This is a genomic window from Streptomyces sp. NPDC052496, assembly GCF_040679095.1.
GTDB lineage: Bacteria > Actinomycetota > Actinomycetes > Streptomycetales > Streptomycetaceae > Streptomyces.
In genome coordinates, this window is sequence record NZ_JBFAUH010000003.1 from 180,737 (window position 1) to 295,521 (window position 114,785).

Below are 114,785 nucleotides of genomic sequence, written 5' to 3' on the forward strand. Positions count from 1 at the left end.
AGCCGGGCCCGGAGTGGGGGCCACCGTCCCGGCGTCATAAGCCGGGCCCGGAGTGGGGGCCACCGTCCCGGCGTCATAAGCCGGGCCCGGAGTGGGCGCCGCGGTTCCAGCGTCGTAGGTGCGGTCCGGAGCGGGGGCCACCACCCCGGTGTCGTAAGCCGGGCCCGGGGTGGGCGTCGCGGCCGGGGCCTCGGCCTGGCGTGCGACGTCGACCGGGCCAGGCACATACCGCGGGTTCAGCGCCGGGTCCGTCTCCGGCACGTACGCGGTGGCCGGTGCCGATTGCTCCGGGTGCGCCGGAGCCGGCTGCGCCTCGGGCGCCGGAGCCGGGTCCGCCACGTACCCGGGGGCCGATGGAGCCGGGAAGCGACCCGGGCCGGATATCGGGCCGGTCGCCGAGTGGTGCGGCGCCTGGCTCCGGCCGGGCGCCTGCGGGCGTCCCTGAGGGGCCGGCGTCGGCGCCTGATGCGGCCGGAACCACGGCGAACCGCTCTTCACCGCACTGCTTTTCGCCGGATCGCTCTTCTCCGGACCGCTGTTCTCCGGACCGCTGTTCACCAGGCCACTGCTCCCCGGACCACTGCTCCCCGAAGCGGGCTGCACCGGCGGCCGCCCACCCGCGTTCGACTCCGGCCGCTCGTCGCGGACCGGCTCCGGCCGCCGGAGCCCTCCCGGCCCCGGCCGCTCGCCCCGCGCGGGGCCGGGCCGCTGCTCCCGCGCCGGCGGGCGGCCCGGGAGCGGATCCGTCAGCGGGTCGTCCAGCCGCCCGACGGCCGCCTCGAACGCCTCGCGGTCGTACGCACCACCGGCGTCGCGCGACGGCTCGTGGGACCTCCCCTCGCGCCCGGGACGGAGGTCAGTCACGCGCCGACCTTGCCGACCACCGGGGCGAGCCCCGCCGAACGCTCCACCGCACCGGCATCGCCGCACTCCACCAGCCAGTTGGCGAGCATCCGGTGCCCCCACTCGGTCAGCACCGACTCGGGGTGGAACTGAACGCCCTCCACCGGCAGTTCGCGGTGCCGCAGCCCCATCGCCACACCGGTCTCGGCGTCGTCGCCCGTCCAGGCGGTGACCACCATCTCGTCGGGCACGGTGCCGGCCTGCACGGCCAGGGAGTGGTAGCGGGTGGCGGTGAACGGCGTGGGCAGCCCCTTGAAGACGCCCGCGCCCTCGTGGGAGACCAGGGAGGTCTTGCCGTGCAGCAGCTCGGGCGCCCGGCCCACCACACCGCCGTACGCCACCGCCATCGACTGCAGCCCGAGGCAGACACCGAAGACCGGCACGCCCGTGTCCGCGCAGTGCCGGACCATGTCGACACAGACGCCGGCCTGCTCGGGAGCACCGGGACCGGGCGACAGCAGCACGCCGTCGAAACCGTCCTGAGCGTGCCGCAGCTCCACCTCGTCGTTGCGCAGGACCTCGCACTCGGCCCCGAGTTGGTAGAGGTACTGGACGAGGTTGAAGACGAAGCTGTCGTAATTGTCGACGACGAGGATCCGTGCGGTCATCGGACAGCGCCCATCCCTCGGTCGACCGTGACGTCGTTGAAGGGGAGCAGCGGCTCCGCCCACGGGAAGACGTACTGGAAGAGCACGTAGACGATCGCCAGCGCCAGCACGAGTGAGATCAGCGCCCTCACCCATGTGTTGCCCGGCAGATGCCGCCAGATCCAGCCGTACATGCTGTCGCTGTCCCTACTCGCCGATGACGATGACCGCGCCGACCGATGTCGATCGCCCCACCAGACTAAAGGGCGAGGGCGCCGACCGGGGGGTCAGCCGGTCAAAGCCGACGGCCTTCCGCGCTCCACGGGTTGGGTGGAATCCAGGTGCGCCCAGACGATCAGCCGGTGACTGTGCCCCCACTCCGGTTCGCAGGTCGTCAGGGTGAGATAGCGCCCCGGGCCGTTGTATCCCGATTTGCGCGGTACGGCGTCGATGACGCCGATGTCGGTGGGCAGCGTCCTGTAGGGGTGCCGGTCGATCCGGTACGTGTACCAGGTCGCGCCGTCCGTGAGGACCACCGCGTCGCCCGGCCGCAGCGCGGGAAAGTCCTTGAACGGGTCGCCGTAGGTGCGGCGGTGCCCGGCGACCGCGAAGTTTCCCGTCTCACCGAGCCGGGCGGTGCGGTCGTAGTGCCCCAGCCCCTTCTTCAGCACGTCCGTCCCGGTGCCCTCCAGTACGGGCTTGCTCCAGTCGGCGCCGAAGCGCGGGATGTACATCACGGCGAAGGACCTGCCGTTCTCGTAGCGCGGCTGCCGCGCGGGGCCGCCCGGCTGCCCGGCAGCGTCCTTGGGGGAGGCGGGGGCGACCGGGCCGGTGGACCACCGGTCCTGGAGCGCGCCGATCTCGCCGTCCATAGCGCTGTCGGCCCGTACCCCGGTCCAGTACAGGACGTAGACCACGAACAGGACGATCAGCGTGCCGACGGTGACACAGACCTCGCTGACCGTCCGCACGACCAGCCGCACCGCCGTGGCGGGCCGCCGCCCCCTCGCCCCGGACCGGCCCCTCGTCCCGGACCGCGCCGCCGCTCCGGACCGTGCCGTCATCGCGGACCGCCCCCTCCCCGACCGCCGGTACCCGGGCGGGCGGCCGGCGGGTCACGGCTTCACAGGCTGTGCGTGGTGGAGATCCACTGTGCCGGAGTAGCCGGGCAGAGTCACCGTCTCGTGCTGGTCGACTTTCCAGCCGAGGCCGTACGCGTTGACGTACTGCATGTAGTTCTGGATGGCCGGCGAGGCGGTCAGCGCCCGGTTCAGCTTCTCCCGGTCGCCGACGGCGGTGACCTTGTACGGGGGCGAGTAGACGCGGCCCTGGAGGATCAAGGTGTTGCCGACGCAGCGCACCGCGCTGGTGGAGATCAGCCGCTGGTCCATGACCCGGATGCCCTGGGCACCGCCCTGCCACAGCGCGTTGACCACGGCCTGGAGGTCCTGCTGGTGGATGACCAGGTCGTTGGGCTGCGGCTCCGGTACGCCGGGGATCTTCGCGGTGGCGTTCGGCGGGGCGTCGGTGAGGGTGACGGTCATGCCCTGGCCGGTGACCGGTTTGGTGCCCGCGTTCTTCTCCAGCGCCGCCAGCTTGCGGTTCTCCGCCTCCGAGTTGCCGCTGTCCTGGTGTGCGAGCGCCTCGACCTCGTCGCGCAGCGCGGCGTTGCGCTCGTCGTGGGCGCCGTTCTTGTGGCTGCGTTCCTGGATGAGGTCGGACAGCCGCAGCATCGAGTCGTCGGAGCGCAGGTCCGTACCGCGCGCGGTGTCGAAGCTCAGCCAGAAGATCAGCCCGGCGAGCGCGAAGACCGCCAGGGTCAGCAGGCGCACCGGCCGCAGGCGGCGGCGCGGCGGGCGGCCGGGGGAGTCAGCGGAAGTGCTCAACGTACCCTTGCTCCTTACGACGCCGCGGAAGCACTACGCTAACGGACGCCCGGGGAGGGAAACCGCTCCCCGTCGCTTCCCCGCCCGGCCCGCGTCACGCATCATCCGCCCCCAGTGCGGTCACGCAGAGCATCGACAGGAGAGTTCCTCGTGCCGAAGTCACGGATCCGCAAGAAGGACGACTTCACGCCGCCGCCGGCGAAGCAGACGACCAATCTGCGCATGAGTTCCGGCCGGGGCTGGGTGGCTCCGGTGATGCTGGCACTGTTCCTGATCGGTCTGGTGTGGATCGTGCTCTTCTACGTGACCGGGGGCGCACTGCCCATCAAGGCGATGCACAACTGGAACATCGTGTGCGGCTTCGGCTTCATCGCGCTGGGCTTCGGCGTGTCCACCCAGTGGAAGTAGCCGGGACCGAGCAGTCCAGGCAGGGGAGCCCCGGCCGGTACGTCCGGACCGGCTGCGGCTTCCGGTAGTACCGTCCGCCGAGGACGGCCGCGCCCGGCAGCGCGCTCACGCCCAGCGGAGCGGCCATACGCCGCCCGTCCGAGCAAGCCCTGCCCAAGGCCATCCACACAGTTATCCACAGCCGGGGAAAACTTCAGAAGATCTGTGGATAACTTCCCGGCCGTTGACGCCGGTGTGACCAGCGGCCCGTCGGTCGCGCCCCTGCCGCACCCCGCCCTTCCTGGGCAAACGCACCCACCGGCGAAGGGGAACACCCGTTCCCCAGCGTTCTCCACCCGGCGCACAAGATCCGACACACGCTGTGGACAACCCGTGCCCGCAGCGCTCCCCCGGGCCTTCACTCCCCGGCACAGCACAACCGCACACCGTCAGCCTGGCCCCCGTGACGACACTGCCGCACACCGGCCCGGCCCCCGCGAGGGATCCGCCCCGCTCACCCCACGAGCTGGACGGTCCGCACCCACACCACCGCGACGATCACCAGGAACGCCACCGCGAACGTCGCCCCCTGCACCAGCGCCCGCCGCTGCCGCGGCGCGTGCACCAGTCCGTACGTCACGGCCGCCCCCACGACCAGCCCGCCGACGTGCGCCTGCCACGCGATGTCGGGCCACGCGAAGGTGAAGACGAGGTTCAGCGCGAGCAGGATCAGCACGGGCCGCATGTCGTAGTTCAGGCGGCGCATCAGTATGGCCGTCGCGCCGAGCAGTCCGAAGATCGCACCGGACGCCCCCAGCGACGGCTGGTTCTGCGCGGCGAGGAGATACGACAGGGCGCTGCCGCCCAGCGCGGAGAGCAGGTAGAGCGCGACGAAGCGGGCCCGGCCGAGGGCCGCCTCCAGCGGCGGTCCCAGCCACCACAGCGACAGCATGTTGAAGATGATGTGCATCGGCTGCTCGTGCAGGAACGCCGCGCTCAGCAGGCGGTAGAACTCGCCTTCGGCGACGCCGATGAACTTCAGGTCCCCGGGGACGAAGGCCCCGCCGATCATCTCCAGGTCCTGGACCAGGCCGTCACCCACCGACAGCACCGCGATGAACACCGCGACGTTGATGCCGAGCAGGATCTTGGTGACCAGTCGGGTGTCCGTGGCCAGGGAGCCGCCCGCGATCGTCCGGGGGGCGGTGGCCTGCGCCGTACGGCCCGTACCGCCGGCGCCGCGTACGCACTCCGGGCACTGGAACCCGACCGACGCGCTGACCATGCAGTCGGGGCAGATGGGCCGCTCGCAGCGCGTACAGCTGATGCCCGTCGCCCGGTCCGGATGGCGGTAGCAGCCGGGCACGGCGTCGCCCGTCCGTGCGTCCTGCGGCTCCTGCGGACTGCCCGGCGCCTGGTCCATGGTCCCCTCGGTCCCTCGTGCCGAATCCGTGCGGACGTCACCGCACGACGAAGTGCGCGCCCCACCCGATCTACGACCGGGCGGGGCGCAATGGTTCCCGCGTCTCAGCGGCGCCGTGCGTCAGCGCGTCTCGACGACGACCGACTCGATCACGACGTCGTTGACCGGGCGGTCGGTACGCGGGTTGGTCTGGGTTGCCGCGATGGCGTCCACGACCTTCTTGCCCGCGTCGGTGCTGACCTCACCGAAGATGGTGTGCTTGCCGGTCAGCCAGGCGGTCGCGGAGACCGTGATGAAGAACTGCGAGCCGTTGGTGCCCGGGCCGGCGTTGGCCATGGCGAGCAGGTACGGCTTGTTGAAGGCCAGGTCGGGGTGGAACTCGTCGGCGAACTCGTAGCCCGGGCCGCCGGTGCCGTTGCCCAGCGGGTCGCCGCCCTGGATCATGAAGCCGCTGATCACCCGGTGGAAGACCGTGCCGTCGTACAGCTTCTCCGTGGTCTTCTTGCCGGTCTCCGGGTTCGTCCACTCACGCTCCCCCTGGGCGAGCTCGACGAAGTTCTTCACGGTCTTCGGAGCGTGGTTCGGCAGGAGCCGAATCTCGATGTCGCCCTGATTGGTCTTCAGGGTGGCGTAGAGCTGTTCAGCCACGATCTACCTTCCATAAGTCTGCACTGACGGTTCCCGATCCTCGCACGGACACCCGTCCGGCACCCGGACACCGCCGCGTTCCCGTTCCCCTTTCCGCCACCAGTACCCGCCGAACCGGCGCACGGCCCGGAAAACCGTGGCATTGTCATCGCAAGGCTCCGTATGGCCCCCAATGACCCGGATGCCCGCCCGCGCATGCCGTATGTCGTGCCGACAGGCATGATCTTGACTCGGGTGGACAGGCGACACAGCAGACATTGGGGGACAACCCCCGAGCCCCCCGGACACGCCACCGAGGAGGAGGATCCCGTGACCCGCAAGGACAGCGTGCGCGCGGCGACCAGTTCGGCCAAGGACAGCGTGCGGCACGCGGCGGAGGTGGTGGCTCCGTATGCCGGTACGGCCAAGGACACCGCCGCGCACTACGCGCACGAGGCCCGTACGCGACTGGCACCCAAGGTGGCCGAGGCCGCTCACCAGGCCCGCAGCCAGTACGACGCCCACCTGCAGCCCCGCCTGGAGCACGCCCGCGGCGCCCTGCCGCCCAAGGTGGACGCGGCCGCGAGCCGGGCCGCCAAGCGCACCCGCGAGGCCGCCCGCCACGCCGCCGACTACACCGCCCCGCACGTCGAGCACGCCGTGCACAGCGCGCGCGCCGCGGCCGAACCGGTCCGCGAACAGGCCGTCGCACGCGGCACCGCCGCCCTCGCCGCCCTGCGCGGCCAGGTGTCGGCCAAGGAGATCGAAAAGCTCGTCAAGAAGCACAACCGCCGCCGTCGCGCCGGCAAGGCCGCCAAGCGCCTCGCGGTCGTGGGACTGCTCGCCGGCGGCGCCTACGCCGCCTGGAAGTGGTGGGACAAGCAGGCCAACCCGGACTGGCTGGTCGAGCCCCCGGCCCCCACCGAGGTCAGCGAGCGCGCCACCCTGACCGCCGTCGACGGCACCCCCGAGGCCGCCGCCCTGGACCCCGAGGTCCAGGCCAAGCAGGCCGAGGCCGAAGCGGAAGAAAGCGGCGGGTCCAAGCCCTGACCCGCGCGCCCGTCCCAGGCGCCCAGGCACCAAAAAGACCCCTCCCACCTGCGGTGACGCGGGCGGGAGGGGTCTGATTCTGTGGAGCCTAGGGGAGTCGAACCCCTGACATCTGCCATGCAAAGACAGCGCTCTACCAACTGAGCTAAGGCCCCGTCGCGAACCAGGGTACCCGGTGCCCAGCAGGTTTCCCGACCGGGTATCGCCGCGCGCAGGTGCTCTCCGTAGGATGCTTCGCGAGATTCGCGGCAGCGAAGCGCGATCGGGGAGACAGGGGAGACGCCATGGACGCAGCACAGCAAGAAGCCACCGCGCGCGCTCGGGAGCTGCAGCGCAGCTGGTACGGCGAGCCTCTGGGAGCGCTGTTCCGCCGTCTCATCGACGATCTCGGCCTCAACCAGGCCCGGCTCGCGTCCGTCCTCGGGCTCTCCGCGCCCATGCTGTCGCAGCTCATGAGCGGCCAGCGGGCCAAGATCGGCAACCCGGCCGTCGTCCAGCGGGTCCAGGCGCTCCAGGAGCTGGCCGGCCAGGTCGCGGACGGCAGCGTCAGCGCCGCCGAGGCCACCGACCGGATGGACGAGATCAAGAAGACCGCGGGCGGGTCGGTGCTCAACAACACGGCGCAGACCGCGTCCTCCACGGGCGCGACGACCGTGCGGCGCGTGGTGCGCGAGATCCAGTCACTTCTGCGCTCGGTCTCGGCCGCGGGCGACATCATCGACGCCGCGAACACCCTCGCCCCCACCCACCCCGAACTGGCAGAGTTTCTCCGGGTCTACGGAGCGGGACGCACCGCGGACGCGGTCTCCCACTACGAGGCCCACCAGAGTTAGACGGCGAGCAGCCGGGGGCGGCGCGCGCGACGGCCCCCGTAAGTCGGGCAGTTCGGTGGTTCGGTAGGCGGACGGGGCGCAATGGGTGAGGTCTTCGCCGGTCGGTACGAGCTGATCGACCCGATCGGGCGGGGCGGCGTAGGAGCCGTCTGGCGCGCCTGGGACCAGCGGCGGCGGCGCTACGTGGCGGCCAAGGTCCTGCAGCAGAGCGACGCGCACACGCTGCTGCGGTTCGTACGCGAACAGGCCGTACGCATCGACCACCCGCACGTGCTGGCCCCCGCCAGCTGGGCCGCGGACGACGACAAGGTGCTGTTCACCATGGACCTGGTGCACGGCGGTTCGCTGGCCCACCTCGTAGGGGACTACGGGCCGCTGCCCCCGCGCCTGGTGTGCGTACTGCTCGACCAGCTGCTGTCGGGGCTGACGGCGGTGCACGCCGAGGGCATCGTGCACCGTGACATCAAGCCCGCGAACGTCCTGCTGGAGTCGACCGGCACCGGCCGCCCGCACGTGCGGCTGTCCGACTTCGGCATCTCGATGCGCAAGGGCGAGCCGCGGCTGACGGACGCCAATTACGTGTTGGGTACGCCCGGTTACTTCGCGCCGGAGCAGATGCTCGGCGCCGAGCCCGACTTCCCCGGGGACCTCTTCGCGGTCGGTCTGGTCGCGGTGCATCTGCTGACCGGCGCCAAACCGGACTCGCAGAGCCTGATCGAGCACTTCGCCGAGCACGGTACGCCGGAGGCCCCCGAGGACATCGCGGAGCCGCTGTGGCAGGTCCTGGCGAACCTGCTGCAGCCCGACCCCGACCTGCGCTTCAAAACGGCCGCAGGGGCCCGCAAAGCGCTGCTCGCGGCGGCCGAGCTGCTGCCGGAAGCGACGATCGAGGACGAGGTCGTCGAGGTCTTCGACCACATCGGGCCACTGCCGGCCGGGTACGGTCCGGACGGCCCGCTGCGGCCGGCGCCGCGGAAGGGGGCGGAAGAGGCCGGGCGGGCGGAGCGTACGGGGGGCCAGGGGGCCTCGGGGCAGAGGACTCCGGAGCAGGGGTCTTCGGGGCAGAGGACTCCGGAACAGGGGGCTCCGGAACTGAGAGCTCCGAGCCAGGAGCCCCCCGGGCACCCTGAGCGGGCGGAGCACTCGGAGGAGGGTGAGTTGCGGCCAACGGCCTCGCCGTCGGCACCGCCGGTCACGCCGCCGTCCATTCCACCGGACACACCGCCCAAGCCCTCCACGCCGCCCCCGACGAACATGTCCGACACCGGCAGCTTCCCCCTCGCCCCGCCGTCCAGCGGCTTACCCGCTCCGCAGCAGCCGGCCCCCCACCACAACGCCTACGCAGCCCCACAACCCCCCGCGATCCCACCGACCTTGCCCCCGGCCCGGTCCCTCGGCCCCACCCCGGCCGAGCCCCCGGCCACCCGCCCGTACACACCCGGCCATCCCCAGCCCCTGCCACCCGCCGGACGTACCGCTGCGCGGCGGCACCGGGCCGTGCCCCAGCGGCGGCCTGGGCCGCCTCCGAAGGTCGCGGTGCCAGTGATCGTGGTGGCGTTGCTGTGCATCGCGTTCGGTGTGTGGGCCCTGGCCGTCAGCTGACGGGCTGCCCGCCTCCTGGAAAGGGGCGCCGGGTACGGGCCCAGGGCACCCCTACCGGCCCGCGCCGCCGCTTCTCCAGCGCGCTGCCACCGTCCACACCCCGAGCGCCAGCAGCAGCACTGTCCCCGTACTGATGCCCCCGTATCCCACCAAGCGCAGCGTGCCGCTCGACGAAACCTGGGGCGCCGTCATGCCCTCGCCTGCAGCGGCGCGTTGCTGTGGCGTGACGGAGAAGTCGGTGGTCTTCTCCCTGTATTCGGGGCCGCGTTGCGGGCGGCCCGTCGGGTCGACGCGCAGGGTGATCGGGGTGCCGTCCTTGAAGTACTTCGCGGCGTCCGGGTGCAGGGAGACGGCCAGGTAGTACAAGCCCGCGAAGCGCATCGCGCTGACCGGGGCGGTGGCGTTGTAGCGGTTGCCGTAGTCCACCGGTGCCGTGACGACCCTGGCGGTGGCCGGCTGCCCGTCGTACGCGATGAAGCGGGTGTCGCTGACCGGGCCGCGTGCCGGGTTGTAGACCCCCAGCCCCAGCGCGCTCGCCACGAGCCGCGAGCCGGCCACCACGCCCGCCCCACGCGCTGCCGCGCCGCCACCCGCGAGCGTCCCGCCGGGCAGTTCCACGCTCACGCTGAGCTGCTGCCCCCAGTCCACCGGCACCCGGTAGAACCGGGTCTCGCCCGGCCTGATGCGGTCCTGCCACACCCCTTTGCCGATCGGCCCGGCGTCGTTGAAGCCGGTGCCGCCTTCGGCGTCCTGCTTCGTGCCGCCCGTCAGCGGTACGGGCGTTGCGGTGGACCAAGTGCCCGGGGCGGGCTGCGCGGGAGGGGTGCCGGTCAGTCCGGGTTCACGCTGGAAGCGCAGTTCGAGGGGCCAACTGGCCGCGCCTTCCGCCGATGCCCGGCCCACCCGCTTGACCACGACGACATAGGCGCCGGCTTTCTGGCAGTTGGTCCGCGGGCCGTCGATACGCCGGGCGGCGTACTCGGCGATCGGATACGCCATGCCGCGGCCCCGGAAGGACGTACTCCCGCCCGTGGAGCAGGCGTTGCCGTCGGCGTCCCGGAGGCTGACCTTCAGGCTGTCGGTGTGGTCGGCGACCCTGGTACCGGGCCGGGGCGCGGCCACCGCGGAGAAGTAGGCGCTGGACTTCCCGTCCAGCCGCACCGCGTAGTGCTTCTCGTCGCCGCGGGCGAGGGTGTCGGTGTACGTGCCCGGCGTGATCCGGGGAGCGCCGGACGGGCCCGGTGTGCCCCGTACGGGCTGGGCGCCGGCCGCCGTCCTGTAGGCGGGCGGAGTCGTCCGTAACCCGTCCGCGGGCCCCGCCGCCGCGGCCCCCGCCAGCGCCGGTACGGACATGAGCACGGGCACCAGGACGGGCACCAGCCTCCCGGCACGCCCGCGCCGCTGCGTACGCCCCCACACCACGAGTCACCCCTCATCACATTTGCTTGTGCAAGCTACTTATGTGCTATGGCAAACCCGCCGGGACGGCCGTACCGCGCGCCGCCCCGCCCCCGGACGCACGAGACCCCGGTCACCGTCACACGGTGGCCGGGGTACGTACGTTGACTACGAACTGCTCTTCGTCTCACACACCCGAACCTGCGGGCACGGAGTCGGTCGCCTCCGTCCACAGATCCTGCTCGGCGCGATCCGCCTGGATCTGGCGGTACACGAGGAGCCCGCCGATGGCGGCCAGTGCGACCAGGAGAAGCTTCTTCACCGCGCGACCTCGTCTTTCGTTGACGTAGGGGACCTCTGGGGGCCGATGATACACACCGGCCGATACCGATCGGTGACCTAGGGCCCGACCGATGCGCAACGATGTACGGCCCGTCACCGCCCTGGCCCCGCACGCCGCACCTCCGCCGCCCCGTCACCGCGCACGCGAAAGAGGTCCTACCGTCTCCGGTAGGACCTCTCGCGCGCTGGTGGGGCTAACAGGACTTGAACCTGTGGCCTCTTCCTTATCAGGGAAGCGCTCTAACCGTCTGAGCTATAGCCCCGCGCTGCACCGAAAGATTAGCGCACTTCAGAGGCATTCCCAAAATCGTGCTCCGGGAGTCCCCGGCCCCCCGGACGGGGCCGCCGCGCGGCCCCTCCCGAAGGTGCCCGCGCGCGTCACTCGTCCTCGGCGAGGGTCAGCTCCACGCCGCCCACGAAGCCGGCCGAGATGTTGTAGATGAAGGCACCGAGGGTGGCCAGCGCCGTGGCGAGCACGACGTCGATCACCGCGATGATCCCGGTGAACAGCAGCACCCGCGGCAGCGACAGGAACGACTGGAGGTCGAAGCCGCCGCCGTCGCCCGAGCCCGTCGCCTCGCTGATCGTGCCGCCGACCGTGGTGAAGACGCCCATCGCGTCCATCACCATCCACAGCACCGCGACGGCGACGATGGTGCAGATCCCGAGCGCGATGGACAGCAGGAAGCTGACCTTCATCACCGACCACGGGTCGGTCCGGGCCACCCGCAGCCGTGCCTTACGGGTACGCGGCGTCGTACGGGCGCCCGTACGCGGCCGGCGCATCCCCTGCTGCGCCCCCGCGCCCCCTCCCGCACCCGATCGGTACGCCTGGGGCGGCTGGTACGGCTGCTGGCCACCCTGAGTGCCCCCGCCCTGGGCACCGGACGCCGGGCCCTGCCCCTGGGCGGGGGGCTGCGGCTGGGAAGCGGACTGCGGCTGCTTCGGTTGCGGCTGACGCCTGTCGGTCACGGTTCCCCCCTGGTAGGAGCCCTTGGACGAGGTACCGCCGGACGTGGCGGAGCCACGGGCGCTGTCCTCCGTCACGGTCGCGGGTCCTGAACGGGAGTTCTTCCTGTCTCCCGGTCCACCCGCCGCAGCGCCCGTGGCTCCACTCACGACCTACTCCTCGCGTTACTCCGCCGGGGACTCGCCGCCCTCGGCCACCGCGGACTCGGTACCCGCCGCCTCGTCGGCCGCCCCGGGCTCCACGCCCGCGTCGACCTCTTCGGCCTCGCGACCGGCCTCGGCGTTACGTGCGATACCGACCACGGCATCGCGCTTGCCCAGGTTGATCAGTTGGACGCCCATGGTGTCACGGCCCGTCTCCCTGACCTCGCTGACCCGCGTACGGATCACGCCACCGCCGAGCGTGATGGCGAGAATTTCATCCGTCTCCTCGACCACCAGGGCGCCGACCAGCTCACCCCGGTCCTCCACGATCTTGGCGGCCTTGATGCCGAGACCACCACGGCCCTGGACGCGGTACTCGTCCACCGAGGTGCGCTTGGCGTAGCCGCCGTCGGTGGCGGTGAAGACGAACGTACCGGCCCGCACCACATTCATCGAGAGCAGTTCATCGCCCTCGCGGAAACTCATGCCCTTGACACCCGAGGTGGCGCGCCCCATCGGCCGCAGCGCTTCATCCGTCGCGGTGAACCGGATCGACTGTGCCTTCTTGCTGATGAGCAGCAGGTCGTCCTCGGCCGAGACCAGCTCGGCACCGATCAGCTCGTCGTCCGCGCCCTCCTCCGTCTCCCGGAGGTTGATGGCGATGACACCGCCGGAGCGCGGCGAGTCGTAGTCCTTGAGCGGCGTCTTCTTCACCAGGCCGCCCTTGGTGGCGAGCACCAGGTAGGGCGTGGCCTCGTAGTCACGGATCGCCAGGATCTGCGCGATCTGCTCGTCCGGCTGGAAGGCCAGCAGGTTGGCCACGTGCTGGCCGCGCGCGTCCCGGCCGGCGTCCGGCAGCTCGTACGCCTTGGCCCGGTAGACCCGGCCCTTGTTGGTGAAGAACAGCAGCCAGTGGTGGGTGGTGGAGACGAAGAAGTGGTCGACGATGTCGTCTTCCTTCAGCTTCGTGCCCCGAACGCCCTTGCCGCCGCGCTTCTGCGACCGGTAATCGTCGGTCTTCGTCCGCTTCACATAGCCGCCACGGGTGATCGTGACGACGATGTCCTCCTCGGCGATCAGGTCCTCGACGGACATGTCGCCCTCGAAGGGCACCAGCTTCGAGCGCCGGTCGTCGCCGAACTTCTCGACGATCGCCGCCAGCTCCTCGCTGATGATCTGCCGCTGCTTCTCCGGCGAGGCCAGGATCGCGTTGTACTCGTTGATCTTCGCCTGCAGCTCGTCGTGCTCGGCGGTGATCTTCTGGCGCTCCAGGGCGGCCAGCCGGCGCAGCTGCATCTCCAGGATCGCGTTGGCCTGGATCTCGTCGATGCTCAGCAGGCCCATCAGGCCCTCGCGCGCCACCTCGACCGTGTCACTGCGCCGGATCAGCGCGATGACCTCGTCGATCGCGTCCAGCGCCTTGAGCAGACCGCGCAGGATGTGGGCCCGCTCCTCGGCCTTGCGCAGCCGGAACTTGGTGCGCCGGACGATGACCTCGACCTGGTGGGTGACCCAGTTGCGGATGAACGCGTCCAGCGAGAGGGTGCGCGGCACCCCGTCGACCAGGGCGAGCATGTTCGCGCCGAAGTTCGTCTGCAGGTCGGTGTGCTTGTAGAGGTTGTTCAGCACGACCTTGGCGACGGCGTCCCGCTTGAGGACGATGACCAGGCGCTGGCCCGTACGCGAGGAGGTCTCGTCGCGGACGTCGGCGACGCCGCCGATCTTGCCGTCCTTGACCAGGTCGGCGATCTTCTGCGCGAGGTTGTCCGGGTTGACCTGGTACGGCAGCTCCGTGACCACCAGGCACTGGCGGTTCTGGATCTCCTCGACCTCGACCACCGCGCGCATCGTGATCGAGCCGCGGCCGGTGCGGTACGCGTCCTCGATGCCCTTACGGCCCACCACCAGCGCGCCGGTGGGGAAGTCCGGGCCCTTGATGCGCTCGATGAGCGCGTCCAGCAGCTCCTCGTTGGACGCCTCCGGGTGCTCCAGCGCCCACTGGGCACCAGCGGCGACCTCGCGCAGGTTGTGCGGCGGGATGTTGGTCGCCATGCCGACCGCGATACCGGCACTGCCGTTGATCAGCAGGTTCGGGAAGCGCGCCGGCAGGACCGTCGGCTCCTGGTTGCGGCCGTCGTAGTTGTCCTGGAAATCGACGGTCTCCTCGTCGATGTCCCGCAGCATCTCCATGGAGAGCTGCTTCATCTTGCACTCGGTGTACCGCATGGCCGCGGCCGGGTCGTTGCCGGGCGAGCCGAAGTTGCCGTTGGAGTCCACCAGCGGCATCCGCATCGACCACGGCTGGGCCAGGCGGACCAGCGCGTCGTAGATGGAGGAGTCACCGTGCGGGTGGTACGTACCCATGACGTCGCCGACGACGCGGGCGCACTTGTAGAAGCCCTTCTCGGGGCGGTACCCGCCGTCGTACATCGCGTAGAGCACGCGGCGGTGCACCGGCTTGAGGCCGTCCCGCACGTCGGGCAGCGCACGCGAGACGATGACGGACATCGCGTAGTCGAGGTAGGAGCGCTGCATCTCCGTTTCGAGCCCGACGGGCTCGACGCGCATACCGACACCTTCGATGGCGGCTGCGGTGCCTTCGACGGTCACGCCGTCCGGGGTCACAGGGGGATTCTCGTCGGCCATTGCTGTTCTAGATCCTTTCGAGCTGCGGCTGCTGCGGTCCCCGCCGTCGGGCGGGGGAGGGCCGACAGGGCTCAGATGTCGAGGAAGCGGACGTCCTTGGCGTTGCGCTGGATGAAGGAGCGCCGGGCCTCGACGTCCTCACCCATCAGCACCGAGAACAGGTCGTCGGCGCGCGCCGCGTCGTCCAGCGAGACCTGGCCGAGCACCCGGCTGTCGACGTCCATCGTCGTCACCCGCAGCTCCTCGGCGTTCATCTCGCCCAGACCCTTGAAGCGCTGGACGGAGTCGTCCTTGATCCGCTTGCCGTTCTGCTTGCCGAGCTCGATCAGGGCGTTGCGCTCCCGGTCGGAGTAGGCGTACTCGTGGTCGTCCCGGCCCCACTTGATCTTGTAGAGCGGCGGGCGGGAGAGGTAGACGTGCCCGCCTTCCACCAGCGGCCGCATGAAGCGGAACAGGAAGGTGAGCAGCAGCGTGTTGATGTGCTGGCCGTCGACGTCGGCGTCCGCCATCAGGATGATCTTGTGGTAGCGGAGCTTCTCGATGTCGAAGTCCTCGTGGACACCGGTACCGAAGGCCGAGATCAGCGCCTGGACCTCGTTGTTCTGCAGGATCTTGTCGACCCGCGCCTTCTCCACGTTCAGGATCTTGCCGCGGATCGGCAGGATGGCCTGGTACTGCGGGTCACGGCCGGACTTGGCCGAGCCGCCGGCGGAGTCACCCTCGACGATGAAGATCTCGCACTTGGTGGGGTCGTTGGACTGGCAGTCCGACAGCTTGCCGGGCAGCGACGCCGTCTCCAGCAGGCCCTTGCGGCGGGTCAGGTCGCGGGCCTTACGGGCCGCCACCCGCGCGGTCGCGGCCTGGATGCCCTTGCGGATGATGTCCGCGGCCTCGTTCGGGTTGCGGTCCAGCCAGTCCGTCAGGTGCTCGTGGACCACCTTCTGCACGAAGGTCTTGGCCTCGGTGTTGCCCAGCTTGGTCTTGGTCTGGCCCTCGAACTGCGGCTCACCGAGCTTGACCGAGATGATCGCCGTCAGACCCTCGCGGATGTCCTCACCCGTGAGGTTGTCGTCCTTCTCGCGCAGCAGCTTCTTGTCCCGGGCGTAACGGTTGATCAGGCCCGTCAGCGCCGAGCGGAAGCCCTCTTCGTGCGTACCGCCCTCGTGCGTGTGGATGGTGTTGGCGAAGCTGTAGACACCCTCGGTGTACTGGGTGTTCCACTGCATCGCCACCTCGACCGAGAGCATCCGCTCCTTGTCCTCGGCGTCGATGTCGATCACCGTGGGGTGCACGACCTCGCCCTTGCGCGAGTTCAGGTACTTCACGAAGTCGACGATGCCGCCCTCGTAGTGGTACTTGACCGTGAGCGGCTTGCCCTCCTCGTCCACATGGGCCGCGCGCTCGTCGGTGAGGGCGATCGTCAGGCCCTTGTTGAGGAACGCCATCTCCTGGAAGCGGCGCGAGAGCGTCTCGAAGCTGTACTCGGTCGTCTCGAAGATGTCGCCGTCGGCCCAGAACGTGACCGTCGTACCGGTCTCGTCGGTGGCCTCGTCACGGGCCAGCGGCGCCGTCGGCACACCGAGCTTGTAGTCCTGCGTCCAGCGGTAGCCGTCCCGCTTGACCTCGACCGACACCTTCTGCGAGAGCGCGTTGACGACGGAGACACCGACACCGTGCAGACCACCGGAGACCGCGTAACCGCCGCCGCCGAACTTGCCGCCCGCGTGCAGCACCGTCAGCACGACCTCGACGGCCGGCTTCTTCTCCGAGGGCACGATGTCCACCGGGATGCCACGGCCGTTGTCGACGACGCGCACGCCGCCGTCCGGCAGGATCGTCACGTCGATGGTGTCCGCGTGCCCGGCCAGTGCCTCGTCGACGGAGTTGTCGACGACCTCGTACACGAGGTGGTGCAGACCACGCTCCCCGGTGGAGCCGATGTACATACCAGGGCGCTTACGGACCGCGTCCAGGCCCTCAAGGACGGTGATCGCGCTGGCGTCGTACGACTTCTCTTCCGGAGAGTCGCCACTGGCGCCGGCAGGAACCCCCTCTTCAGTAGAAGCCGTGTTGTTCTCGTTGAGGTCGCCGGAGTCGGCCACGAAGCGCCCTTTCTGGCACAGCACGAGCCGCCTCCATCAGAAGCAGGGCGGCTGCGTCGTTCGACATGTTCCGCGAGTGGGCGGGATTGCTACCAGTCTACCGGTAGCGCCGACACTAATGGGGGTTTGCGGGCGCCTGAGTCGTCATGTGCCGCCCTGAAGTGCCGTTGGCCGACTCCCCATATCTGCGACGGGGCCCCAGGACGCTCTAGAGGGCGTTCAGCGCTTCGGGCTGTCAACCTCCGGCTACGGTGAGCGGAGTCTCACCCGCACCACGCGTCCACCTCAGCCGTACGTGTCCCCGGGCCCCTTGCTGCCGGGCGCCCGCAGCGGCCCGTACCGCCGCGCCGGACCGCCCGGACCCAGCACCTTGATCAGCTTTACGGTGCCCTGCCCCAGGTCCTGGTTCAGCCGCGCGACGAGCTGCGGCGCCAGCAGCCGCAGCTGCGTCGCCCACACCGTCGAGTCGCACTGCACCGTCAGCACGCGCGCTTCCTCGTCGTACTTCTGCGGCTCGCAGTGCTGCGCCACCTCCGGCCCCACCAGCTGCGGCCAGCGCCCCATGACACCGCCCACCGCCGCCGGGGTCTCCCAGCCGCGCTCGGTGATCAGCCGGTTGATCGCCGCACCCAGCGGCAGCGGATCGCGCCCGTCCGCACGCGCGCCGGAGCGCAGGCCCCCGCGGCGCGCCTGCTTCTTCTGCTGCGCGGCGGCGCCCCGCGCCTTCGCCTGCTCCTTGGCGGCGACCAGCGCCTGCCGGGCCAGGTCGATCCCGGACAGCTCCGGGGGCTTGGGCTGGTCGGCACCGGGCGGCTGCTCCGAGGGCTCCTCGGAGGACGGCTCCCGTCGCTCGCCGCTCATCACCGGCTCCGACGCCCGCTCACGAGGAGACCTTCTCCGCGACGCCCTCGGACACCGCGAACCTGGCCCCCGACAGCACGCCGGGCACATCGTCGTCCACCGCCGCGGTCACCAGCACCTGCTCACCGGGCGCCACCAGCTCCGCCAGCCGCTCCCGCCGCCGGCTGTCCAGCTCCGCGAACACGTCGTCGAGCACCAGCACCGGCTCGTTGCCCTCGCCACGCAGCAGGTCGTACGAGGCCAGCCGCAGCGCGAGCGCGTACGACCAGGACTCACCGTGGCTCGCGTACCCCTTGGCGGGCAGCTGCCCCAGCTTGAGCAGCAGGTCGTCGCGGTGCGGACCGACCAGCGTCACCCCGCGCTCGATCTCGTTCTTACGGGCCGCGCCGAGCGCCTCGATCAGCAGCCCGTACAGCTCCTCACGCGACGAGACACCGTGCAGCGCGTCACCGGCCGAGCCGCGGTACTCCATCGCCAGCGGCCCGCCGCCCGGCGCCAGCTGCTCGTAGGCCTTGTCGGCCAGGGGCTGGAGCGTGGCGATCAGGTCCAGGCGCTGGGCGAGCAGCTCCGCGCCGACCCGGGCCAGATGCTGGTCCCACACATCGAGGGTCGACAGGTCCATCTGCCGCCCGCCGTGCCGCCGGGCCAGCGCCGCGCTCTTCAGCAGCGTGTTGCGCTGCTTGAGCACCCGGTCGTAGTCCGAGCGCACGCCCGCCATCCGCGGCGCACGCGCCGTGATCAGCTCGTCCAGGAAGCGGCGGCGCTCCCCCGGATCGCCCTTGACCAGCGCCAGATCCTCCGGCGCGAACAGCACCGTCCGTACGATCCCCAGCACGTCACGCGGTCTGACCTGCGACGACCTGTTGATACGGGCCCGGTTGGCCTTGCCCGGGTTCAGCTCCAGCTCCACCAGCTGCTGCCGCTCGCCCTGGACGACCGCGGCCCGCACGATGGCGCGCTCGGCGCCCATCCGCACCAGCGGGGCGTCCGAGGAGACCCGGTGGCTGCCCAAGGTGGCCAGGTAGCCGACCGCCTCGACGAGGTTGGTCTTGCCCTGCCCGTTGGGCCCCACGAAAGCCGTGACGCCCGGGTCGAGCGGGACCTCGACCCGGGCGTACGAGCGGAAGTCGGCGAGCGAGAGATGCGATACGTGCATGTGGCGCGCCGACCTCCCCCGGCTACCGGACTGCTTGCTGGCTGCTTCTTCTTACTTCTTCGCGTTCTCGACGGCGTGGCCGCCGAACTGGTTCCGCAGCGCCGCGATCATCTTCATCTGCGGCGAGTCGTCCTGACGCGAGGCGAAGCGCGCGAAGAGCGACGCCGTGATCGCGGGCAGCGGTACGGCGTTGTCGATCGCGGCCTCGACCGTCCAGCGGCCCTCGCCGGAGTCGGCGGCGTAGCCCCGCAGCTTCTCCAGGTGCTCGTCGTCGTCCAGCGCGTTGACCGCCAGGTCCAGCAGCCAGGAACGGATGACCGTGCCCTCCTGCCAGGAACGGAAGACCTCACGCACATCGGTGACCGAGTCGACCGCCTCCAGCAGCTCCCAGCCCTCGGCGTAGGCCTGCATCATGGCGTACTCGATGCCGTTGTGGACCATCTTGGCGAAGTGGCCCGCGCCGACCTTGCCGGCGTGCACCGAACCGAAGTCGCCCTCCGGCTTGAGCGCGTCGAAGATCGGCTGGACCTTGGCGACGTCCTCGGTGGAGCCGCCGTACATCAGCGCGTAGCCGTTCTCCAGGCCCCAGACACCGCCCGAGACACCGCAGTCGACGAAGCCGATGCCCTTGGCGCGCAGCTCCTCGGAGTGCTTCTCGTCGTCGGTCCAGCGGGAGTTCCCGCCGTCCACCACGACGTCGCCGGGGGACAGCAGTTCGCCCAGCTCGTCGATGGTCGCCTGGGTCGCTTCGCCGGCGGGCACCATGACCCACACCACGCGCGGCCCCTTGAGCCCGTCCACCAGTTCCTTGAGGCTGTTCACGTCAGCCAGGTCCGGGTTGCGGTCGTATCCGATGACGGTGTGGCCTGCGCGGCGGATGCGCTCGCGCATGTTGCCGCCCATCTTGCCGAGACCGACGAGACCGAGCTCCATCAGTACCCCTTACGTTGCGTTACGGCACATCCCCGCCCTACGCGTCGAGTTTACGCGCGAAGCCACGACGCGGCGGAGCGGGCCCCACACCTGTGGACAACCAGGGGCCCGACGGGTGTGGCCGACGGGCCTTTCGGCTTTCGGCCTGGGGAACTCCTGGCGGACGTGGTGAATTCGGTCCGAGCGGGGCTCCTGAAAGGCCCGCTGCCGAACCGTCGCCCGTTTCGGGCCGTGGAACGGGGCGAGCCGTGTGTACGGCTTCGTACGGAAATGGGGCCCTCCGAGGCGGTCCGGACTGGCTCCATTCCTCGGCGGCCCGGTCGACGTCGTAGGGCGCGGCAGGCGGCCGGGATTTCCACAGGTTGCGCTGGATCGGGGCATCGGCGGCCCGGTGACCAGCGGCTGGGCGGTGCCGCGCCAGCTTCATCCACCGGCTGTGGATGACTTCTGGCGATGGGGCCGCACGCGGGGAGGGCCCGGGTACGGCGTCCGGCGGTGTTGTGGACGTACGCGCCTCCGGCTGTCACTTGTTTCCACAGGCGGCCGGAATGCGATTTCCCCGCATTCCGTGTCGGCACGGGGAAACGCATTGCTGCATTCCGCCTCGGTCGGGCGCGTACAGAAACTCGGCCGGACTTTCGGTACCGCTCGTAAAACTATTCCCCGCGCCGCCCCAGAAAAGGGATCCGCCCCTGATGCACGTACTCGGCGTTCGTGTATCAGGGGCGGAGTGAAAACTCCCGGGCCCGGGTGACGTCCGTCGGCGGACGGCCGTACGACGGGTGGCCGCCGACCGGCCCGCCTCCCGGTACCGGTCGGACGTCAGCCGGACAGCCGCACCGGCATGATCAGGTACTTGTACGCGTCGTCCGCCTCGGCGTCCTTGGCCGGGCGGCCGCTGAGGAGCGCCGGCTTGGTCGAGGTGGTGAAGGACAGCTGGGCCACCGGGGAGTCGATCGCCGACAGGCCCTCCAGGAGGAAGCCCGGGTTGAAGGCGATCGAGATGTCGTCGCCCTCCAGGTCCGCGTCGACCCGCTCCACAGCCTGTGCGTCCTCGCTGGAACCGGCTTCCAGGATCAGCACGCCCTGCTCGAAGCTCAGGCGCACCGGCGTGTTCCGCTCGGCGACCAGGGCCACACGCTTGACGGCCTCGACGAACGGGGCGGTCTCGATCACGGCGACCGAGTTGAACTCGGTGGGGAAGAGCGTGCGGTACTTCGGGAGGTCGCCCTCCAGGAGCCGGGTGGTCGTCCGGCGGCCCGCGCCCTCGAAACCGATCAGGCCCTCGCCGGCGCCCGAGCCGGACAGCGCCAGCGTGACGCTGTCGCCGCTGCTGAGGGACTTGGCGGTGTCAAGCAGCGTCTTGGCGGGCACCAGCGCCACCGCGGAGGCGTCCGGGCTCTCCGGCTTCCACAGGAACTCACGCACCGCGAAGCGGTAACGGTCGGTGGAGGCCAGGGTGACGGTGTCGCCCTCGATCTCGATCCGTACGCCGGTGAGCACCGGGAGGGTGTCGTCACGGCCGGCGGCGATGGCGACCTGGGCGGCGGCCGCGGCGAAGACCTCACCGGGCACGGTCCCGGTGGCGGTGGGCATCTGCGGCAGCGCCGGGTACTCCTCCACCGGAAGGGTGTGGAGGGTGAACCGCGAGGAGCCGCAGACCACGGTGACCCGTACACCGTCGGTGGAAATCTCCACCGGGCGGTTGGGGAGGGCGCGGCAGATGTCGGCCAGCAGGCGGCCGGAGACCAGGACGGTGCCTTCCTCCTCCACGTCCGCGTCCACGGAGACGCGCGCCGAGACCTCGTAGTCGAAGCCGGAGAGGCTCAGGCTGCCGTCCTCCGCCTTCAGCAGCAGGCCCGCGAGGACGGGCACCGGCGGACGGGCCGGGAGGCTCTTGGCCGCCCAGGCCACTGCCTCCGCGAGTACATCGCGCTCCACCCGGATCTTCACCGGAAACCGCCTCCTGCTGTTGCTGGCTTACGCCCTGCTGGCCTTCTTCGTCGGCTGGGTCGCCGGAGACCAGTCTGACGTACGTCACCGACAGCCGTTGCGGCTCGGGGTCAAGTCGGGTCGAGAGGCGTCGGACGACCGATCCCCAAGTTGTGCACAGCACCCGATTCGAAACGAGTTCCCCGGTAGCTATCTGTGGTCGTAGTAGTAGGGCCTGTGGAAACCGTGGACAACTGGATCTGCGCAGGTCAACACGGTTTTTTTGTCCACCGGGCCTGTGGGCGGCAGCCGTGGATAAGCAGCCGTGTCTGTGGACCGGCGCTCTTCATGCACACCCGATGCACAGGGAAGCCCTACTTCTCCCCAGTCCTGTCCCCAGCTTTACCCCGGTTCCCCACAGCCCAATCCGGCACCTTGGTGTGACGCCTTTCACTCGGCCCGGTGAGCGCGGGTGTCGCCTTGCCGAACAGTGGACAGGGGTGTGGAGAAGTTGGGGACAAGGGCGGGCCACCTGTGGGCGGGCAGTGGACAACGCGTTCGACCCCCTGTGGACGAAACCTCTGTCCACACCCTGTGGATGATGGTTAGCCACAAATCCACACCGCGCTGACCTCGGCCGATGCCTCCCCGGCCGACCCTCCTGTGGACGTCACAGGGATAACTTCCCAGTCCCCAGCATGTGGACGGAAGAATCTTGGCCAATCTGTGGAGCACGGCCGTGACCTGACGCGGAATCGAACAGAGCGGGGACCTTCCACAGGGTCGGGACGAGGCGGGACGAGGTCGGGACGGGGTCGGGGCAGGGACGAGACGGGGTCGGGACGGGCCGGCGCCGGGCTGGGGCGGGGTGGGAACGGGGGCGGAGACGTGTCCGTACGGCTGAGCAGGCGGCCCTCCGTACGGCTGTCGAGCCCCCGCGGAGCCCCTGGAACGGCGAAGGGCGCCCCGGGAGCTGTTCTGTCCCGGGGCGCCCTCGAAGACTGCGGCCGGCCCGCGGCCGATGCCGCGTCAGCCGTTCTTGATGCGGTTCGTCAGCTCGGTCACCTGGTTGTAGATGGAGCGCCGCTCGGCCATCAACGCCCGGATCTTGCGGTCGGCGTGCATCACCGTCGTGTGGTCGCGGCCGCCGAACTGCGCGCCGATCTTCGGCAGCGACAGGTCCGTCAGCTCCCGGCACAGGTACATCGCGATCTGGCGCGCCGTCACCAGCACCCGGCTGCGCGAGGATCCGCACAGGTCGTCGACCGTCAGCCCGAAGTAGTCCGCGGTCGCCGCCATGATGGCGGTCGCGGTGATCTCGGGCGCCGCGTCCTCGCCGCCGGGGATCAGGTCCTTGAGGACGATCTCCGTCAGGCCCAGGTCCACCGGCTGGCGGTTGAGGGACGCGAAGGCGGTGACCCGGATCAGCGCCCCCTCCAGCTCGCGGATGTTGCGCGAGATGCGGGAGGCGATGAACTCCAGCACCTCCGGCGGCGCGTTCAGCTGCTCCTGCACGGCCTTCTTGCGCAGGATCGCGATCCGGGTCTCCAGCTCCGGCGGCTGGACGTCGGTGATCAGTCCCCACTCGAAGCGGTTGCGCAGCCGGTCCTCCAGGGTGACCAGCTGCTTGGGCGGCCGGTCCGAGGAGAGCACGATCTGCTTGTTCGCGTTGTGCAGCGTGTTGAAGGTGTGGAAGAACTCCTCCTGCGTCGACTCCTTGCTGGCCAGGAACTGGATGTCGTCGACGAGCAGGATGTCCATGTCGCGGTAGCGCTTGCGGAACGCGTCCGCCTTGCCGTCGCGGATGGAGTTGATGAACTCGTTGGTGAACTCCTCCGAGCTGACGTAGCGCACCCGGGTGCCCGGGTAGAGGCTGCGTGCGTAGTGCCCGATGGCGTGCAGCAGGTGCGTCTTGCCGAGGCCGGACTCCCCGTAGATGAACAGCGGGTTGTACGCCTTGGCCGGCGCCTCGGCCACGGCCACCGCGGCGGCGTGCGCGAAGCGGTTCGAGGCACCGATGACGAAGGTGTCGAACAGGTACTTCGGATTCAGCCGGGCGGTCGGCTCGCCGGGGCCGGTCGCGGGCGCGGGCTGCGCGGCGAGCGGGCCGGGGGCGCCGCTGGGCGCGGGCAGCCCTCCGGGGCCGGGGTTCTGGATGTGCCCGGGCGGCTGGTGCTCGGCGAGGTCGCGGCGCTGCGGCGGCTGCTGCTCGTAGGGGGAGTGGCCCTCGGAGTGCTGGTGCTGCGGCGGACCGGTGTGCTCGGGAGCCGGCGAGCGGTAGTCGCTCTGCGGCCGCTGGGAGTGCTGGTGCTGCTGTACGTGTGCGGGGGGCGGCGTGGCGTAGGGGTCGCGCTCGGGGAAGCCGCCCAGACGCTGCTGCTGCCACCCGTAGTCCTCGCGCGGGCCCGGCCCGGTCTGGCCGCCCATGCCGGAGTGCTGCGGCCAGGCGCCGGGCTCGTGCCGGGGCTGCTGGTGCTGCTGGTACTCCGGATACGCGGGGCGTACGTGGGGCAGGTCGTCGTCCTGGTGGCCGTACCCCTGCCGGTTGTCGTACCCCTCGCTCTGCCGGCTGTCGTAGCCGCCGTACGCGTCGTGCTGCTGTCCCGACTGCTGCTGAGGCTGCTGGTGCTGGTGACGCTGCTGCTGCGCGTGCCCCGAAGACTGGGACGACGGCAGCTGCTGGGGCTGCGGCTCCTCGCCGGAGTCGTCGACGGTGATCGCGATCCGGATCGGGCGGCCGCACTCGTGGCTCAGCGCCTCGCCGATGAGCGGCGCGAGCCGGCCTTCCAGCACACCCTTGGCGAACTCGTTGGGTACGGCCAGCAGGGCGGTGTCCGCCACCAGTGCCAGCGGCTGGGTCCGCTTGAGCCAGTCCTGGTCCTTCGGCTTGAGACTGTCGCTCTCCGCGCGTAGGAGGTGATCAAGTACGCGTGGCCACACTGCGGCAAGATCGGCAGGTACGTCGGCCACAGAGCACGCTCTCTCACTGGTCCCACGAATGTGTGATTCTCAGGACGGGCGGGAAGGAATCGGAGTTGACCCACGGTAGTCAGGGCGACCCTGGTGATTCAAGTTGTTGTCCACAGGCTGTGCATAGTGTGTCCCGGCCGAGGGCCGGTTTGACCGGATGACGCCGCCGCGCGTACCGTAACCAGGTCGAGTTGTCGATGGCTGCTGCCGCCTGCCTCCGATGGGCAAAGATCGCGCTCTAGTGATCGTAGTAGCGGTGCACTCGGGCGTTGCGAGCTACTCGTGGGCGCACGGTGACAGCCAGTCGACGCCCCACACCTGTCTCCCCGGAGACACCAAGCATCTCTGGAGCCCCCGAGTGAGCAAGCGCACCTTCCAGCCGAACAACCGTCGTCGCGCGAAGACCCACGGCTTCCGCCTGCGTATGCGTACCCGTGCCGGCCGCGCGATTCTCGCGTCCCGCCGTGGCAAGGGTCGCGCCCGCCTGTCGGCCTGAGCCCTGAGCTAGGTCCATGACGTGCTGCCTACCGAGCATCGGCTGAGGCGGCGCGAGGACTTTGCGACCGCGGTACGCCGGGGACGCAGGGCCGGGCGCCCGCTCCTCGTCGTCCATCTACGCAGCGGTGCAACGGACCCGCACGCAGCGGGGGAGAGCCCTCCCCCGGCGCGTGCGGGTTTCGTCGTGAGCAAGGCCATCGGCGGTGCCGTGGTCCGCAACCAGGTCAAGCGCCGGCTGCGCCACCTCGTGCGCGACCGGCTGGACCGGCTGCCCGCCGGTAGCCTGGTTGTCGTACGGGCGCTGCCCGGTGCGGGCGATGCGGGTCACGACCAGCTGGCCCGTGACCTGGACACCGCACTGCAGCGGCTGCTGGATGGAGATCCCCCCACCCGAGGTCAGGGGAGGGCACCGCGGTGAAGTACCCGCTGCTGCTGTTGATCAAGCTGTACCAGTGGACCATCAGCCCACTGCTGGGCCCGGTCTGCCGGTACTACCCGTCGTGCTCCCACTATGGCTATACGGCCATCGACCGGCACGGCGCGGTGAAAGGGACCGCGCTGACGGCTTGGCGCATCCTGCGTTGCAACCCGTGGTCGCCAGGTGGCGTCGACCACGTACCACCCCGGAAGCGTCCGGTCTGGCATCAGCGGCTGAGGAGCCGCCTGGGCGGATCCACCGTCCCTGAGCCTGCCGCACAGCCTGAGACTCAGCCCACCGCCCAAGGAGCCTGATTCGTGGACACGATCCTCAGTCCTCTCTATTACGCAGTTTCCTGGATCATCGTCCAGTTCCACTCGTTCTACAGCCTCATCTTCGACGAGAACAGTGGCGCGGCCTGGGGTCTGTCCATCGTCTCGCTGGTGGTGCTGATCCGTATCTGCCTGATCCCGCTCTTCGTGAAGCAGATCAAGTCGACGCGGAACATGCAGGCGCTCCAGCCGAAGATGAAGGCGATCCAGGAGCGCTACAAGAGCGACAAGCAGCGTCAGTCCGAAGAGATGATGAAGCTGTACAAGGAGACGGGCACCAACCCGCTCTCCAGCTGCCTGCCGATCCTGGCGCAGTCGCCCTTCTTCATCTCGCTGTACCAGGTCCTCAGCCACATCGCGAACAACCAGACGGTCGGCGTCATCAACCAGTCGCTGCTGGAGAGCGCTCAGCGGGCGCACATCTTCGGCGCGCCGCTGGCCGCGAAGTTCCTGGACACCCCGGAAAAGCTCGAAGCCCTGGGCGCCTCGGTCACCAACGTCCGCGTGGTCACCGTCATCATGATCGTCCTGATGTCGGCGTCGCAGTTCTACACGCAGCGCCAGCTGATGACCAAGAACGTCGACCTCACGGTGAAGACGCCGTTCATGCAGCAGCAGAAGATGCTGATGTACGTCTTCCCGATCATGTTCGCGGTCTTCGGTATCGGGTTCCCCGGCTTCCCCGTCGGCGTTCTCCTGTACTGGCTGACCACCAACGTGTGGACCATGGGCCAGCAGATGTTCGTCATCCGCCGGAACCCGACCCCGGGCAGCAAGGCTTTCGAGGAGCGCCAGCAGCGGCTGCGGGCCAAGGGCAAGCTCAAGGAGGACCCGGCCGAGGTCGAGGCCAGGAAGGCCGTCGAGGAGGCGCGCCAGAACCGGCAGCAGCCCAAGCGGCAGAGCAAGGCCCAGCGTCAGACGCAGCCCACCACCGGCGGCAAGCCGGCCGGCAGCGGCAGCAAGACCGCCGGCGCCGGTGGCGCGCAGCGGCGCACCCGCGCGGGAGCCGGCTCCAGCGCTTCCGGTGCCTCCGACGCGGACGCTTCGAAGAAGCAGTCCCTGGAGAAGCAGGCACCGCAGGACAGCAAGCCGAAGGGCGGTTCGTCCGCCTCCGGCTCCCGTAACGCCAAGTCCGGACAGCGCAAGGGCCAGCAGCGGCCCAAGCACCCGTCCAAGAAGTAAGAAGGAGTCCTTCCGTGACGGACACGACCCGCCCCTCGTCGTCGACAGGGGGGACCTCGGCCGCTGAAGGGACCGACACCCTCACCCGCCTGGAGCAGGAGGGGGAGATCGCGGCCGATTACCTCGAAGGTCTGCTGGACATCGCCGACCTCGACGGTGACATCGACATGGACGTCGAGGCCGACCGCGCCGCTGTGTCGATCATCAGCGACTCCACCAGCCGTGACCTGCAGAAGCTGGTGGGCCGGGACGGTGAGGTGCTGGAGGCGCTCCAGGAGCTGACCCGCCTGGCGGTACACCGTGAGACCGGTGACCGCAGCCGCCTGATGCTGGACATCGCGGGGTACCGCGCGCAGAAGCGCGAGGAGCTCGCGGAGCTGGGCGCCAAGGCGGCGGAGGAGGCCAAGGGCACCGGCGAGCCGGTGAAGCTCAAGGCGATGACCCCCTTCGAGCGCAAGGTCGTGCACGACGCGGTGGCGGCGGCCGGGCTGCGCAGTGAGTCCGAGGGCGAAGAGCCCCAGCGCTGTGTGGTGGTCCTCCCGGCCTGACGGCCCGAGCACCCGACCAGCCTTGATGTCACCGGCCCCGTCTGTCCCGCAGGCGGGGCCACATCTTGTCAGCCTTACAACAGTCCAGAGGAAGGGCGGTTCCCGTGACGGACGCAGCAGCGGAGCTCCCACCGGCGCCGGATGTGGCGCGCGAGGTGTTCGGTGAGCGTTTCCCGGAGGCCGTGCGCTACGGCGAGCTGCTCGCCGACGCGGGCGTACGCAGAGGTCTGATCGGCCCGCGTGAGGTGCCGCGGCTGTGGGAGCGGCACCTGCTGAACTGCGCGGTGCTCTCCGAGGTGGTGCCCGAGGGCGTCACCGTCTGCGATGTCGGTTCGGGAGCGGGGCTGCCGGGCATTCCGCTGGCGCTGGTGCGTCCGGACCTCAAGATCACGCTGCTGGAGCCGCTGCTGCGGCGGACGAACTTCCTGCAGGAGGTGGTCGAGCTGCTCGGGCTGGACCACGTCACGGTGGTGCGCGGCCGTGCGGAGGAGGTCATGGGCAAGCTTCCGCAGGTGCATGTGGTGACCGCGCGGGCGGTGGCGCCGCTCGACCGGCTGGCGGGCTGGGGTGTGCCGCTGCTGCGTCCCTACGGCGAGATGCTGGCGCTCAAGGGGGACACCGCCGAGGAGGAGCTGAAGGGTGCCCGGGCCGCGCTGAGCAAGCTCGGTGTCGTGGAGACCTCGGTCGTCCAGGTCGGTGAGGGCATCGTGGATCCGATGTCGACCGTGGTCCGCGTCGAGGTCGGCGAGAGCCCCGGTGGTGTGCGCTTCGCGGCCAAGCGTGCGAAGGCGGCCCGGCCCAGCCGGGCGCAGCGGGGACGGCGTCGCTGAGCGGGGGCATTCCCCATCGGGTAGCCCAGTAAAAGCAACAAAACGGTGCAAAGCGGAGTGTCGCGTATAAAACGGACAGAACGCTGTCATCGTGTTTCACGTGAAACGTCGTTCTCTGCTGCATGGAATCATCAGCCGTGGTCGCGCGGCTGCCGCGCCGCGCGACCGGAACCCCGCACGGGTCACGGAAGTATCCACAGAAGCGGGTTCATCCACAGGAGATCGGACCTCACTGGTTCACGACACCGAAAGCATGGCAGGCTCTGAGCACTGCGAGCCTGATGTCGAGGAGAGTGAATCCGTGCGGTCCGACGCCAACATCGCGGGCCCGATGACCGACCCGGTCCCCGGTCCCCGTAGCGAGTCGCTCGGGGATGACGTTTCACGTGAAACGCCGTCCCCCATGGACGACACCCCGATCGGCCGTGCAGCTCAGCTGGCGGTACAGACGCTCGGCCGCACCGGAGAAGCCCTGCCCCGGCCCGAGGAGACCCGGGTCATGGTGGTCGCCAACCAGAAGGGCGGGGTCGGCAAGACCACCACGACGGTCAACCTTGCCGCCTCCCTGGCGCTGCACGGCGCCCGCGTCCTGGTCATAGACCTTGACCCGCAGGGCAACGCTTCCACCGCCCTGGGCATCGACCACCATGCCGAAGTCCCCTCCATCTACGACGTGCTCGTGGAGAGCAAGCCGCTGTCCGACGTCGTGGTGCCGGTGCCCGACGTGGAGGGGCTGTTCTGCGCACCCGCCACCATCGACCTGGCCGGCGCCGAGATCGAACTGGTCTCGCTGGTGGCGCGGGAGAGCCGGCTGGACCGGGCCATCAAGGCGTACGAACAGCCACTGGACTACATCCTCATCGACTGCCCGCCCTCGCTCGGCCTGCTGACCGTCAATGCCCTGGTCGCGGGCGCCGAGGTACTGATCCCCATCCAGTGCGAGTACTACGCCCTGGAAGGGCTCGGCCAGCTGCTGCGGAACGTCGACCTGGTGCGCGGGCACCTCAACCCCAAGCTCCACGTGTCGACGATCCTGCTCACCATGTACGACGGCCGGACCCGGCTGGCCTCCCAGGTCGCGGAGGAGGTGCGCAACCACTTCGGCAACGAGGTACTGCGCACCAGCATCCCCCGTTCGGTCCGCATCTCCGAGGCGCCCAGCTACGGGCAGACGGTCCTCACCTACGACCCGGGATCCAGCGGCTCGCTCTCCTACCTTGAGGCGGCCCGCGAGATCGCCCTGCGGGGAGTCGCCCAAGCCGGGAGCGGCGCCGAGGGGCTCACCGTGAACTACGAACCACAGCACAGCATGTCGGAGGGGAATCAGTGAGCGAACGACGTAGAGGACTGGGCCGTGGGCTCGGTGCGCTGATCCCCGCGGCACCGCAGGCAGCGGACAACGCCGCTCCCGCGGTGGGCCGGGGAACGACATCGCCGACCGCGGTGCCCACCCTGCCACCGGACCGCGGTGTGGCGGCGGCCAAGGTCACCTCGATCGCGGCCAAAGCCGTTTCACGTGAAACGGGTGAGCCGCAGGAGACCGAAGCAGTGGCAGATGTGACGGAAGAGGTCGCCGGGGCGCACTTCGCCGAGCTGCCGCTCGACGCGATCACGCCCAACCCGCGGCAGCCGCGTGAGGTCTTCGACGAGGACGCCCTCGCCGAGCTGGTCACCTCCATCCAGGAGGTCGGGCTGCTGCAGCCGGTGGTCGTCCGGCAGACCGGTCCGCAGCGGTACGAGCTCATCATGGGCGAGCGCCGTTGGCGGGCCTGCCGCGAGGCCGGGCTGGAACGGATCCCGGCGATCGTCCGCGCGACCGACGACGAAAAGCTGCTGCTGGACGCGCTGCTGGAGAACCTCCACCGGGCTCAGCTGAACCCGCTGGAGGAGGCCGCGGCGTACGACCAGTTGCTGCGTGACTTCAAGTGCACCCACGACGAGCTGGCCGACCGTATCGGCCGGTCGCGCTCGCAGGTCTCCAACACCCTGCGGCTGCTGAAGCTCTCGACCTCCGTGCAGCTCAGGGTCGCGTCCGGAGTGCTCTCCGCCGGCCACGCCCGAGCGCTGCTGGCCGTGGACGACTCCGAGGAACAGGACCGGCTGGCGCGCCGCATCGTCGCCGAGGGGCTGTCGGTCCGTTCGGTCGAGGAGATCGTGCGGCTGATGGGCTCCGAGCCCGCCGGCGCCACCAAGGCGAAGAAGCCGCGGGCCGGCACCCGGGTCTCCCCCGCCCTGTCGGGCCTCGCCTCCCGGCTGTCGGACCGCTTCGAGACCCGGGTGAAGGTCGACCTCGGGCAGAAGAAGGGCAAGATCGTCGTCGAGTTCGCCTCGATAGACGACTTGGAGCGCATTCTCGGCACGATGGCTCCCGGCGAGGGCCGGGTGCTCGACAAGAGCCTCACCGAGGAGAACGGCGAAGAAGACTGAGCTGAGTCTCAAGGCTCGGAGGGCGGGCCGTGTTCCCCGTGATTGCGGAACACGGCCCGCCCTTTGCTGTGTGGCGGTACCCGCATTCGCGGACCGTGGATACCATGCGATCGGGTATGGCGCACATCCACGTGGAAACCCCCACAACAAGGAGTAAGCCATGCGAACGGTGAGCCGCACCGGACTGCTGGCAGCGGGCTTCGGCCTGGGCGCAGTCGGTGGTTTCGTCGGCGGCCTGCTCAGCGAGCGGGACGCACGGACGGCATCGCGCGGTGCGGCGGGCGAGGGAAGTGAGGACCTGTCTTCATGGGCCGTCGGCTCGTACCGCTCACGCTGGACAACCTTCCGGATCTCCCCAAGCGCTGCCGCTCCTGCGTCTTCTGGGAGCTCGACCCCGTCAGCGGCGAAGCCGCGGTAAGAGCGGGCCGGCCGGAGCTGGAGAAGGAGGCCTGGATCTCGGCCGTCCTCCTGGAGTGGGGCTCCTGCGGACGCGTCGTCTACGTCGACGACGTCCCGGTCGGCTTCGTGCTGTACGCCCCGCCCGCGTACGTCCCGCGCTCCACGGCCTTCCCCACGAGCCCGGTGTCGCCCGACGCCGTACAGCTCCTCACCGCCTGGCTGTCGCCCGGTTACCAGGGGCAGGGGCTGGGCCGGGTGATGGTGCAGACGGTGGCCAAGGACCTCATCCGCCGCGGCTTCAAAGCGGTCGAGGCGTTCGGCGACGCCAGCTGGAAAGAGCCCGCGTGCGTGCTCCCTGCCGACCACCTCCTGGCCGTCGGTTTCAAGACGGTCCGCCCGCACCCCCGCTTCCCCCGCCTACGGCTGGAGCTGCGCACCACGATCTCGTGGAAGGAAGACGTGGAGCTGGCTCTCGACCGTCTCCTGGGAGCGGTGCAGAAGGAGCCCGCGCTGCGTCCGCTGTAGAGACGGCCTGAGACGTCCCGGACAACGCGAACGGGCCCGGCCCCCGGAGGGACGGGCCCGTTCGCGCGGGTCGCACAGAGCGGTCAGGCGAGGAAATCGCCCAGCTCGCGCTCCAGCGCGGCCTTCGGCTTGGCGCCGACGATGGTCTTCACGACCTCGCCGTCCTGGTAGACGTTCATCGTCGGAATCGACATGACGCCGTACTTGGCGGTGGTGGTCGGGTTCTCGTCGGTGTTCAGCTTGGCGATGACGATCTCGTCGTGCTCGGCGGCGATGGCCTCCAGCGACGGGGCGATCTGGCGGCACGGGCCGCACCAGGTGGCCCAGAAGTCCACGAGTACGGGCTTGTCGCTCTTGAGGACGACCTCTTCGAAGTTGGCGTCCGTCACGGTCACCGTGGCACCGGCCATGGCAGTCTCCTTACTGGGTGGGGTGGGTCTCGGGGGGCGTCAGAGGCGACGTCAGGCGGAGGCGGTCTTCTCCGGCTCGGGCACGTCCTCGCTGTCCGAGAGCGCGGCGAGGTGCCGCTCGGCGTCCAGGGCCGCGGAGCAGCCGGTACCGGCCGCCGTGATCGCCTGACGGTAGGTGTGGTCGACGACGTCGCCGGCGGCGAAGACACCCGTGAGGTTGGTACGCGTGCTGGGGGCCGCCACCTGGAGGTAGCCCTCGTCGTCCAGCTCCAGCTGGCCCTTGAACAGCTCGGTCCGCGGGTCGTGGCCGATCGCGATGAACAGGCCGGTGACCGGGAGCTCCGAGGTCTCGCCGCTCTTGAGGTTGCGCAGCGTCAGGCCGGAGAGCTTGTTCTCGCCGTGGATCTCGGCGACCTCGCTGTCCCAGACGAAGCTGATCTTCGGGTCGGCGAAGGCACGCTCCTGCATCGCCTTGCTGGCGCGCAGCGTGTCGCGGCGGTGGATGATCGTGACCGACTTGGCGAAGCGGGAGAGGAAGGTGGCCTCCTCCATCGCGGTGTCGCCGCCGCCGACCACGGCGATGTCCTGGTCCTTGAAGAAGAACCCGTCGCAGGTGGCGCACCACGAGACACCGCGGCCGGAGAGCTCGTCCTCACGGGGCAGGCCCAGCTTGCGGTGCTGGGAGCCGGTGGTGACGATCACGGCCTTGGCGCGGTGGACAGTGCCGGCGGTGTCGGTGACGGTCTTGATCTCCCCGGTCAGGTCGACCGAGACCACGTCGTCCGGAACCAGCTCGGCGCCGAAGCGCTCGGCCTGGGCGCGCATGTTGTCCATCAGGTCGGGGCCCATGATGCCGTCACGGAACCCGGGGAAGTTCTCCACCTCGGTGGTGTTCATCAGCGCGCCACCGGCGGTGACGGCGCCCTCGAAAACCAGCGGCTTCAGGGAGGCACGGGCGGTGTAGAGCGCGGCGGTGTAGCCCGCGGGCCCGGAGCCGATGATGATCACGTTACGGACGTCGCTCACGGGTGTCTTCCTTGTCTCTGCCGACTGCTTGCTGGGGCTCTCGGTGAACTCTCACCCCACCCAACGGATCCTAAGGGGCAAGCATTCCCGCGGTGCCCCGGCGCCCTTACCGCCGGTTCAGTCTCGCCGGTACGAGTGGGTCAGCAGCACCTTGCCCGGGGCGGGCGGTGTGGCGGTGACGCAGGAGGCCGAGATGACGTAGGCCGAGACGCGGTCGGCGTCGGTCGGGTGCGGCAGGATCACGAGGTACGCGTCCTGGCCTTCGTATGTGCTGTGTGTGGCCGCCAGGGGCGCCTCGGGCCGCCCGGTGCCGCGCTGCACACAGGACGGAACGGTGTCCGTCGCGCCGCGCAGCGGGGTGTCGGGGGAGCTCTGGGTGCCGAAGTCCGGTGTCTTCTTGGTGTGCGACGAGGCGAGCAGGTCGTGGACCCGCGACTCCAGCGTGGCGGACGTCAGCGCGGATGCGGCTCCTGCGCTCTTCGTCGCTTCCTCGGTGTGCTGCTTCTGCGCGCCCACCTGGCCGCTGTCGCTCGACGTGTTCTGCAACATGATGCCGCCGACACCGATGACCGCGGCAGCAGCCGCGGCGCCGAGCAACGCCCGCGGCCAGCGCCGGCCGCGGGCCCGACCGCCAACGGCCCGACGCCCCGGCCCGGAAGCCGCCCGGGGATGACCGGCGGGCCGGGTGACAGGCGCGGGAGCGGCGCTGGAAGGTGTGGTGTCTGTTTCACGTGAAACAGACACGGTCTCGCTCGCCGGGGTTTCACGTGAAACGACGGACTCCTGCTCGGGAGCCGTGGAATCCAGCAAGGCCTCGGCCGCCAACGCCGCGTCGATACGCTCCGCCACATCGGCCGGCATACGCGGGGGCCCGGGGAGCGTGCCCAGCAGGCCCCGGATCTCTTCCAGGGAGGCGTGGACGTCCTCGCACAGCTCACAGCACGCCAGATGATCGCGTAGGTCCGCGCTGCGGGACGGCGAAAGCAGCCCGTCCGTGAGCGCGGAGATCTCCGAAACCTCCGGGTGCTCGTCCGTGTCGGTCGTCGAAGTCACGAGCGCCCACCTCCGCCCTTCACGGCATCTGTGTCCTTCGGCCCTGCCGCCTCTGGGACGGATGTCCCCTGCGCCCGGTTCCTTCCCCCGCTGACGGGTCTGCTATCCCCGTGACCCGGGCGCAGATGGGTGAGCATCGGAAGAAGCCGCCCCCGGCCGCGCGCACAGCGGCTCTTCACCGTGCCCGTGGGGACATCGAGGATCGCCGCGGCCTCGGCCACCGGATATCCCTGCATGTCAACGAGGACCAGTGCCGCACGTTGTTCTTCGGGCAGCGTGCGCAGCGCTCGGAGCAGTTCCCGGTGCAGGTCCTGCCGCTCCGCGGGCACGGCAGCCGACTCGTGCGGCTCCAGCAGCTGTTCCAGCCGCTCCGTCTCGGCAACCGGCGAGGTCCGGCGGGAGGCCGCTTTGCGGGCCCGGTCCAGGCAGGCGTTGACCGTGATGCGGTGCAACCAGGTCGTGACGGCCGACTGACCACGGAACGTATGCGCGGCCCGGTAAGCCGAGACCAGCGCATCCTGCACGGCATCCGCCGCCTCTTCCCGGTCTCCGAGCGTACGCACCGCCACTGCCCAGAGCCGGTCCCGGTGACGCCGCACTATCTCACCGAAGGCGTCGGGGTCGCCGGCCACGTGGCGCGCGAGGAGGTCGGCGTCGCTCACCACGTCAGAGCCGCCTGTCTCAGGCCCCACATGTCCCCCTGCTCGCGGCGGGTAGCGGATAGGTGGCTCCATTGAAGCCCGCCGGGCTTCGAAAGTAAACGTCGAACAGACGCGAAGCCGGGCACGGACACCGCAGGTGCGGCCCGCTGTGCCGGCGCTCGGGACTCCGTCACTTCCCTGCCGCAAAAAGGGAGTTCAGCGCATCATCGCGGCTGACCGAAGTGTGCGTAGGCCTGGACGTCCAAGGTGTGGAGGGGACGTACCGCCCGTCGGTCCGCCCGAGACGAAGGCGTTCACGCGCGAGATCCGCCTGTCGGCAAGATGAGGGCGGGCCGCCGCAGCCATCACAAGCCGCGACCCCCGCCGCGAGGTCGCGGATCAAGCCCTTCGAGCGCCCCACGAAGGGCGCTCGAAGGGGTCAGCCGTTGACCTTGATCTCCGAGATGCCGCCCCGGTACCCGTCTCCCGAGCCGTCGCTGGGCAGCTCGGTGATGTGGATCAGGACGTAACGCGTCTTGACCGGCTTGTCGACCTTCACGGACAGCGAGGAGCCGGCCTTCTCCAGCTTCGAGAGGCGCTGCGGGAAGGCGCTGAGCGTGGTCGGGTTCGAGGTGGCGGGGTCGGCGGCGAGCACCTCTGCCGTCTGCCCCGCCCGGTACATGCTGGCCTGCACCTCGGAGACGTCCTGGACGCTTCCGAGGTCGACGACGAGACCACTGCCGTCCGCACGGCTCGGCAGGTTGCCGAAGTTGGCCCAGCCCCTGAACTGATAGGTGACCCACGCGGTACCCGGGTCACCGTCCACGGCGTGCGAGGCCGGGTCACGGGAGCCGGCGACGGGCGAACTGGACAGCGGCGAGAACTCCGTGGCGCTGTCGATCTTGATCGGCTTCGGAACGGGCTTCTTCTGCTTACCGCTTTCGGGCTGGGTGTTCTCCTGGGTGTCCGGACCCTCGTTCTGCAGAAGGGTGTCCGCCAGCTGCCAGCTGCCGAGCCCCAGGGCGGCGATGAGCAGGCCGGACACGCACCACTTCAGGGCCCGGCCGGTGCGGCTCTGCAGCGGAGGCGGCGGGGCGGGCACGGCCGCGGCCCGCGCGGGCGCGCCGCCGTTGCGGGACGGAGGCTGCCCGTACGAGCCCTGCTGGAAGCCGGTGCGCTGGTAGGGCGGCGGGGAAGTGAAGGACGTCTCCGGAGGACGGATGCGCGGTATGGCTGTGACGGCCTTCGCCAGTTCCTCCGGGGTGGTGCAGGCCGGCTCCTGGCGGGAGGCGGTCGCCCCGTCGTTGACCAGCGCGCGCATGGCGAGCTCGGACAGGCCGCGGTGCACTCCGGCCCGTACCTGGTCCGGCGGGATCATGCCGATGTCCTTGGGCAGCCCCGACAGGCCGTACGCGTCGCTCTCGTACGGCCAGCGCTGGGTGAGGGCGGCGTACAGGAGCGCGCCGATCGCCTCGGTGTCCGTGCGCTGCGGGTGCTCGCTGGTGATGCCGCGCAGCGCGGCCATCACGGCCAGGCCGCGGATGCGGTACTGCCCGGACTCGGTCCGCAGCACGGAACTCGGGTTGAGCCTGAGATGGGACAGGCCTTCCCGGTGGGCGGCGGCCATGGCCTGGGAGACCTGGCTGACGAGCTGGTACGCGTCGTGCGGTTCGAGCGGGCCGTTGGCGAGGACGGCGGTCAGTTCCGTGGCGTCCGGCAGCCACTCGTGCACGACGTAGACGAGGTCGTTCTCCTCGACGGCGTCGAGGACCTGCACGAAGCGGGGGTCGCCGAGCAGCGCGGCGGAGCGCGCGGCGGACAGCACGGGGCGGGCCCGCGGGTGGTCCGCGGGCAGGATGTGTACGCCGACAGCACGGCGCAGTTTCTCGTCGACCGCACGCCAGCTGCTGAATCCGTCCAGACGGGTGACGCACTCCTCCAGGCGGTAGCGTCTGGCGAGCTTGTGGCCGCTGTGCAGTTCGGGCGGCTTGGTGTCGGCCACCGCGGCAGGCTGATCGCCGGTGCGTGCGGTGTCCTGGTCCGTGCCGGTTACGCTCTCGGCCTCCGCACCGTCGTTCGTGGCCTGTCCCGCCTGGGCGGTCAGCGGTTTGTCACCGCTCGTGTCGGCCACGTCGACGGCAGCCGTGCTCCGTTCCGCCACCGTCGTTCCTGCCTCCCCATCCGTTGCAGGCTCTACGAGCCAAGACAATTGTGCCCACAGACCGCCACTATGCACGACACACGGTCGCGGCCGATGGTTGTGCCCGCTCAGCGTCCGAGCTTGGCACGCACCATGCCGACCATGGCGTTCATCTCCTCGACCCGCATCCGCTTCGCGGCGAGGAAGAAGACGGCGATCAGTGTGACACCACCACCGACCAAGGCGGCCAGCGAACCGATGACGCCGCTGCCGAGCGCGAGGGTGATTCCGTATGCGGCCGCGCCGCCGACCAGGGCGGCGGGTACGCAGGCACCGGCGAGCCGGGCGTACGTACGAATGACGTGCGGTCCGTCCAGGTCGCCGCCCAGCCGTGTGCGCAGGCGCCGCCAGGCCACACCGACGCCGACGGCGTATCCCAGGCCATAGGAAGCCGCGAGGCCGACCACGACCCAGCGGGCCGGCAGGAGGAGGAAGCACAGCCCGGAGACTGCCGCGTTGACGGCGGCGACGATCACCGTGTTGAAGAACGGCGTGCGGGTGTCCTCGTAGGCGTAGAAACCCCGCAGGATGACGTACTGCGCGGAGTACGGGATCAGGCCCAGTCCGAACGCCATGATCACGTAACCGATGTTGGTGGCGCCGGCGCCGGCGCTGGAGAACATCAGCGTCGCCATCGGCACACCGAGCGCCACGAACGCGAAGGCGCACGGCACGATGGCCACCGCCGAGGTCCGCAGCCCGTAGGAGATGTCGTCGCGGACGGCGGTGACGTCCCCGTCGTGGGCGGCCCGGGAGATGCGGGGCAGGACGGCGGTCATGACCGAGACGGTGATGATGGCCTGCGGCATCTGCCAGAGCTGCAACGCGTAGTTGTAGGCGGTGATACCGGTGCCGGAGTGGCCTTCGCTCTCGGCCACCGAGCCGGCCCAGGTGGCGATCTGGGTCACCACGATCAGGCCGAGCTGGTTGGCGAGGACGAAGAAGAAGGTCCACTTGGCGAGCCGGGCGGCCTTGCCGAGCCCGTGACCACGCCAGTCGAAGCGGGGACGGAGCCGGAAGCCGGCGTCCCGGAGGTAGGGGAACATCGCGAGCGCCTGCACGGTCAGCCCGAGCAGCGTGCCGATGCCCAGCAGCCGGATCGCGTCGGCGGAGACGTTGCCCGCGCTCACGCCGCTCTGCGAGAAGCTGCCGAAGACCCAGATGAACGCGCCGAACGTGGCGATCACGATGATGTTGTTGAGGACCGGGGTCCACATCATCGCGCCGAACCGGCCGCGGGCGTTGAGGATCTGGCCGAGCACGACATGCACGCCCATGAAGAACATGGTCGGCAGGCAGTACCGCGCGAAGGCGACCGCGACGTCCATCTGCTCGGGGTCGGAGGCGATCTTCGGCGACATCATGCTGATGAAGACCGGGGCCGCCAGCACACAGACCGTGGTGACACCGGCCATCAGCACGGTGACCAGGGTCAGGAGGCGGTTGGCGTACGCCTCGCCGCCGTCCTCGTCATTCTTCATGGCCCGCACGAGCTGCGGGATGAACACGGCGTTCAGGGCACCGCCACCGACGAGGATGTAGATCATCGTCGGCAGGGTGTTGGCGACCTGGTACGAGTCGTTGAGGGTACCGACGCCGATCGCCGCGGCGATGACGAGGTTGCGGACGAAGCCCAGGATCCGCGAGACCAGCGTGCCCGCGGCCATGACGGCGCTGGACTTCAGCAGGCTCGACGCGCGACCGCCGGAGCGTTTGGCGGGCGCGGCGGGTTCCGGCGCGGGCGCCGGCGGCTGCTCCGGTACGGCGGCGGTCTGCGCGACCGGATCCGGCTGCGGCGCCATCGGCTGCTGCGGCTCGTACGGGCGCTGCGGCTCGTACGACCGTGACGCTTCGTGCGGGCGCTGCGTTTCGTGCGGTTTCTGTGCCTCGTACGGGCGCTGCGGCTCGTACGGCTGCTGCTGGTCGCGGTACAGGTGCGCGAAGGCGTCCTGCTCCGGGCGTTCGTCGGCGGCCTGCGTGATGAGGTCGTCCACGCCCACGAACTGCGTCGTCGCGGCGTCGTCGCCGTACGGGAGGTGCCGGGTCGGGCCCTGGGGCTCGGGGGGCGGCGGCGGAGCCCAGACCTGGGGGTCCGGAGTGTGCTGCGGGGCGGGCGGCTGCTGGTAGAGCGGGTTCGGGGCTTGACCGGGGGGTGGCGGGGGGTGGGCCGACCGGTCGTAGAAGACGTCGTTCACCGGATCCTGGGTCGTGGGGTCCTGCGACCGGTACGGGTCGTTGGCGTACGCGTCCTGCATGTATGGGTCATGGGGCGGCTGCCCCTGAGGTGTCGGCGGTCCCTGACCCGCGGGGGTGCCGTGCGCACCCCTGCCGCGGTCACCGTCGTACGGCGCATTCATCGCTGCCCCACCTCATCCGTCGCCGGCCATCCGGCCCCGCCATCTATCAACGGTCCACTTTCTCACCTGAGCCGGACGGGTCCGTGCTTCCCGAACCGGTGTCCGGCTCCGGGTCACCCGCCTGCACCGGCTTGTCACCGTTCGTTCCGCCGTCACCGCTGCCGTCGCCGGTCCCGTCGGGCTCGTCGGCACCCTCGCCGCCGTCGGTCCCCTCCTCGTCGTGCCGGCCGGCCCGCTTGCGCTGGAGGTAGATCCGTACGCCGGCCAGGACGAGCAGCAGCACACCGCCCGCGATGACCAGCATGATCGTCGAGGTGATCTCGGTGACGTTGACCTGGAAGGTCATCGGCCGGCCGTACGGCTTGCCCTCGGAGGTGTAGAGCTGCGCCGTCACCTGCACCGGACCGTTGGCGTTCGCCGTCGTGTCGAACTTGAACGACTGGCTGTGGCCGCCGTCGACCGTGATCTCCTGCGGCTCACCCGTGTCGAGGCGGTTGGGCTGCGAGGACGTGAGTTCCAGCGTCAGGTCCTTCACGCCCTGGACCAGGTTGTTCTGCACCGTCACCGGAATGGTCGCGCTGCGCCCGGAGAGCGTGGCGTCCGACTTCTGGATCAGCTGCACGTTCTTCGTCAGGCCGTCGAGGTAGGTGCGCACGGAGTCGCGGAAGGCCGCGGCACCCGTCTCGTCCCCCCGCCACTCGGTCGACATCTCCCGCATGATGGCGCTGCCGAACGGCGTCACCACCCGGCTGGGCTGGGACAGCACGGGCTCGAAGTCGTCCAGCGTGGTCTGGGTCGCCTGAATCTCCTCGAAGGCCGCGGTCGGCAGTTCCTGCTTGCGCAGCGCGGCCGGGTACGCGGAGCTGCTGGGCACGTCGCGGCTGGCGTTCGGGTCGGGCGCGGCCTTGGCGGCACCCGCCAGGTTCAGCGGTTCGGCCCAGCGTCCGGGCACCAGGTTCTTCACGCCGGCGGCCATCGCCTGGGCCTGGCTGACCGAGGGGGTGCGCTGCGGGGCGACGACGAGGTTGCGCTGCCGCTCGGGCTCCTGGCCGTTGACCATCAGGCTCTGGGCGAGGAACTCCTGGACGGCGAGGGTGGCGTTCTCGGCTTTGGACAGGTCGCCCTCGAAGGCGGTGGACAGCCGCGCGTCCGAGACGATCGCGGTGTTTCCGCTGCCGATGGGGCGCACCGCCGTCGGGCTGTAGGAGAGGTCGTTCTCCTGGAAGCTGTCACTGCGGGCGATGATGTTGTGAGCGCCGCCGGAGGTGGCCACGTCGACGATCGAGGAGTCGACGGCTCCCTCGGCGGGCCAGGCGAAGTCGGTACGGGGCTTGACGCCCAGGATCGTCTCCACGGTCGTGGCCGCCAGCGTCGTGGCGGGGCCGAGGTGACCGAGGGCGCTGGGCACCTCCTTGCCGCGGTGGGCGAGGGAGGCCAGGTCGGGGTCGCCGAAGGGGAGGGCGACGACCTCGTGGGTCTTGACGGCCTCCTCCACCTGGCCCAGCCACTGCTTGGCGACCGCCTGGTTCTTGCCGGCCGTGGGCCCGTTCGGCCCTTCGACCTTGTAGGTCTTGGTCATCGCGTCGACGGAGGCGAGCACGTCGGGGTCGATGACGAAGGTGACGGGGAGGTCCTTGCCGAGCGCCACGAGCTGCTGGAGCCGTCCGCCGGGGGCGATCTCCGCGGCCAGGTTGTCGTTGCGGAAGACGGGCGTCTGTTCCGCGTCCGCGTCGGTCTCCGCGGTGAGGTGCGTCGAGGAGATCAGCGGCCACAGGTACGTGAGCTGGGTCTTCTTCGCCACGTCGGAGGTCTGCCAGGGCAGGAACGTCCGCTGGACGCCGAGCACCTGCTCGTACGAGGAGCCGTCGGCCCGGCCGGACAGGGAGACACCGAGCTGGTAGACCCCGTCTCCACCCAGGTCGAGGTCCTTGACCGGCACGTGGAGGGTGAAGGTGCGACTGACGCCCGGGGCCAGCTTGTCGATCTTCTGTGTGCGGTTCTGGATCTCCTCGCCGTCCGCGCCGGGCGCGAAGCCGGTGCGCTTGGCGGCCGTGTCGATGGCGCTGCGGCTGGTGAGGGCCTGGCCCCGCCGCAGGCCCACGTGCGCGTCGGTGATGGCGGAGTCGCTGCGGTTGGTGAGCGTGCCGGAGACGGTGAGGGTGTCGTCCTTCTTCGGCACGGTGGGGGTGAGCGCGTCGATGGAGACGTCGACGGTGTGCGGGCCGGCGGCGCGGGCTTCGGGGGCGGCCGGGAACTGCAGCGCCGCCGCCAGCAACGGCACTCCGGCGATCAGTGCCGCGGCCCGGCGCAACCACCGACCGCGCGGCCGTTCACTCCCCTGGAACCCTGCCGCCTCGGCCACGCGTTCGCCCGTCCCTCGTCGTCGTCAGTGGTCGTCGGAATGTGCGTCCACGCATGGTAACGAGACCCGCTGTGCTGAAGTGCTGGGGACTGCTCCACAAGATCGCCCGTCGGCCCGCCGGGCACGGGCCGTGTCCTGATTCCGTACGGATGCCCGGCGGGGCGGGCGACAGGAGGCTTCGCCGGACGCGGACACGTACCCTGTTCTGTTGTGCCGAACGCCAACAATGACTTCCTCGCCCCGCAGTCCGAGCGGACCTCGCAGTCGACGAACGCGCTGAGCCAGGTGCAGCGCCGTGCCGTCAGCGAACTGTTGCGGGTGTCCCCCGTCGCGGACGACCTGGCCCGCCGCTTCCAGGAGGCCGGGTTCACGCTTGCCCTGGTCGGCGGGTCGGTGCGGGACGCGCTGCTCGGCCGGCTCGGCAACGACCTGGACTTCACCACCGATGCCCGCCCCGAGGACGTGCTGCGGATCGTGCGGCCGTGGGCGGACGCGCTGTGGGAGGTCGGTATCGCCTTCGGCACGGTCGGGTGCAAGAAGGACTCGTTCGACATCGAGATCACCACGTACCGCTCCGAGGCGTACGACCGGACCTCGCGCAAGCCCAAGGTGTCCTACGGCGACTCCATCGAGCAGGACCTGGTGCGCCGGGACTTCACGGTGAACGCCATGGCGGTGGCGCTGCCGCAGAAGGAGTTCATCGATCCGCACAACGGCCTGGAGGACCTGGCGGAGCGCGTCCTGCGGACGCCGGGGACGCCGGAGGAGTCGTTCTCCGACGACCCGCTGCGGATGATGCGGGCTGCCCGGTTCGCGGCCCAGCTGGACTTCGAGGTGGCCGATGACGTCGTCTCGGCCATGAAGGCCATGGCGGAGCGCATCGACATCGTCTCCGCCGAGCGGGTGCGGGACGAACTGAACAAGCTGCTGCTGGGCGCACACCCGCGCAAGGGGCTCAGGCTGCTGGTCGGCACGGGGATCGCCGACCGGGTGCTGCCGGAGCTGCCGGCCCTGCGGCTGGAAAGTGACGAACATCACCGTCACAAGGACGTCTACGAGCACTCCCTGACGGTGCTGGAGCAGGCCATCGACCTCGAAGAGGACGGCCCGGACCTGGTGCTGCGGCTGGCGGCGCTGCTGCACGACATCGGCAAGCCGAAGACGCGGCGCTTCGAGAGTGACGGCCGGGTCTCCTTCCACCATCACGAAGTCGTGGGCGCGAAGATGACCAAGAAGCGGATGACCGCGCTGAAGTACTCCAACGACATGACCAAGGATGTCTCGCGGCTGGTGGAGCTGCACCTGCGCTTCCACGGTTACGGGACGGGCGAGTGGACCGACTCCGCGGTCCGCCGGTACGTGCGGGACGCCGGTCCGCAGCTGGAGCGCCTGCACAAGCTGACGCGTTCGGACTGCACCACCCGCAACAAGCGCAAGGCCAACGCGCTCTCCCGTGCCTACGACGGGCTGGAGGAGCGGATCGCGCGGCTGCAGGAGCAGGAAGAGCTGGACTCGATCCGGCCGGATCTGGACGGCAACGACATCATGCAGGTTCTCGGGGTCGGCCCCGGCCCGGCGGTCGGCAAGGCGTACAAGCACCTGCTCGAACTGCGGCTGGAGAACGGTCCGATGGAGCGGGACCAGGCTGTCGAGGCTCTTCGTGAGTGGTGGGCCGCGCAGAGCTGAGTCTGTCGTTTCACGTGAAACACGGCAGCGGGGAGCCGTCGTGTTTCACGTGAAACCAGCCCTGCCCTACTTCTTCATGTCCTCAAGGCAGAGCAGAATCTTGTGGCGGCCCCTGCGTCCGGTGGCTTCCGTGTAGGCGTTGTACTTCGTCAGGTCGCACAGCTTCGCGTCGGTGGTGTTCTCGTGCACCTCGGCGACCTTGTAGGCAGCAGCGGAGGCGGTGCAGTCCACCTTCTCCAGGTCCGGCCGGATGGTCGTGCCGTTGTTCTTCATGCAGTCACCGACGGCTGCCTTGTTGGCGTCCGTGCTGAAGAAGGCGTTGAAGGCCGCGAGCCCTCCGAGCACCAGGGCCATGACGACGAGGGTCATGACGACACGAGTGACCTTCCGGCCCACCGTGTCCGGTCGCTGCGGACTGGGCGGCTGGGGCGCCGGCCCCTGATGAGGTGGCACACCGTAAGGCTGCTGCGGGGGAGCCGCCTGCGGCCAAGGGGCCCCTTGCTGCTGTGGCGCCTGCGGCGGATACGCATAGCCGCCTTGAGGCTGGCCGTACGGCGCCTGGGGAGCCTGCGGAGGCTGCCCGTAAGGATTCGGTCCCTGCTGTGGCTGCCCGTACGGTGCGCTCGGCGCCTGCGGGTACGGATTCTGACCGTAGGGATGCTGTCCGTACGGGTTCTGGCCCGGAGGCGGCGGCATGGTCACGAAGGTCCCCCTGATGAATGTGCGTCATGTGAACGTGCGAAGCACGTAACGTATCGGGTCGCGAGGTGCCTCTGGAGCCGACGGGGTGCCGGAAGGCCGGTGCTCTAGCTCCGCAAAAAGCGCACCAGCGACGCGGCGGTCGCCGCGTGGAGCAACGCGACGCCGATGATGAGCGGGCTCGACCGGCCATCCGGGGGCAGCATCAGCGCTGCCACGGCAGCGGCACCCACGTAAGCGACGTTGAAGAGCATGTCGTAGACGGCGAAGACGCGGCCGCGGAAGGCGTCGTCCACGGAGGACTGCACCACCGTGTCCGTGGAGATCTTGGCAGCCTGCGTGCTGAGGCCGAGGACGAAGGCGGCCACCAGCATCGGGCCGTACGCGAAGGACAGTCCCAGGGGCGGTGTCAGTACGGCCGACAGCCCCGCACAGCACGCCATCCAGACCAGGGGACCGAACCGGGCCACGACCGGCGGCGTGACCACCGCGGCGGTGAAGAAGCCGGCCCCCGACACGCCGACGGCGATGCCGAGGAGCGCCAGCCCGTGCGATTCGCTGTCGGACCAGGCGTACCGGCACAGCATCAGCACCGTCACCGTCAGCGCTCCGTAGCAGAAGCGCAACGCGGTCATCGCTGTCAGCGCGGCCGCGGCGGTCCGGCGCTCCGCAAGGTGGCGCAAGCCGTCGACCAGGCCACGCGCGGTGCTGGACAAGGCAGCGCCCAGGCGTGACTGGAGCTGCGAAGGCTCCGGGCCGAGCAGTCCGGGGGCCATCCGCAGCGAGACGCCGGCAGCACAGAGGTAGAGAGCCGCTGCCAGCACCACGACGACCGAGTTCGACTCGATGCCCGCGAGCCGGGCGGCAAAGGCGAGGCCGCCGCCCGCGGTGGTCGCGAGGGTGCCGGCGGTCGGGGACAGGGAGTTGGCCATCACCAGCTGCTCCGTGCCGTCGACCACACGGGGCAGGGCGGCCGAGAGCCCGGCCAGCACGAAGCGGTTGACGGCCATGACGGAGAGGGCCGACGCGTAGAAGAGCCAGTCCGGGACCTGCACGGTGATCAGAGCCGCGGTGCCGGCGGCGAGTGCGGTGCGCAGCAGGTTGCCGTACAGCAGCACCTGCCGGCGCCGCCAGCGGTCGAGGAGGACGCCGGCGAAGGGGCCGAGGAGCGAGTACGGGAGCAGCAGCACCGCCATGGCGGAGGCGATGGCCGCGGGTGATGCCTGTTTCTCGGGGGAGAAGACGACGTACGTGGCGAGCGCGACCTGATAGACGCCGTCGGCGGCCTGGGAGAGCAGCCGTACGGCCAGCAGGGAGCGGAAGTCGCGGAGTCGGAGCAGTACGCGGAGGTCACGCACGACGGGCATGGGGCCCAGCCTCACACAGCTCACAGGCCCCCGGACGGAATTTCCGGGGGCCTGTGAGCACGGGGGAGGACGCGGTGCTTAGCGCTCGACCTCGCCCTTGATGAACTTCTCGACGTTCGCGTGCGCCTCGTCGTCGAAGTACTGCACCGGCGGCGACTTCATGAAGTACGAGGACGCGGAGAGCACCGGACCGCCGATGCCGCGGTCCTTGGCGATCTTCGCGGCGCGCAGGGCGTCGATGATGACACCCGCGGAGTTCGGGGAGTCCCAGACCTCCAGCTTGTACTCCAGGTTCAGCGGGACGTCACCGAAGGCACGGCCCTCCAGGCGCACGTAGGCCCACTTGCGGTCGTCCAGCCAGGCGACGTAGTCCGACGGGCCGATGTGGACGTTGTCCTCGCCCAGCTCACGGTCGCGGATCTGCGAGGTGACGGCCTGGGTCTTGGAGATCTTCTTGGACTCCAGGCGATCCCGCTCCAGCATGTTCTTGAAGTCCATGTTGCCGCCGACGTTCAGCTGCATCGTGCGGTCCAGGACGACGCCCCGGTCCTCGAAGAGCTTGGCCATCACGCGGTGCGTGATCGTGGCGCCGACCTGGGACTTGATGTCGTCACCGACGATCGGCACGCCCGCCTCGGTGAACTTGTCCGCCCACTCCTTGGTGCCGGCGATGAAGACCGGGAGGGCGTTGACGAAGGCGACCTTGGCGTCGATGGCGCACTGGGCGTAGAACTTCGCGGCGTCCTCGGAGCCGACGGGCAGGTAGCACACCAGGACGTCGACCTGCTGGTCCTTGAGGACCTGGACGATGTCCACCGGCGTCTCGTCGGACTCCTCGATGGTCTGGCGGTAGTACTTGCCCAGGCCGTCGAGGGTGTGACCGCGCTGGACGGTCACACCGGAGTTCGGCACGTCGCAGATCTTGATGGTGTTGTTCTCGCTGGCGCCGATGGCGTCCGCCAGATCGAGGCCGACCTTCTTGGCGTCGACGTCGAAAGCGGCCACGAACTCGATGTCCCGCACGTGGTAGTCACCGAACTGCACGTGCATGAGGCCGGGCACGCGGGTGTCCGGGTCTGCGTCCTTGTAGTACTCGACGCCTTGCACCAGCGAGGCGGCGCAGTTGCCCACGCCGGCGATGGCTACGCGAACCGAACCCATTCCGGTTGCTCCCTGTGATCTCGACAAGGCCCCGCGAGCGCGGGACCTCATGTGGTGGTGTCATCGGACGGATCCGGCCGGGAACCACCCCGACGCCGGGGCAGGCCGCCCGCATCTCCTGACGTGTCCTTCTGGTCCCGCTCCGCGGGGTCCACGGCGCGCCGGTCGTGACCGGCGCGCTCGCTCTCGATCAGCTCGTTGAGCCAGCGGACCTCGCGTTCCACGGACTCCATTCCGTGCCGCTGCAGTTCGAGGGTGTAGTCGTCCAGCCGTTCGCGCGAACGTGCCAGGGAGGTGCGCATCTTTTCGAGGCGTTCCTCCAGCCGGCTGCGGCGGCCTTCCAGGACCCGCATCCGTACGTCGCGCGAGGTCTGCCCGAAGAAGGCGAAGCGGACGCCGAAGTGTTCGTCCTCCCACGCGTCCGGGCCGGAGTGGGCGAGCAGCTCCTCGAAGTGGCTCTTCCCCGCCGCCGTGAGGCGGTAGACGATCTTCGCCCGGCGGCCGGTGAGGGACGCGGGCGCGGGTTCCGCGGAACCGCCCGTCTCCTCGGTCAGCCAGCCGTTGGCGACCAGTGCCTTCAGGCAGGGGTAGAGCGTGCCGTAGCTGAACGCACGGAAGACCCCCAACGAGGTGTTGAGTCGTTTGCGCAGCTCATAGCCGTGCATGGGGGACTCGCGGAGCAGTCCGAGGACGGCGAACTCAAGGATGCCGGACCGCCTGCTCATGCCCGCCTCCTTGATGTCGTGCGTTCTTTATGCCGAGCTGATGTATCGATCCGATACATCCAGACGATAGATCGGGCCCACGGAAGGAACAAGAGGAGGGACGGTGAACGCCATCACATCACCGTTTCGTTCTACCCAACCTGACTGATTTGGAGTGAATTTCAACAGTGGGCAGGTTTTGGCCGTGCGTAGTCTGTGCGCCATGCAAACTGCCGGGAACCGTGGGGCGGAACATGGCGTCCCCGTCCCCGGTGTAGTGCGTCCCCATGAGCCATATGGGTGCCGTACGTCGGGGGGACCTGAAGCCAACTGCCGCCTTCAGGCGACGAGATAGATAGCGCGCCTGCCCGAGGAGTATTCGTTCCATGAGCGAGCACCGTCGCAAACCGCCCCAGCCGCAGGGCGGCGGACGTGCTGCGGCCCGACGAGCCGCACAGCAATCATCGGGGCGCCGTGCCGCGCCCACCCGCGGCTCCGCACCTGCCCCCGGATCCGATACCGGAGCGTACGGGCAGGACAGGCCCGGCGGTGGCAGAGCCGAGGCCCGCCGCGCCGCACAGCGCGGCGGCCGACGACGATCTTCCGACACCACGGCGGCGATGGCCTCGGGCAGTGGCCATGGTGGCCGCGGCGGTGGCCGCCGCGGCGGTGGCGGTGGTGGCGACGAAGGCGGTCGCGGGCGGGGCCGGGGAGCGGGCAGGCCCGGCAAGAAGCGGTTCATCGACTACCCGCGGGCCGGAAAGATCGGCTGGCGCCGGTTCGTGCCTTCGTGGAAGCAGGTCCTCAGTACCTGCATCGGCCTTCTGGCGCTGCTCGTCGGTGCGTCCGGTCTCGCGCTCGCCTACGTGGACATCCCGGACCCGCAGAAGGCGTCACTGCTGCAGAAGAACGTCTATTACTGGGCCAACGGCAAGCCGATGGTCGTCGCCGGCGGTGGTGAGCTCAACCGCCAGATCGTCCCGATCACCTCCATCCCCTCGACCATGCAGGACGCGGTGATCTCGGCCGAGAACGCCTCGTTCTACAAGGACTCGGGTGTCGACCCGATGGGCATCGCGCGTGCGGTCTTCAACATGGCCAGAGGCGGTGAGACCCAGAGCGGTTCCACCATCACCCAGCAGTACGTGAAGAACACGTACCTCGACCAGTCGCAGACCCTCAAGCGCAAGCTCACCGAGCTGTTCATCTCGGTGAAGGTGGGCATCAAGGAGAAGAAGCCCGACATCCTGGCCGGCTACCTGAACACCGCGTACTACGGGCGCGGCGCGTACGGCATCCAGGCCGCGTCCCGGGCGTACTACGGCAAGGACTGCGACAAGCTCACTCCGAGCGAGAGCGCCTTCATGGCCGCGCTGCTCAACGGCCCCAATCTCTACGACCCGTACATCACGACGGAGACCAAGGGCGCGAACCTCAAGCGCGCCGAGTTCCGCTGGAAGTGGACGCTGGACCGTGAGGTCGAGGTCGGGCGGATGCAGAAGGCGGACCGGGACAAGATCAAGGAATTCCCGATGCCCAAGGAGCCCAAGAAGGCCATGGACCTCCGTGGCCAGAAGGGTTACCTGGTCGACCTGGCCAACAACTACATCACGGCCAACACCAAGATCACGGATGCCATGCTCAAGAAGGGTGGCTACGAGATCCACACGACCTTCGACGAGAAGAAGGTCAACGAGCTCGCGGCGTCCGTGGAAAAGGTCACCAAGGAGCACATCAAGCCGGACAAGCGGGACGTGGACAAGTACGTCCAGTTCGGCGGCGCCTCGGTTGAACCGGGCACTGGCAAGATCGTCGCCATCTACGGCGGCAAGGACGCGACCCAGCACTACACGAACAACGCGGACTACACCGGCGTCCAGGTCGGTTCGACCTTCAAGCCGTTCGTGCTGGCGGCTGCGATGAGTGACGGCGTACGGGACCGGCACAACCCCGAACGGCGCACCCGCGTGTCGCCGAACAGCATCTACAACGGCGACAACAAGCTCAAGCTGCTCAACTACGACGGGTCCGTCTGGCACGACAAGGACGGCAAGGAGTGGCACCAGGCGAACGACGGCAACGAGGACAAGGGCAAGGTCACTCTCCGCACCGCCATGCAGTTCTCGGTGAACACCCCCTACATCCAGCTCGGCATGGACGTCGGCCGTGACAAAGTGAAGGAAGCGGCCATCGCCGCGGGCCTCCGCGACGACCAGAGCATGGCGAAGACCACCCCGGCCTTCTCGCTGGGCACCTCGGCACCGAGCGCCATCCGGCTGGCGGGCGCGTACGCCACCTTCGCCGCCAGCGGTCAGCAGGACGACCCGTACTCGGTCGAGTCCGTCGAGAAGGACGGCCAGACCAAGTACGAGCACACCAAGAAGCCCAAGACGGGCTTCAGCGCGGCGGTCGCGGACAACGTGACCGACGTACTGAAGACCGTGGTGGAGAAGGGCACCGGTACCGCGGCGAAGCTGCCCGACGGGCGTGAGGCGGCCGGCAAGACCGGTACCACCGACGACAACAAGTCGGCGTGGTTCGCCGGCTACACCAAGCAGCTGGCCACCACGATCGGCATGTGGCGGGTGGACGACCAGGCCAAACGGCAGCAGTTCTTGAAGATGTACGGCGTCGGTGGCGAGAAGAAGGTCCACGGTGCGTCGTTCCCGGCCCGCATCTGGGCGGACTACATGGCGCAGGTCATGAAGGGCAAGAAGCTCGAACGGTTCCCGCAGCCCGGACCGATCGGCCAGACGGTCTACGGCGAGGGCATGAGCCCGTCCCCGAAGCCCACCCCGTCCGCACCCCCGCCCAGCTCTCCGACCCCGACCCCGTCCAAGAGCGCACCGACCACCCCGCCCGCCAGCCCCAAGCCGACCCACACCTGCGCGGACTGGGACCTGAACTGCCGGAACAACGGTGGAGCGACCGGCGGTGGGGACATCGGCGGACGCCCCGGCGGCGGAGACTCCGGCGGCGCCACCTCCTCGCCGGACCCGAGTACCGGCGGGCCCGGAGGCGACGAAGGTGGCATCTTCGGCGACCCCGGCGGAGGCGGAGGGGCGGGTGGACGCCGCTACTGACCGGTGACTGTTTCACGTGAAACGTGACGGAGAAGCCCCCGGACCCGTGAAAACGGGCCGGGGGCTTCTCCGCGTTCGGCCCAGGGCCGTACGGCAGGATGGGCGCATGACGAGCGTGCGACAGGACGAGCCGGTACGGCCGACGCGACGGGACGAGGTGGCGGCGGCCGGCAGCGAGCTGATCGGCGGCCCTGCCGGGCGGCGCGCGCTGTTCGGCACGGGCTGGTGGAGTCCGGTACGTGTCATCGCGCTGGTCGTGATCGGGATGTTCGCGCTCGGCATGGTGCAGAAGCTGCCGTGCTACGAAAGCGGCTGGTTCTTCGGCGCCACCAGCCAGTACACCCACGCCTGCTACTCCGACATCCCCCACCTGTACGCGGGCCGCGGCTTCGCCGACGGCCTGATCCCGTACTTCGACAAACTGCCCGGCGACATGGAGTACCTCGAATACCCGGTGCTGACCGGCGTGTTCATGGAGGTCGCTTCCTGGCTGACGCCGCACGGCGGCTCCATCCAGGAACGTGAGCAGATCTACTGGCTGGTCAACGCCGGCATGCTGATGGCCTGCGCGGCCGTCCTCGCCGTATGCGTGGCACGCACCCACCGCCGGCGCCCCTGGGACGGCCTCCTGGTCGCCCTCTCCCCCGCCCTCGCGCTCACCGCGACGATCAACTGGGACCTCCTGGCCGTCGCACTGACCGCCGTCGGCATGCTGATGTGGTCGCGCAGCCGGGCCCTCGCGGCAGGCATCTTCATCGGGCTCGCGACGGCCGCGAAGCTGTATCCGGTGCTGCTGCTCGGCCCGTTGCTCGTACTGTGCTGGCGGGCCGGTCAGTGGCGCGCCTACGGCAAGGCCGTGGCCGGAACCGTGGCCGCGTGGCTGGTGGTCAACGTACCGGTGATGATCACGCACGACGCGTCCGGATTCCACATCCGGGAGGGCTGGGCGAAGTTCTACACCTTCAGCCAGGAGCGGCCCATCGACTTCGGTTCGCTCTGGCTGCTCATCTCCCAGCGCACCGGCAACCCGCTGGAGGACGCCAACACCTACGCGACGCTGCTGATGATCGTGGGATGCGGCGCGCTGGCGCTGCTCACCTTCTACGCGCCGCGCCGGCCGCGGTTCGCGCAGCTCGCCTTCCTGGTCGTCGCGCTGTTCATCCTCACCAACAAGGTCTACTCGCCGCAGTACGTCCTGTGGCTGATCCCGCTCGCCGCGCTGGCACGGCCCCGCTGGCGTGACTTCCTGGTGTGGCAGGCGTGCGAGGTCATGTACTTCCTCGGCATCTGGCTGTACCTGGCCTACACGGGCAACGGTGACAAGCACCAGGGGCTGCCGCTGGAGGGCTACCAGCTGGCCATAGTGCTGCACCTGCTGGGGACGCTGTACCTGTGTGCCGTGGTGGTGCGCGACGTGTTGCTGCCGGAGCGGGACGTCGTACGCAGGGACGGCGACGACGACCCGTCGGGCGGCGTGCTGAACCACGCACCGGACGTCTTCGTGCTCGGCCGTGCGCACCATCTGTCACGGCACGCCATGCAGTTCGAGGGGGCGCCGCAGGTGCGCTGGGGCGCGGCCCGGGACTGACGGCTCCAGGAGCGCGACAGCACGGAAAGGGCCCGGGGCCGCAGATCAGGTCTGCGGCCCCGGGCCCTTCGCTGTGGGAGCGAGCGTGGCTCAGCGGTCCACGAGGCGGTCGTACTGCGTCGTGGTGTGCCGCAGGTGTGCCACCAGTTCCTCGCCGACCTGGGGCTCCGGGGCGTCTCCCGGTACGAAGAGGATGGAGACCTGCATGTGCGGGGGCTCCGCGAACCAGCGCTGCTTGCCGGCCCACACGTACGGCGAGAGGTTGCGGTTGACGGTCGCCAGACCCGCGCGGGCCACGCCCTTGGCGCGGGGCATCACGCCGTGCAGCGCCTTGGGCGACTCCAGGCCCACCCCGTGCGACGTGCCGCCGGCCACCACGACCAGGTAGCCGTCCGAGGCGGCCTTCTGCTGGCGGTAGCCGAAGCGGTCGCCCTTGCCGACCCGGGTGACGTCCAGGACCGAGCCGCGGTACTCGGTGGCCTCGTGGTCGCCGAGCCACAGGCGCGTACCGATCCGCGCGCGAAAGCGCGTCTGCGGGAACTGCTGCTGGAGACGGTGCAGCTCGTCGGCCTTGAGGTGGCTGACGAACATCGTGTGCAGCGGCAGGCGGTTGGCCCGCAGCCGGTCCATCCAGCCGATGACCTCCTCCACCGCGTCGGAGCCGTCGGTGCGGTCCAGCGGCAGGTGGAGGGCGAAGCCCTCCAGCCGTACGTCCTCTATGGCCGCGGCCAGCTTGGGCAGGTCCTCGGGCAGCACGCCGTGACGCTTCATGCTGCTCATGACCTCGATGACCACCCGGGCGCCCACCAAGCCGCCCACGCCCTCGACCGAGGAGACCGAGCGGATGGCGCGGTCCGGCAGCGGAACCGGTTCCTCACCGTGCCGGAAGGGGGTCAGCACGAGCAGGTCACCGCTGAAGTAGTCCTTCATGCGGGCCGCTTCGTACGTCGTCCCTACGGCCAGGAGGTCGGCACCGAGCAGGGCCGTCTCCTCGGCGAGGCGCTCGTGGCCGAAGCCGTAACCGTTGCCTTTGCAGACCGGGACGAGCCCGGGGAACTGCTGCAGAACGCTCTGCTGGTGTGCCCGCCAGCGCGCGGTGTCGACGTAGAGGGTGAGCGCCATGGCCGGGCCCGGAACCTTTCTCGTGGCTGCGATGCGGTCGAACAGGGGGTGTGACGGTCAGCGACGCGACATGTAGATGTCGAGCGCCTTGTGCAGGAGCTTGTTGAGCGGGAAGTCCCACTCGCCCAGGTACTCGGCTGCCTGCCCGCCCGTGCCCACCTTGAACTGGATGAGGCCGAAGAGGTGGTCGTTCTCGTCGAGCGAGTCGCTGATGCCGCGCAGGTCGTAGACGGTGGCGCCCAGTGCGTAGGCGTCGCGCAGCATCCGCCACTGCATGGCGTTGGACGGCCGGAACTCCCGGCCGATGTTGTCCGAGGCACCGTAGGAGTACCAGACGTGGCCGCCGACCACCAGCATCGTCGCCGCGGAGAGGTTCACGCCGTTGTGCCGGGCGAAGTACAGCCGCATGCGGTTGGGGTCCTCGGTGTTGAGGGCTGCCCACATCCGCTGGAAGTAGCTGAGCGGCCGCGGCCGGAAGTGGTCGCGCACCGCGGTGATCTCGTACAGGCGCTGCCACTCGGCGAGGTCCTCGTAGCGGCCCTGGACGACCTCGACGCCGGCCTTCTCGGCCTTCTTGATGTTGCGGCGCCACAGCTGGTTGAAGCCCTTGTGGACATCCTCCAGCGAGCGGTTCTCCAGCGGCACCTGGAAGACGTACCGGGGCTGCACGTCACCGAAGCCGGCCCCGCCGTCCTCGCCCTGCTGCCAGCCCATCCGGCGCAGCTTGTCGGACACCTCGAAGGCGCGCGGCTCGATGTGGGTGGGCTCGACGTCCCGCAGCCGCTTGACGTCCGGGTCCTGGATCCCGGACTTGATCGCGGCGGAGTCCCAGCGCCGGATGATCACGGGCGGGCCCATCTTCACCGAGAAGGCGCCCTGCTGCTTCAGGTGCGCCAGCATCGGCTTGAGCCAGTCCTCCAGGTTCGGTGCGAACCAGTTGATGACCGGCCCCTCGGGCAGGTACGCGAGGTACCGCTTGATCTTGGGCAGCTGGCGGTAGAGGACCAGGCCCACGCCGACCAGCTGACCGGTCTTGTCGAACCAGCCCAGGTTCTCCGCGCGCCATTCGGACTTCACATCGGCCCAGGCAGGCACCTGCATGTGGCTCGCCGAAGGCAGGCTCTGGATGTATGCCAGATGCTGCTCTCGGCTGATGGTCCTCAGGGTCAGGCTCATGCGGGGCGCTCCTCGGCAGGTTTGTCCCCAGGGTCGGGGCTCCGGCTCTCGCGCCGAAGCCTACTGCGACAAAGGAGCGCCCCGTTTGGGTGAAGGGGGGTGGAGCCCCCGCCGCCCTGGCTAGCCGAGCAGCCCGCCGAAGAGGCCACCGTGCGCCATGCCGAGGAAGAAGCCGACCGCCGCGGCTCCGAGGCCGATGATCAGCAGGAAGCGCTCGCCGGTGGTCGCGGAGATGAACTGTCCCCATGCGCCGGTGCCGATGCCGATCAGTCCCGTCCAGGAACTCAGCAGGTGAAGGTGGTGGAAGTGGGCGGTGATGAAGGCGATCGCGCCGAACACCAGCGTCACGGCGACGAGGGTGTTCTCGACGGGATGAGCCTTGCCGTCGCTGTTCAGAAGGGAGAGAAGGCCGTGCTGCGGCCGGACTGCTTGTGCCATGCGGCACCTCCGATGACAGGGCGGCGAACTGTAACGCCGCTCACACCCGTTGTGTTCCAGATTGGGGGGATCAGCGGCCGGATTTCAACCGGAAGCCCGGAGGCGGGTACTCTGTACAGTCTGCGCCCACGTCTGCCCAGGTCTCCTGGCCGGGCCGGGCGCGGAACGCATCACGACCCTCCTGCCACGGAACGACCGTGGCCGCTGAGTCCAAAGGAGGTGGGTTCTACATGCGTCACTACGAGGTGATGGTCATCCTCGACCCCGATCTCGAGGAGCGCGCTGTCTCCCCGCTGATCGAGAACTTCCTCTCCGTCGTCCGTGAGGGCAACGGAAAGGTCGAGAAGGTCGACACCTGGGGCCGTCGTCGTCTCTCGTACGAGATCAACAAGAAGCCCGAGGGCATCTACTCGGTCATCGACCTGCAGGCCGAGCCTGCGGTCGTCAAGGAACTCGACCGTCAGATGAACCTGAACGAGTCGGTCCTCCGGACCAAGGTCCTCCGTCCCGAGACCCACTGAACGCATCAGCGTCAGCGGTAACCGGGTTCGAGTAGCAACACCAGCAGCCAGCAGCACACCCGCCGAGAGGTTCCCCTAATGGCAGGCGAGACCGTCATCACGGTCGTCGGCAATCTTGTCGACGACCCCGAGCTGCGCTTCACCCCGTCCGGTGCGGCGGTCGCGAAGTTCCGCGTCGCGTCCACCCCCCGCACCTTCGACCGCCAGACCAATGAGTGGAAGGACGGCGAGAGCCTGTTCCTGACCTGCTCGGTGTGGCGTCAGGCGGCGGAGAACGTCGCCGAGTCCCTCACGCGGGGCACCCGCGTGATCGTGCAGGGCCGCCTGAAGCAGCGGTCGTACGAGGACCGGGAGGGCGTCAAGCGCACGGTCTACGAGCTCGACGTCGACGAGGTCGGCGCCAGCTTGCGCAATGCCACGGCCAAGGTCACCAAGACCTCGGGCCGCGGTGGCCAGGGCGGCGGCTTCGGCGGCGGCCCGCAGGGCGGTGGCCAGGGTGGCGGCGGCTGGGGCGGCGGCCCCGGCGGCGGCCAGCAGGGCGGCGGCGGTGCTCCCGCCGACGACCCGTGGGCGACCGGTGCCCCTGCAGGCGGCGGCCAGCAGGGTGGCGGCGGTGGCTGGGGCGGCGGCTCCGGCGGCGGCTACTCGGACGAGCCGCCCTTCTAGGCCCGATGTCCGGCACGTACGCACGCTGTTTCACGTGAAACAGCGTGAAACGGCCGGGGGCCTGAGGGCGTCAGCACAAACTTCTTGAACTCACTGGAGAGAGACAATGGCGAAGCCGCCTGCTCGCAAGCCTAAGAAGAAGGTTTGCGTGTTCTGCAAGGAGAAGATCTCCTACGTCGACTACAAGGACACGAACCTGCTGCGGAAGTTCATCTCCGACCGCGGCAAGATCCGTGCCCGCCGGGTGACCGGCAACTGCACCCAGCACCAGCGTGACGTCGCCACGGCCGTGAAGAACAGCCGTGAGATGGCGCTGCTGCCCTACACCTCCACTGCGCGATAAGGGAAGGGTGACCGACACATGAAGATCATCCTCACCCACGAGGTCTCCGGCCTCGGCACCGCCGGCGACGTCGTCGACGTCCGCGACGGTTACGCCCGTAACTACCTGGTCCCGCGTGGTTTCGCGATCCGCTGGACCAAGGGTGGCGAGAAGGACGTCGAGCAGATCCGTCGCGGTCGCAAGATCCGCGAGATCGCCTCGGTCGAGCAGGCCAACGAGATCAAGGGCCAGCTCGAGGGCGTCAAGGTGAAGCTGGCCGTCCGTGCCGGCGACGCCGGCCGCCTGTTCGGCTCCGTCACGCCGGCCGACGTCGCCTCGGCGATCAAGGCCGCGGGCGGCCCCGACGTGGACAAGCGCCGCGTCGAGCTCGGCTCGCCGATCAAGACCCTGGGCGCGCACCAGGTGTCCGTGCGCCTGCACAGCGACGTTGTCGCGAAGCTGGGCGTCGAGGTCGTCGCCGCCTGATAGCAGCGACACCGCAGCACGCGGAAGGGCCGCGCTCCGGAAACGGGGTGCGGCCCTTTTCGTGTGTCCGGGGAGCGGCGACGCAGCGAGCTTGTGCGCTGGAAGGCCACCCAGCATCAGCCGGAGAAGGCAGCCGCCCAGGCGTTCGGCTCCCGCCTTCCGATCAGCTCTCGTCCTCGTCCTGGGCCCGCTTGTAGAGGTCGGCGACCGCGTCACCGAAGTACGCGGCGTACGAGACGTCGTCCTCGTCGCCACCGCCCTGGTGCCCGCCCAGGACGCCGATCACGGTCCCGGTGTGGCTCTTGGGGTCGTAATCGGCGAGCCAGGGGCTGCCGCTGGTACCGCCCGCGAAGTCGGTGCACTGGACGCGCATCTGGGTGTCACTGAACCGCGTGGCGCGGTTGTGGCAGGAGATCGGCGTCTCGCTGCTGGTGGGGTAGCCGGTGATCTTGACTTCATTGTCGAAGCCCGGGTCGATGCCGAGGGTGTTGCCGCCCAGCACGTCCTGGATCTGCTTGCCGTCCTTGCTGCCCAGAACGAGGAAGGCGACGTCCATGTCCTCGTCCTGGGACTTGGCCCAGCGCTCGTCGACGACGACCTTCTCGACCTTCCACAGGCCGGTCGGCTCCTTGCCGTCGCGGTAGTCCGGCGCGAAGACGAGGTCGTTGACGGCCTCACCGGTCTCGGCGTCGAAAGCGCAGTGGGCCGCGGTGATCAGCATGTTCCGGCCGGGGCTCTGCACGACGCTGGCGGTGCAGAAATGGTCGCCGGAATCGTCCTTCTCGAAGATCGCGCCCACCCGGGCGTTCTGCTCGGTGCTGCGCGGGGTGTACGCGCTGCCGTCGTCGGCCGGCCCTGTGGCGGACGGGTCCTGATCCTGGGGGTCCTGACCGGACTCACCCGACTTGCCGTAGCTGCTTCTGAGGGTGGCGTTGCTGCGGCTGCTGGTGTCGGCTTCCTGGGAGGAATAGCCCACTATGACGCCTGCCCCGATGACGGTCAGCGTCAGGGGCAGGACGATCTTCCTGGCAAGCGGGCGCACACGTCATTATCAACACGGGGCCCCCGTTTAGGGGAGGTTCAACGCGAGGCTCCGGTCACAATCCAACGGCCCGACCGGGTGCGCGCCCACAATGTCAGCATCCGCACGGTCATCATCAGAGCCATCGCCCACCACAGGGCGGTGAGGCCGCCACCGACGACCGGCACCAGCAGCGCGGCGGGGGCGAAGAGGGCCAGTGTCACCAGCATCGCCCAGGCCAGGTAGGGGCCGTCGCCGGCGCCCATGAGGACGCCGTCGAGGATGAAGACGATGCCGGCGACCGGTTGGGTGAGGGCGACGACCAGGAGCGCGGGCAGCAGCGCGTGCTTCACGGCAGGGTCATCGGTGAACAGCGGCATGAACAGCGGCCGGGTGAGCACGACGAGCAGGCCGAGCACCACGCCGGAGGCGATGCCCCACTGCACCATGCGGCGGCAGGCGGCCTTGGCGCCCGCCACGTCGTCGGCGCCCAGGTAGCGGCCGATGATGGCCTGACCTGCGATGGCGATGGCGTCCAGAGCGAAGGCCAGCAGCGACCACAGGGTGGTGACGATCTGGTGGGCGGCCACGTCGGCGTCGCCGAGGCGGGCCGCGACGGCGGTGGCGATCATCAGGACGGCGCGCAGGGAGAGCGTACGGACCAGCAGCGGCACCCCCGCCTGGGCGCAGGCGCGGATGCCGGCGGCGTCGGGCCGTAGTGAGGCGCCGTGCCGGCGGGCACCTCGCACCACGACGGTCAGGTAGACGGCGGCCATGCCGCACTGGGCGATGACCGTGCCCCAGGCGGAGCCGGCGATGCCGAGCCCGGCGCCGTAGACCAGACCGACGTTGAGTGCCGCGTTGACGGAGAAACCGCCGATGGCGACGTACAGCGGTGTCCGGGTGTCCTGGAGCCCGCGCAGTACGCCGGTGGCCGCCAGCACCATGAGCATGGCCGGAATGCCCAGCGCGCTGATGCGCAGGTAGGTGATGGCGTACGGGGCGGCGGTGGCGGAGGCGCCGAAGATGTCGACGAGCCAGGGCGCGGTGGGCAGGACCACGGCGAGTACCGCGGCACCGAGCAGCAGGGCGAGCCAGATGCCGTCCATGCCCTGCCGGATGGCGGCGGAGCGGTCGCCGGCGCCGACCCGTCGGGCGACGGCGGCGGTGGTGGCGTACGCGAGGAAGACGAAGACCGAGACCGCGGTCGTCAGCAGCGGGGCGGCGACACCGAGCCCGGCGAGCTGCCGGGTGCCGAGGTGGCCGATGACGGCGCTGTCGACCATGACGAAGAGCGGTTCCGCGACGAGCGCGCCGAAGGCGGGCAGAGCGAGCGAGATGATCTCGCGGTCGTGGCGGCGGTCGGTACGCCGCGGTGTCGCGGGGGCCTGTGTCATGCTGCCAATCTAATCTTCCACAGGTAAGTGGCACAACTGCATACTGGTCGTTACTCCACGGCGGGCGGAGCGTTCTCCTCCGTGCCGTTTGGCCCGATCATGAACAGGTTGCCGAAGTTTTTCTCCCCCACAGCCTATGGATGACAAAGCCGCAGGTCAGATGGGTCACGGCCGACTGATTGTGTGTTTGTCCACAGCGGTGTCCCCCGTGCCGTGCACAGGATCGGCGCACTTCTCCACAGGAACGGGGCCCTCGTCCACATGGCCTGTGGATAACCAGATTGGCGGACGGTCCCGGCGGGCCTACCGTAGTCCGGCGCCTGGCCCCTGATCCGGCCTGAGAACCCATCCGAACTCGACGCGCCGTAACCGGAGCCGGGCGTCTCGATTTGTCAGTGCTGTGCCGTAAGAAAGAGGAGCACAGCAAGGTCCGCGCCGCGGACGGGAGGAGGTGCCGGGGTGAGCATGCCCGAGCCCGTGGAAGACCCCTGGGCGGACGCCGGCCCCAGCGACCGGTTGCCTGCCGCGCGCTCCCGTCGAGGTGAGGGCAAGGGCCGTGGCCGTGACGACCGCCGCGATCGCGGCGGTGACGAGGAGGGCGGCTGGTCCTCCGGCGGCTTCGAGCGCGTACCGCCCCAGGACCTGGACGCCGAACAGTCCGTGCTCGGCGGCATGCTGCTGTCCAAGGACGCCATCGCGGACGTCGTCGAGGTCCTCAAGGGCCACGACTTCTACCGGCCGGCCCACGAACTGATCTACCAGGCGATCCTCGACCTGTACGCCAAGGGCGAGCCGGCCGACCCGATCACGATCGCGGCCGAGCTGACCAAGCGCGGCGAGATCGCCCGGGTGGGTGGCGCCTCATATCTGCACACCCTGGTCCAGTCCGTGCCGACGGCGGCCAACGCGGAGTACTACGCCGAGATCGTCCACGAGCGGGCGGTCCTGCGCCGGCTCGTCGAGGCCGGTACCCGCATCACACAGATGGGGTACGCGGCCGACGGCGACGTCGACGAGATCGTCAACAGTGCCCAGGCGGAGATCTACGCCGTCACCGAACAGCGCACCAGCGAGGACTACCTCCCGCTCGGCGACATCATGGAAGGCGCACTCGACGAGATCGAGGCGATCGGCTCCCGCCAGGGCCAGATGACCGGCGTACCCACCGGCTTCACCGACCTGGACTCCCTGACCAACGGCCTGCACCCCGGCCAGATGATCGTCATCGCGGCCCGTCCCGCCATGGGTAAGTCCACCCTCGCGCTGGACTTCGCCCGCGCGTGCTCCATCAAGAGCAATCTGCCGAGCGTGATCTTCTCGCTCGAAATGGGCCGCAACGAGATCGCGATGCGTCTGCTGTCCGCCGAGGCGCGGGTGGCCCTGCACCACATGCGGTCCGGATCCATGACGGACGAGGACTGGACCCGGCTGGCCCGGCGGATGCCGGACGTGTCGGCCGCCCCCCTCTACATCGACGACTCGCCGAACCTGTCGATGATGGAGATCCGAGCCAAGTGCCGCCGCCTCAAGCAGCGCAACGAACTCAAGCTGGTCGTGATCGACTACCTCCAGCTGATGCAGTCCGGCGGCTCGAAGCGCGCCGAGAGCCGCCAGCAGGAGGTCTCGGACATGTCCCGAAACCTCAAGCTGCTGGCCAAGGAGCTGGAGCTCCCGGTCATCGCGCTCTCGCAGCTCAACCGTGGTCCCGAGCAGCGTACGGACAAGAAGCCGATGGTCTCGGACCTCCGCGAGTCGGGCTCCATCGAGCAGGACGCGGACATGGTCATCCTGCTCCACCGCGAGGACGCGTACGAGAAGGAGTCCCCGCGCGCCGGTGAGGCCGACCTGATCGTGGCGAAGCACCGTAACGGCCCGACGGCGACGATCACTGTGGCGTTCCAGGGCCACTACTCGCGGTTTGTCGACATGGCGCAGACCTGATCAGCGAGTTCGTGGGTTCCGGCGGCTCGTGTCGGATTTTCACGGCTGATGTCGGATGGCTGTCGGATGCGGCACCAGCCGTGATACGGCCCATGTCCTGTCTCGACGAAGATGTCGGGTTCTCATCACATCTCATGCCGAAGCCACAAGTTCCCGCGAACTTGCCGATTTCGGGATCCCGGGCCCGTACCCGCACCAGCCCTCTGCCAGCACCTCGCCCCGCCGCATAGCGGCGGGGCGAGGCAATCAGGCCCGGATTGGCCAACGGCATCCCTGTGGGGCGGGGCGACTTATGCGGCTGCCGGGGCCTCGGGGGCGTCTGTCGCGGCCGGGTAATCGATGTATCCCTCCGCCCCGCCCCCGTACAGGTTCTCCGTCGGCGGCCCCGCGAGCGGGGTGCCGTTGGCAAGGCGGGCGGGCAGATCCGGGTTCGTCATGAACAGGCGGCCGAAGGCGACCACGTCCGCGTGGCCGTCCCGCACCAGCTGCGCCCCCGCGCCGGGGTTGCTCGGCGCGGGACCGTTCGTGTTGGCGACGAGCGTTCCCGACCAGCGCGTCCGCAGGTCCGCGATGGCTCTGTACGCGCCGTTCTCCAGTACGTGCAGATAGGCCAGGCCCAGCGGGTCCAGTGCGTCGACCAGCGCACGGTACGTGGTGCGCGCATCGGCCTCGGCGAGCTGGTTCTCGGCGTTGTCCGGCGAGATGCGCAGGCCCACGCGGTCCGCGCCAACCTCGGTGACGACCGCCTCGACGACCTCCGTCGCGAACCGCAGGCGGCCGGTGACCGATCCGCCGTACTCGTCCGTGCGCAGGTTGGTGTTGTCGGCGATGAACTGCTGGATGAGGTAGCCGTTCGCGCCGTGGATCTCCACGCCGTCGAAGCCCGCCTCGATCGCACGCCGGGCTGCGGACGCGAAGTCCCGCACGATCTGGGTGATCTCACCGGCCGTCAGCTCACGCGGGGTCACGTGGTCGAGCAGCCCGTCCCGGGTGAAGATGGGCTTCCCCTCGATGGCGACGGCCGACGGGGCCACCGGCAGCTCGCCGTCCGGCAGCGTCAGTGGGTGGGTCATTCGGCCCACGTGCCACAGCTGGGCGAAGATCGTGCCGCCCTCGGCGTGCACCGCGTCCGTCACCTCTCGCCAGCCACGCGCCTGTGCGTCGGTCACCAGCCCCGGGATGCCGGGGCCGCCCTTGGCGAGCGCGTTGACGTACACGCCCTCCGTGATCAGCAGTCCGGCTCCGGCGCGCTGCCGGTAGTACGTCGCCGCGTGCGGGCTCGGAACCCCCGTCACATCGTCGGCCCGGCCCCGCGTCATCGGGGCCATCGCCACCCGGTTCGCCAGCTCCAGCCGCCCTGCCCGGTACGGCTCCAGCAGCTCCCGCATTGCCGCACCCTCTGCCGGTGCTTCCGCGTCCCGCGCCCGTCCCGTCACGGTCTCGGCGTTCATGCGGCGCGCCGGTCCAGCGCGATGACCTCGACCTCGATCTGCCAGTCGGGCTGAGCCAGCGAGACGACCTCGACGAGGGTGTCGGCGGGATAGGGCTCGGTCAGGAACTCGCCGCGCAGGGTGATCACGTGCGGGAGGTTCGCCGCCATGTCCCGTACGAAGATGCCGACCTTGATCACGTCCGCGAAGCCTAGGCCGGCCGCCTCCAGCACCCGTCCGACGTTCTTGAACGCCTGCCGGCCCTGCGCCAGGAAACCGCCCTCGACGGTCGTTCCGTCCTCCTCGAAACCTGCTTGCCCTGACACGTATACGAAGCCCCCGGCCCGGACGGCCTGCGATATCCGGTACGGCGCGTACCAGTCCGGTGTGGTGGCGATCTTCTCGACGCGCCCCACGGCGGCCGCGCTCTCGTTGGTGGACATGCCCCTCCCCTGTCTCGGCGGTGACCTGCACACTGGCCCCCGCACGGCTGCGTTACGAAACGTTCCGTAACGTCGTCGGAAGGTAAGTCATCTACGAGCGGCTTGTCAAAACGAAACGTAACGTCACGCGAGGGTTAGAGTGAGGACCATGACCCCCGATCCGAACAGTGAACGGCGCAGCGAGCGTGCCCGCCGGGCGATCCTCGACGCGGCGTTCGACCTGGTGAGCCGCAGAGGCTTCGCGAAGGTGACCATCGAGGCCATCGCCGCCCAGGCCGGCGTGGGCAAGCCCACGATCTACCGGTGGTGGCGTTCCAAGGGCGCGGTGGTGCTGGAGGCGATGAACGAGGAGCTCGGCGACGACTTCGCCTTCCCCGACACCGGTGACATCGCCGCCGACCTCACGACCCAAATCACTGCGGTGAGCCAGCGGCTGGTCACCGGCAGGATCAGCGAGGCGTTCAAGGGCGTCATGAGCGAGGCCCAGAACGACCCGGCGCTGATGAAGGCGTTCCGCGAAACGATCCTTGAGCCCAGCATCGCGGAGTGCCGGGCCCGCCTGGATTCCGCCGTCGCCGCCGGGCAGCTCCGCTCCGACGTGCCCACCGACGTGATGGTCGACCTCTTCTACGCGCCGATTCACTACCGGCACTTCCTGGGCTTCGGCGACGACGCAGTCAGGCGCAGCGCCGATCTCATCCAGGACATCCTGCTCGGCCTGCGGCCCCGGCCGGGCGGGGGGTGAACGGCCGGCGCGCGGCCACTCGTTGGACGCTGTCGGCTCATCCGGTTCTGGATGCTTCGCCCCGCCGCCACGGCGGGGCGAAGTGCTGTCACAGGACAGCCTAGGTCAGGAGCTCGTTGTTCACGTCCGTGCACGCAGGCGGCCAAGAATCCGACACGCGGTTGAGGCTCCAGCTTCCGACACGTCGTGAGACTGCGGGAGAAGCCCCAGGTCAGTAGAGCAGCTTCTGACAGAGCCGCGAGAACCTACAGGGTTTGTCGCGGTCGGTCAGGCAAGTACGTAAGCACGCAGGGCAAGCGAGCACGCAGGCTAGTAGTAGCGAGACGGCCATGGTCGGATGCATGCCGCCGGGGCGCACCACGAGTGGTTCACTCGGTGTGCCCGTCCTGGGCGAAGAAGTTGATCAGGTCCTGTGGCGTGGGGTCGTGGCCGACTGTGGCGGCGGCTTCGGCGCCGCGGGGGAACAGTGCTTGCTCGTACGTGGCGAGGGCGGTCTCGATGTCGTCTGTGTGTGTGGCGAGGGCCTTGCCGAGTTCGGCGCCGTCCAGCATGGCCAGGTTGGCGCCTTCGCCGTTGGGGGGTGAAAGGTGGGCGGCGTCGCCGAGCAGGGTCACTCCCGGTACCCGTTCCCAGCGGTGCCCGACCGGCAGGGCGTGGAGGGCGCGCAGGACCGGTGTGGTGTCGCTTGCGGTGATCAGGGTGGTGAGTTCCGGGGCCCAACCGTCGAGTTCCTGCGCGATGCGCGCGGTGGCCGCGGCGGTGTCGGTGAAGTCGATGCCGGCGAACCATGCCTGTGGTTTGGAGAGCATCGTGTAGGTGTGGAGGGTTCCGCCCTTCTCCCGGTGGGCCACGAACCACTTTCCGGTCTCCGCCTGGTCGAGCGCGACGAGCGTCCCGCCGCCGACCGCCTTCGCGGTGGCCGGGTGCCGGGCGTCCGCGTCGTACAGGCGGGTCTCGACGACGGACCGGCCGACGTACTCGGGTGTGGCGTCGGAGAGCAGCGGCCGTACGCGTGACCAGGCGCCGTCGGCGCCGACCAGGAGTCCGGTGACGACGGTGGTGCCGCCTGCGAAGCTCACCTGGTGGCGGCCCGCACCGAGGGCGCGGACGCCGGTGGCCTTGTGGCCCCATCGGACGGTGCCGGCGGGGAGTGCGTCCAGGAGCATGCGGCGTAGCTCGCCGCGCTGTACTTCGGGGCTCTGGCCCGTGCCGTCGTCGGCTTTGTCGAACAGGACCGTCCCGTTCCGGTCGAGGAGTCGTATCGCCTGGCGGCCCTCCAGGACGAGGGCGTGGAACGCGTCCGTCAGGCCGGCCGCCTGGAGGGCGAGTTGGCCGTTGTGACCGTGGATGTCGAGCATCCCGCCCTGCGAACGCGCCGTCGGGGAGGGTTCCGCCTCGTAGACCGTGGCCGGGATGTCGTGGACGTGCAGGACGCGGGCCAGCATGAGGCCGCCGAGGCCGGCGCCGATGATCGTGACAGGAGTGTTCACAGGGCTCCTTGCGTGTCGCATCCCTGCCGGGTGGGCCCCGTGCAGGGTCTCTGTGGAAGGAATCCGGCTCGTCGGGCCGGGCAACTGCGCGGAAACGGCTCAGATGACGATGACGCGTCGCCCGCGCGTGTGTCCGGCCTGGCTGTCGATGTGCGCCGCCGCGGCGTCCGCGAGCGAGTACGACTTCTCGACGGGGATGTGGAGCCTCCCACGCGAGATGAGACCGGCGGCCTCGGCGAGCGCGTCCGGCATGCTCCCGGCCACGCCGGAGAACCGGACACCGTGGTCCGGCGCGGTGAGATCGGCGATGGAGACGACCTTCTGCGGGTCACCGGTCAGTTCGACGAGTTCGCGGATGACACCCGAGCCGGCCAGGTCGAGGGCCGCGTCGACGGGCCCGAGCTGCCGCACGCGTTCGACCCAGCCCTGGCCGTACGTCGTGGCGAGGGCACCCAGGCCGCGCAGATAGTCCTGGTTGGCGGCCCCGGCCGTGCCGGTCACCGTGATGCCGCGGTCGCGGGCGATCTGCAGCACCGCCGATCCGACTCCGCCGGACGCGCCGCTGACCAGCAGCCTCTCTCCGGGCTGCACACCGACCTGGCGAATGATGCGCAGCGCGGTCTCCACCACCGAGGGATATCCGGCGGCCTCCTCGAACGTCAGGCCCTCGGGCATCCGGGCCCAGGCCGACAGCACGGCGAACTCGGCGTAGGTGCCGGTCCCTTCGCCGAACACATGGTCGCCGACCTTGACTTCTTCGACGCCGGCGCCGATCTCGTCCACCACACCGGAGGCGTCCAGCCCGACTCCGGCGGGCAGCTCGATCGGATGGGTCTTCTGGAACTGGCCTTCGCGGAACCTCCAGTCGACCGGGTTCACGCCTGCCGCTCGTACGGCGATGCGTATCTGGCCGGGGCCCGCGTGGGGCTCCTCGGCGTCGACGAGGCGCAGAACGTCCGGACCGCCGAATTCGGCGAAGCTCACTCTCTTCATGCCGGGACCGTAGCACTAACGGTTAGTGTTTTGGAACGGTTGCTCCTTCGTATTTGGTAGCGTGACGCCATGACCGTGCCGCCCGGACGCCGTGAACGTAAGAAGGCAGCGACCCGCCAGAAGATCGCTGACGCCGCCCTGCGGCTCTTCCTGGAGCACGGGTACGACGAGGTGGGCATCCGTGACGTCGCCGCCGAAGCCGACGTGGCCGTCACCACGCTCTTCTCCCACTTCGCCTCGAAAGAGGCCCTGGTGTTCGAGCAGGACGAGAACTTCGAGCAACGCCTCACCCAGGCGGTCACCGGCCGGGCCCCGCACGAGCCGCTCATCCCCGCGCTGCGTCACGAGATGCGGGCCCTGGTGCGCCATTGCGCGGCGGAGAATGCCGCCCCGATCTGGCGCATGATCGACGCATCGCCCGCCCTGCGGGAGTACGAGAAGTCGATGCGGCTGCGCCATGCGGAGTCGCTGGCAGCGGCCATCGCCGCCGATCCCGGCCTGTCACGGACGACAACGGCCTGCCGGACGATCGCGAGGTTCGTGGTCGACGCCCATTCTCTGGCCCGGGAGGCGGCCGATCCGGATGCCGCGGTGGACGAGATCTTCCGGATGATCGAGGCGGCCTGGGAGGCCACTGGCTCGTCTCGGCGGGAGTGAAGAGCAGTGGTGTGTGCCGCTCGCCCGGCTTGAGCGGGTCACCTGCTGCCGGTGCAGGGCCCGTCGGTGTCAGCGGGCCAACTGCTGCCACCGATAAAGGCCGCCTTCGGTGCGAGCGTCGCGTTGTCAGTGGTGGATGGGACGCTCCGTCGCATGATTCCTTGGACTCTTGACGACATCACGAAGGCTGTCCGCGCGGGTTGGGCGGCTGACACGTGTTCGGTTGACGACCACGCCCGTGCCCCCTGGACTCCCGACAACCCTGCGTGGGGCCACTGCGACATCACTGCGCTGGTCGTGCACGACTTCTTCGGTGGTGAACTCGTGGTCGGTGAGGTTCATCTCGGCGGTGAGCAGCACGGTCACCACTGGTGGAACCGGCTGCCCAGCGGCATCGAGATCGACCTCACGCGGGAGCAGTTCCAGCGCGGGCAGGTGGTGTCCGGCGCCCGGGCCGTGCCCCGGCCTGAGGGGCGGCCACCACGCCGTGCGGAGGAGTACGAGCTGCTGCGCGGCCGGGTCTGGCAGGCGCTCGGCCGGACGCCCGCGTAGGTGAGGGGAGCGCGGCGTTGCCGGCCCGGCTTTGACCTTCAGGTTGCTTGAAGTCCCACAATCGCGGTCATGTGCGAGAACGAAGGTCTGCTGGGAATCGGGGCATTCGGGCGGCAGGTGGGCCTGGCTCCGAGCGCGCTGCGCTTCTACGACGACTGTGGCGTCCTGTGTCCCGTCAAGGTCGACCCGGTGACCGGCTACCGGTTCTACGGGGCCGAGCAGGAGGGCCGTGCCGTGCTGCTCCGCAAGCTGCGGGAGGCGGGGCTACCGCTGGTGGATGTCAGGGTCGTGCTGGACGGGAGCGAAGCGGAGGCCCGTACGGTGCTGCGCTCGCACCTGGACCGGACGCGGCAGACAGCGGATGCTGCGCGGGCGCTGGTCGAGGAGATGCTGCGGGGGCTTCCGCCGGAGGACCCGCAGCATCTCCATGGGTGGGCCAGGATCGGGGGCGCGGAGCTGGCCAGCGCAGTACGGCAGGTGGGGCCCGCGGTCGCGGACGCCGCGACACGTACGGAGTTTCCGGTCCTGGGTTCCGTGCTCCTGGAACTCGGCGATGGCGAACTGCGGTTGGTCGCCACGGACCGGTACCGATTGGCGGTGCGGGTGCTGAGGGCGAGGAGGTCGGGCGGCGGCCCGTGCCGGGTGCTGATCGATGCCGGGGACTTGGCGGGCATGGCGGCTTGGGCTGTGCGGCAGCGGCATATCGATGTCGAGGTGTCGGGTGATGGAGGGCGCTTGGTCGGGGAGGCCGGGGAGGCCGGCGGGTCCGGGGTGGTTGGAGAGCGGCGGGAGTTGTCGGGGTGTGGGGCCGGGGAGTTTCCCGATTACCGGGTGGTGCTGGACGGATTGGGGGACGTACGGCATCGGATCATCGCGGACCGGACCGTGCTCCGTGAGGCTTTCTCCGGGCGGGGGAAGGGCGCTGTGCTCGTGTATCGGAGCAGGGACCAGAAGGTGGTTGTCAGTGAGGGCGGGATCGGGGGCAGCCCGGTCGCGGTGAGCGCGGTGTGTACGGGGCCGCCGCTGCGCATCGCTTTCGATCCGGCGGTGCTCGTGCCTGCTCTGGACGCGAGTGTGGGGCCCGATGTGCTGCTGGAAGTGGCCTCCGACGCAGAACCGGTCGTCGTGCGCTCGGCTGATCAAGGCAGTTTCACCACCCTGGTCATGCCCGTGCAGGACGTTGTTTCACGTGAAACGGACTGAAGGGGAGCCAAGGGTGGATGCGGGGAATGCCGTGGTGCGGATGTGCGTGCGCGGCATGGAGGCCGAGGCACGAGGCGAGAGCGACCAAGCACGTCGGCTGTTTCTGCAGGCGTGGGAGACAGCGAGCGATGACTATGAAGCGTGCATCGCCGCTCATTACGTGGCGCGGCACCAGGCCACGCCGGAGGACACCCTTTGGTGGAATCAGAAATGCTTGGACCTGGCGGACCGAGTGGGGGACGAACGCGTCAGCGGGTTCTACGCGTCTCTGTACGCGAACATGGCGCGCGCTCACCGGGAGCTGGGCGAGACGGTCAAGGCGTATGAGTACTTCCAGCGTGCTGCGGAGCGGGTGCGGGACGCGCCCGACGGGGACTACGGGATGTGGAACCGCTTCGCGATCGCTGAGGGATTGCGGGAGACGGGGGCAGCAGCACTGGCTGGACGGCTGTCTGGCGAGTGCGAGCGGGAGCGGGACGTGGGCGGCGTTGCGGGTGGGCTGCTGGCGGATCTTCTGGCCAGGTTCTGTGTGCGGCAGGATCTCAAGGCGCTGGGGCTGATCCTGCCGCCGTACCTGGGCGATCTTGGCTCCGCACAGGACCGTGACCGGCTTCGGTCGGCGCTGCACATGGTGCATGCGGCTCGTTGGCTCCCGGCGGCGGAGCAGGAGGTTCTGGAGGAGGCCATCGCGGCGCTGGGTGAGGAGACCGGCGCACGGGGCAGGACGGCGACCGGAGTCAGTCGTCGGGCCCAGTGAGTTCGCATCGCGGGTGTGAGCCGCCGGGCTGTGCGGTCGTGTGCGCCATGGCGTTCATGGCCTCCACGGCTCGCGCCAGTTGGTCTCCCACCTGCTCACGTACGTCCTGGAGCTGGGCGATACAGGCGTCGAGCTCGGTCAGCTTGCGTCGGTAGACCTGGAGCGAGGCGGGGCAGGCGTCGCCTGCCGGGTGGCCGGCCCGTAGGCACTCCACGAAGGGGCGGGTCTCCTCCAGCTCGAAGCCGAAGCGTTGCAGCATCTGGATCTGCTGGAGCAGCCGCAGGTCCGCTTCGTCGTAGGTGCGGTGGCCGTTGGCCGTGCGCTCGGCAGGGAGCAGTCCGCGCGCTTCGTAATAGCGCAGGGTGCGAGTGGTGGTTCCCGCTCGCTCGGCCAGTTCTCCGATCCGCATGTACGCCCCCGTCCGGCCCGGTTCGGTGCTGTGCCGGTGCCACGACGACCGTAGCCGTTGACGTCGGCGTCATGTCCAGAGGATCGGTGCAGGGGAACGCGGCGGTTTCGGTGGTGCGGGTGGTGGGGTGGGTGCTTCATTCTTGTCCGACCGTGGTCGTCGAGTTGCTGAGGAGTGCCATGAGCGCGGGGTCGCCAAGTGCGGGATCGTCCGACCAGCGCCGGGTGTGGGGTTCGCATGGCGAGCTGAGCAGCCCGGGCGAGGACGGGGCGGCACAGCCCGGGTTGTTGTTGCCGGAGACGAGGCGGGCGCTGTTACGGCGGCTGGCCGTCGGCCAGGCCGAGGGACGGGCGCCCTCACTGACGGGGGCGGTCATACGGGGCGGGAAGGTGGCATGGGCCGGGTGCCGCCGGGGCATCGACGCCGGGTCCGGTGACAGGGCGGGGGTTCAGTACCGGATCGGGTCGATCACCAAGACGTTCGTCGCGGTACTGGTACTGCGGCTACGTGACGAGGGGCTGCTGTCGCTGGACGACGCGCTGGGCGAGCACCTGCCGGGCAGTGCGGCTCCGGACGTGACGATCGCTCAGCTCCTCTCGCACAGTTCCGGGCTGTCGGCCGAAGCGCGCGGTCCCTGGTGGGAACGGACCCCCGGATCACTGCGGCCGGAGCCCGGCGACCTGTTCGACGAAGACCCGCGTCGCCTGTCCGCCGGCCGGCGGTTCCACTACTCCAACCCGGGGTACGCCCTGCTGGGCTCCTTGGTCGAGCGGCTGCGTGGCGGGCTGAACTGGGGAGACGTGCTGCGACGGGAGGTGCTGGAGCCGCTGGGCATGAACCGTACGTCGCTCCAGCCGCAGGCACCGCACGCCGACGGCTGGGCCGTGCATCCCTGGGCGGACGTCCTGCTGCCGGAGCCGGCCCAGGACACCGGTCTGATGGGCCCGGCCGGACAGCTGTGGTCCACGGCCGAGGATCTGGGACGGTGGGCGGCATTCCTGACCCGGGGCGACGACCGGGTGCTCAGCGCCTCGACCCTGGCCGAGATGCGGACTCCGGCCGTACCGCCCGAGAGCGCGGCATGGGACGCCGGCTTCGGGCTCGGTCTCCAGCTCGTGCGGTGGAACGGGCGGCTGCTGTTCGGGCACACCGGGTCGATGCCGGGCTTCCTGGCGTCCCTGTGGATCGACGTGGCCGAGGACGTCGCCGGCATCGCACTGGCGAACTGCACGTCGGGGCCTGCGATCAGCACCATCGCAGCGGACCTGGCCAGCATCGTCGCGGACCGGGAGCCGCGGATGCCCGAGCCGTGGCGGCCGCTGGCCGAACCACTGGACAAGGACCTGCTGGCCCTCACGGGGCCTTGGTACTGGGGCGCGCACCCGTACGTACTGCGGCTGGGCGCGGATCGCGCCTTGGAGATCTCGCTCATGTCCGGGCCGGGTGGCCGTTCCTCGCGGTTCCGCGCGGAGGCGGACGGCACCTGGACCGGGCTGGACGGTTACTTCGCGGGTGAGAGGCTGCGCGTGGTCCGTGCAGAGGACGGCTCGGTCAGTCATCTGGACGTGGGCACCTTCGTCTTCACCCGGGGACCGTACGAGCCGGCCGGTCCGGTGCCGGGCGGGGTCGACGCGGAGGGCTGGCGCGGCCGGTGACGGGTAGGCGGGACGCCGGCCGGCGCGGACGGTGACAGGAAGCTGGAACGCTGGGCCGGCGCGGTCCTGAAGGGGAAGCGGGGCTGGTGGCGGTGAGGTGAGCCCGTACGGCAGGGGTGACAGCCCCGGACGTACAGTCGAGCCAGATATCAGGAGCCGCCGCACCGCGGCCCGCTACCGCTGGAAGGCCACCGTGACTGACGCGACCGCCGTGAACACGACCTCCGACGCCCCGAACCTGCTCGACCTGCCGCCGCTCACCGCCGGACACTTCGCGCGGATCGAGGACAAGGTCGCGGCGCTGATGCGTACCCGCGCCGATGTCGTGGCCACCCAGGGCGAGGCGCTGCTGCCGCTGGAGGCGTGCATCCGGTCCGCCGTGGGCCCCGGCAGCACGGCGCTCAACATCGTGACCGGACCGTACGGCGAGACCTTCGGCGGCTGGCTGCGGTCCTGTGGCGCCGAGGTCATCACGATCAGTGCACCGTTCACGGGAGCCGTACGACCGGAGCAGGTGGCGGAGGCGCTGCGGGAACACCCCGCCATCGACTTCGTGAGCCTGGTGCACGCCGAGGCGGCGACCGGCAACACCAACCCGGTCGCCGAGATCGGTGCCGTCGTACGGGAGCACGGCGCGCTGCTGATGCTGGACGCCGTGGCATCGGTGGGAGCCGAGCCGCTGCTCACCGACGAGTGGGGCGTCGATCTGTGTGTGATCGGCGGCCAGAAGGCGCTGGGCGGACCGGCCGGTGTATCGGCGGTCTCGGTGAGCGCGCGGGCCTGGGAGCGCATCGCGGCCAACGAACACGCTCCCCGTCGTTCCTACCTCTCGCTGCTGGACTGGAAGGAGCGCTGGATCGACGGCGGGCGTACCGCGCTGCCGCACGCCCCGGCACAGATGGAGATGCTCGCTCTGGAGCAGGCCGTGGACCGCGTCGACGGGGAGGGGCTCGATGCCGTCATCACCCGGCACCGCGCGGCTGCCGCGGCGGTACGGGCCGGTGTGCGGGCGCTCGGTGCCCTGTCCCCGTACGTTCTGCGGGACGAGGACGCGGCCCCGGCGGCCACGACGCTGCGTGCGCCTGCGGACATGGACGCCCGTGAGATCGTCTCCGCCGCGTTGGACGCAGCGGACGGCACGGTCGCGGTGCCCGTACAGGCCGCGGCAGGCGCGCTGGCCAAGGAGATGATCCGGGTGAATCACTACGGGCAGGCAGCGGAGCGCGGTGTGGTCCTGGCGTCCCTCGCTGCGTTGGCGGCGGGCTTGCGGGTGCTCGGTGTGACCGTGGACGGTGACGGGGCGGCCGCGGCGGCGGGTGCGGCATGGGATGAGGCCATCGCCGGCTGAGGGCCGCGTAGTTCGCTTCACACCCCCGTCAGGGGGCCTGGGGTGCCGTTTCACGTGAAACGGCACCCCAACTTTGTTTTGGGGCGCGCGGTTTCACGTGAAACAGGTGGGCCGTAGGGCTTGTGAGGTGAGTGGCGCTGCCGTGTGCGCCTTTGGGGGAGCGTAGGCGAGCAGGTGGGCCAGCGGGGTCCTGGCGCACTCGCGGCGTTGTAGCTGTGGCGGCCTACTCCATTCAGCCGTACTCCGGTGGCAGGCCAAGGGAGGCGGGTGCAGGCTGGCTGACGAACCCGTAAGCGATGGCGGCGCTCCATGCAGCCGGATTCCTCGATGTCGGCTCCTCGCACAGCCGCTCCTGCGGTGGACCAGGCGAAACGGGCAGTCGCTCCGTCGCCGCAACGACGCAGGCAGCCTCCATGATCTCAAGCTCCCGTAGAATCGGAATGTACGGCCCGGTTGAACGTGGAGAACGCTCGACCCGGAAGTCGACGGTTCTCAGGAGGCTCGGTAGTGACGAGCATGGGGCGTGCCCCTGCACGGGCGGACGCGCGACGCAACCGCGAGCGGGTGCTGCAAGCCGCCCGAACTGCTTTTGAAGAGCGGGGGTTGGGCGTACCGCTGGGTGAGATCGCGCGCCGTGCCGGGGTCGGCGCCGGAACCGTCTACCGTCATTTCCCGTCGAAAGAAGCGCTGTTCAGAGCCACGGTCGCGGACCGGGTGCGCCTGTTCACGGACACCGCAAGGGACTTGGCGGATGCGACGGACCCGGTCGCTGTCTTTTTCCGATTCCTTGCGTCGGTGGTACGGCTGGCGTCGCGGAACAAAGCGTTGTGTGACGCGCTGGAAGCGGCCGGCGAGGGTGGTTACGAGCCGTCGCCGCAGGTGGAGCATGACTTCACCGAGGCCTTGGGTGTGCTGCTCGTACGTGCCCAAGAGGCGGGCGGGGTAAGGAAAGACGTCGAGATCGACGATGTGCTGGGGCTGCTGGTCGGGTGCCTGTCGATGGAGCAGCGGCGGGTGTCGTCGGGGGCGCCGCAGGGGCGGATGACGACGTTGATGTGTGACGGGTTGCGGGTCGGCGGTAGCGTAACGAAACTGCCCCATCGGGCGCGCGGACGTAACGAAACGCGCTGTGAGGTGTGTGGTGGGCCTCTACCTGCCGCGCGTACGGGGCGGCCGGCGCGGTTCTGCGGCGGTGCCTGTCGGCAGAAGGCGCACCGGGCCAGGGCGCGGTCGGTGCGTAGGGGGGAGGAAAGCGGGGGCCGCGGCTGAGAGAAGAGCGCAGAAGGCCGCGGAAGAGCGCTGGTGGGGCCCGTACCCCCCGTACGTCCCGGGTGCCCGTTGGGCGGTTGTGCGGGGCGCCCGGGACGGACGGGGCAGGCAGGTGAGTGGGAGCGCGCTGCTGGGTGCGGGGTGGCGCCGGGTCAGAGCTGGAGCTTGAAGCCCAGGTGCGAAGCCTCGAAGCCGAGACGCTCGTAGAAACGGTGGGCGTCGACGCGCGTCGCGTCCGAGGTGAGCTGGACCAGCCGGCAGCCGAGGGTGCGGGATTCGGCGACCGCCCATTCGATCAACTGGGTGCCCAGGCCGCTGCCCCGCTCGTCCGCGTGGACGCGTACCGCCTCGATGATCGCGCGGCTGCTGCCGCGACGTGAGAGCCCCGGAACGACGGTGAGCTGGAGCGTTCCGACCGGGCGGTCACCGCGTACGGCGACGACCAGGTGCTGATGGGGATCGGTGGCCAGCAGCTCGTACGCCGCACGGTACGGGGCCAGGTCGTCCGGGGTCTCGCGGCCGGCGCCCAGCGCATCGTCGGCCAGCATCCCGACGATGGCCGGGATGACGTCCTCGGTCGCGGGGCGGATCTCGATGTCACTCATGGGCGGGACCATACGCACCCCTGTTCAGGCAGAGGGAGCGAGGGTTTCCACCGCGGCGACGAGAGGGGCCAGTTCGGGGCGCTTCGCGGCGTCCTGGAGTGCTTCGCGCAGCGCCGCGTCGTGCGTCGGGCGGGCCTCTTCGAGCAGCTGCCGGCCTTCGTCGGTGACGTTGGTGTAGATGCCGCGCCGGTCATCGGGGCACAGGTACCGGGAGAGCAGCCGGCGTTCTTCCAGACGCGTGACCAGGCGGGTGGTGGCGCTCTGGCTGAGCACGACCGAGTCCGCGACCTGGTGCATCCGCAGATGGCCGCCCGGGCCGTCGTGCTGCTCGCTGAGCACGTTCAGTACGGAGAACTCCCGGACGCTCAAGTCGTGCCCGGCCTGCAGCGCGCGCTCGATGTGTGACTCGATGCGGCCGTGCAGTGCGGAGAGCGCACACCAGCCCTGAGCGAGTGCCGGGGCGGTCGCGGAACCGGGCGGGCAGCCGGGGCCGGGCGCGGCCGTGTGTGTTTCCGCAGCTGCCGGCTCCTGGCGGCGTCGGTGCTGGTGCTGGCGCTGGCGCTGATTCGGAGTGGCATGGCCCGGAGGTTGCGGTTCGGTCGACTCCCGTTCCGTCTGCTGCGGGCCGGTCTGATCCTGCGCCGTCCGCTGCGGCCCCGTCTGCTGCTGGCCAGGCCGGGGTGCCTGCCGGATCTGCTGCGTCATCGAGGACCTCCTTACAGGGCGTTCGCCCCAGGATAGGCCACCAGCGCAATAGCACGCGTTTGCAAGTAACCCGCGTCTGCAATTATTGTCTACGCCTGTTGAAGCTGTACGCAATCGTTTGAAGGGATCCGTCATGCCCCTCGCTCTCCTGGCGCTGACCATCGGCGCCTTCGGGATCGGGATGACCGAGTTCGCGGTGATGGGGCTGCTGCCCGACGTGGCCGCCGGCTTCGGTGTCTCCATCCCCATGGCCGGCTATGCGACCACCCTGTACGCGCTCGGCGTCGTCGTCGGCGCCCCGCTGACCACCGCCCTCGGCACCCGCATGACCCGTAAGCAGATGTTGATGCTGCTGATGGCCCTGTTCGTGGTGGGCAACCTGCTCACTGCCGTGGCACCGGTCTTCGCGGTGATGCTGGCCGGGCGGATCGTTTCGTCCTTTGCGCACGGCGCGTTCTTCGGCATCGGATCGCTGGTGGCCGCGGACCTCGTCGCGCCGCACAAGCGGGCCGGCGCCATCTCGATGATGTTCGCCGGCCTGACCGTCGCCAACGTCGTGGGCGTACCGTTCGGCACCCTGCTCGCCCAGCAGATCAACTGGCGCGCCACCTTCGTCGCCATCGCGGTCCTGGGCGTACTCGGCTTCCTCGGCGTCGCCAAGCTGGTCCCGGCGCAGCCCGTGAAGGCGGCGTCCCCGATGGGCCAGGAGATCGCCGTCTTCCGAAACCCGCAGGTCGGGCTGGCGATGCTGATGACGATCCTCGGCTTCGGCGGCGTCTTCGCGGCCGTCACCTACCTCGCTTCGATGATGACCGAGGTCGCCGGCTTCGCACCGTCGTCCGTCATCTGGCTCACGGCTGTCTTCGGCCTGGGCATGGTGGGCGGCAACCTGGTCTCGGGGCGGTTCACCGACCGCCACATGATGCCGATGCTGTACGTGTCGCTGATCGGGCTCGCGCTCTCGCTGGCCGCGTTCAGTTTTGCGGCGCACGACAAGGTCGCCGCGACCGTCACCATTGCCCTGATCGGCGCCTTCGGCTTCGCGACTGTACCGCCGCTGCAGAAGCGGATCATGGACCAGGCTGCGGACGCCCCCACCCTCGCCTCGGTCGGCAACATCGCCGCCTTCAACTTCGGCAACGCACTCGCCTCCTGGCTCGGCGGCATCGTCATCGCGGCAGGCCTCGGACTGACCGCACCCAACTGGGTCGGCGTGGGGATGACCGTTCTGGCGCTGGGCGTCGCGGTTCTTGCGGGCGTGCTGGAGCGGAGGGGTGGGCGGGGAGACCAGAGTGGCCAGAGTGATCGAAGCGGCCAGAGGGGCCGGAGGGGGCTGAACGGTCTGAGCGGACAGGTTGTCGCTTCGGGGGCCGGGGACAAGGGCGGGGCCGAAGCCGGGGACGAGACCGGGGTCGAGGTCGGGGGCGTCACCGGGGGCGGACACAAGGCCGGGGCTGGGGTCTGAACTCAGGCTGAGGCCGAAGTCGGGTTCCGGGCCGAGGTTTGGAACTGAGGCTGAGGCTGACGCGGGGTTCGGCGCCGAGGCCGGCAGCGCTGGGGAAGGGGCTGCGGCGGCTGTACGGGGCTGAGGGGGGGCCGGTTGTTCCGGCCTGGCTGCCCTGGCCGGGCTGCCCCGTCCTGGCTGTCCTGGCTTCCCTGGCTGGCCCGGCTGTCCTACCCCGGCTGTCCCGTCCCGGTGACAGGAGCCCGCTCGGCCCCACGCGCTCTGCCCACGACAGCAAGCCATCTCACTTACACAACACACCCACCACAAGCACTACCGCACACAGGAGCACCAGCAATGAACACCACCCCCACCGTTCGCCCCCTCACCACCCACGACGCGGACGCCCTGATCGAGGCCGCGCGAGCTGCCGCCGCTGACCTCGGGGTTCAGGGCAGCGTCACCGTGCTGGACGCGGGCGGCCACCTGCTCGGCTTCCGGCGCGACGACACCGCCGTACTGATCTCGGGCGAGACCAGCACCCGTAAGGCGTACACCGCGCTGCAGCTGGACGCGCCGACCGCCGACCTCGTCGGCGCCGTACGGCCCGACGGCCTCTTCCACACGCTGCCCACCGCGCTCGACCGCCCGCTGCTGTTCATCGCGGGTGGCGTGCCGGTCCACCGGGACGGCCGGCTGATCGGCGCGATCGGTGTCGGCGGCGGTGCGCCGGAGCAGGACGACCGCATCGCCCGTACCGCGATCGAGGCAGCAGGCCTCAACTGACGACTCCACTCGAGGGCTTACCGGCTGCCCGATCGCGGGCCCTGGCCGACTGCGCGGCGCGCAGTCGGCTGCCGCGTTTGGTGAGGCCCCAGGGTTTGAGTACGGAGACGGCGGTGACGAAGAGGTACGTGGCCGTCGCGACGGAGGGCGCGGACACCATGCTCAACCCGGTGTCCGGGGTGCCGGCCACGGCGTCGGCAGCGAGTCGGTCGATGCCCGGGCGCAGGGAGAAGGCCGTCAGCAGGACGGTCGCCAGGGTCAACCAGAACTTGACGACGATCCAACGGTGGCGGGCCAGCCCCCAAGGCGTACCGAAGGACAACACCAGGCCGCTGACCAGTGCCGTCAGGGCCACCGGCAGGAGCAGCCAGTCGCTGAAGATCTTCATGGCGCGGTAAGCGGCCACGGTCGTGTCCAGCGATCCCGAGGTGTACCCGGTGACGCTGAGCGTGAGCAGGCCGAGCGTGAGCCCGAGCCAGCCGACGGAGACCGCGACGTGGATGACGAGGAGGGCGCGGCGCGCGGGCCGGCTGAGCTGCTTCATGCGATCCACGGTCGCGCCCGGCGGGCTGCGGGGCATCTGACAGCGGGAGTATCCCGTCGTACGCGCGGTTGAGTAGCGGTACGGGTCGTAACCGTGCCGGGTGAATGGCCGCGGCCCGGCGCGCCTCAAGGGGCAGATGCGACCCAGGGGTGAGGACGCACGCCATGGGACAGAGAGAACGCAACCCAGGGGACAGAACGCAACCCAGCGGACAGAACGCAACTCAGCGGACGGGAGGGCCCGCCGCGTCCTACGCTCCCCGGTATGGGGAAGCTACATCTATTCGACATGGACGGAACCCTGCTCCACGGCTCGGCGGCCTCCGTCGAGATATCCCGGCAGCTCGGACTGGACCGGGAGATCGCCGAGCTGGAGCGGGCCTTCATCGCCGGCGAGGTGACGCCACTGCGCTTCGCCGAGCTGGCGTGCGAACTGTGGGCCGAGCTGACCGAGGACCTGGTGACGGCGGCCTTCGAGGGCGCTCCCTGGCTGGACGGCATCCGGGAGGTGTGGGCCGACATCCGGGCGCGGGGTGAGCGGTGCGCGGTGATCTCCCTGTCCCCGGGGTTCTTCGTGGAGCGACTGAGGGGCTGGGGAGCGGACGCAGCGCACGGCTCGCGCTGGCCCGCGCTGCCTTTTCGGGAACCGGTGGAACCGGACGGGATACTTTCCACGTCTGCAAAGGTGAGGATTATGGATGAACTGTGCGCCGAGTTCGGACTGAGCCGGTCCGACTGTGTGGCGTACGGCGATTCCATGTCGGACACCGCCCTGTTCGCGGCTGTTCCCGTTTCTGTGGCGGTGAATGCGGACCACCATGTCAGCGGTCTGGCTTCATACGCGTACGACGGCCGTGACCTGCGCGAGGCATACGAACTCGTACGGGTCGGCGGGTAATTCCAGCTGCCTGCGGCCGTTTGGTGCAGCATGCCCGATGAATCGGGTTCCAGGGGCTGGGGCACGGTAATGGGAGAACCGCGAGAAACTGTTCTTAGTACGGGGGTTGTGGATTCAAGTACTGCGGGTATGGTCTAGTCCGGTTGGGCGGGCCGAGTGCTTCCGACAACCCGTAACCGTGCGGTGAGGCGTACGGCAGAGTCGTACGTGGAGCCCGCCACCCTAGTGGCAAAACGGTGTACCGCGCCCGGACTTTCCGGTGTTTGTCCGGTGTGCCGAGGCTGGGTGGCACGCTGCGGAGAAGGAGACCGCGCGCGGCGCCCGTAGTGCCGGTTGAACGTGCAGTGTCCGCTATGGAGGGTGTTGCCGGGAGAGCTCTGATCGATGAGGAATCCCGAAGCGGTGCGGGGGAATTGCGGGCACATTCCGGACTGTGGAAGTGCGAAGACGATCGAAAGACGTTCGAGGCGAGGCAGACCATGGACGCTCCGACCACCACGACAGCCGATGACGGCTCATCTGGCGGCAGCAGTGGCGATTGGGGATGGTTCACTCCGTCGAAGAAGCCCACTGAAGATCATCGCGGGGCTACGGTCGAACGGAGTGATCACAATGCCGAGTGCGCCGGGCGTACAGAGGGCGTGGGCGGGGCTGTCGGGGTAGAGGGCGAAGAGGACCAAGAGGGCCAAGAGGGCGCCAAGGCCGGCCTCCGCGCGGAGGCCAGCGGACGTGCGGAGATTGGCGAACGTGCGGAGACCGGCGAAGGGATACCCAGTCGGCCGGTCAGTTCCATCAGGCCGGTGGGTACGGCGGCGGAACGCGTACGGGCGCCTGAAGAGCACGGTGGCGGGAGCCCAGCGGGCGCGACTGTACGAGGCGGGGCGCCCGGTGCTCCGTCCGCTTCCCCTCCCCCTTCTCCCCTTCCCCCCGCCCACCCACCCGCCTCCACCACCTCCAGCCCAGCCCACACTTCGGGCACCAGCACGCCGTCGGCTGGGGCCTACGGCACCGGGCCTGGCGCTGGCCCCGGCACCGAAACCGGCACCAGTACTGGTGCCGGTACTGGCCCCGGCACCCGCACCGGTACTGGCTCGGGCGTTGGTGCTGGCCCCGGCACCCGCACCGGTACTGGCCCGGGCTCTGGTACTGGCCCCGGTACTAGCCCCGGCCCCGGTACTAGCCCCGGCCCCGGTACTAGCCCCGGCACCGGTACTAGGCCCGGCACCGGTACTAGCCCCGGCACCGGTACTAGGCCCGGCACCGGTACTAGCCCCGGCACCGGTACTGGCGCTGGCGCTGGCGCCGGCCCCGGAACCGGCGCCACCATGGGCGCAGCCCAGCAGGCCACCACCGCCACCGGCCGCCATGAGGCCACTGCCGCCACCGTTCGTGGGATCACCACGCCTCCGGGCATGAACGCCGCGCTCCCAGGCACCCTCGCCCCACCCCCAGACAGGACGGCCCCACCCCCAGGCACGCTCGCTCCACCCCCAGACAGGACGGCCCCACCCCCAGGCACGCTCGCTCCACCCCCAGACAGGCCCGCCCCACCCCCAGACACGCTCGCCCCACCCCCAGGCAGAACCGCCGCTCCCCTGGGCAGTAGCCCCGCTCCGCCAGGCAGGCACGCCGCACCCCTGGGCAGCAACTCCGCATCCCCAGGCGCGTCCCCCACACCTGCCGTCGAGCCCGCCCCGTCAACCGGCCCGGCGAGTGCCGCGTCCGCCGACGCTCGGACGTCCGGTGATGTATCCCCGGACGCGCGGCTCATCCTGCGGACGCTGGACGAGATCGAGCCCGTGGCGGACAAGGTCACCTCGTACTTCTACGCGTTGCTCTTCGTGCACCACCCTGGTTTGCGTGCGCTTTTCCCCGCCGCGATGGATGCCCAACGTGACCGGCTGTTCAAGGCGTTGCTCACCTCCGCGCAGAACGTCGACGACACGGACTACATCACCGAGTACCTTTCCCACCTCGGGCGTGGGCACCGTAAGTACGGCACACTGCCCGAGCACTACCCGGCCGTCGGCGAGTGCCTGTTGAGCGCGCTCGCCCGTTACGCCACCGGCAGTTGGAGCCCGGAAGCAGAGGCCGCTTGGGTGCGGGCGTACACCACCATCTCGCAGATCATGATCGACGCTGCCGCCGAGGACGATGCGGTGGCCCCCGCCTGGTGGCAGGCCGAGGTCGTCTCGCACGAGTTGCGTACGCCCGACATCGCTGTCGTCACCGTCCGGCCCGACCAGCCCTACCCCTTTCTGGCCGGTCAGTACGCCAGTGTGGAAACCCCCTGGTGGCCGCGCGTATGGCGGCACTACTCCTTCGCCGCGGCGCCCCGCTCCGACGGCCTGCTCTCCTTCCATGTGAAAGCCGTACCGGCCGGCTGGGTGTCCAACGCCATGGTCCATCGAGCCCGCCCCGGCGATGTCATCCGGCTCGGTCCCCCATCCGGTTCCATGACCGTAGACCACACCACTGACAACGGGCTGTTGTGCCTGGGCGGCGGCACGGGCATCGCACCGATCAAGGCCCTGGTCGAGGATGTCGCCGAGCGTGGCCACCGGCGCCCGATGGAAGTCTTCTACGGCGCCCGCAGCGGCCACGACCTCTACGACCTCGACACCATGCTCCGGCTCGAACAGCGCCACCCGTGGCTGTCCGTACGCCCGGTCGTCGCCACCGGACGCCCCGGCGGACCGGCCAACAGTCTCAGCGGGCAACTCCCCGACGCAGTGCGTCAGTACGGCCCGTGGCGGGAATATGACGCCTACTTGTCCGGGCCGCCCGGAATGATACGCAACGGCGTGGACGCATTGGTGGGGGTCGGTATTCCCTCCGACCGCATACGGCACGACTCCGTGGAAGAGCTGGTCGCGGCGGGAGATTGAGCATTGACGACACAAGGTGATCACGGCTTGGCGGCACATGGTGGGGACGGTTTGACGGCATACGGCGAGCCCGGCGAGCCCGGCGAAACCTCGGCTCCTGATGCGTACGGGTCTCCTGCTGCATGCGGGTCTCCTAGCACGTACGGGTCTCCTGTCACGTACGGAGCTCCTGAGGCGTACGGGGCCCCTGAGACGTACGCGGTCTCAGACGCGTACGGGCCCTCTGACACGTATGGGCTGGTGGAGACGGGTGAGGGCCCCGGAGGGCTCCCCGGGGCAGGAGTGCGGAAGGCGCGGCCGGGCAGTGACGGCGAGCATCTGGTGCAGCAGCGGCTCGGTACGACCGAACGCGCCGACCGGTTCTATGACGACCAGGTGCTCGACCATCTCAACGAGCGCATGCGGGAGTTCGTGGGGCGCCAGGAGATGTTCTTCCTGGCGACGGCCGACCGGCACGGGGAGTGCGACTCCACGTTCCGGGCCGGGCCGCCCGGGTTCCTCCAGGTCCTGGATGAGCGCACGCTCGCGTATCCGGAGTACCGCGGCAACGGTGTCATGGCGTCCGTCGGGAACCTGTCCGAGAACCCGCACCTCGGCATCCTGATGATCGACTTCACCCGCGACCGCATCGGCCTGCACGTCAACGGTCGGGCCCGGGTGGTCCTGGACGACGAGATGCGGGCGCGGCACCCGCAGTTGCCCGTCGATCCGGTGCCTGGCCGGCGGGCCCATCTGTGGGTCGAGGTCGAGGTTGAGGAAACGTATATTCACTGCGCGAAGCACATCCCGCACCTGCAGAAGGTGCCCCGGCAGGCGAGCGGGGCACGCGCATGGGGCACGGACGACGCCAAGCGCAAGGGCGGCGACTTCTTCGGCTCGGCGGCGGAGGCCGCTGAACGCCGGGGGGACGGAACGCGTCGCCGAGCAGGAGCAGGAGCAGGAGCAGGAGCAGGAGCAGGAGCAGGAGCAGGAGCAGGAGCAGGAGCAGGAGCAGGAGCAGGAGCAGGAGCACAGGTGCGGGCACCGGCGCTGGCACCGGCACAGGTAGCGGTAGAGGCAGGGCCGAAGGCTGATACACGGCGGGAGGCTGATGCGCGGCAGGAGACCGATACGCAACGGGAGACCAATACGCGGCAGGAGACCGATTCCCTCCCCGCAGCCGCCCCCGACCCCAGACAGCTGGAGCCTGTGCCCCGCCTGGAGCCCGTCGCCCTCCCGGAGAGCCGCCCGCGGACCCGGGAGGTGCGGGAGCAAGTCGAGCGGGAGGTCGAGCGGGTGCTCGCCCGTGCTCAGTCGCGCGGCCCCGCGGAGGCCGACGCGGACGGTTTCCGGGGCTGGTTCGGCTGAGACGCGGACGGCAGGATTCGCACCAGGAGAGGCGGCCGGTGGGGCGCGTGCGGTGAGAGCCACACAGTCCGCGTCACCCCAGGTCAGGCGCGTGCATCGCCCGTACGCCCTCGATGTTGCCGTCGAGGTAGTGGCGCAGGGACAGGGGGACGACCTCGGCCGTGGCGATCCCCACCCGCGTGAACGGCACCCGCACGATCTCGTACTGGCCGCAGGGCTCCTCCACCTCGGGCCCGTGCCGCAGGGAGGGGTCCATCGACTCCAGGCGGCAGACGAAGAAGTGCTGGACCTTGACCCCGTCCACCCCGCCGTCACTGATGTGCTCGACGGTGTCGACGAAGACCGGGACGACGTCGGTGATCTTGGCCCCCAGTTCTTCGTGGAGTTCGCGGTGCAGAGCGTCCACGACCGTGGCGTCCTCGGGTTCGACGCCACCGCCGGGAGTGATCCAGTACGGGGCGCGGCCCGGCTTGGTGCGCTTGATCAGAACGATGTCGGCACCGTCGAGCAGGATCGCGCGGGCGGTGCGTTTGACGACTGGCCGTACGGTCATACGGGACAGATGCCGCAGCCGGGGCTCCGTGAAACCACCGCCCCACCAGTCCGCCGAGGCGCGTCCCGCGCCGCGCCGCGGTCCCCTCACCATCGTGTGGCCGCCCGGAGCAGCCACTCATGGGTACGGGCGATGTGCGGCAGGGCCAGTGTTCCGGTCCGGGTGACCAGGAAGTACGTACGCAGAGGTGGCACCGGAGGATCGAGGAGGGCGACCACCTCGCCACTGTCCAGTGCCTCCGCGCACAGGTAGCGGGGCAGCACCGCCAGCCCGGCGCCTGCCGTGACACACGCCAGCACGGCCCGTAAGTCCGAGGCGATGACGGCGGCGGAGGCCGCGGGCGGCGTATCGAAGACCGCTGCCCAGTAGCGGGAGATCAGCGGAAGGCTTTCGTGGACCTCGACGAGCGGTACGGGGGCGAGCGCGCCCGCGCCCTTCACCTGGACGACTGCCGGTCCGCCGAGCCGGTCCGCCCACCGTGGGGCGGCTATCAGTACGTGCTCCTCGTCGCACAGCGGCGTCGCGGTGAGCAGGGCGCCCCGGGGCCTGGTGGTGGTGATCGCGAGGTCGTGGTGGCCGTCGGCGAGACCGGACAGCAGTTCATCCGCCGGCCCGAAGGCGGTCCGTACACAGAGGCCCTGGTCTATGAGCGGGGCGAGGGCCGGTAACGCGCGCTGGGAGGTGAACTCCGGGGGGCCGGCGAGGTGCAGGGTGCGGGTGGCGGACTCCTCGTCGAGTCCGGCTTCGGTGATCTCGGTGAGCGCGTCCAGGTGGGGCGCCACCTTGTGGGCGAGCTCGTCGCCGACGGTGGTGGGGGTGACGCCGCGGGCCTTACGGAGGAAGAGCGGGCGCCCCAGTTGCCGCTCCAGGGTGCGTATCTGGCTGGTCACGGCGGGCTGGGAGAGCCCCAGCAGAGCGGCGGCGCGGGTGAAGGAACCCGCTCGGTGCACCGTGACGAAGGTGCGTAATAAAGCGAGGTCCATCCGTACCTCCCTCCCCCTTCCGCCGGGCCGGCGAGTGCCGGCGACCGCTCAACTATAAATTTGTCGATAGGACTGTGCCGCCAGCGTGATTGGACACTGACGCTGAGTCAACTAGCCTTGTCTGCGCGGTTCGAAATGACGCGAACCGGGGCTGGCAGGGTGCCGAGGGGGGATACCCTGCCAGCCCGCTTTACGTAGCGGCATTGGTACGGACCGGGGCCGGGTGTCCGGGGCGGGGCTTCCGGGGCGGCGCGACCGGGGCCGGATGTCTGGGGCCGGATGCCTGGGGCAGGTTGTCTGGGGCGGGACGTCGAGCCCCGGGTGCCGGGTGCCGGTTGTCTGGCGCCGGTTGTCCAGTGCCGGGTGTCAGGTGTCGGGGCGACCCTCTCAGACGGCCTCCCCCGCCGTGAGCGCCGCGTCCAGCGCCGCCGTCACGTCCGCGATCAGGTCCGCCGACTCCTCCACCCCGACCGAGAAGCGGATGAAACCTTCCGGCACCGCGTCGCCGCCCCACCGGCCCCGCCGCTCGGCGGACGACCGTACGCCGCCGAAACTGGTGGCGTCGTCCACCAGCGTCAGCGCCGCCAGGAAGCGTTCCGCGTGGGCGCGGCCGGGCAGCGTGAAGGAGACCACGTTGCCGAAGCGGCCCTCGCGCATCTGCCGTAGGGCGATCTCGTGCGCGGGGTCGGTCGGCAGCCCGGGGTGCCGCAGGCCCGTCACCTCGGGGCGTGCGCGCAGCGCCTCTGCGAGCGCGAGCGCGCCCGCGGACTGCTGGCGCACGCGCAGGGCGAGCGTGGCGAGCGACCGGTGGGCCAGCCACGCCTCCATCGGGCCGGGGATCGCGCCGACGGTTTTGCGCCACATCCGTACGGAGTCGGCGAGCGCCGCGTCGCGGGTGGTGACGTAACCGAGGAGTACGTCGCCGTGGCCGGTCAGCGCCTTCGTACCGCTGGCCACCGAGAAGTCGGCGCCGAGGTCCAGTGGGCGCTGGCCGAGCGGTGTGGCCAGGGTGTTGTCGACGGCGACCAGGACGCCGCGCGCGTGCGCGGCCGCCGCCAGCCGCCGGACGTCACAGACGTCCAGGCCGGGGTTGGACGGCGTCTCGATCCACAGCAGCCGCGCGCCGTCGAGGACGTCGAGCTGCGCGTCGCCGGCGGTGGGAGCCGTACGGACCTCGACGCCGTAGCTCTCCAGGCGTTCGCGGACGGCCGGCAGCAGCTGGTAACCGTCGTCCGGGAGCACGACCGCGTCGCCGTTGCGCAGGCAGGAGAAGAGGACGGCCGAGATGGCGGCCATACCGGAGGCGAAGCTCACGGTCTGCGCGGGCGCGTCCGGGGACTCCAGCTCGCCGATGGCCGATTCCAGCCGGGTCCAGGTGGGGTTGGACTCGCGGCCGTACGTGTACGGGCCGGTGGCGTCGCCCGGCAGGTGGTAGTGCGCGGCGAAGACCGGGCCGGGCAGGGACGGCTCGTACGCCTCGGCCACCGGGAGACCGGCCCGTACGGCCCGTGTGCTGTCGCCTGTCATGCGGTTCTCCTCGGTGGGGGAGCTGGGTGGGGGCGGAGGGTTCGGGCCAGGCTGGGGCCGGAGCTGGGGCTTGGCCTTGGGCTTGCCCAGTTCATGCCCTGGCCTGCTAGGCGGCCGACGGCTCCCCGGCGACCGGACGCTGTCCGGCGAGGGCGGCCCGTACCGCCGCCAGCAGTCCGACGCTCGCGGCCTCGACCATTTCCAGGCACTCCTCGAACCCTGCCATACCGCCGTAATACGGGTCGGGGACGTCCAGATCGTGGTCGTGGGAGTGCGCTCCCGTAGGAGCCTCGGTGGAGGGTCGCCCCGTCCCGCCCGGGAGTGCGTCGCCTTCGGGTGCTGCGGACGCTCCCGGCGCCGTAGGCTCCCGAGCCTCTGGCGCCACAGACGTTCCGGGAGACACCGCCGCGTCGTACGAACGCAGCAGCCGTACCTTGGCCGCGTCCTGCGTGGTGGGGGCCAGCCGCCGCAGCGTGCGCAGATGGCCGTCGTCCAGCGCGATCACCAGATCCAGCGTCTCGAACCACTCGGCCCGGAACTGCCGCGCGGTGTGGTCCTCCTCGTAACCGGCGGCACGGAGGACGGCGACGGTCCGGGGGTCGGCCCCGTCACCCTCGTGCCAGCCGCCCGTACCGGCGCTGTCGACGGCGACCAGCTCTTCGAGGCCGGCCTCCTCGATCCGGGCGCGGAAGACGGCCTCGGCCATCGGCGAGCGGCAGATGTTGCCCGTGCAGACGAAGCAGACGCGGTACGGGGCGGTGGCCTGGGTGCGCGCCGTACGCGGTATCGGGGTGCGCACGGTTCAGTCCTTGTCGTCGGGCAGGACCATGTGCATCGCCCAGGAGACGATCGAGATGATCACGCCGCCCAGTACGGCGGTCCAGAAACCCTGTACGTGGAAGGCGAGATCGAACTTGTCCGCCAGCCACGAGGTGAGCAGCAGCATCAACGCGTTGATCACCAGCGTGATGAGGCCCAGCGTGAGGATGAAGAGTGGCAAGGACAGCAGCTTCACCACGGGCTTGACGACGAAGTTCACCAGGCCGAAGATCAGCGCGACCAGCACCAGTGTCAGCGCCTTGCGGCCGGTGTTCTCACCGGTCAGCGTGATGTCCTTCAGCAGCCAGATGGCCACGGCAAGCGCCGCGGCGTTGGCGATCGTCTTGACCACGAAATTCTTCATGGTGAGATCGTCGCAGACGAAACGGACTCTCCGAGGGGTGCCAACGGCATGAAGGCTTTCAGGCTCGACGAACTGGAGGCGGAGCGGGCCGCCAACGACGGCGCGTATCTGCAGTTCCTGCGGGAGCGGAACATGTCGGTCGGGCTGTATGCCCTCGACGCCGGCAGCATCGACCCGCAGCTGCCGCACAACCAGGACGAGGTGTACCTGGTCGTCAGCGGTCGGGCGGCGATCACCGTCGGTATGGAGACGACCTCGGTGGCGCGCGGCAGCGTGGTGTACGTCCCCGCCGGTGTACCGCACAAGTTCCACCACATCAGCGAGGACCTGCGGGTCATGGTGGTCTTCTCTCCGCCCGAAAGCTGAGGCGCGCACCTCTGGACCCGTAGGGGACGGTTCAGGGGAGGGCCGGGGCCGCGCGGCCCCCGTTCCGCGTCGCGCCGTCCTAGCATCGGTGGTGCAGGGGGGAACGGAGCATCGGGCCCCGGGCTCCGGGCGCCGGCCTGGGGAGCCGGTACCGGGTACCGGGCACGCGACACGGGAGTACGACCCGTATGACCCGTACGACCGCCGCTACGCCCCGTCCGTACGACTCGCGTGCTTCAGGCGCGACACAGCCGGACGAACAGAAGACCAGACGCACATCCGCACAGACGCACATCCGCACAGACGCACAGACGTACAGCCGCACAGAAGTACAAGCGACCGCAAACGCGACGAAGGCGCAGAAAGCAGGGCAGAGCAATGGCCGGCAAGGGGACGTTCGCAGGGCTTCCGTGGTGGGTGACGTGGGTCGTGGTGCCCGTTGTCCTCCTGGTGGTGTTCGGCAGCCTGATCGCCAGCGCGGTCGGCTTCCTGATCGGCCTGCTCTTCAAGGTGCTGATAGCGGTAGCGCTGATCGCCGGTGTCGTCTACCTGGCGCGCAGGATCAAGGGTTCCTCGTCCTCCTCGTCGCGGAGCGACTGGTGACCGAGCGCTCCGCGGCAGGCCGGGCCTGATCCTGCTGATCGCGTCCGTTCCCCTGGCCTGGCCCGCCCCTGAACTGTTCGCTTCGGCAATGCGCCGTTCCGGCAACGCGCCGTAGCGGCAATGCGCTTCCCGGCAACGCCCCGTCCCGTCAGGGAACGGGGCGCTGCCCATTTCGGAGGCCATTTCGGAGGCTGCTTCGGCGGCCCTACTCGGCACCTAGCGCCCGGCGCCCGGCGCCCGGCACGGTGGGAGACGTGGGCGGAGCGCGGGAGCGGCTCCCGCCACCGGGGCCGGGACGTCCCGGTGACCCGGTGACCCGGTGACCCGGACCAGGGGCTGGCGTTGGCAATGGCGAACGGTGAACGCGGCCCCTGACGCACGAGGGCTACTGCGGCGCGGGAACGGGGTGTTCGTCTTCGGAGAGGCCGCCGGTTTCATCGGACGGCGGGCGCCGAGCGGCGGTGCCGTACGAGATCCGCGACGCGCTGACCGCCATGGGTGAACGGATCGACGCCGCGGTCTACTCCGCCGTATACCGTGAGGGCGAGGTAGCGGTGGTGGCCGCCACCGAGGGCCCGCAACGGCCGCCGGTGGGGGAGCGGGTGGACTTCCGTACCACCGCGCACGCGCATGTGATCCGGCAGTACCTGCTCGCTCAACTCGACGACCAGGCCAGAAAGGACCACCTGGCCCGGCACCCGGCACCCGGTGCGCTCGCTCACGCCCTACTCGGTGCGGTGCGAGGGCGACCTGCTGCGCCGCCTGGACGCGGTGCGCCGCGCCCAAGTCGCCTTGGAGCAACAGGAATATGCCGTGGGCACAGTATGCTCGGCGATTCCGATTCAGGTGGGCTCGGCGGCGGCGACCGTGGCGATTTCTCTTCCCGCGAGCGATGCTCAGCGCCTACACTGCGTTACCGATCGACTACGCAGGATGGAGGAGGCGACCCTGACGACCCTCGCTTTCTCCATCAGTATCTGAAAAATCACTCTTTGTGATCCGCTTGCACGTGACAGACGATGGCGTCAATGGGGCCAAGAGGGACGATTCCTGGCCATCTCCGACCAAGTACGGGGCAGAGGTTGATGACCGACACAGTTCAGGCAGAAGTGATCATGAGCTTCCTCGTGTCCGAGGAGCTCGCCTTCCGTATCCCGGTGGAGTTGTACTTCGACCGCGCGGACCCCTATGCGGTCAGCTTCACCTTCGACCTGCCCGGTGATGTGCCTGTGACCTGGGCGTTCAGCCGGGAGCTGCTGCTGGACGGGCTGAGCAAGCCGTCCGGCGAGGGCGACGTACGCATCGAACCGTCCTCCTCCGAACACCTCAGCGACGTCTTCATCAGCCTTCAGGTGGCCGATGAACGGGCGCTGTTCCGGGCCGGCGCCCCGCCTCTGGTGGCCTTCCTCGACCGTACGGACCGGCTCGTACCGATCGGAGAGGAAGAGGTGTGCGACACGCTCGACTCGACACTGGACCGCATTCTTTCGGAGGCGCAGAAGGCGGGGTGAACGGGCGGCCGCTGCCGGGTCGGTGCCGGAAGGGCCGGTACCGAGCGTGTGCACCCGGTCGGTACCGGACCGGACTGCCCGGACCAGGCGCCCGGCCGGTTCAGTGTTTCCGCCGTCGCCGGCCGCTGCCGGCGCCGACACCGCGGCTCGCGCGCCGTCCTGCGCTCCGCCCCGTACTCCGGTCGCCGCCCTGGCCCGTGTCGTGACCGGCGCGTGCGCCGCCCGTACCGCGGCCGGTGCGTGACGCGCCCGTGTCCCGGTCCGCCGAGACGACCAGTGCGGCCAGCAGCGTGGTCAGCGGTACGGACGCGACCAGGCCGATGCTGCCCACCAGTGTGCGTACGACCTCCTCCGCGACCACCTCGCTGGTGGCGACCGTACCGACGCTGCTCTGTGCGATCGAGAACAGCAACAGCAGCGGCAGCGCCGCGCCCGCGTAGGCGAGGACCAGCGTGTTGACGACGGACGCGATGTGATCGCGGCCGATCCGCATCGCCGCGGTGTAGAGCTTGCGCCAGCCCGCCGAGGGGTCGGCCTCCTTCAACTCCCAGACCGCGGCGGTCTGGGTGACCGTCACGTCGTCGAGCACGCCCAGCGAACCGATGATGATGCCCGCCAGCAGCAGCCCGCGGATCTCGATGTCGGGGTACAGGCCGTGCACCAGGCCCGTCTGGTCGTCGGTGTTGCCGGTCAGCAGCGCCCATCCGATGAAGAGGGAGCCGAGCAGGCCGATCAGCAGCAGTGAGACGAGCGTGCCCAGTACGGCGACGGAGGTACGCGCCGTCAGGCCGTGGCACATGTAGAGGGCCACCAGCATGATCGCGCTGCCGCCGACGATGGCGACCACCAGGGGATTCGATCCCTGGAGGATGGCGGGCAGGATGAACAGCGTCAGGACCAGGAAACTCACGACGAGCGCGACCAGGGCGAGGAGCCCGCGCAACCGCCCGACCACGACGACCGCCGCGGCGAAGATGGCGGCGAGCACCCACATCGGGAAGGTCCGGTCCACATCCGTGACCGAATACTGCAGGTCTTTGGGCGCTTTGGGCGCGTACGCGACCACGACCCCCTGCCCGGCTTCGTAGTGCCGCGTGGCGTCGGGCGTCACGATCGACTCGAACCGCCGGCCCGTGTCCTTCCCCGTGGTCACCTCGATGACCGCCCGCTCGCAGTGCTTGGCCGGCTGGGTGCCCGCGGGAGCACCGGGTTGCTGTTGCGAAGGTTGCTGTTGCTGCTGGGCGTGGACGTCCGCGCAGTTCACCTCCTCGACCTTCACCACCTTCGCCTTCTCGGTCGGCTGGTCGAAACCGACACCGGACGGCTTGTGACCGGGCGCGCCGCCGGGCCACAGCACGACCAGACCGGCCAGGACCGCGACGGCGAAGGGGATGAGCACCGCGGCGATGACCTTGCGCAGGTGACGCGAGACGGGGGTGGCCGGGCCGTGGCTGTGACTGTGGCCGTGGTCGTGGCCGGGCCCACGGTTGTTTCCGTGGCTGTGACTGTGGCCGTGGCCGGGCTCATGGCTCCGTCCGTGGCTGTGGCTGTGCGCGGAGCTGTGGCCGTGTCCGGCTCCGGGCCCGGGCTCGGAGCCGGACACAGCGGCGGGCCCGGTGGCAGATCCGGTGGCAGGCTCAGGCCCGACACCGGCACCGGCCCCGGACATCGGCTCAGGCCCACCCCCCTCCCCGTACCCATACCCCTGCGGCGGGCCGGAAGCGTGGTGGTGCGCGGAGTGCGGAGGCTCGTTGCTGGTCACCGCCCGATCATCGCAAGAACTGGCAGGGCCCCCTGTTCACCGCGCCATACCGGCCGCTACCGTGGTGGCACCTTTGCAATCGCGGGAGCTCGGAGCACCGGGCTGAGAGGGCGCTGACCCCCGTACGGAACGTCCGGCCGAAGCCGGGAACGCCGTGTCGGACATCGCTGCGTCGACCGCCGAACCTGTTACCGGGTAATGCCGGCGTAGGGAGTGGGTCTTCATGACTCTGCAGGATGCACGCACGCCTGAAAACGGCCAGGGCTCCACCCAGGAGATCGGCTGGCACAAGGGCTACCTCACCGGATCGCGCCCCGACCTCAGGGTTCCGGTCCGCCGTGTGCACCTCACCAACGGCAAGGACGTGACGCTCTACGACACGTCAGGGCCGTACACCGACCCCAACATCGAAACGGACGTCCGCCGCGGCCTCGCGCCGCTGCGGGAGAACTGGATCATCAGCCGCGGAGACACCGAGGAGTACGCGGGCCGGCCGCCCCGCCCCGAGGACGACGGCCTCAAGCACACCTCGCCGCGCGGCGGCCTGAAGAACCTCGACGCGGTCTTCCCCGGCCGCCCCCGGCAGCCGCGCCGGGGCCGTGGCGGCGCCGCGGTCACCCAGCTGGCGTACGCGCGGCGGGGCGAGGTCACGGCGGAGATGGAGTACGTCGCGCTCCGCGAGAACGTCTCCCCCGAGTTCGTACGGGACGAGATCGCGGCCGGCCGGGCCGTGCTGCCCGCCAACGTCAACCACCCGGAGATCGAGCCGATGATCATCGGCAAGAACTTCCTGGTGAAGGTCAACGCGAACATCGGCAACTCCGCCATCACCTCCTCCATCGAGGAAGAGGTGGAGAAGATGACCTGGGCGACCCGCTGGGGCGCCGACACGGTCATGGACCTGTCCACCGGCCGCAACATCCACACCACCCGCGAGTGGGTGCTGCGCAACTCCCCCGTCCCCATCGGCACCGTCCCCCTCTACCAGGCACTGGAGAAGGTGGACGGCAAGGCCGAGGAACTGTCCTGGGAGATCTACAAGGACACGGTCATCGAGCAGGCCGAACAGGGCGTGGACTACATGACCGTCCACGCGGGCGTCCTGCTGCGCTACGTACCGCTGACGGCCCGCCGCAAGACCGGCATCGTCTCGCGCGGTGGATCGATCATGGCGGCGTGGTGCCTGGCGCACCACAAGGAGTCGTTCCTCTACACCCACTTCGAGGAACTCTGCGACATCCTCGCCTCCTACGACGTCACGTACTCCCTCGGCGACGGCCTGCGCCCCGGCTCCATCGCGGACGCCAACGACGAGGCGCAGTTCGCGGAGCTGCGCACGCTCGGCGAACTCAACTCGATCGCCAAGCGGCACGGCGTACAGACCATGATCGAGGGCCCGGGCCACGTCCCGATGCACAAGATCAAGGAAAACATCGACCTCCAGCAGGAGATCTGCGAAGAGGCCCCGTTCTACACGCTCGGCCCGCTGACCACCGACATCGCTCCCGCGTACGACCACATCACCTCCGGGATCGGCGCGGCGATGATCGCGTGGTGGGGCACGGCGATGCTCTGCTACGTCACGCCCAAGGAGCACCTGGGCCTGCCGGACCGGGACGACGTGAAGACCGGCGTCATCACGTACAAGATCGCGGCCCATGCGGCGGACCTGGCCAAGGGCCACCCGGGGGCGCAGGAGTGGGACGACGCCCTGTCCGACGCGCGCTTCGAGTTCCGGTGGGAGGACCAGTTCAACCTGGCCCTCGACCCGGACACGGCCCGCGCCTTCCACGACGAGACGCTGCCGGCGGAGCCGGCGAAGACGGCGCACTTCTGCTCCATGTGCGGGCCGAAGTTCTGTTCCATGAAGATCTCCCAGGACATCCGCCGCGAGCACGGCGGCGACCTGGCGGTCGATGCGGAGGTGGCGGCCGGCATGGCGGAGAAGTCGAAGGAGTTCGCGGCGGCGGGGAATCGGGTGTATCTGCCGATCGCGGAGTGAGGGATTTCGAGACCGTAACCTGTGGTTACGGTCTCGGAAAGTCTCCGGTGCGTTATCCACAGGGGCTGGCCTGCGGACTTATATGAGCCCTCGCGGAAAATGGGGGTTCCGCCGATGCGTCCGGCGCGAATCCTTCGGCTCTTTCACAGGCTGGTGCGCACCCAGGAGCATGACTATCGTGCTACGGAGAACGGGCCCGAAACCGCATGTTCGGATTGCGGCTTCGGGCCCGCTCTGTACGAGGCTTTCCGGGTCAGCGGGGCAGCGTGTCTCTGGGCACCCCGTCGGCCCCCACCCCGACCTGCCGGGTGCCGCCCCGCCGGCCCTCATCCCGACCTGCCGGATGCCGCCCCGCCGGCCCTCATCCCGACCTGCCGGATGCCGCCCCGCATGAGCAGCATCCGCAGCGAGTCGTGCACGCGGTGTTCGGTGCGTCCGGTCCGCTGGGCGATCACCGCAACGGGTAACTCGTGACTGCTGAGTTGACGAGCGTGGGGCCAGGTAGGCCGCTACGGCCCAGCTGTCGCCCGTGACGACCAAGTGGCGGCGCTTACTTAGTGCCTTGCGCGCGTTCGTGCGGCCGAATTCCCCATGCAGCGGCCGCCGGGAACCAGTGTTCGCCGCCCGGCATCGTGAGCCTTCGCAGCCGCGCGCTGGTCGCCGCGTACACGAAGTCATCGACGCTCACGGCCTCTTGCCTGACTGCCGCGCCGGGGATCTGTGCATTCGACCATCGCGCATCACCTCCATTCCCGAACGTAAGTCCTTCGCAACCCCCCAACCACCGCTCGACAAGCCGAGTTTCACTCCGTCGGGGCGGGTTGTCAGAACGCACCGCGGGGGCCCGTCACCGGGCCCCCGCGGCATGGTTCATGGGCGCTATTCAGGGTGGTGGTCCGGGCCACCGTAATCGGGGCTGGTGAAGTCCGGGCTGGTGAAGCGGGGTCGGGGAGCGGCGGGCGGGCCGCCGTCCGGGCTGGTGAAGTCGGGCCGTGAGTAGCCCAGGGACGGGATACGGCTGCCGCCGTCGACGCCGCGGCGCGGTACGTACCGGGCCGTGCCGTGACCGTTGACGCCGGCCGGGTCGGCCAGCGCCTCGCGCAGGAACGGCAGGATGCCGCGTTCCAGGAGCGCCTGCCGCCAGGCGTCCCGGGCGAGGTCCACCTCACGGCTCCGGACGCCCCGGCCGTCCCCCGCGCGCGGGGCGCGGAGCGACGTCGAGCCGTTGCGCCAGGCCGCGTGGACCAGGCTCGCCATGGCGACGAGGGCCCCCACGGCGGTGAGCGCCGCGAAGACCCAGCCGACGCTGATCATCGGCTGGGCGGCGGACGGGTCGGTGCCGACCGTGCGCAGGATGTACCCGATGACCAGGAACAGGACGGCGGCGATCCCCGCCAGTGCCGGGGCCAGGACCGCGAGCATCGCGGCCAGCCCGGCACCGGCCGGTTCGGCCACCTCGCCCACGGTCGTGGCGAGGTCGATCCCCGAGCCGCCCGCGGAAGCGCCTTTCTCCTCACGGCCTTCCACGCCGCCGGCGTCCGGTGCGGGTGCCGGAGCGCGCAGCTCCTCGCGGAGCCGTACATAGTGTCGGTATTCGGCCGTCGCGCATGCGGCGATGGCGGACGTGGCGCTGAGCGCCATGGTGCGCAACTGCTCGGTGTTGAGGTGCTTGCCCGCCGCGGAGGTGATGTCCGGTCGGTATTCCGCGGTGCGCAGCGCCTCGTCGAGGAGCCGCGCGAATTCCGCGCGATCCTCGCTCAGCAGGTGCGGAGCGCTGTTCATGTGCATCCCCCGATGCTCCGTAGGGCCGTACAGGCCGGCGTGGGCCGGGCAGTGGGCGGAAACGGAGGAGAGCCTGCTACGGATAGACCGATGGTAGAGCGCCTCCGGCACGGGGTGACAGGGTGTTTGCGGAAATAGGGACCGCTCCTGTCCAGCTCGAACCCCGCTGCGCCACTTCCCTACCTGCCGCTACCCCTGCCCGGATGACGGTCAGGCAGTCAGGGGAAGTTGGACGACCAGTAGTTTTCCGGCCATGGTGATCCCGCCGTCCATGGCGATGGCCAGCCCGTCGGCGTAGACGTGCGGGCCGTCGACGGCGATGCCCTCGCTTTCGTCGTCCTCGCCGCCGACCTCGCCGAGGAGGTACGGGATCGGGCTGTGGCCGTGCACGACGCGCCGGCCGCCGTAGGTGTCGAGGAGTTCGCGTACGGCCATGGGCCCCGCGTCCTCGTCGCGGAAGGCGAACCGCTTGGTGAACTTGCGGAACAGGTCCCAGACCTCGTCGGCGTCGCTGCGCGTCAGGACGTCATGGACGGTGTCGTTGACGTCCTCGATGGAGTCGCCGTACTCCAGGTAGGCCGTCGTGTCGGAGTGCACGAGCAGGTGCCCGTCCTCCTCGGAGACGGCGTCCAGGCGGGCCATCCACTGCAGGTGGTGGTCCTGGAGACGGTCCATGTCGGACTTCTGGCCGCCGTTGAGGAGCCAGGCGGCCTGGAAGGACGCGGTGCCGGCACCGGACTGGACCGGAGTGTCACCGAACCGCTTGGCGCCGAGCAGCAGCAGCTCGTGGTTGCCCATCAGGGCCTTGCAGTAGCCGCCGGCCGCGGCGGCCTCGGCGGACAGCTGCATGACGAGGTCGATGACGCCGATGCCGTCCGGTCCGCGGTCGGTGAAGTCGCCGAGGAACCACAGGCGGGCGTTGCCGGCGGCCCACTGGCCGTCGGCGTCGATGAGGCCCTCGGCGGCCAGCGCCTCGCGCAGCTCGTCGTAATAGCCGTGCACGTCTCCGACAACGTAGAGCGGGCCGCCGCCCTCCTGCTGCTCGGAGGCCGGTACGGCCGACTCGGGCACCGCCGTCAGGTCGACGGTCGGGCGGTCGATGAGGGTGTCCGTACGGGTGACGGGCGGAAGGTCCGTACGGCCCTCCGGGTGGCTCGCGTGGCCGGTGGTGCCGGCCGGCGCGCCCGCGCCGATGACCGGCAGGGAACGCTCGGTGGGCGTGTACTCGGGCGGCATGCCGTGCGCGGTGGCGGACGTGCCCACGGACGTCGGGGGCGCCGACGGCTGCGGGGGGACCGCGGGCACCGGAGGCACCGGCGGAGCAGGCGGCTGTGCCGGAGCCGGAGGTTGTGCCGGCATGGTCCGCACCATGGATCCCACACTGGCCCCCTGAGTCATCGACCCCTCCACCATCGCGCCGCCGTGCACCTCGCGGACCTTGCCTGGTCGACGGCGGTCCGTGGTGTCGTGCGCCCATCATAGGAATGCCGCTCGCGGGTTGTGACGCACCCGGGGGTGGTCAATCGCTCGGCGCCCGGTGTTCGCTGCCGTTTTCTCCGGGATCCACCCGATTTTATCCCGGGCGACGGGGTGCCGGGCGGGCGGCACGGCGGTGGCGGGACGACGGTACGACGTGAGGAAGTCGCAGAGAGGGCGCTTCGGCGTGGCGTGGGGCGACGGGGGGATAGGGCGGCGTCGACCTGCCCCCCGCCCCCCACAAACCTCCGGCCGTGCGGACGCGAAGATCGCGTCCGCACGGCCGCTCGAACGTGTGACGGTCGGGCCCGGCGGGCCCTCGCGGTGACCGGTGGTCTCAGGCCCCGGCCGGTCCCCGTGGCGGACTGACGGTCGTCCGTGTGGACCTGCGCTGGGAGGAGGTCCGCACGATCAGGTCCGTCGGTATGACCTGCTCGACCGGCCGCCCGCTGTCCAGCCCTTCGATGGCGTCGATGAGGAGCTGGACGACGGCGGTGCCGATCCGGCGGGGCTTGAGGGAGAGGGTGGTGATCGGCGGCTCGGTCGTGGCGTAGACCGTGGACTCGCTGCAGCAGACCAGCAGCAGGTCCTCGGGGACGCGCAGCCCGTAGCGTCTGGCCGCCGCGAGCAGGTCGGTGCCGTTCGGGTCGAAGAGGCCGTACACCGCGTCCGGGCGGTCCGGACGGGCCAGCAGCCGGTCGGCGGCCACCGCGCCCGCGCACGGGTCGTGGGCGGGGTAGGACTCGTACACCGGGTCCTGGCCGACCCGCTCGCACCAGCGCAGGTACGCGGTGGTGGAGAGGCGGGTGTAGGTGTCGGTGGTGGTGCCGGTGAGCAGGCCGATCCGGCGGGCGCCGGCGTCGGCGAGGTGGTCGAGGAGGCCGAGGACGGCCGCCTCGTGGTCGTTGTCGACCCAGCCCATCACGGGCAGGGTGCCTCCCGGGCGGCCGTCGGAGACGACGGGGATGCCGTGCCGTACGAGCTCGGTGACGACGGGGTCGCCGTCGGCCGGGTCGATGACGACGGTGCCGTCGAGGGCGACGTTCGACCAGACGTCGTGGCGGGAGGTCGCGGGCAGGATGACGAGGGCGTACCCGCGGGCGAGCGCCGCCGAGGTGGCGGCTCTGGCCATCTCCGCGAAGTACGCGAATTCGGTGAAGGTGAAAGGTTCATCCCCGTACGTGGTGACGGTCAGGCCGATGAGCCCTGACTTGCCGGTACGGAGCGTGCGGGCGGCGGCGGAAGGGCGGTAACCCAACCGGTCGGCCACCTCGCGGACGTGGCGACGGGTGGCATCCGGAAGCCGGCCCTTGCCGTTGAGCGCGTCGGAGACAGTCGTGATGGATACCCCGGCTGCGGCGGCCACGTCCCGGATGCCTGCCCGCCCCAGCCGGCGACCGGTAGACCGGCTCACCTGGTGCTTCCCTGCTGCTGTCATGGCGAGCCGATAGTAGGGCTCGGGCGGTCTCTTCGCGGGGCGCTGCGTGCGGCAGTGGAAAGGCACGTTTCTGCGCGCCTTTGTGCCCCGTATGCCCTGTGAAAGCAAGGGAGTTGGCGGCCTCCACCAACGACTGGTCGAGGCAGGTCGTACGTCCCCTGCCGATTGGTCCAGGTCTCGAAGAGGTCTCAAGTCACCTTCACGAGGGATGCGCGCCACGGCGCGAGCCACCGGCGCGTGACGGAGTGGGTAGCGCTCCCCAAGGGCTGTGCGGGACGGGGGAAGGGGTACGGCGCGACACGGCGGGGCTCGAGGCGCCGCACCGCGACTGTGGCCGGCGCGGCGCGACGCGCTCCACCGCGACCGTGGGCGGCGCGGCGCACTCACCGCGACCGTGGGCGGCGCGGCACGGCGCACTGCGCCGCGACCATGATCCGTCGGCCCCTTCTCCTACCGGTACTCCTATCGGTACTCCTATCGGACCGGCGCTCCGGATCGGCATCCGTTGCGGCCGGGGCCTACGCCTGACGGAGCAATCCTCATAAGGTGTGCAGTATTGGAGACGGTCGGCACGGTCGAGGAGGAACCTGCGGTGAGCGAGAAGAGCCCGAAGCTGCGCGCTGCGCTGGACGGCATCCCCACCTACAAGCCCGGCAAGCCGGCTGCGACGGGCGGTCCCGTCACGTACAAGCTGTCCTCCAACGAGAACCCGTACCCGCCGCTGCCCGGCGTCCTGGAGAGCGCGGTGACCGCGGCCGGGGCCTTCAACCGTTACCCGGACATGGCCTGTACGGGCCTGATGGCCGAGCTGTCGGAGCACTTCTCGGTGCCCGTAGAGCACCTGGCGACGGGCACGGGATCGGTGGGCGTGGCCCAGCAGCTGGTGCAGTCGACGGCCGGCCCCGGCGACGAGGTGATCTTCGCGTGGCGGTCCTTCGAGGCGTACCCGATCGTCACCCAGGTCGCCGGTGCCACCTCCGTCCAGGTCCCGCTGACCTCCGGTGAGGTGCACGACCTGGACGCCATGTACGCGGCGATAACCGACCGCACCCGGCTGATCTTCGTCTGCAACCCCAACAACCCCACCGGCACCGTCGTCCGCCGGGCGGAGCTGGAGGCGTTCCTGGACCGGGTGCCGAGCGACATCCTGATCGTCCTGGACGAGGCGTACCAGGAGTTCATCCGGGACGCGGACGTGCCGAACGGCCTGGACCTGTACCGGGACCGCCCCAACGTCTGCGTGCTGCGGACCTTCTCCAAGGCGTACGGGCTCGCCGGGCTGCGGATCGGCTTCGCGGTGGCCCACGAACCGGTGGCGGCCGCGCTGCGCAAGACGGCCGTGCCGTTCGGCGTCAGCCAGCTCGCGCAGGAGGCGGCGATCGCGTCGCTGCGCAGCGAGGGCGCGCTCATGGAGCGGGTGGACGCGCTGGTCACGGAGCGGGCGCGGGTCTGCGAGGCGCTGACCGCGCAGGGCTGGACGGTCCCCGAGACGCACGCGAACTTCGTCTGGCTGCGGCTGGGCGACCGTACGCTCGACTTCGCGGCGGCGTGCGAGAAGGCGGGCGTGGTGGTCCGCCCCTTCCCCGGTGAGGGCGTGCGCGTGACGATCGGCGAATCGGCGGCGATGGACCTGTTCCTCCAGGCGGCCGAGCAGTTCCGCAAGGAGCTGTGAGCGGCGGGTAGCCGTTGACCGGCTGAGAGCTGAGAGCTGAGAGCTGAGAGCTGAGAGCTGAGAGCTGAGGCCTGGGAGCCGCGAGCTGAGTGGGGGCGTGTGCCGATCGGGCGCACGCCCCCACTCGCCATTTCCGGGCGTGACGGCCATCACGCACCCCCCGTCGGGGACGGGAACCGGCCATGGGTGATAATTGCTTGTGAATGTGAACGCGTTCACAAGCGCCCTTTATGTCTGGCTTACGTCCCGCTTCTATCCAGACATACCAGGGCGAAGCAGCCGTAGACAGCACACGGCGACGTAAGGAGAGACCCGACGTGGACCTGGCGTTGGCGCCAGAGACCCTGGCGCGATGGCAATTCGGCATCACGACCGTCTACCACTTCCTCTTCGTCCCCCTCACCATCTCCCTCGCCGCCCTGGTGGCCGGACTGGAGACCGCGTGGGTGCGGACGGGCAAGCAGCAGTACCTCAAGGCCACCAAGTTCTGGGGAAAGCTCTTCCTGATCAACATCGCGATGGGTGTCGTCACCGGCATCGTCCAGGAGTTCCAGTTCGGCATGAACTGGTCCGACTACTCGCGGTTCGTCGGTGACGTCTTCGGCGCTCCGCTCGCGTTCGAAGCCCTCATCGCCTTCTTCTTCGAGTCCACCTTCATCGGCCTGTGGATCTTCGGCTGGGACAAGCTGCCCAAGAAGATCCACTGCTTCTGCATGTGGATGGTCTCGATCGGCACGATCCTGTCGGCGTACTTCATCCTGGCCGCCAACTCCTGGATGCAGCACCCGGTCGGCTACAAGTACAACGCCGCCAACGGCCGCGCCGAGCTGACCGACTTCTGGAAGGTGCTGACCCAGGACACCACGCTCGTCGTCGTCTTCCACACGCTGACCGCCGCCTTCCTGACCGGCGCCGCGTTCATGGTCGGCATCGCCGCGTACCACCTGATGCGCAAGAAGCACGTCAAGGTGATGCGCACCTCGCTGCGGCTCGGCCTGGTCACCCTGGTCATCGCCGGCGCGCTCACCGCCATCAGCGGCGACCAGCTCGGCAAGGTCATGTTCCGGCAGCAGCCGATGAAGATGTCCGCCGCCGAGGCGCTGTGGGACAAGGAGGGCCCCGCGCCGTTCTCCGTCTTCGCGTACGGGGACGTGGACAAGGGGCACAACAAGGTCGCCATCGAGATACCCGGCCTGCTCTCCTTCCTCGCCCACAACGACTTCTCCACGCCGGTCCCCGGCATCAATGACGTCAACCGGGCCGAGCAGCAGAAGTACGGACCCGGTGATTACCGGCCCAACATCCCGGTCGCCTACTGGGGCTTCCGCTGGATGATCGGCTTCGGCATGGCCTCGTTCGCCATCGGCCTGGCCGGGCTCTGGCTCACCCGCAAGAAGTTCTGGCTCGCGCCGGGGCTGCGTACGGGGGACGAGGAGCCACCCCACCTGGCGCTCACCAAGAACAAGGTGCTGGGCGTGCGGCTGAGCAAGCTCTACTGGTCGCTGGCGTTCGTCACCCTCGGCTTCCCGCTCATCGCCAACTCCTGGGGCTGGATCTTCACCGAGATGGGCCGCCAGCCCTGGGCCGTGTACGGCGTCCTGAAAACCTCCTCGGCGGTCTCGCCGGGCGTCTCGCAGGGCGAGGTACTCACGTCGATGACCGTCTTCACGCTGCTGTACGCGATCCTCGCGGTCATCGAGGTCCGCCTGCTGGTCAAGTACGTCAAGGCCGGGCCGCCGGAGCTGACGGACGACGACCTCAACCCGCCCACCAAGATCGGCGGCGACCACGCGGACGCCGACCGGCCGATGGCCTTCTCGTACTAGGAGGCGACCGTGGAACTCCATGACGTCTGGTTCGTACTCATCGCCGTGCTGTGGACCGGGTACTTCTTCCTCGAAGGATTCGACTTCGGCATCGGCGTCCTGACCAAGCTGCTCGCCCGGGACCGCAGCGAACGGCGGGTCCTGATCAACACCATCGGCCCGGTCTGGGACGGCAACGAGGTGTGGCTGCTCAGCGCCGGCGGTGCGACCTTCGCCGCCTTCCCCGAGTGGTACGCCACCCTCTTCTCCGGCTTCTACCTGCCGTTGCTGCTCATCCTGCTCTGCCTGATCGTGCGCGGTGTCGCCTTCGAGTACCGCGTCAAGCGGGCCGAGGAGCGCTGGCAGCGCAACTGGGAGCACGCGATCTTCTGGTGCTCGCTGCTCCCCGCGTTCCTCTGGGGTGTCGCCTTCGGCAACATCGTGCGGGGCGTGCAGATCGACGCGCACAAGGAGTACGTCGGCAGCGTCCTGGACCTGCTGAACCCGTACGCGCTGCTCGGCGGCCTGGTCACGCTGAGCCTGTTCACCTTCCACGGCGCGGTGTTCGCCTCGCTCAAGACGCTGGGTGACATCCGGCAGCGGGCCCGCCGGACGGCCACCGTGCTGGGCCTGATCACCGCGGTGCTGGCAGTCGGCTTCCTGGGCTGGACGCAGGTCGACAAGGGCGACACCGCGTCGCTGGTCGCGATGGCCGTCGCGGTGGTGGCCCTGGTCGCGGGGCTGGTGATGAACCACCTCGGGCGGGAGGGCTGGTCGTTCGCGTTCTCCGGCATCACGATCATCGCCGCGGTCGCGATGCTGTTCCTGACGCTCTTCCCGAACGTCATGCCGTCCTCGCTGAACGAGAGCTGGAACCTGACGGTCTCCAACGCCTCGTCCAGTGCGTACACGCTGAAGATCATGACGTGGTGCGCGGGCATCGCCACCCCGATCGTCCTGCTCTACCAGGGCTGGACCTACTGGGTCTTCCGCAAGCGGATCGGTACGCAGCACATCGCCGACGCTCACTAGGTCCTACGACAGGACCTGGGGCGCCCCCACCCGGTGGGGCCCCGGCCGGGGCCCCACTGATCAACTTCCGCCCGGGAGAGGTTGTTTCACGTGAAACCCGTCGACCCGCGCCTGCTGCGGTACGCCCGCGCCACCCGTTTCTTCCTCGCCGCGGTGGTGGTCCTCGGGCTGGCCGGCTCGGGCCTGGTCATCGGCCAGGCCATGCTCATCGCCGAGATCGTCGTCGGTGCCTTCCAGCACGACCTCGACCTCGGCGGCCTGAGCACTCCGGTCCTGCTGCTCGTGCTGGTCTCCGTCGGCCGGGGACTGGTGGCCTGGCTGACGGAGCTGGCCGCGCACCGGGCGAGCGCCGCGGTCAAGTCCGAGCTGCGTACGCGGCTGCTGACCCGGGCGGCCGCCGGTCTCGGCCCGGGGTGGCTGAGCACCCAGCGTTCCGGCGAGCTGACCACCCTCGCCACCCGCGGTATCGATGCCCTCGACGATTACTTCGCGCGTTACCTGCCGCAGCTCGGCCTCGCGGTCGTCGTGCCCGTCGCGGTCCTGGCGCGGATCGTCGCCGGCGACTGGATCTCGGCCGCCACCATCGTCGTGACGCTGCCGCTGATCCCGCTGTTCATGGTTCTCATCGGCTGGGCCACGCAGAACCGCATGGACCGCCAGTGGCAGCTGCTGTCGCGGCTGTCGGGTCATTTCCTGGACGTCGTCGCCGGGCTGCCCACGCTGAAGGTCTTCGGCCGGGCCAAGGCGCAGGCGGCGTCCATCCGCGCCATCACCGGTGAGTACCGCCGTGCCACCCTGCGCACCCTCCGGATCGCCTTCCTGTCCTCCTTCGCGCTGGAACTTCTCGCCACGATCTCGGTCGCGCTGGTCGCGGTCGGCATCGGCATGCGGCTCGTGCACGGCGAGCTGGACCTGTACACGGGTCTGCTGGTGCTGATCCTGGCGCCCGAGGCGTATCTGCCGCTGCGGCAGGTCGGCGCGCAGTACCACGCGGCGGCCGAGGGGCTGGCGGCAGCCGAGGAGATCTTCGCGGTGCTGGAGGCACCGCTGCGTACGACGGGTGACGCGCCCGCACCCGACAGCACCGCGCTGTCCGTCGAGAATCTCGTCGTACGCCACCCCGGCCGGGCCGAACCCTCGCTCCCCGAGACGTCGTTCGAGGTCAGGCCGGGTGAGACGGTGGCGCTCGTCGGCCCCTCCGGCGCCGGCAAGTCCACCTTGCTCAGCGTCCTGCTCGGCTTCACCGCACCCGCGGCGGGACGGGTACGGGTCGGCGGCCGGGACCTGGCGTCCATCGACCCCGAGGACTGGCGCCGGCGGATCGCCTGGGTGGCGCAACGCCCGTACCTCTTCGCGGGCAGCATCGCCGACAACGTACGGCTGGCCCGCCCCGACGCGGACGACGCGGCGGTACGTGCGGCGCTGCGTGACGCCGGTGCCCTGGACTTCGTCTCCGCCCTGCCCGACGGCGCGAAGACCGTGCTCGGCGAGGGCGGTTCGGGCCTGTCGGCAGGTCAGCGGCAGCGCCTGGCCCTGGCCCGCGCGTTCCTCGCCGACCGCCCGGTCCTGCTGCTCGACGAACCGACAGCGAACCTGGACGGCGAGACGGAGGCGGGCATCGTCGACGCGGTACGCCGCCTGGCGGCCGGGCGCACGGTGCTCCTGGTCGTGCACCGGCCGGCGCTGCTGGCGGTGGCGGACCGCGTGGTGCGGGTGACGACGGCGGAGTCCGTGGGGGAGGCCGCGGGGACCGCTTCGGTCGAGGCCACGCCTGCTGTCACCGGCGCGGTCGCTCCCGCCGCGGCGGATGCTGCTGCGGCCGGGCAGCGTGACAAGGCGGAAGCCGTACGCGATGACCTCGCGGCGTCGGAGGACGGCGGCGGCCCGGAGGTCGCGGCCGGCGCGCGGCGTCCCGCACTGGCGCGGCTCCGCGGGCTGGCACGGGCCCGCTGGGGCCGGCTCGGGCTGGCGCTGCTGCTGGGCAGCCTCGCGCTGGGCAGCGCCGTGGGCCTCATGGCGACGTCCGGGTGGCTCATCTCCCGGGCGGCACAGCAACCGCCCGTGCTGTACCTGATGGTGGCGGTCACCGCGACACGGGCCTTCGGCATCGGCCGGGCCGTGTTCCGGTACGCGGAGCGGCTGGTGGCGCACGACGCCGTCTTCCGGATGCTCGCGGACGTACGGGTGGCCGTCTTCCGGCGGCTGGAGCGCCTGGCGCCTGCCGGGCTGCGGGACCGCAGCAGCGGTGACCTGCTGTCGCGCCTGGTGGCCGATGTCGACGCCGTACAGGACTACTTCCTGCGCTGGCTGCTGCCGGTCGGGGCGGCCGTGGTGGTCGGCGCGGGGGCCGTCGGGTTCACCGCGTGGCTGCTGCCCGAGGCGGGGGCGGTCCTCGCCGCCGGACTGCTGCTCGCCGGCGCGGGTGTGCCCACGCTGTCCGCCCTGCTCGCGCGCCGCGCCGAACGACAGCTCTCCCCCGCCCGCGGTGTGCTCTCCGCCCACGTCCTCGACCTGCTCACCGGCACGGCCGAGCTGACGGTGTCGGGCGCGCTCGCGTCCCGCATCGACCGGGCCCGGCGCGCCGACCGCGACCTGACCCGCATCGCGTCGCGCTCGGCGGCCGCGGCCGGTGCCGGGTCCGGGCTGTCCGCGCTGCTGTGCGGGCTGACGGTGGCCGCGGCGTCCGTCGTCGGCGTCCAGGCCGTGCATGACGGGCGGCTGGCGGGCGTGTGCCTGGCGGTCGTGGTCCTCGTCCCGCTCGCCGCGTTCGAGGCCGTCGCGGGACTGCCGCTCGCCGTGCAGTACCGGCAGCGCACGCGCCGGGCGGCCGAGCGGGTCTTCGAGGTGCTGGACGCCCCGGAACCGGTCCGCGAACCGGTCGGCCCGGTGGCCGTACCGGTGCCGGACAGCCCGTTCCCGCTGGTCGTCGAGGGGCTGACCGCGCGGCACGCCGGGCAGCGGGCCCCCGCGCTGGACGGTGTCGGGTTCACCCTGCCCGCCGGGCGGCGGCTGGCGGTCGTCGGCCCGTCAGGTTCGGGCAAGACGACGCTCGCGCAGGTACTGCTGCGCTTCCTGGACCGGGAGGCGGGCTCCTACACGCTGGGCGGTGTGGACGCGGCGGCCGTCGACGGTGACGCCGTGCGGCGGCAGGTCGGACTGTGCGCGCAGGACGCCCACCTCTTCGACAGCTCGATACGGGAGAACCTGCGGCTCGCCCGCACCGGAGCGGCCGAGGACGACCTGTGGGACGCGCTCGCGCGGGCCCGCCTGGCCGACTGGGTACGGTCGCTGCCCGACGGACTGGACACGATGGTCGGCGAGCACGGCGCCCGGCTCTCCGGCGGCCAGCGGCAGCGGCTCGCACTGGCCCGCGCGCTGCTCGCCGACTTCCCCGTCCTGGTGCTGGACGAGCCCGCCGAGCACCTCGACCTGGCCACGGCCGACGCGCTGACCGCCGACCTGCTGGCCGCGACCGAAGGCCGTACGACCGTGCTGATCACGCACCGCCTGGAGGGCCTGGAGGCCGTCGACGAGGTACTGGTCCTGGACGCGGGCCGGCCCGTACAACACGGCACGTACGCGGAGCTGGCGGCGGCCGACGGCCCGTTCCGCCGCATGCGGGAGCGCGAGCGGGAGATTGATGCGCGGGCCGGCGGGGGGCGGGTGGCGGTGGGGTGATGCGGTGCGGGGGACGGCTGCGGGCCGATGGTGCGGGGCCGGTGCGGTGAGCGCTGAGCGCCGAGGGCTGAGGGCTGTGGGGGTGGTGCGGTGAACGGCTGAGGACCGACGGCTGGGGGGCCGGTGCGGTGAACGGCTGAAGAACGACGGGTGCGGGCGGCCGCTGCGTACGGTGGCGACGGACGCCCGGACCGGGGTGACGTGGCAGCCCGGGGCGGTCCGGGGTGGACCGGTCCGGCGTCCGAATTGCCGTATAGAGGGCTTTCGCCAGAAAAGCGGCTATTAGGCTCGACCCATGGCAGTCACGACAGGACCCTCAGACCCCATGGGCAACGGGGCCCACACCAGCACCAGCACCGGTACCGGGGCGCGTACGGACTCGGATGCGGACACGGGGTCCGGAGCGCGTACGGACACGGGGTCCGGGGCGCCCACCGGCCCCGACGCCGCGGTGACGCCCGACCCCATGGAAGCCGCCACCGAGGCCACCCGCAGCCTCCAGGGCCTGTCGACCGAGCTGACCGCACGGGTTCCGCAGCTGCTGGAGGCGATGCGTACCGTCGGCGCGGGCCTGGACCTGCACATCACCCTGGACCGGATCGTGGAGACCGCGGCCGAGCTGGCCGACGCCCGCTACGCCGCGATCGGGATCATCGACGAGGCGCGCGAGGGCCTGTCGGACTTCGTGACGTACGGCGTCAGCGCCGAGGAGCGCGCCCGGATCGGCGCGCTGCCCGACGGGCACAAGGGGCTGCTCGGCGCGCTCATCCACGACCCGAAGGCGCTGCGGCTGGCCGACCTGACCCAGGACGTGCGGTCGGCCGGCTTTCCGCCGGGGCATCCGCCGATGCGGACGTTCCTCGGGGTGCCCATCCGCGTGCAGGGGGAGATTTTCGGCAACCTCTATCTGACCGAGAAGCGCGGGGGCGGCGAGTTCAGCGAGGGGGACCTGCACATGGTGCGGGTGCTCGCCACCGAGGCCGGTATCGCGATCGGCAACGCGCGGATGTACGCGGCGACGCGGCAGCGCGAGCGGTGGATCGACGGCGCGGCCGCGGTGACCACCGCGCTGCTGGCCGGCAGCGACGTGGACGACGCGCTCGCGGTCGTCGCCGAGCAGGCCCGCAAGCTGGCGGATTCCGCGGCCGGCATCGTCCTGCTGCCCGCCGAGAGCGGCGGCCTGGAGATCGTCGCGGCGTCGGCGGACGACCCCGCCGGCCTCATCGGTACCCACATGCCGTCCGAGAGCCCGGTGGCCGAGCAACTGCTCGCCGGGGAACCGGTGTTCGTGGAGGATTCGGCCACCGACCCGCGGATGGTCACCGACGTCGCGCCACGGTTCGGCCCCAGCATGATGCTGCCCCTCAAGAGTGGCGGCCGGGTGCTGGGCACGCTGGCGACGCCGCGGGAACGCGGCGCGCGCCCCTTCACCGCCGCCGAACGCACGCTGGCCACCCAGTTCGCGGCCCAGGCCGCGCTGGCGCTCGTACTGGCCGACGCGCAGCGCGACCGTGAACGCCTGGCCGTCTACGAGGACCGCGACCGGATCGCCCGTGACCTGCACGACCTGGTCATCCAGCGGCTCTTCGCGACCGGGATGATGCTGGAGAGCGCCCAGCGCAGGGCGGTCGTGCCGGAGGTGCAGGAAGGTATCGGCAAGGCCGTCGACGAGCTGGACGTCACCATCCAGGAGATCCGTACCGCGATCTTCGCGCTGCAACAGGGCCCGGCCGAGGCGCCGTCCGGGCTGCGGACCCGGGTGCTGCGGGAGATCGGTACCGCCGCCGTACCACTCGGTTTCCAGCCGTCCGCGAACTTCGTCGGCCCGGTGGACGCCCGCGTCGGCGAGCTGACCGGCAAGAACCTGATCGCCGCGCTGCGCGAGGCGCTGTCCAACGCCTTCCGGCACGCGAACGCCTCGCGCATCGAGGTCGTCGTCGATTCGATGATCAAGCTTCCGGACGGCCGGGACGGCGTGCGGCTGACGGTCGCCGACGACGGGGTGGGCATCCCGGACGGCGGCCGGCGCAGCGGTCTGCGCAACCTGGCGAAGCGGGCCGAGTCGCTGGGCGGCTCCAGCACGTACGGGCCAGGGCTGGGAGAGGACGGGGCGGGGACGATGGTGACGTGGGAGGCGCCGCTCTGAGGGGTGCGGCAAGGGGGAAGTGGGGACGGCGAGGAGGAAGCGGGATCGGGGTGAGGGGGCGGGGGCAGTTGGGGATTCGCCCGTACGGTTCAGCCGGTATTCGAGTGATCTGCCGCGTTGCTGGAGCGGCTGTTTCCGGCCATTCCGCGCGGGTCGGGTTACTCCGTTCGGAGCCTCATGGGCGATGTTGGAGAAACGTTTTCGTTGGTTTTGTGACGGTTCGGGCAACCATCGGACTATGTGTCCAGGTTTGCTGGATTGGTTGCGTAAGACGGTCCGGGGGCGGTGGCGCCCTGCCCGGCGTACGGACGGGCAGGCCTCCCGCCGGATCCCCTGGCGGCGTGGAGTGCCGACGCGCGCGGTACGCGTGACGTTGTCGCTGGTGGTGGCGCTGACGGCGGCAGCAGGTACGGCGCCTGCCGCCGGTGGCGCGGCCCGCGCGGAAGCCCTGGCGGCGGCCTCAGCCCCCGCGGAACCGAGCGCCGCCGCCCGCTTACCGTCACCCCCCGCCCCCCACCGCCCCTCCCAGGCGCGCGGCCACGGCATCGACCGGTTGGCCGACGTGAGCCTGGAAATGCTCCAGCTCGGCAGCGCCGCGCGCCGGACCGGCCGGTCGTACGCCCGGACTCTGCGCGAGGTGCGGGCCGGCCGGGTGCGTGCCGCACAGCTGCACACGGCGCTGCTCCGGGAGCGCCGCAAGGCCGGCGAGCTGCGACGACTGGCGGGACGGATCGCGGGGGCGCAGTACCGCAGCGGCAATCGGCTGCCGCTGGCGCTGGGGGATCAGACGCGTCATGAGGGCCAGGCGCGTCATGGGGGTCAGGTGCGTCATGGAATTCCGGTTGGCCATGGGGCTCGGGTGCGTCATGAGGTTCCGGTGCGCCACGAGATTTCGGTGCGCCACGGGGGACCGGTGCGTCACGGAGATCGGACACACCACGGGCATCCTGCCGAGCACAGATCTCAGGCACATCACGGGCATCAGGAACACTCCGGCTCTCAGACGCACTTCGGGACTCCAGCACGCCACGGGACGCCAACACGCCACCGGACTCCAGCACCCCACCGAACTCACGAACGCCGCGAGGTCCGGCCGCCGCCCCAGAACTCCCCACCATCGCCCCCCGGGCCCCCAGTGCGACCAGTGCAAACAGTGCAACCAGTACAACTAGGCCCGGACGAGATCCTGAGCGCCTACCGAGAGGCCGACCGCCGGCAACGCCTGCTGGCGTCCCGTACGCGCGACGCGCTGCGGCTGAGCCGGTCCCTGGAGGCGGACAGCGCGGCCGTGCTGGCCCGCTCCGCCGCGCTCGACGCCCACCGCTCCCGTCTCGACACCGAGCGCCGCCGCATCAGCCGCCGCCTGGGTGTGGTCCGCGGCCGGTTGCAGGCCCTGTCCCGGCAGGCTGCCCGGGGCGGACGCTGCGGCGGGCTGCCCAGCACAGTGTTCGCAGCCGCGAACCTCCCCGACCCGATGGCGCCACCTGGCGCGGCTCCGGGCGGTAAGGATCAAGGCGGTAAGGACCCGGGCGGTAAGGACCCGGGCGGCAAGGACCGGGGCGGTAAGTGGACCCGACCGGTGGAGCACTACGTACTGTCCGCCGGTTTCGGCGGTTCCGGCCGCCGCTGGGCGCACGGCCATACAGGCCAGGACTTCGCGGTGCCGGTCGGCACCCCCGTACGGTCCGTGGGGTGGGGCCATGTCACCAGCCTGACCTGCGGTGACGGTTTCGGGATCAGCATGGTGGTCCAGCACGGCGCGGGGGCCTTCTCGCAGTACGCGCACCTGTCGGCGGCGTTGGCCCGCCCCGGACAGCGGGTGCGGCCGGGGCAGCGGATCGCCCTCTCGGGTACGACCGGCAACTCCACCGGGCCCCACCTGCACTTCGAGGTACGCCGCACACCACAGATGGGCTCGGGGATCGACCCGGTGCCGTGGCTGGCGAGTCGGGGGGTGCGGCTGAGGTGACGGGGCAGTCCGCGGTCAGCGCTGCTCAAGGATGCGTTCGATGACGGCCGCGACCCCGTCCTCGTTGTTGCCGGCCGTGTGCAGGTCCGTCGCGGCCAGTACGGCGGGGTGCGCGTTCGCCATCGCGTACGCGGTGCCGGCCCAGGCCAGCATCTCGATGTCGTTGGGCATGTCCCCGAAGGCGACGACCTGGTCGGAGGTGATGCCGCGCTCCGCACAGCAGCGCGCCAGCGTACCGGCCTTGCTGACGCCCAGCCCGCTGATCTCCAGGAGCGCGGTGGGGCTGGACCGGGTGAAGGCGGCGTACGCGCCCGCCTCCGTGCGGGCGAGGTCCAGGAAGGCGTCCGGGTCCAGGTCGGGGTGGTGGGCCAGGAGCTTGAGGACGGGCTGGTCCGGGCTCAGGGGGGAGCGACGGTCCTCCGGGCTCAGGTCGGCCAGCAGCTTCTCCGCGGGCGCGATGACGGCGGCCGGTTCGAGGTGGAAGGGCGGGTAGCCCGGCTCGTAGTTGATGCCGGCGGCCCGCTCGACCGCGAACGTCGTACCGGGAGCGGCGGCGCGCAGCGCGTGCACGACGGAGAGCGCTTCCGGGCGCTCCAGGGGGCTCATCTCGACGATGCGGCGGCCGTGGTGGAGATCGACGACGGCCGCGCCGTTCGCGCAGATCGCCAGTCCGTGCCCGTGCACGTGGTCACTGACCACGTCCATCCAGCGGGCGGGCCGGCCGGTCACGAAGAAGACCTCGATGCCTGCCCGCTCGGCGGCGGCCAGCGCGGCGACCGTCCGGCCGGAGACCGTCTTGTCGTCACGCAGCAACGTGCCGTCGAGGTCGGTGGCGATCAGCCGGATCGTTTTACCGTCGGGCCCGGGCGCCAGGGGTGGCTCTGCGGAGGCATCAGTCACGCAATCCATCTTCGCGCATATGCGCGCACAGGCGTGCGGCGGGTCGCGCGCATGAGCTTGACGGTGCCGGGGGCCGTGTCCGCGGCCCCGGACGTACTCCGGCGGGTGCCGGACGGCCGTACGGGAACGGGTACCCGGCCGTAGGCGGACGAGCGCCGGGCCGTACGGGAGCGGGTACCGGACGTACCCGCCCAAGGGCTGAGCCGGGCCCGCACCGGTTCGGGCCGGCAGGCGTACGGATGCGGGGAGGGGCGTACGGAGGGCATCGGGTGCGCGTGTACGGCGATGTGCACCCCGCGCGTACGGCTTGTGTCTCCCGCGTGCAGGTGTTCCCCGCGGCGCCCGGGGCCGCCGTCGCGCCGCCGTAGGCTCGTACCCATGCGACTGAGCACCGTGATCCTTCCTGTCCACCGCTGGTCCGAGGGCGGCCGGGAGGTGTGGCAGCGCGCCGAGGAGCTGGGCTTCCACACCGCGTACACCTATGACCACCTCTCTTGGCGGAGCTTCCGGGACGGACCGTGGTTCGGAGCGGTGCCGACCCTGACCGCAGCCGCCGCCGCGACATCCCGGCTGCGCCTCGGCACGCTTGTCACCTCCCCGAACTTCCGGCACCCGGTCACCCTCGCCAAGGAACTGATCTCCCTGGACGACATCAGCGACGGGCGGATCACCCTGGGTATCGGTGCCGGCGGCTCCGGTTTCGACGCCACGGCGCTCGGCCAGGAGCCCTGGACGCCCCGGGAACGCGCCGACCATTTCGGTGAGTTCGTACCGCTGCTCGACCGGCTGCTGACACAGGACGTGGTCTCGTACGACGGTGTGCACTACCGCGCCCACGAGGTGCGCAACATCCCCGGCTGCGTACAGCGGCCCCGGTTGCCGTTCGCGATCGCGGCGACCGGGCCGCGTGGAATGCGGCTGGCGGCCGGCCACGGCCAGGCGTGGGTGACCACCGGCGATCCGAAGGTCTCCGCGAACGGCACCGCCGCCGAGTCCCTGGAGGCGGTACGCGGCCAGGTGGAACGTCTCGGCAAGACGTGCGCCGAGGCCGGCCGGGACGCCGGAGAACTGGACAGGATCATGCTCACCGGCTTCACGCCGGACCGTCCGCTCGCTTCCGTCGACGCCTTCGTGGACTTCGCTGGTGCACACGCGGAGGCCGGCATCGACGAGATCGTGCTGCACTGGCCGATCGCCGACTCGGTCTTCGAAGCCGATCTCGCGGTGTTCGAGAAGATCGCCGCGGAGGGGGCGGCGCAGTTGGGGCGGTAGGGACGGTCGTAGGGCGGGCTGGGGCGGTGAGGGGCAGGTACTCGCCCGTACCGTCGCTGCGCGCCGTCGGTCACGGGCGTGCGGGCAGATCCATGGCCTGCGCTTTACGCCGTTGACCGCGGACACGAGGGAGAATCGGGTCAGAGGCGCCGACGCGGTTCCTCGGGTGGACTCTGCGGACTCTGCGGTTTGGAGGACTGAGAGGCATGGCACGAACCCGATTCGCCCCCGACCGCGGCCTGACGTCACGCATGGTCACGACGATGTTCTTCATCGGCCTGCTGTACGTGGTCGTCGTGGGCGCGCTGCTGGTGCTCCTCAAGGGCGCGTGGATCGTGGTGCTGCTCATCTCGGGCGCCATGTTCGTCGCGCAGTTCTGGTTCAGTGACCGGATCGCGGCCTTCAGCATGGGGGCGCGCGAGGTCACTCCGGAGCAGGCGCCCGAACTGCACGGCGCCGTGGACCGGCTGTGCGCGCTCGCCGACATGCCCAAGCCGCGTGTCGCCGTCGCCGAGTCCGACGTACCGAACGCCTTCGCGACCGGCCGCAACCAGAAGAACGCCATGGTGTGCGCGACGACCGGCCTGCTCCGGCGGCTGGAGCCGGAGGAACTGGAAGGCGTACTGGCGCACGAGCTGTCGCACGTCGCGCACCGCGATGTCGCGGTCATGACGATCGCCTCGTTCCTGGGCGTGCTGGCCGGGATCATCACGCGCGCGGCCCTGTGGAGCGGCGTCGGCCGCAACAGCCGGGACAACAACGCGGCGATCGCCGTCCTGGTCGTCACGCTGGTCAGCGCTGTGGTCTACGCCATCAGCTTCCTGCTCACCCGGCTGCTGTCGCGCTACCGGGAGCTGTCCGCCGACCGGGCCGCGGCGGTCCTGACCGGCCGGCCGTCGGCGCTGGCCGCCGCGCTCACCAAGGTCACCGGGCAGATGGCGCGGATCCCGACGCGGGACCTGCGCAAGGCGGAGCCGTTCAACGCGTTCTTCTTCGTCCCGGCGTTCTCGAAGGAGAGCTTCGGGCGGCTGCTGTCCTCGCACCCGACGCTGGAACAGCGGCTGGAGCAGCTGGGGCGGATCTCGGCGCAGCTGGGGCGCCCGTAGGACGTAGATCGGCCACACGGGGAGCTATGACGCAGATCGGCTACACGGGGAGCTGAGAGGCAGATCGGCCACATGGGGGGCTAGGACGCAGATCGGCGGCTTAGGGAGAGAGGCAGCGAGGCCGTATGGGATTCCTGGACACCATTCTCGGACGCAGCAAGCCGGTACGCCCTGACCTCGACCGGCTGTTCGCGCTCCCCTCCGCGGCCGTCACCCTCCAGGCAGCGGCCGGGTTCCGGCCCACCGGCCTGGGCTCGGTGTGTTTCGCGAGCGTCGAGGGCGGCGCGTTCCGGGGCATCCAGGAGGAGGTACGCGAGCTCCTGGGCGCCCCGGCAGAGTTCAGCCAGGATGAGTACGGCTACACGTGGATGCTCGCGCGGCACGAGCCCGAGGACAGTGCGGGGCTGGTGAACGATCTGCACACGGTCAACAGTTCCCTGGAGAGCACCGGATTCGGCCCGCAACTGCTGTGTTCGCTGATGGGTTTCCGGGACGACCGGGGCAGGCCGCTCGCG

At 70.1% G+C, this 114,785-nt stretch carries 101 protein-coding genes, 2 tRNA genes, 1 pseudogene and 1 riboswitch (1 of these 105 cut by a window edge); of the genes and pseudogenes, 48 read left to right on the top strand and 56 right to left on the bottom strand.

Annotated features, from left to right (window positions below; genetic code table 11):
- From AB0L45_RS06210 to AB0L45_RS06230, 5 genes and pseudogenes are all read right to left on the bottom strand, one after another.
- Window positions 1-864: pseudogene (locus AB0L45_RS06210) on the bottom strand (hypothetical protein); the annotation flags it as partial.
- On the bottom strand, window positions 861-1,511 hold the full coding sequence (locus AB0L45_RS06215) for an aminodeoxychorismate/anthranilate synthase component II (RefSeq protein WP_365836665.1): 651 nt from the start codon (window positions 1,509-1,511) through the stop codon (window positions 861-863). The pseudogene AB0L45_RS06210 and the gene AB0L45_RS06215, both read right to left, overlap by 4 nt.
- Window positions 1,508-1,684: a hypothetical protein gene (locus tag AB0L45_RS06220; RefSeq protein WP_365836667.1), complete on the bottom strand. Its 177-nt coding sequence runs from the start codon at window positions 1,682-1,684 to the stop codon at window positions 1,508-1,510. The genes AB0L45_RS06215 and AB0L45_RS06220 overlap by 4 nt, the downstream gene beginning before the upstream one ends.
- Window positions 1,685-1,777: 93 nt before the next feature.
- Window positions 1,778-2,473: a class E sortase gene (locus tag AB0L45_RS06225; RefSeq protein WP_365837047.1), complete on the bottom strand. Its 696-nt coding sequence runs from the start codon at window positions 2,471-2,473 to the stop codon at window positions 1,778-1,780.
- Window positions 2,474-2,605: 132 nt separating this feature from the next.
- A complete protein-coding gene (locus tag AB0L45_RS06230; RefSeq protein ID WP_365836669.1) occupies window positions 2,606-3,376 on the bottom strand; it encodes a DUF881 domain-containing protein in 771 nt (256 codons plus the stop codon).
- 150 nt (window positions 3,377-3,526) lie between these two features.
- On the opposite strand from AB0L45_RS06230, the gene crgA reads away from it, so the two are divergent.
- The gene (gene crgA / locus AB0L45_RS06235) at window positions 3,527-3,784 is read left to right on the top strand and encodes a cell division protein CrgA (protein WP_365836671.1); all 258 of its coding nucleotides are present in this window, start codon (window positions 3,527-3,529) and stop codon (window positions 3,782-3,784) included.
- A 493-nt stretch (window positions 3,785-4,277) separates the two neighbouring features.
- Here crgA and AB0L45_RS06240 read toward each other — a convergent pair whose 3' ends face one another.
- Entirely contained in the window at window positions 4,278-5,186 is a 909-nt protein-coding gene (locus tag AB0L45_RS06240) for a rhomboid family intramembrane serine protease (protein WP_365836673.1), read from the bottom strand.
- Between the two features lie 120 nt (window positions 5,187-5,306).
- Complete coding sequence (locus tag AB0L45_RS06245) at window positions 5,307-5,834, bottom strand: peptidylprolyl isomerase (protein ID WP_365836675.1); 528 nt, start codon at window positions 5,832-5,834, stop codon at window positions 5,307-5,309.
- 309 nt (window positions 5,835-6,143) lie between these two features.
- Between AB0L45_RS06245 and AB0L45_RS06250 the strand changes: the two genes are divergently transcribed.
- The gene (locus AB0L45_RS06250) at window positions 6,144-6,863 is read left to right on the top strand and encodes a DUF5324 family protein (protein ID WP_365836677.1); all 720 of its coding nucleotides are present in this window, start codon (window positions 6,144-6,146) and stop codon (window positions 6,861-6,863) included.
- Between the two features lie 82 nt (window positions 6,864-6,945).
- On the opposite strand, the gene AB0L45_RS06255 is transcribed toward AB0L45_RS06250, so the two are convergent.
- Window positions 6,946-7,018: transfer RNA gene (locus tag AB0L45_RS06255), tRNA-Ala, on the bottom strand.
- A 129-nt stretch (window positions 7,019-7,147) separates the two neighbouring features.
- Between AB0L45_RS06255 and AB0L45_RS06260 the strand changes: the two genes are divergently transcribed.
- Both AB0L45_RS06260 and AB0L45_RS06265 read left to right on the top strand, forming a co-directional pair.
- Entirely contained in the window at window positions 7,148-7,696 is a 549-nt protein-coding gene (locus AB0L45_RS06260) for a DNA-binding protein (protein WP_125046046.1), read from the top strand.
- 81 nt (window positions 7,697-7,777) lie between these two features.
- Window positions 7,778-9,298, top strand: a complete 1,521-nt coding sequence (locus tag AB0L45_RS06265) for a protein kinase (protein WP_365836680.1) — start codon at window positions 7,778-7,780, stop codon at window positions 9,296-9,298.
- A 51-nt stretch (window positions 9,299-9,349) separates the two neighbouring features.
- Here AB0L45_RS06265 and AB0L45_RS06270 read toward each other — a convergent pair whose 3' ends face one another.
- The 11 genes from AB0L45_RS06270 to dnaA all read right to left on the bottom strand — a co-directional run bounded on the left by AB0L45_RS06270 (window position 9,350) and on the right by dnaA (window position 24,751).
- Window positions 9,350-10,675, bottom strand: coding sequence for a hypothetical protein (locus AB0L45_RS06270; protein ID WP_365836682.1), 1,326 nt, complete (start codon window positions 10,673-10,675; stop codon window positions 9,350-9,352).
- 208 nt (window positions 10,676-10,883) lie between these two features.
- Window positions 10,884-11,018 carry a DLW-39 family protein gene (locus AB0L45_RS06275; protein WP_003958712.1) on the bottom strand — a complete coding sequence of 45 codons (135 nt, stop codon included), beginning with the start codon at window positions 11,016-11,018 and terminating at the stop codon, window positions 10,884-10,886.
- 206 nt (window positions 11,019-11,224) lie between these two features.
- Window positions 11,225-11,301: transfer RNA gene (locus tag AB0L45_RS06280), tRNA-Ile, on the bottom strand.
- A gap of 115 nt (window positions 11,302-11,416) precedes the next feature.
- Entirely contained in the window at window positions 11,417-12,085 is a 669-nt protein-coding gene (locus AB0L45_RS06285; protein WP_365836684.1) for a DUF3566 domain-containing protein, read from the bottom strand.
- An 87-nt stretch (window positions 12,086-12,172) separates the two neighbouring features.
- A complete protein-coding gene (gene gyrA / locus AB0L45_RS06290) occupies window positions 12,173-14,797 on the bottom strand; it encodes a DNA gyrase subunit A (RefSeq protein ID WP_365836686.1) in 2,625 nt (874 codons plus the stop codon).
- Between the two features lie 71 nt (window positions 14,798-14,868).
- Window positions 14,869-16,923 (bottom strand): DNA topoisomerase (ATP-hydrolyzing) subunit B, encoded by a 2,055-nt coding sequence (gyrB, locus tag AB0L45_RS06295; RefSeq protein ID WP_365836688.1) that lies wholly within the window; start codon window positions 16,921-16,923, stop codon window positions 14,869-14,871.
- Between the two features lie 261 nt (window positions 16,924-17,184).
- Window positions 17,185-17,760, bottom strand: coding sequence for a DciA family protein (locus AB0L45_RS06300; RefSeq protein WP_365836690.1), 576 nt, complete (start codon window positions 17,758-17,760; stop codon window positions 17,185-17,187).
- A 19-nt stretch (window positions 17,761-17,779) separates the two neighbouring features.
- The gene (recF, locus tag AB0L45_RS06305) at window positions 17,780-18,916 is read right to left on the bottom strand and encodes a DNA replication/repair protein RecF (RefSeq protein WP_365836692.1); all 1,137 of its coding nucleotides are present in this window, start codon (window positions 18,914-18,916) and stop codon (window positions 17,780-17,782) included.
- A 51-nt stretch (window positions 18,917-18,967) separates the two neighbouring features.
- Window positions 18,968-19,849 carry a phosphogluconate dehydrogenase (NAD(+)-dependent, decarboxylating) gene (gene gnd / locus AB0L45_RS06310; protein ID WP_365836694.1) on the bottom strand — a complete coding sequence of 294 codons (882 nt, stop codon included), beginning with the start codon at window positions 19,847-19,849 and terminating at the stop codon, window positions 18,968-18,970.
- Window positions 19,850-20,671: 822 nt separating this feature from the next.
- Window positions 20,672-21,802 carry a DNA polymerase III subunit beta gene (gene dnaN / locus AB0L45_RS06315; protein ID WP_365836696.1) on the bottom strand — a complete coding sequence of 377 codons (1,131 nt, stop codon included), beginning with the start codon at window positions 21,800-21,802 and terminating at the stop codon, window positions 20,672-20,674.
- Between the two features lie 1,008 nt (window positions 21,803-22,810).
- Window positions 22,811-24,751, bottom strand: coding sequence for a chromosomal replication initiator protein DnaA (gene dnaA, locus AB0L45_RS06320; RefSeq protein WP_365836698.1), 1,941 nt, complete (start codon window positions 24,749-24,751; stop codon window positions 22,811-22,813).
- Window positions 24,752-25,109: 358 nt separating this feature from the next.
- Between dnaA and rpmH the strand changes: the two genes are divergently transcribed.
- From rpmH to AB0L45_RS06365, 9 genes are all read left to right on the top strand, one after another.
- Window positions 25,110-25,247, top strand: a complete 138-nt coding sequence (rpmH, locus tag AB0L45_RS06325) for a 50S ribosomal protein L34 (RefSeq protein ID WP_003949374.1) — start codon at window positions 25,110-25,112, stop codon at window positions 25,245-25,247.
- 21 nt (window positions 25,248-25,268) lie between these two features.
- Window positions 25,269-25,667 (top strand): ribonuclease P protein component, encoded by a 399-nt coding sequence (gene rnpA, locus AB0L45_RS06330; protein WP_365836701.1) that lies wholly within the window; start codon window positions 25,269-25,271, stop codon window positions 25,665-25,667.
- The gene (gene yidD / locus AB0L45_RS06335; RefSeq protein ID WP_073765378.1) at window positions 25,664-25,981 is read left to right on the top strand and encodes a membrane protein insertion efficiency factor YidD; all 318 of its coding nucleotides are present in this window, start codon (window positions 25,664-25,666) and stop codon (window positions 25,979-25,981) included. Before rnpA ends, yidD begins: the two co-directional genes overlap by 4 nt.
- 3 nt (window positions 25,982-25,984) lie before the next feature.
- The gene (yidC, locus tag AB0L45_RS06340; RefSeq protein WP_365836703.1) at window positions 25,985-27,181 is read left to right on the top strand and encodes a membrane protein insertase YidC; all 1,197 of its coding nucleotides are present in this window, start codon (window positions 25,985-25,987) and stop codon (window positions 27,179-27,181) included.
- Between the two features lie 14 nt (window positions 27,182-27,195).
- A complete protein-coding gene (locus tag AB0L45_RS06345) occupies window positions 27,196-27,729 on the top strand; it encodes a R3H domain-containing nucleic acid-binding protein (RefSeq protein ID WP_365836705.1) in 534 nt (177 codons plus the stop codon).
- Window positions 27,730-27,833: 104 nt separating this feature from the next.
- On the top strand, window positions 27,834-28,559 hold the full coding sequence (gene rsmG / locus AB0L45_RS06350; protein WP_365836707.1) for a 16S rRNA (guanine(527)-N(7))-methyltransferase RsmG: 726 nt from the start codon (window positions 27,834-27,836) through the stop codon (window positions 28,557-28,559).
- 253 nt (window positions 28,560-28,812) lie between these two features.
- Window positions 28,813-29,889 carry an AAA family ATPase gene (locus AB0L45_RS06355; protein WP_365836709.1) on the top strand — a complete coding sequence of 359 codons (1,077 nt, stop codon included), beginning with the start codon at window positions 28,813-28,815 and terminating at the stop codon, window positions 29,887-29,889.
- Window positions 29,886-30,986 (top strand): ParB/RepB/Spo0J family partition protein, encoded by a 1,101-nt coding sequence (locus AB0L45_RS06360; RefSeq protein ID WP_365836711.1) that lies wholly within the window; start codon window positions 29,886-29,888, stop codon window positions 30,984-30,986. Before AB0L45_RS06355 ends, AB0L45_RS06360 begins: the two co-directional genes overlap by 4 nt.
- 306 nt (window positions 30,987-31,292) lie before the next feature.
- On the top strand, window positions 31,293-31,910 hold the full coding sequence (locus tag AB0L45_RS06365) for a GNAT family N-acetyltransferase (protein WP_365836713.1): 618 nt from the start codon (window positions 31,293-31,295) through the stop codon (window positions 31,908-31,910).
- Between the two features lie 83 nt (window positions 31,911-31,993).
- On the opposite strand, the gene trxA is transcribed toward AB0L45_RS06365, so the two are convergent.
- From trxA to AB0L45_RS06400, 7 genes are all read right to left on the bottom strand, one after another.
- Window positions 31,994-32,320: a thioredoxin gene (gene trxA, locus AB0L45_RS06370; protein ID WP_365836715.1), complete on the bottom strand. Its 327-nt coding sequence runs from the start codon at window positions 32,318-32,320 to the stop codon at window positions 31,994-31,996.
- A gap of 51 nt (window positions 32,321-32,371) precedes the next feature.
- Entirely contained in the window at window positions 32,372-33,346 is a 975-nt protein-coding gene (gene trxB / locus AB0L45_RS06375; RefSeq protein ID WP_365836717.1) for a thioredoxin-disulfide reductase, read from the bottom strand.
- Window positions 33,347-33,463: 117 nt separating this feature from the next.
- Window positions 33,464-33,895, bottom strand: a complete 432-nt coding sequence (locus AB0L45_RS06380) for a hypothetical protein (RefSeq protein ID WP_365836719.1) — start codon at window positions 33,893-33,895, stop codon at window positions 33,464-33,466.
- Between the two features lie 500 nt (window positions 33,896-34,395).
- Window positions 34,396-35,091 carry an RNA polymerase sigma factor SigM gene (sigM, locus tag AB0L45_RS06385; RefSeq protein WP_365837049.1) on the bottom strand — a complete coding sequence of 232 codons (696 nt, stop codon included), beginning with the start codon at window positions 35,089-35,091 and terminating at the stop codon, window positions 34,396-34,398.
- 388 nt (window positions 35,092-35,479) lie between these two features.
- Complete coding sequence (locus tag AB0L45_RS06390; RefSeq protein WP_365836721.1) at window positions 35,480-37,201, bottom strand: protein kinase family protein; 1,722 nt, start codon at window positions 37,199-37,201, stop codon at window positions 35,480-35,482.
- A 107-nt stretch (window positions 37,202-37,308) separates the two neighbouring features.
- Window positions 37,309-39,597 carry a murein biosynthesis integral membrane protein MurJ gene (murJ, locus tag AB0L45_RS06395; protein WP_365836723.1) on the bottom strand — a complete coding sequence of 763 codons (2,289 nt, stop codon included), beginning with the start codon at window positions 39,595-39,597 and terminating at the stop codon, window positions 37,309-37,311.
- 46 nt (window positions 39,598-39,643) lie between these two features.
- Entirely contained in the window at window positions 39,644-41,959 is a 2,316-nt protein-coding gene (locus AB0L45_RS06400) for a DUF6049 family protein (RefSeq protein WP_365836725.1), read from the bottom strand.
- A 210-nt stretch (window positions 41,960-42,169) separates the two neighbouring features.
- Between AB0L45_RS06400 and AB0L45_RS06405 the strand changes: the two genes are divergently transcribed.
- The gene (locus AB0L45_RS06405; protein WP_365836727.1) at window positions 42,170-43,645 is read left to right on the top strand and encodes a CCA tRNA nucleotidyltransferase; all 1,476 of its coding nucleotides are present in this window, start codon (window positions 42,170-42,172) and stop codon (window positions 43,643-43,645) included.
- Between the two features lie 66 nt (window positions 43,646-43,711).
- On the opposite strand, the gene AB0L45_RS06410 is transcribed toward AB0L45_RS06405, so the two are convergent.
- From AB0L45_RS06410 to AB0L45_RS06425, 4 genes are all read right to left on the bottom strand, one after another.
- The gene (locus tag AB0L45_RS06410; protein ID WP_365836729.1) at window positions 43,712-44,014 is read right to left on the bottom strand and encodes a hypothetical protein; all 303 of its coding nucleotides are present in this window, start codon (window positions 44,012-44,014) and stop codon (window positions 43,712-43,714) included.
- Window positions 44,015-44,451: 437 nt separating this feature from the next.
- Entirely contained in the window at window positions 44,452-45,711 is a 1,260-nt protein-coding gene (locus tag AB0L45_RS06415; protein ID WP_365836731.1) for an MFS transporter, read from the bottom strand.
- A gap of 78 nt (window positions 45,712-45,789) precedes the next feature.
- On the bottom strand, window positions 45,790-46,872 hold the full coding sequence (locus AB0L45_RS06420; protein ID WP_031007752.1) for an inositol-3-phosphate synthase: 1,083 nt from the start codon (window positions 46,870-46,872) through the stop codon (window positions 45,790-45,792).
- Window positions 46,873-46,919: 47 nt separating this feature from the next.
- Window positions 46,920-47,597: a PadR family transcriptional regulator gene (locus AB0L45_RS06425; protein WP_365836733.1), complete on the bottom strand. Its 678-nt coding sequence runs from the start codon at window positions 47,595-47,597 to the stop codon at window positions 46,920-46,922.
- Window positions 47,598-47,962: 365 nt separating this feature from the next.
- Between AB0L45_RS06425 and AB0L45_RS06430 the strand changes: the two genes are divergently transcribed.
- Window positions 47,963-50,659, top strand: coding sequence for a transglycosylase domain-containing protein (locus AB0L45_RS06430; RefSeq protein WP_365836735.1), 2,697 nt, complete (start codon window positions 47,963-47,965; stop codon window positions 50,657-50,659).
- Window positions 50,660-50,765: 106 nt separating this feature from the next.
- Window positions 50,766-52,247 carry a glycosyltransferase 87 family protein gene (locus AB0L45_RS06435; protein ID WP_365836737.1) on the top strand — a complete coding sequence of 494 codons (1,482 nt, stop codon included), beginning with the start codon at window positions 50,766-50,768 and terminating at the stop codon, window positions 52,245-52,247.
- 90 nt (window positions 52,248-52,337) lie between these two features.
- Here AB0L45_RS06435 and AB0L45_RS06440 read toward each other — a convergent pair whose 3' ends face one another.
- From AB0L45_RS06440 to AB0L45_RS06450, 3 genes are all read right to left on the bottom strand, one after another.
- On the bottom strand, window positions 52,338-53,369 hold the full coding sequence (locus AB0L45_RS06440) for an alanine racemase (RefSeq protein WP_365836739.1): 1,032 nt from the start codon (window positions 53,367-53,369) through the stop codon (window positions 52,338-52,340).
- Window positions 53,370-53,426: 57 nt separating this feature from the next.
- Window positions 53,427-54,545, bottom strand: coding sequence for a peptidoglycan bridge formation glycyltransferase FemA/FemB family protein (locus tag AB0L45_RS06445; protein ID WP_365836741.1), 1,119 nt, complete (start codon window positions 54,543-54,545; stop codon window positions 53,427-53,429).
- 120 nt (window positions 54,546-54,665) lie between these two features.
- Entirely contained in the window at window positions 54,666-54,983 is a 318-nt protein-coding gene (locus AB0L45_RS06450; RefSeq protein WP_365836743.1) for a hypothetical protein, read from the bottom strand.
- A 230-nt stretch (window positions 54,984-55,213) separates the two neighbouring features.
- On the opposite strand from AB0L45_RS06450, the gene rpsF reads away from it, so the two are divergent.
- The 4 genes from rpsF to rplI all read left to right on the top strand — a co-directional run bounded on the left by rpsF (window position 55,214) and on the right by rplI (window position 56,978).
- Window positions 55,214-55,504 (top strand): 30S ribosomal protein S6, encoded by a 291-nt coding sequence (rpsF, locus tag AB0L45_RS06455; protein ID WP_003978891.1) that lies wholly within the window; start codon window positions 55,214-55,216, stop codon window positions 55,502-55,504.
- A 78-nt stretch (window positions 55,505-55,582) separates the two neighbouring features.
- Entirely contained in the window at window positions 55,583-56,170 is a 588-nt protein-coding gene (locus AB0L45_RS06460; protein WP_361153065.1) for a single-stranded DNA-binding protein, read from the top strand.
- Window positions 56,171-56,276: 106 nt separating this feature from the next.
- Complete coding sequence (gene rpsR, locus AB0L45_RS06465; RefSeq protein WP_003978893.1) at window positions 56,277-56,513, top strand: 30S ribosomal protein S18; 237 nt, start codon at window positions 56,277-56,279, stop codon at window positions 56,511-56,513.
- 18 nt (window positions 56,514-56,531) lie between these two features.
- Entirely contained in the window at window positions 56,532-56,978 is a 447-nt protein-coding gene (rplI, locus tag AB0L45_RS06470) for a 50S ribosomal protein L9 (protein WP_030017088.1), read from the top strand.
- Between the two features lie 163 nt (window positions 56,979-57,141).
- Here the strand turns inward: rplI and AB0L45_RS06475 are convergent, their stop codons facing one another.
- Window positions 57,142-58,020, bottom strand: coding sequence for a trypsin-like serine protease (locus AB0L45_RS06475; RefSeq protein WP_365836747.1), 879 nt, complete (start codon window positions 58,018-58,020; stop codon window positions 57,142-57,144).
- 38 nt (window positions 58,021-58,058) lie between these two features.
- A complete protein-coding gene (locus AB0L45_RS06480) occupies window positions 58,059-59,396 on the bottom strand; it encodes an MATE family efflux transporter (RefSeq protein ID WP_365836749.1) in 1,338 nt (445 codons plus the stop codon).
- A 465-nt stretch (window positions 59,397-59,861) separates the two neighbouring features.
- Between AB0L45_RS06480 and dnaB the strand changes: the two genes are divergently transcribed.
- Window positions 59,862-61,337 (top strand): replicative DNA helicase, encoded by a 1,476-nt coding sequence (gene dnaB, locus AB0L45_RS06485; RefSeq protein ID WP_031007727.1) that lies wholly within the window; start codon window positions 59,862-59,864, stop codon window positions 61,335-61,337.
- Between the two features lie 290 nt (window positions 61,338-61,627).
- On the opposite strand, the gene AB0L45_RS06490 is transcribed toward dnaB, so the two are convergent.
- Together AB0L45_RS06490 and AB0L45_RS06495 are read right to left on the bottom strand one after the other, a co-directional pair.
- Window positions 61,628-62,725 (bottom strand): alkene reductase, encoded by a 1,098-nt coding sequence (locus AB0L45_RS06490; RefSeq protein ID WP_365836751.1) that lies wholly within the window; start codon window positions 62,723-62,725, stop codon window positions 61,628-61,630.
- 59 nt (window positions 62,726-62,784) lie between these two features.
- Complete coding sequence (locus AB0L45_RS06495; RefSeq protein WP_365836753.1) at window positions 62,785-63,210, bottom strand: RidA family protein; 426 nt, start codon at window positions 63,208-63,210, stop codon at window positions 62,785-62,787.
- Between the two features lie 148 nt (window positions 63,211-63,358).
- Here AB0L45_RS06495 and AB0L45_RS06500 point away from each other — a divergent pair, with 148 nt between their 5' ends.
- A complete protein-coding gene (locus AB0L45_RS06500) occupies window positions 63,359-63,955 on the top strand; it encodes a TetR/AcrR family transcriptional regulator (protein ID WP_365836755.1) in 597 nt (198 codons plus the stop codon).
- 368 nt (window positions 63,956-64,323) lie between these two features.
- Here AB0L45_RS06500 and AB0L45_RS06505 read toward each other — a convergent pair whose 3' ends face one another.
- Together AB0L45_RS06505 and AB0L45_RS06510 are read right to left on the bottom strand one after the other, a co-directional pair.
- Window positions 64,324-65,445, bottom strand: coding sequence for an NAD(P)/FAD-dependent oxidoreductase (locus tag AB0L45_RS06505; RefSeq protein ID WP_365836757.1), 1,122 nt, complete (start codon window positions 65,443-65,445; stop codon window positions 64,324-64,326).
- Window positions 65,446-65,544: 99 nt separating this feature from the next.
- Entirely contained in the window at window positions 65,545-66,438 is an 894-nt protein-coding gene (locus tag AB0L45_RS06510; RefSeq protein WP_365836759.1) for an NADP-dependent oxidoreductase, read from the bottom strand.
- Between the two features lie 69 nt (window positions 66,439-66,507).
- Between AB0L45_RS06510 and AB0L45_RS06515 the strand changes: the two genes are divergently transcribed.
- From AB0L45_RS06515 to AB0L45_RS06530, 4 genes are all read left to right on the top strand, one after another.
- A complete protein-coding gene (locus AB0L45_RS06515; protein ID WP_365836761.1) occupies window positions 66,508-67,095 on the top strand; it encodes a helix-turn-helix domain-containing protein in 588 nt (195 codons plus the stop codon).
- A gap of 297 nt (window positions 67,096-67,392) precedes the next feature.
- Window positions 67,393-67,647 (top strand): hypothetical protein, encoded by a 255-nt coding sequence (locus AB0L45_RS06520; RefSeq protein WP_365836763.1) that lies wholly within the window; start codon window positions 67,393-67,395, stop codon window positions 67,645-67,647.
- A 69-nt stretch (window positions 67,648-67,716) separates the two neighbouring features.
- Entirely contained in the window at window positions 67,717-68,850 is a 1,134-nt protein-coding gene (locus AB0L45_RS06525) for a MerR family transcriptional regulator (RefSeq protein ID WP_365836765.1), read from the top strand.
- A 13-nt stretch (window positions 68,851-68,863) separates the two neighbouring features.
- The gene (locus AB0L45_RS06530; protein ID WP_365836767.1) at window positions 68,864-69,607 is read left to right on the top strand and encodes a hypothetical protein; all 744 of its coding nucleotides are present in this window, start codon (window positions 68,864-68,866) and stop codon (window positions 69,605-69,607) included.
- Here AB0L45_RS06530 and AB0L45_RS06535 read toward each other — a convergent pair.
- Both AB0L45_RS06535 and AB0L45_RS06540 read right to left on the bottom strand, forming a co-directional pair.
- Window positions 69,588-70,016 carry a MerR family transcriptional regulator gene (locus tag AB0L45_RS06535; RefSeq protein WP_365836769.1) on the bottom strand — a complete coding sequence of 143 codons (429 nt, stop codon included), beginning with the start codon at window positions 70,014-70,016 and terminating at the stop codon, window positions 69,588-69,590. The genes AB0L45_RS06530 and AB0L45_RS06535 overlap by 20 nt on opposite strands.
- A 136-nt stretch (window positions 70,017-70,152) precedes the next feature.
- The gene (locus AB0L45_RS06540) at window positions 70,153-70,392 is read right to left on the bottom strand and encodes a hypothetical protein (RefSeq protein ID WP_365837070.1); all 240 of its coding nucleotides are present in this window, start codon (window positions 70,390-70,392) and stop codon (window positions 70,153-70,155) included.
- On the opposite strand from AB0L45_RS06540, the gene AB0L45_RS06545 reads away from it, so the two are divergent.
- The 3 genes from AB0L45_RS06545 to AB0L45_RS06555 all read left to right on the top strand — a co-directional run bounded on the left by AB0L45_RS06545 (window position 70,307) and on the right by AB0L45_RS06555 (window position 74,288).
- Window positions 70,307-71,671 (top strand): serine hydrolase domain-containing protein, encoded by a 1,365-nt coding sequence (locus AB0L45_RS06545; RefSeq protein WP_365837051.1) that lies wholly within the window; start codon window positions 70,307-70,309, stop codon window positions 71,669-71,671. The two genes, AB0L45_RS06540 and AB0L45_RS06545, sit on opposite strands and share 86 nt — an antisense overlap.
- Window positions 71,672-71,864: 193 nt before the next feature.
- On the top strand, window positions 71,865-73,019 hold the full coding sequence (locus AB0L45_RS06550) for an aminotransferase class V-fold PLP-dependent enzyme (RefSeq protein WP_365836771.1): 1,155 nt from the start codon (window positions 71,865-71,867) through the stop codon (window positions 73,017-73,019).
- Between the two features lie 516 nt (window positions 73,020-73,535).
- Window positions 73,536-74,288, top strand: coding sequence for a TetR/AcrR family transcriptional regulator (locus tag AB0L45_RS06555; RefSeq protein WP_365837053.1), 753 nt, complete (start codon window positions 73,536-73,538; stop codon window positions 74,286-74,288).
- A gap of 152 nt (window positions 74,289-74,440) precedes the next feature.
- Here AB0L45_RS06555 and AB0L45_RS06560 read toward each other — a convergent pair whose 3' ends face one another.
- The gene (locus tag AB0L45_RS06560; protein WP_365836773.1) at window positions 74,441-74,893 is read right to left on the bottom strand and encodes a GNAT family N-acetyltransferase; all 453 of its coding nucleotides are present in this window, start codon (window positions 74,891-74,893) and stop codon (window positions 74,441-74,443) included.
- Between the two features lie 24 nt (window positions 74,894-74,917).
- Window positions 74,918-75,316 carry a MarR family transcriptional regulator gene (locus tag AB0L45_RS06565; protein ID WP_365837055.1) on the bottom strand — a complete coding sequence of 133 codons (399 nt, stop codon included), beginning with the start codon at window positions 75,314-75,316 and terminating at the stop codon, window positions 74,918-74,920.
- Window positions 75,317-75,731: 415 nt separating this feature from the next.
- Here AB0L45_RS06565 and AB0L45_RS06570 point away from each other — a divergent pair, with 415 nt between their 5' ends.
- A complete protein-coding gene (locus AB0L45_RS06570; RefSeq protein ID WP_365836775.1) occupies window positions 75,732-77,063 on the top strand; it encodes an MFS transporter in 1,332 nt (443 codons plus the stop codon).
- Window positions 77,064-77,399: 336 nt separating this feature from the next.
- Window positions 77,400-77,828 carry a heme-binding protein gene (locus AB0L45_RS06575; RefSeq protein ID WP_365836777.1) on the top strand — a complete coding sequence of 143 codons (429 nt, stop codon included), beginning with the start codon at window positions 77,400-77,402 and terminating at the stop codon, window positions 77,826-77,828.
- On the opposite strand, the gene AB0L45_RS06580 is transcribed toward AB0L45_RS06575, so the two are convergent.
- The gene (locus AB0L45_RS06580) at window positions 77,821-78,372 is read right to left on the bottom strand and encodes a DUF2269 domain-containing protein (RefSeq protein ID WP_365836779.1); all 552 of its coding nucleotides are present in this window, start codon (window positions 78,370-78,372) and stop codon (window positions 77,821-77,823) included. The genes AB0L45_RS06575 and AB0L45_RS06580 overlap by 8 nt on opposite strands.
- 264 nt (window positions 78,373-78,636) lie before the next feature.
- Between AB0L45_RS06580 and AB0L45_RS06585 the strand changes: the two genes are divergently transcribed.
- From AB0L45_RS06585 to AB0L45_RS06595, 3 genes are all read left to right on the top strand, one after another.
- Entirely contained in the window at window positions 78,637-79,269 is a 633-nt protein-coding gene (locus AB0L45_RS06585; RefSeq protein ID WP_365836781.1) for an HAD-IB family phosphatase, read from the top strand.
- A gap of 1,325 nt (window positions 79,270-80,594) precedes the next feature.
- Window positions 80,595-82,157 (top strand): globin domain-containing protein, encoded by a 1,563-nt coding sequence (locus AB0L45_RS06590; RefSeq protein ID WP_365836783.1) that lies wholly within the window; start codon window positions 80,595-80,597, stop codon window positions 82,155-82,157.
- Between the two features lie 282 nt (window positions 82,158-82,439).
- A complete protein-coding gene (locus AB0L45_RS06595) occupies window positions 82,440-83,504 on the top strand; it encodes a pyridoxamine 5'-phosphate oxidase family protein (RefSeq protein ID WP_365836785.1) in 1,065 nt (354 codons plus the stop codon).
- A gap of 73 nt (window positions 83,505-83,577) precedes the next feature.
- On the opposite strand, the gene AB0L45_RS06600 is transcribed toward AB0L45_RS06595, so the two are convergent.
- The 5 genes from AB0L45_RS06600 to AB0L45_RS06620 form a co-directional block, all read right to left on the bottom strand.
- Complete coding sequence (locus AB0L45_RS06600) at window positions 83,578-84,057, bottom strand: NUDIX hydrolase (protein ID WP_365836787.1); 480 nt, start codon at window positions 84,055-84,057, stop codon at window positions 83,578-83,580.
- 86 nt (window positions 84,058-84,143) lie between these two features.
- Window positions 84,144-85,040 (bottom strand): LysR family transcriptional regulator, encoded by an 897-nt coding sequence (locus AB0L45_RS06605; protein ID WP_365836789.1) that lies wholly within the window; start codon window positions 85,038-85,040, stop codon window positions 84,144-84,146.
- A gap of 387 nt (window positions 85,041-85,427) precedes the next feature.
- Window positions 85,428-86,567 (bottom strand): cystathionine gamma-lyase, encoded by a 1,140-nt coding sequence (locus AB0L45_RS06610; RefSeq protein ID WP_365836791.1) that lies wholly within the window; start codon window positions 86,565-86,567, stop codon window positions 85,428-85,430.
- Window positions 86,568-86,673: 106 nt separating this feature from the next.
- Entirely contained in the window at window positions 86,674-87,366 is a 693-nt protein-coding gene (locus AB0L45_RS06615) for a low molecular weight protein-tyrosine-phosphatase (RefSeq protein ID WP_365836792.1), read from the bottom strand.
- 3 nt (window positions 87,367-87,369) lie between these two features.
- Window positions 87,370-87,750 (bottom strand): phage holin family protein, encoded by a 381-nt coding sequence (locus AB0L45_RS06620; protein WP_365836794.1) that lies wholly within the window; start codon window positions 87,748-87,750, stop codon window positions 87,370-87,372.
- Between the two features lie 48 nt (window positions 87,751-87,798).
- Between AB0L45_RS06620 and AB0L45_RS06625 the strand changes: the two genes are divergently transcribed.
- Window positions 87,799-88,116, top strand: a complete 318-nt coding sequence (locus AB0L45_RS06625; RefSeq protein WP_125055249.1) for a cupin domain-containing protein — start codon at window positions 87,799-87,801, stop codon at window positions 88,114-88,116.
- 378 nt (window positions 88,117-88,494) lie between these two features.
- Window positions 88,495-88,719 carry a DUF5326 family protein gene (locus AB0L45_RS06630; protein WP_365836796.1) on the top strand — a complete coding sequence of 75 codons (225 nt, stop codon included), beginning with the start codon at window positions 88,495-88,497 and terminating at the stop codon, window positions 88,717-88,719.
- Window positions 88,720-89,153: 434 nt separating this feature from the next.
- Here the strand turns inward: AB0L45_RS06630 and AB0L45_RS06635 are convergent, their stop codons facing one another.
- Window positions 89,154-89,441: a hypothetical protein gene (locus AB0L45_RS06635; RefSeq protein ID WP_365836798.1), complete on the bottom strand. Its 288-nt coding sequence runs from the start codon at window positions 89,439-89,441 to the stop codon at window positions 89,154-89,156.
- Here AB0L45_RS06635 and AB0L45_RS06640 point away from each other — a divergent pair.
- Both AB0L45_RS06640 and AB0L45_RS06645 read left to right on the top strand, forming a co-directional pair.
- Complete coding sequence (locus tag AB0L45_RS06640) at window positions 89,428-89,700, top strand: IclR family transcriptional regulator C-terminal domain-containing protein (protein WP_365836800.1); 273 nt, start codon at window positions 89,428-89,430, stop codon at window positions 89,698-89,700. The genes AB0L45_RS06635 and AB0L45_RS06640 overlap by 14 nt on opposite strands.
- Window positions 89,701-89,804: 104 nt before the next feature.
- The gene (locus AB0L45_RS06645; protein WP_031006684.1) at window positions 89,805-90,230 is read left to right on the top strand and encodes an SsgA family sporulation/cell division regulator; all 426 of its coding nucleotides are present in this window, start codon (window positions 89,805-89,807) and stop codon (window positions 90,228-90,230) included.
- A gap of 100 nt (window positions 90,231-90,330) precedes the next feature.
- Here the strand turns inward: AB0L45_RS06645 and AB0L45_RS06650 are convergent, their stop codons facing one another.
- Window positions 90,331-91,899: a YibE/F family protein gene (locus AB0L45_RS06650; protein WP_365836802.1), complete on the bottom strand. Its 1,569-nt coding sequence runs from the start codon at window positions 91,897-91,899 to the stop codon at window positions 90,331-90,333.
- A gap of 164 nt (window positions 91,900-92,063) precedes the next feature.
- A riboswitch (TPP riboswitch) is annotated at window positions 92,064-92,222 on the top strand.
- Here AB0L45_RS06650 and thiC point away from each other — a divergent pair.
- Window positions 92,216-93,994 carry a phosphomethylpyrimidine synthase ThiC gene (thiC, locus tag AB0L45_RS06655; RefSeq protein WP_365836804.1) on the top strand — a complete coding sequence of 593 codons (1,779 nt, stop codon included), beginning with the start codon at window positions 92,216-92,218 and terminating at the stop codon, window positions 93,992-93,994. It overlaps the preceding riboswitch by 7 nt.
- A gap of 879 nt (window positions 93,995-94,873) precedes the next feature.
- Here thiC and AB0L45_RS06660 read toward each other — a convergent pair.
- The 3 genes from AB0L45_RS06660 to AB0L45_RS06670 form a co-directional block, all read right to left on the bottom strand.
- On the bottom strand, window positions 94,874-95,782 hold the full coding sequence (locus tag AB0L45_RS06660; protein WP_365836806.1) for a hypothetical protein: 909 nt from the start codon (window positions 95,780-95,782) through the stop codon (window positions 94,874-94,876).
- 204 nt (window positions 95,783-95,986) lie between these two features.
- A complete protein-coding gene (locus tag AB0L45_RS06665; protein ID WP_365836808.1) occupies window positions 95,987-97,147 on the bottom strand; it encodes a metallophosphoesterase in 1,161 nt (386 codons plus the stop codon).
- 442 nt (window positions 97,148-97,589) lie between these two features.
- Window positions 97,590-98,690 carry a LacI family DNA-binding transcriptional regulator gene (locus AB0L45_RS06670; RefSeq protein WP_030665397.1) on the bottom strand — a complete coding sequence of 367 codons (1,101 nt, stop codon included), beginning with the start codon at window positions 98,688-98,690 and terminating at the stop codon, window positions 97,590-97,592.
- A 592-nt stretch (window positions 98,691-99,282) separates the two neighbouring features.
- Here AB0L45_RS06670 and hisC point away from each other — a divergent pair.
- The 5 genes from hisC to AB0L45_RS06695 all read left to right on the top strand — a co-directional run bounded on the left by hisC (window position 99,283) and on the right by AB0L45_RS06695 (window position 109,023).
- Window positions 99,283-100,362, top strand: a complete 1,080-nt coding sequence (hisC, locus tag AB0L45_RS06675) for a histidinol-phosphate transaminase (protein ID WP_365836810.1) — start codon at window positions 99,283-99,285, stop codon at window positions 100,360-100,362.
- A gap of 317 nt (window positions 100,363-100,679) precedes the next feature.
- Entirely contained in the window at window positions 100,680-102,188 is a 1,509-nt protein-coding gene (locus tag AB0L45_RS06680; protein WP_365836812.1) for a cytochrome ubiquinol oxidase subunit I, read from the top strand.
- Window positions 102,189-102,197: 9 nt separating this feature from the next.
- Window positions 102,198-103,199: a cytochrome d ubiquinol oxidase subunit II gene (cydB, locus tag AB0L45_RS06685; protein WP_365836814.1), complete on the top strand. Its 1,002-nt coding sequence runs from the start codon at window positions 102,198-102,200 to the stop codon at window positions 103,197-103,199.
- Between the two features lie 90 nt (window positions 103,200-103,289).
- On the top strand, window positions 103,290-106,877 hold the full coding sequence (gene cydD, locus AB0L45_RS06690; RefSeq protein WP_365836816.1) for a thiol reductant ABC exporter subunit CydD: 3,588 nt from the start codon (window positions 103,290-103,292) through the stop codon (window positions 106,875-106,877).
- Window positions 106,878-107,343: 466 nt separating this feature from the next.
- On the top strand, window positions 107,344-109,023 hold the full coding sequence (locus AB0L45_RS06695; RefSeq protein WP_365837057.1) for a GAF domain-containing protein: 1,680 nt from the start codon (window positions 107,344-107,346) through the stop codon (window positions 109,021-109,023).
- A 499-nt stretch (window positions 109,024-109,522) separates the two neighbouring features.
- Here AB0L45_RS06695 and AB0L45_RS06700 read toward each other — a convergent pair whose 3' ends face one another.
- Window positions 109,523-109,873 (bottom strand): hypothetical protein, encoded by a 351-nt coding sequence (locus AB0L45_RS06700; protein WP_365836818.1) that lies wholly within the window; start codon window positions 109,871-109,873, stop codon window positions 109,523-109,525.
- A gap of 303 nt (window positions 109,874-110,176) precedes the next feature.
- Here AB0L45_RS06700 and AB0L45_RS06705 point away from each other — a divergent pair, with 303 nt between their 5' ends.
- Entirely contained in the window at window positions 110,177-110,992 is an 816-nt protein-coding gene (locus AB0L45_RS06705; protein ID WP_365836820.1) for a M23 family metallopeptidase, read from the top strand.
- 15 nt (window positions 110,993-111,007) lie between these two features.
- Here the strand turns inward: AB0L45_RS06705 and AB0L45_RS06710 are convergent, their stop codons facing one another.
- Window positions 111,008-111,901 carry a Cof-type HAD-IIB family hydrolase gene (locus AB0L45_RS06710; protein ID WP_365836822.1) on the bottom strand — a complete coding sequence of 298 codons (894 nt, stop codon included), beginning with the start codon at window positions 111,899-111,901 and terminating at the stop codon, window positions 111,008-111,010.
- Between the two features lie 369 nt (window positions 111,902-112,270).
- Here AB0L45_RS06710 and AB0L45_RS06715 point away from each other — a divergent pair, with 369 nt between their 5' ends.
- The 3 genes from AB0L45_RS06715 to AB0L45_RS06725 form a co-directional block, all read left to right on the top strand.
- Window positions 112,271-113,164, top strand: a complete 894-nt coding sequence (locus AB0L45_RS06715) for an LLM class flavin-dependent oxidoreductase (protein ID WP_365836824.1) — start codon at window positions 112,271-112,273, stop codon at window positions 113,162-113,164.
- 206 nt (window positions 113,165-113,370) lie between these two features.
- Window positions 113,371-114,270, top strand: coding sequence for a zinc metalloprotease HtpX (htpX, locus tag AB0L45_RS06720; RefSeq protein ID WP_365836826.1), 900 nt, complete (start codon window positions 113,371-113,373; stop codon window positions 114,268-114,270).
- Between the two features lie 125 nt (window positions 114,271-114,395).
- Window positions 114,396-114,785, top strand: partial view of a hypothetical protein gene (locus AB0L45_RS06725; RefSeq protein WP_365836828.1) — the 5' portion only. 183 nt of this gene lie beyond the right edge of the window; 390 of the gene's 573 nt are visible here — the first part of the coding sequence; it begins with the start codon at window positions 114,396-114,398; its stop codon lies beyond the right edge, outside the window.

Excerpts from the sequence above, each read along its gene's own strand:
- AB0L45_RS06215 (WP_365836665.1), bottom strand. The coding sequence starts at position 1,511 with ATGACCGCACGGATCCTCGTCGTCGACAATTACGACAGCTTCGTCTTC.
- AB0L45_RS06220 (WP_365836667.1), bottom strand. The coding sequence starts at position 1,684 with ATGTACGGCTGGATCTGGCGGCATCTGCCGGGCAACACATGGGTGAGG.
- AB0L45_RS06240 (WP_365836673.1), bottom strand. The coding sequence starts at position 5,186 with ATGGACCAGGCGCCGGGCAGTCCGCAGGAGCCGCAGGACGCACGGACG.
- AB0L45_RS06260 (WP_125046046.1), top strand. The coding sequence starts at position 7,148 with ATGGACGCAGCACAGCAAGAAGCCACCGCGCGCGCTCGGGAGCTGCAG.
- AB0L45_RS06265 (WP_365836680.1), top strand. The coding sequence starts at position 7,778 with ATGGGTGAGGTCTTCGCCGGTCGGTACGAGCTGATCGACCCGATCGGG.
- gyrA (WP_365836686.1), bottom strand. The coding sequence starts at position 14,797 with ATGGCCGACGAGAATCCCCCTGTGACCCCGGACGGCGTGACCGTCGAA.
- AB0L45_RS06300 (WP_365836690.1), bottom strand. The coding sequence starts at position 17,760 with ATGAGCGGCGAGCGACGGGAGCCGTCCTCCGAGGAGCCCTCGGAGCAG.
- recF (WP_365836692.1), bottom strand. The coding sequence starts at position 18,916 with ATGCACGTATCGCATCTCTCGCTCGCCGACTTCCGCTCGTACGCCCGG.
- gnd (WP_365836694.1), bottom strand. The coding sequence starts at position 19,849 with ATGGAGCTCGGTCTCGTCGGTCTCGGCAAGATGGGCGGCAACATGCGC.
- AB0L45_RS06355 (WP_365836709.1), top strand. The coding sequence starts at position 28,813 with ATGGCAGGCTCTGAGCACTGCGAGCCTGATGTCGAGGAGAGTGAATCC.
- AB0L45_RS06365 (WP_365836713.1), top strand. The coding sequence starts at position 31,293 with ATGGGCCGTCGGCTCGTACCGCTCACGCTGGACAACCTTCCGGATCTC.
- trxA (WP_365836715.1), bottom strand. The coding sequence starts at position 32,320 with ATGGCCGGTGCCACGGTGACCGTGACGGACGCCAACTTCGAAGAGGTC.
- AB0L45_RS06380 (WP_365836719.1), bottom strand. The coding sequence starts at position 33,895 with ATGTTGCAGAACACGTCGAGCGACAGCGGCCAGGTGGGCGCGCAGAAG.
- murJ (WP_365836723.1), bottom strand. The coding sequence starts at position 39,597 with ATGAATGCGCCGTACGACGGTGACCGCGGCAGGGGTGCGCACGGCACC.
- AB0L45_RS06410 (WP_365836729.1), bottom strand. The coding sequence starts at position 44,014 with ATGACCCTCGTCGTCATGGCCCTGGTGCTCGGAGGGCTCGCGGCCTTC.
- AB0L45_RS06415 (WP_365836731.1), bottom strand. The coding sequence starts at position 45,711 with ATGCCCGTCGTGCGTGACCTCCGCGTACTGCTCCGACTCCGCGACTTC.
- AB0L45_RS06420 (WP_031007752.1), bottom strand. The coding sequence starts at position 46,872 with ATGGGTTCGGTTCGCGTAGCCATCGCCGGCGTGGGCAACTGCGCCGCC.
- AB0L45_RS06425 (WP_365836733.1), bottom strand. The coding sequence starts at position 47,597 with ATGAGCAGGCGGTCCGGCATCCTTGAGTTCGCCGTCCTCGGACTGCTC.
- AB0L45_RS06430 (WP_365836735.1), top strand. The coding sequence starts at position 47,963 with ATGAGCGAGCACCGTCGCAAACCGCCCCAGCCGCAGGGCGGCGGACGT.
- AB0L45_RS06435 (WP_365836737.1), top strand. The coding sequence starts at position 50,766 with ATGACGAGCGTGCGACAGGACGAGCCGGTACGGCCGACGCGACGGGAC.
- AB0L45_RS06440 (WP_365836739.1), bottom strand. The coding sequence starts at position 53,369 with ATGGCGCTCACCCTCTACGTCGACACCGCGCGCTGGCGGGCACACCAG.
- AB0L45_RS06445 (WP_365836741.1), bottom strand. The coding sequence starts at position 54,545 with ATGAGCCTGACCCTGAGGACCATCAGCCGAGAGCAGCATCTGGCATAC.
- AB0L45_RS06450 (WP_365836743.1), bottom strand. The coding sequence starts at position 54,983 with ATGGCACAAGCAGTCCGGCCGCAGCACGGCCTTCTCTCCCTTCTGAAC.
- rpsF (WP_003978891.1), top strand. The coding sequence starts at position 55,214 with ATGCGTCACTACGAGGTGATGGTCATCCTCGACCCCGATCTCGAGGAG.
- AB0L45_RS06460 (WP_361153065.1), top strand. The coding sequence starts at position 55,583 with ATGGCAGGCGAGACCGTCATCACGGTCGTCGGCAATCTTGTCGACGAC.
- rpsR (WP_003978893.1), top strand. The coding sequence starts at position 56,277 with ATGGCGAAGCCGCCTGCTCGCAAGCCTAAGAAGAAGGTTTGCGTGTTC.
- rplI (WP_030017088.1), top strand. The coding sequence starts at position 56,532 with ATGAAGATCATCCTCACCCACGAGGTCTCCGGCCTCGGCACCGCCGGC.
- AB0L45_RS06480 (WP_365836749.1), bottom strand. The coding sequence starts at position 59,396 with ATGACACAGGCCCCCGCGACACCGCGGCGTACCGACCGCCGCCACGAC.
- dnaB (WP_031007727.1), top strand. The coding sequence starts at position 59,862 with ATGCCCGAGCCCGTGGAAGACCCCTGGGCGGACGCCGGCCCCAGCGAC.
- AB0L45_RS06490 (WP_365836751.1), bottom strand. The coding sequence starts at position 62,725 with ATGCGGGAGCTGCTGGAGCCGTACCGGGCAGGGCGGCTGGAGCTGGCG.
- AB0L45_RS06495 (WP_365836753.1), bottom strand. The coding sequence starts at position 63,210 with ATGTCCACCAACGAGAGCGCGGCCGCCGTGGGGCGCGTCGAGAAGATC.
- AB0L45_RS06500 (WP_365836755.1), top strand. The coding sequence starts at position 63,359 with ATGACCCCCGATCCGAACAGTGAACGGCGCAGCGAGCGTGCCCGCCGG.
- AB0L45_RS06510 (WP_365836759.1), bottom strand. The coding sequence starts at position 66,438 with ATGAAGAGAGTGAGCTTCGCCGAATTCGGCGGTCCGGACGTTCTGCGC.
- AB0L45_RS06515 (WP_365836761.1), top strand. The coding sequence starts at position 66,508 with ATGACCGTGCCGCCCGGACGCCGTGAACGTAAGAAGGCAGCGACCCGC.
- AB0L45_RS06525 (WP_365836765.1), top strand. The coding sequence starts at position 67,717 with ATGTGCGAGAACGAAGGTCTGCTGGGAATCGGGGCATTCGGGCGGCAG.
- AB0L45_RS06535 (WP_365836769.1), bottom strand. The coding sequence starts at position 70,016 with ATGCGGATCGGAGAACTGGCCGAGCGAGCGGGAACCACCACTCGCACC.
- AB0L45_RS06540 (WP_365837070.1), bottom strand. The coding sequence starts at position 70,392 with ATGACCGCCCCCGTCAGTGAGGGCGCCCGTCCCTCGGCCTGGCCGACG.
- AB0L45_RS06555 (WP_365837053.1), top strand. The coding sequence starts at position 73,536 with ATGGGGCGTGCCCCTGCACGGGCGGACGCGCGACGCAACCGCGAGCGG.
- AB0L45_RS06560 (WP_365836773.1), bottom strand. The coding sequence starts at position 74,893 with ATGAGTGACATCGAGATCCGCCCCGCGACCGAGGACGTCATCCCGGCC.
- AB0L45_RS06570 (WP_365836775.1), top strand. The coding sequence starts at position 75,732 with ATGCCCCTCGCTCTCCTGGCGCTGACCATCGGCGCCTTCGGGATCGGG.
- AB0L45_RS06575 (WP_365836777.1), top strand. The coding sequence starts at position 77,400 with ATGAACACCACCCCCACCGTTCGCCCCCTCACCACCCACGACGCGGAC.
- AB0L45_RS06580 (WP_365836779.1), bottom strand. The coding sequence starts at position 78,372 with ATGAAGCAGCTCAGCCGGCCCGCGCGCCGCGCCCTCCTCGTCATCCAC.
- AB0L45_RS06585 (WP_365836781.1), top strand. The coding sequence starts at position 78,637 with ATGGGGAAGCTACATCTATTCGACATGGACGGAACCCTGCTCCACGGC.
- AB0L45_RS06590 (WP_365836783.1), top strand. The coding sequence starts at position 80,595 with ATGGGCGCAGCCCAGCAGGCCACCACCGCCACCGGCCGCCATGAGGCC.
- AB0L45_RS06600 (WP_365836787.1), bottom strand. The coding sequence starts at position 84,057 with ATGACCGTACGGCCAGTCGTCAAACGCACCGCCCGCGCGATCCTGCTC.
- AB0L45_RS06605 (WP_365836789.1), bottom strand. The coding sequence starts at position 85,040 with ATGGACCTCGCTTTATTACGCACCTTCGTCACGGTGCACCGAGCGGGT.
- AB0L45_RS06610 (WP_365836791.1), bottom strand. The coding sequence starts at position 86,567 with ATGACAGGCGACAGCACACGGGCCGTACGGGCCGGTCTCCCGGTGGCC.
- AB0L45_RS06620 (WP_365836794.1), bottom strand. The coding sequence starts at position 87,750 with ATGAAGAATTTCGTGGTCAAGACGATCGCCAACGCCGCGGCGCTTGCC.
- AB0L45_RS06625 (WP_125055249.1), top strand. The coding sequence starts at position 87,799 with ATGAAGGCTTTCAGGCTCGACGAACTGGAGGCGGAGCGGGCCGCCAAC.
- AB0L45_RS06630 (WP_365836796.1), top strand. The coding sequence starts at position 88,495 with ATGGCCGGCAAGGGGACGTTCGCAGGGCTTCCGTGGTGGGTGACGTGG.
- AB0L45_RS06645 (WP_031006684.1), top strand. The coding sequence starts at position 89,805 with ATGACCGACACAGTTCAGGCAGAAGTGATCATGAGCTTCCTCGTGTCC.
- AB0L45_RS06650 (WP_365836802.1), bottom strand. The coding sequence starts at position 91,899 with ATGTCCGGGGCCGGTGCCGGTGTCGGGCCTGAGCCTGCCACCGGATCT.
- thiC (WP_365836804.1), top strand. The coding sequence starts at position 92,216 with ATGACTCTGCAGGATGCACGCACGCCTGAAAACGGCCAGGGCTCCACC.
- AB0L45_RS06660 (WP_365836806.1), bottom strand. The coding sequence starts at position 95,782 with ATGCACATGAACAGCGCTCCGCACCTGCTGAGCGAGGATCGCGCGGAA.
- AB0L45_RS06665 (WP_365836808.1), bottom strand. The coding sequence starts at position 97,147 with ATGGTGCGGACCATGCCGGCACAACCTCCGGCTCCGGCACAGCCGCCT.
- AB0L45_RS06670 (WP_030665397.1), bottom strand. The coding sequence starts at position 98,690 with ATGACAGCAGCAGGGAAGCACCAGGTGAGCCGGTCTACCGGTCGCCGG.
- AB0L45_RS06695 (WP_365837057.1), top strand. The coding sequence starts at position 107,344 with ATGGAAGCCGCCACCGAGGCCACCCGCAGCCTCCAGGGCCTGTCGACC.
- AB0L45_RS06700 (WP_365836818.1), bottom strand. The coding sequence starts at position 109,873 with ATGGCCAACCGGAATTCCATGACGCACCTGACCCCCATGACGCGCCTG.
- AB0L45_RS06710 (WP_365836822.1), bottom strand. The coding sequence starts at position 111,901 with ATGGATTGCGTGACTGATGCCTCCGCAGAGCCACCCCTGGCGCCCGGG.
- AB0L45_RS06715 (WP_365836824.1), top strand. The coding sequence starts at position 112,271 with ATGCGACTGAGCACCGTGATCCTTCCTGTCCACCGCTGGTCCGAGGGC.
- htpX (WP_365836826.1), top strand. The coding sequence starts at position 113,371 with ATGGCACGAACCCGATTCGCCCCCGACCGCGGCCTGACGTCACGCATG.